93 protein-coding genes and 2 pseudogenes (2 of these 95 running past the window's edge) are annotated in these 114,603 nt (G+C 67.1%); 51 read left to right on the plus strand and 44 right to left on the minus strand.

The features are described 5' to 3' along the window. A protein-coding gene (locus LXE91_RS31245; RefSeq protein WP_039357120.1) for a CDP-alcohol phosphatidyltransferase family protein crosses the window boundary here: on the minus strand, positions 1-613 show its 5' portion. Its footprint begins 68 nt before the window's first position; the window shows 613 of its 681 coding nt (coding positions 1-613); its start codon is at positions 611-613; the stop codon falls past the left edge of the window. A 653-nt stretch (positions 614-1,266) separates the two neighbouring features. Here LXE91_RS31245 and LXE91_RS31250 point away from each other — a divergent pair. Continuing rightward, complete coding sequence (locus tag LXE91_RS31250; RefSeq protein ID WP_039357117.1) at positions 1,267-2,781, plus strand: acetyl-CoA hydrolase/transferase family protein; 1,515 nt, start codon at positions 1,267-1,269, stop codon at positions 2,779-2,781. Positions 2,782-2,818: 37 nt separating this feature from the next. Here the strand turns inward: LXE91_RS31250 and LXE91_RS31255 are convergent, their stop codons facing one another. Then, positions 2,819-4,348: a DHA2 family efflux MFS transporter permease subunit gene (locus LXE91_RS31255; protein WP_039357115.1), complete on the minus strand. Its 1,530-nt coding sequence runs from the start codon at positions 4,346-4,348 to the stop codon at positions 2,819-2,821. 121 nt (positions 4,349-4,469) lie between these two features. On the opposite strand from LXE91_RS31255, the gene LXE91_RS31260 reads away from it, so the two are divergent. Continuing rightward, positions 4,470-4,910 (plus strand): MarR family winged helix-turn-helix transcriptional regulator, encoded by a 441-nt coding sequence (locus LXE91_RS31260; RefSeq protein WP_039357112.1) that lies wholly within the window; start codon positions 4,470-4,472, stop codon positions 4,908-4,910. A 255-nt stretch (positions 4,911-5,165) separates the two neighbouring features. Here the strand turns inward: LXE91_RS31260 and LXE91_RS31265 are convergent, their stop codons facing one another. Further along, positions 5,166-5,663 (minus strand): DUF2938 domain-containing protein, encoded by a 498-nt coding sequence (locus tag LXE91_RS31265; protein ID WP_039357110.1) that lies wholly within the window; start codon positions 5,661-5,663, stop codon positions 5,166-5,168. A gap of 140 nt (positions 5,664-5,803) precedes the next feature. On the opposite strand from LXE91_RS31265, the gene LXE91_RS31270 reads away from it, so the two are divergent. After that, positions 5,804-6,229 carry a helix-turn-helix domain-containing protein gene (locus tag LXE91_RS31270; RefSeq protein WP_039357108.1) on the plus strand — a complete coding sequence of 142 codons (426 nt, stop codon included), beginning with the start codon at positions 5,804-5,806 and terminating at the stop codon, positions 6,227-6,229. A 188-nt stretch (positions 6,230-6,417) separates the two neighbouring features. Next, positions 6,418-7,113: a hypothetical protein gene (locus tag LXE91_RS31275; protein ID WP_182684400.1), complete on the plus strand. Its 696-nt coding sequence runs from the start codon at positions 6,418-6,420 to the stop codon at positions 7,111-7,113. A 1-nt stretch (position 7,114) separates the two neighbouring features. On the opposite strand, the gene LXE91_RS31280 is transcribed toward LXE91_RS31275, so the two are convergent. Then, complete coding sequence (locus LXE91_RS31280; protein ID WP_039357102.1) at positions 7,115-8,017, minus strand: helix-hairpin-helix domain-containing protein; 903 nt, start codon at positions 8,015-8,017, stop codon at positions 7,115-7,117. Positions 8,018-8,198: 181 nt separating this feature from the next. After that, complete coding sequence (locus tag LXE91_RS31285; protein ID WP_039357100.1) at positions 8,199-9,734, minus strand: sigma-70 family RNA polymerase sigma factor; 1,536 nt, start codon at positions 9,732-9,734, stop codon at positions 8,199-8,201. A 295-nt stretch (positions 9,735-10,029) separates the two neighbouring features. Here LXE91_RS31285 and LXE91_RS31290 point away from each other — a divergent pair, with 295 nt between their 5' ends. Next, a complete protein-coding gene (locus tag LXE91_RS31290; RefSeq protein ID WP_039357097.1) occupies positions 10,030-10,473 on the plus strand; it encodes a hypothetical protein in 444 nt (147 codons plus the stop codon). A gap of 39 nt (positions 10,474-10,512) precedes the next feature. Continuing rightward, positions 10,513-11,343, plus strand: a complete 831-nt coding sequence (locus tag LXE91_RS31295) for an SH3 domain-containing protein (RefSeq protein WP_278068174.1) — start codon at positions 10,513-10,515, stop codon at positions 11,341-11,343. A 137-nt stretch (positions 11,344-11,480) separates the two neighbouring features. On the opposite strand, the gene ilvD is transcribed toward LXE91_RS31295, so the two are convergent. From ilvD to LXE91_RS31325, 6 genes are all read right to left on the minus strand, one after another. Beyond that, positions 11,481-13,340 (minus strand): dihydroxy-acid dehydratase, encoded by a 1,860-nt coding sequence (gene ilvD, locus LXE91_RS31300; RefSeq protein ID WP_039357091.1) that lies wholly within the window; start codon positions 13,338-13,340, stop codon positions 11,481-11,483. Positions 13,341-13,689: 349 nt separating this feature from the next. Further along, positions 13,690-14,712: an Ldh family oxidoreductase gene (locus LXE91_RS31305; protein ID WP_039357088.1), complete on the minus strand. Its 1,023-nt coding sequence runs from the start codon at positions 14,710-14,712 to the stop codon at positions 13,690-13,692. Beyond that, complete coding sequence (locus LXE91_RS31310; protein ID WP_039357085.1) at positions 14,705-16,297, minus strand: aldehyde dehydrogenase (NADP(+)); 1,593 nt, start codon at positions 16,295-16,297, stop codon at positions 14,705-14,707. Before LXE91_RS31310 ends, LXE91_RS31305 begins: the two co-directional genes overlap by 8 nt. Before the next feature lie 75 nt (positions 16,298-16,372). Continuing rightward, entirely contained in the window at positions 16,373-17,998 is a 1,626-nt protein-coding gene (locus LXE91_RS31315) for an APC family permease (protein WP_039357078.1), read from the minus strand. A gap of 233 nt (positions 17,999-18,231) precedes the next feature. Next, positions 18,232-19,152 carry a dihydrodipicolinate synthase family protein gene (locus LXE91_RS31320; RefSeq protein WP_006484863.1) on the minus strand — a complete coding sequence of 307 codons (921 nt, stop codon included), beginning with the start codon at positions 19,150-19,152 and terminating at the stop codon, positions 18,232-18,234. Positions 19,153-19,228: 76 nt separating this feature from the next. Next, positions 19,229-19,402 carry a hypothetical protein gene (locus tag LXE91_RS31325; protein WP_157644938.1) on the minus strand — a complete coding sequence of 58 codons (174 nt, stop codon included), beginning with the start codon at positions 19,400-19,402 and terminating at the stop codon, positions 19,229-19,231. Position 19,403: 1 nt separating this feature from the next. Here LXE91_RS31325 and LXE91_RS31330 point away from each other — a divergent pair, with 1 nt between their 5' ends. From LXE91_RS31330 to LXE91_RS31345, 4 genes are all read left to right on the plus strand, one after another. Then, complete coding sequence (locus LXE91_RS31330; protein WP_039357370.1) at positions 19,404-20,336, plus strand: 4-hydroxyproline epimerase; 933 nt, start codon at positions 19,404-19,406, stop codon at positions 20,334-20,336. Beyond that, positions 20,333-21,460, plus strand: a complete 1,128-nt coding sequence (locus LXE91_RS31335; protein WP_039357072.1) for an NAD(P)/FAD-dependent oxidoreductase — start codon at positions 20,333-20,335, stop codon at positions 21,458-21,460. Before LXE91_RS31330 ends, LXE91_RS31335 begins: the two co-directional genes overlap by 4 nt. Before the next feature lie 79 nt (positions 21,461-21,539). Next, positions 21,540-21,773: a 2Fe-2S iron-sulfur cluster-binding protein gene (locus LXE91_RS31340; RefSeq protein WP_012338331.1), complete on the plus strand. Its 234-nt coding sequence runs from the start codon at positions 21,540-21,542 to the stop codon at positions 21,771-21,773. Next, positions 21,770-23,038: an NAD(P)/FAD-dependent oxidoreductase gene (locus LXE91_RS31345; RefSeq protein WP_039357064.1), complete on the plus strand. Its 1,269-nt coding sequence runs from the start codon at positions 21,770-21,772 to the stop codon at positions 23,036-23,038. Before LXE91_RS31340 ends, LXE91_RS31345 begins: the two co-directional genes overlap by 4 nt. 53 nt (positions 23,039-23,091) lie before the next feature. Here LXE91_RS31345 and LXE91_RS31350 read toward each other — a convergent pair. Next, positions 23,092-23,421 (minus strand): annotated as a pseudogene (locus tag LXE91_RS31350) (LysR family transcriptional regulator); the annotation flags it as partial. Here LXE91_RS31350 and LXE91_RS31355 point away from each other — a divergent pair. The 4 genes and pseudogenes from LXE91_RS31355 to LXE91_RS31370 all read left to right on the plus strand — a co-directional run. Then, a pseudogene (locus tag LXE91_RS31355) lies at positions 23,409-23,699 on the plus strand (aromatic acid/H+ symport family MFS transporter); the annotation flags it as partial. The pseudogenes LXE91_RS31350 and LXE91_RS31355 overlap by 13 nt on opposite strands. Positions 23,700-23,795: 96 nt before the next feature. Further along, on the plus strand, positions 23,796-24,146 hold the full coding sequence (locus LXE91_RS31360; RefSeq protein WP_039357054.1) for an ArsR/SmtB family transcription factor: 351 nt from the start codon (positions 23,796-23,798) through the stop codon (positions 24,144-24,146). Then, the gene (locus LXE91_RS31365) at positions 24,136-24,570 is read left to right on the plus strand and encodes a YeeE/YedE family protein (protein ID WP_039357051.1); all 435 of its coding nucleotides are present in this window, start codon (positions 24,136-24,138) and stop codon (positions 24,568-24,570) included. The genes LXE91_RS31360 and LXE91_RS31365 overlap by 11 nt, the downstream gene beginning before the upstream one ends. Position 24,571: 1 nt before the next feature. Beyond that, a complete protein-coding gene (locus tag LXE91_RS31370; RefSeq protein ID WP_039357048.1) occupies positions 24,572-24,994 on the plus strand; it encodes a DUF6691 family protein in 423 nt (140 codons plus the stop codon). A 153-nt stretch (positions 24,995-25,147) separates the two neighbouring features. Here the strand turns inward: LXE91_RS31370 and LXE91_RS31375 are convergent, their stop codons facing one another. Next, entirely contained in the window at positions 25,148-25,501 is a 354-nt protein-coding gene (locus LXE91_RS31375) for a hypothetical protein (RefSeq protein ID WP_039357046.1), read from the minus strand. A gap of 203 nt (positions 25,502-25,704) precedes the next feature. On the opposite strand from LXE91_RS31375, the gene LXE91_RS31380 reads away from it, so the two are divergent. After that, positions 25,705-27,189, plus strand: a complete 1,485-nt coding sequence (locus LXE91_RS31380) for an aminotransferase-like domain-containing protein (RefSeq protein WP_039357044.1) — start codon at positions 25,705-25,707, stop codon at positions 27,187-27,189. 81 nt (positions 27,190-27,270) lie between these two features. On the opposite strand, the gene LXE91_RS31385 is transcribed toward LXE91_RS31380, so the two are convergent. The 3 genes from LXE91_RS31385 to LXE91_RS31395 all read right to left on the minus strand — a co-directional run bounded on the left by LXE91_RS31385 (position 27,271) and on the right by LXE91_RS31395 (position 30,493). Then, positions 27,271-27,546, minus strand: a complete 276-nt coding sequence (locus LXE91_RS31385) for a CppA family protein (RefSeq protein WP_011355479.1) — start codon at positions 27,544-27,546, stop codon at positions 27,271-27,273. Positions 27,547-27,641: 95 nt separating this feature from the next. Beyond that, the gene (locus tag LXE91_RS31390) at positions 27,642-28,973 is read right to left on the minus strand and encodes a cytochrome-c peroxidase (RefSeq protein ID WP_223274308.1); all 1,332 of its coding nucleotides are present in this window, start codon (positions 28,971-28,973) and stop codon (positions 27,642-27,644) included. Between the two features lie 56 nt (positions 28,974-29,029). After that, positions 29,030-30,493 carry a metallophosphoesterase family protein gene (locus LXE91_RS31395; protein ID WP_039357038.1) on the minus strand — a complete coding sequence of 488 codons (1,464 nt, stop codon included), beginning with the start codon at positions 30,491-30,493 and terminating at the stop codon, positions 29,030-29,032. A 190-nt stretch (positions 30,494-30,683) separates the two neighbouring features. On the opposite strand from LXE91_RS31395, the gene LXE91_RS31400 reads away from it, so the two are divergent. Continuing rightward, a complete protein-coding gene (locus LXE91_RS31400) occupies positions 30,684-31,532 on the plus strand; it encodes a class I SAM-dependent methyltransferase (protein ID WP_039357036.1) in 849 nt (282 codons plus the stop codon). 99 nt (positions 31,533-31,631) lie between these two features. Here the strand turns inward: LXE91_RS31400 and LXE91_RS31405 are convergent, their stop codons facing one another. The 5 genes from LXE91_RS31405 to LXE91_RS31425 all read right to left on the minus strand — a co-directional run bounded on the left by LXE91_RS31405 (position 31,632) and on the right by LXE91_RS31425 (position 39,353). Then, positions 31,632-31,943: a hypothetical protein gene (locus LXE91_RS31405; protein ID WP_039357033.1), complete on the minus strand. Its 312-nt coding sequence runs from the start codon at positions 31,941-31,943 to the stop codon at positions 31,632-31,634. Between the two features lie 52 nt (positions 31,944-31,995). Next, positions 31,996-34,017 (minus strand): BCCT family transporter, encoded by a 2,022-nt coding sequence (locus tag LXE91_RS31410; protein ID WP_039357030.1) that lies wholly within the window; start codon positions 34,015-34,017, stop codon positions 31,996-31,998. Between the two features lie 317 nt (positions 34,018-34,334). After that, entirely contained in the window at positions 34,335-35,522 is a 1,188-nt protein-coding gene (locus LXE91_RS31415) for a porin (RefSeq protein ID WP_039357028.1), read from the minus strand. A 111-nt stretch (positions 35,523-35,633) separates the two neighbouring features. Beyond that, positions 35,634-38,054, minus strand: coding sequence for a glycoside hydrolase family 31 protein (locus LXE91_RS31420; RefSeq protein ID WP_039357026.1), 2,421 nt, complete (start codon positions 38,052-38,054; stop codon positions 35,634-35,636). Between the two features lie 27 nt (positions 38,055-38,081). Further along, positions 38,082-39,353 (minus strand): MFS transporter, encoded by a 1,272-nt coding sequence (locus LXE91_RS31425; protein ID WP_039357024.1) that lies wholly within the window; start codon positions 39,351-39,353, stop codon positions 38,082-38,084. 467 nt (positions 39,354-39,820) lie between these two features. On the opposite strand from LXE91_RS31425, the gene LXE91_RS31430 reads away from it, so the two are divergent. The 8 genes from LXE91_RS31430 to LXE91_RS31465 all read left to right on the plus strand — a co-directional run bounded on the left by LXE91_RS31430 (position 39,821) and on the right by LXE91_RS31465 (position 49,162). Beyond that, entirely contained in the window at positions 39,821-40,765 is a 945-nt protein-coding gene (locus LXE91_RS31430) for a MurR/RpiR family transcriptional regulator (RefSeq protein WP_039357021.1), read from the plus strand. Continuing rightward, a complete protein-coding gene (locus tag LXE91_RS31435) occupies positions 40,762-41,760 on the plus strand; it encodes an isoaspartyl peptidase/L-asparaginase family protein (protein ID WP_039357018.1) in 999 nt (332 codons plus the stop codon). Before LXE91_RS31430 ends, LXE91_RS31435 begins: the two co-directional genes overlap by 4 nt. Positions 41,761-41,789: 29 nt before the next feature. Beyond that, entirely contained in the window at positions 41,790-43,691 is a 1,902-nt protein-coding gene (locus LXE91_RS31440; RefSeq protein ID WP_039357016.1) for a dipeptide ABC transporter ATP-binding protein, read from the plus strand. Between the two features lie 95 nt (positions 43,692-43,786). Continuing rightward, positions 43,787-45,349 (plus strand): glutathione ABC transporter substrate-binding protein GsiB, encoded by a 1,563-nt coding sequence (gene gsiB / locus LXE91_RS31445; protein ID WP_039357015.1) that lies wholly within the window; start codon positions 43,787-43,789, stop codon positions 45,347-45,349. Between the two features lie 79 nt (positions 45,350-45,428). Continuing rightward, positions 45,429-46,349, plus strand: a complete 921-nt coding sequence (gene gsiC / locus LXE91_RS31450; RefSeq protein WP_039357012.1) for a glutathione ABC transporter permease GsiC — start codon at positions 45,429-45,431, stop codon at positions 46,347-46,349. A 13-nt stretch (positions 46,350-46,362) separates the two neighbouring features. After that, a complete protein-coding gene (gene gsiD / locus LXE91_RS31455) occupies positions 46,363-47,256 on the plus strand; it encodes a glutathione ABC transporter permease GsiD (RefSeq protein WP_039357010.1) in 894 nt (297 codons plus the stop codon). After that, a complete protein-coding gene (locus tag LXE91_RS31460) occupies positions 47,256-48,338 on the plus strand; it encodes a DmpA family aminopeptidase (protein ID WP_039357008.1) in 1,083 nt (360 codons plus the stop codon). Before gsiD ends, LXE91_RS31460 begins: the two co-directional genes overlap by 1 nt. Then, positions 48,335-49,162, plus strand: a complete 828-nt coding sequence (locus LXE91_RS31465) for a M55 family metallopeptidase (protein ID WP_039357005.1) — start codon at positions 48,335-48,337, stop codon at positions 49,160-49,162. Before LXE91_RS31460 ends, LXE91_RS31465 begins: the two co-directional genes overlap by 4 nt. Positions 49,163-49,200: 38 nt before the next feature. Here the strand turns inward: LXE91_RS31465 and LXE91_RS31470 are convergent, their stop codons facing one another. Next, positions 49,201-49,980, minus strand: coding sequence for an alpha/beta fold hydrolase (locus tag LXE91_RS31470; RefSeq protein ID WP_039357002.1), 780 nt, complete (start codon positions 49,978-49,980; stop codon positions 49,201-49,203). A gap of 142 nt (positions 49,981-50,122) precedes the next feature. Here LXE91_RS31470 and LXE91_RS31475 point away from each other — a divergent pair, with 142 nt between their 5' ends. Continuing rightward, the gene (locus LXE91_RS31475) at positions 50,123-50,902 is read left to right on the plus strand and encodes an AraC family transcriptional regulator (protein WP_039356999.1); all 780 of its coding nucleotides are present in this window, start codon (positions 50,123-50,125) and stop codon (positions 50,900-50,902) included. Between the two features lie 458 nt (positions 50,903-51,360). Here LXE91_RS31475 and pcaG read toward each other — a convergent pair whose 3' ends face one another. The 3 genes from pcaG to LXE91_RS31490 all read right to left on the minus strand — a co-directional run bounded on the left by pcaG (position 51,361) and on the right by LXE91_RS31490 (position 53,513). Beyond that, positions 51,361-51,954 (minus strand): protocatechuate 3,4-dioxygenase subunit alpha, encoded by a 594-nt coding sequence (gene pcaG / locus LXE91_RS31480; RefSeq protein ID WP_039356998.1) that lies wholly within the window; start codon positions 51,952-51,954, stop codon positions 51,361-51,363. A 3-nt stretch (positions 51,955-51,957) separates the two neighbouring features. Next, complete coding sequence (pcaH, locus tag LXE91_RS31485; protein WP_039356995.1) at positions 51,958-52,665, minus strand: protocatechuate 3,4-dioxygenase subunit beta; 708 nt, start codon at positions 52,663-52,665, stop codon at positions 51,958-51,960. Positions 52,666-52,937: 272 nt separating this feature from the next. After that, a complete protein-coding gene (locus tag LXE91_RS31490; RefSeq protein ID WP_039356992.1) occupies positions 52,938-53,513 on the minus strand; it encodes a YiiX/YebB-like N1pC/P60 family cysteine hydrolase in 576 nt (191 codons plus the stop codon). Positions 53,514-53,633: 120 nt separating this feature from the next. Here LXE91_RS31490 and LXE91_RS31495 point away from each other — a divergent pair, with 120 nt between their 5' ends. From LXE91_RS31495 to LXE91_RS31510, 4 genes are all read left to right on the plus strand, one after another. Continuing rightward, on the plus strand, positions 53,634-54,371 hold the full coding sequence (locus tag LXE91_RS31495; protein WP_039356989.1) for a helix-turn-helix domain-containing protein: 738 nt from the start codon (positions 53,634-53,636) through the stop codon (positions 54,369-54,371). A gap of 77 nt (positions 54,372-54,448) precedes the next feature. Continuing rightward, the gene (gene pcaQ, locus LXE91_RS31500; protein ID WP_039356986.1) at positions 54,449-55,435 is read left to right on the plus strand and encodes a pca operon transcription factor PcaQ; all 987 of its coding nucleotides are present in this window, start codon (positions 54,449-54,451) and stop codon (positions 55,433-55,435) included. A gap of 110 nt (positions 55,436-55,545) precedes the next feature. Beyond that, complete coding sequence (locus LXE91_RS31505; protein ID WP_011355455.1) at positions 55,546-55,905, plus strand: type II toxin-antitoxin system RelE/ParE family toxin; 360 nt, start codon at positions 55,546-55,548, stop codon at positions 55,903-55,905. A gap of 72 nt (positions 55,906-55,977) precedes the next feature. Further along, on the plus strand, positions 55,978-56,274 hold the full coding sequence (locus tag LXE91_RS31510; protein ID WP_039356984.1) for an XRE family transcriptional regulator: 297 nt from the start codon (positions 55,978-55,980) through the stop codon (positions 56,272-56,274). A gap of 162 nt (positions 56,275-56,436) precedes the next feature. Here LXE91_RS31510 and LXE91_RS31515 read toward each other — a convergent pair whose 3' ends face one another. The 3 genes from LXE91_RS31515 to LXE91_RS31525 all read right to left on the minus strand — a co-directional run bounded on the left by LXE91_RS31515 (position 56,437) and on the right by LXE91_RS31525 (position 63,093). Beyond that, entirely contained in the window at positions 56,437-57,711 is a 1,275-nt protein-coding gene (locus LXE91_RS31515; RefSeq protein ID WP_039356982.1) for an APC family permease, read from the minus strand. 135 nt (positions 57,712-57,846) lie between these two features. Then, complete coding sequence (locus LXE91_RS31520) at positions 57,847-62,367, minus strand: DEAD/DEAH box helicase (protein ID WP_039356979.1); 4,521 nt, start codon at positions 62,365-62,367, stop codon at positions 57,847-57,849. A gap of 201 nt (positions 62,368-62,568) precedes the next feature. After that, positions 62,569-63,093, minus strand: coding sequence for a metal-dependent hydrolase (locus LXE91_RS31525; protein ID WP_039356977.1), 525 nt, complete (start codon positions 63,091-63,093; stop codon positions 62,569-62,571). Between the two features lie 398 nt (positions 63,094-63,491). Here LXE91_RS31525 and ggt point away from each other — a divergent pair, with 398 nt between their 5' ends. Then, positions 63,492-65,213, plus strand: a complete 1,722-nt coding sequence (ggt, locus tag LXE91_RS31530) for a gamma-glutamyltransferase (RefSeq protein WP_039356974.1) — start codon at positions 63,492-63,494, stop codon at positions 65,211-65,213. An 87-nt stretch (positions 65,214-65,300) separates the two neighbouring features. Here ggt and LXE91_RS31535 read toward each other — a convergent pair whose 3' ends face one another. Beyond that, positions 65,301-66,224, minus strand: coding sequence for an alpha/beta fold hydrolase (locus LXE91_RS31535; RefSeq protein ID WP_039356971.1), 924 nt, complete (start codon positions 66,222-66,224; stop codon positions 65,301-65,303). Between the two features lie 353 nt (positions 66,225-66,577). On the opposite strand from LXE91_RS31535, the gene LXE91_RS31540 reads away from it, so the two are divergent. Beyond that, positions 66,578-67,027 (plus strand): winged helix-turn-helix transcriptional regulator, encoded by a 450-nt coding sequence (locus LXE91_RS31540; RefSeq protein WP_039356969.1) that lies wholly within the window; start codon positions 66,578-66,580, stop codon positions 67,025-67,027. A gap of 288 nt (positions 67,028-67,315) precedes the next feature. Further along, positions 67,316-68,266 (plus strand): polyphosphate kinase 2, encoded by a 951-nt coding sequence (gene ppk2, locus LXE91_RS31545; protein ID WP_039356966.1) that lies wholly within the window; start codon positions 67,316-67,318, stop codon positions 68,264-68,266. Positions 68,267-68,321: 55 nt separating this feature from the next. Here ppk2 and LXE91_RS31550 read toward each other — a convergent pair whose 3' ends face one another. The 3 genes from LXE91_RS31550 to LXE91_RS31560 all read right to left on the minus strand — a co-directional run bounded on the left by LXE91_RS31550 (position 68,322) and on the right by LXE91_RS31560 (position 70,578). Next, positions 68,322-68,612, minus strand: coding sequence for an H-NS histone family protein (locus LXE91_RS31550; protein WP_039356963.1), 291 nt, complete (start codon positions 68,610-68,612; stop codon positions 68,322-68,324). Positions 68,613-68,878: 266 nt separating this feature from the next. Next, positions 68,879-69,466: an IMPACT family protein gene (locus tag LXE91_RS31555; protein WP_039356960.1), complete on the minus strand. Its 588-nt coding sequence runs from the start codon at positions 69,464-69,466 to the stop codon at positions 68,879-68,881. Between the two features lie 254 nt (positions 69,467-69,720). After that, complete coding sequence (locus tag LXE91_RS31560) at positions 69,721-70,578, minus strand: LysR family transcriptional regulator (RefSeq protein WP_039356957.1); 858 nt, start codon at positions 70,576-70,578, stop codon at positions 69,721-69,723. Between the two features lie 127 nt (positions 70,579-70,705). Here LXE91_RS31560 and LXE91_RS31565 point away from each other — a divergent pair, with 127 nt between their 5' ends. Next, on the plus strand, positions 70,706-71,284 hold the full coding sequence (locus tag LXE91_RS31565; protein ID WP_039356955.1) for a DUF4865 family protein: 579 nt from the start codon (positions 70,706-70,708) through the stop codon (positions 71,282-71,284). Between the two features lie 246 nt (positions 71,285-71,530). On the opposite strand, the gene LXE91_RS31570 is transcribed toward LXE91_RS31565, so the two are convergent. Further along, a complete protein-coding gene (locus tag LXE91_RS31570; protein ID WP_039356951.1) occupies positions 71,531-73,732 on the minus strand; it encodes a glycoside hydrolase family 3 C-terminal domain-containing protein in 2,202 nt (733 codons plus the stop codon). 1,429 nt (positions 73,733-75,161) lie between these two features. Between LXE91_RS31570 and LXE91_RS31575 the strand changes: the two genes are divergently transcribed. From LXE91_RS31575 to LXE91_RS31585, 3 genes are all read left to right on the plus strand, one after another. Then, entirely contained in the window at positions 75,162-76,937 is a 1,776-nt protein-coding gene (locus LXE91_RS31575; protein ID WP_039356949.1) for a serine aminopeptidase domain-containing protein, read from the plus strand. Positions 76,938-77,362: 425 nt separating this feature from the next. Beyond that, positions 77,363-78,553: a glycosyltransferase family 4 protein gene (locus LXE91_RS31580; RefSeq protein WP_039356948.1), complete on the plus strand. Its 1,191-nt coding sequence runs from the start codon at positions 77,363-77,365 to the stop codon at positions 78,551-78,553. 40 nt (positions 78,554-78,593) lie between these two features. Further along, positions 78,594-79,847 (plus strand): flippase, encoded by a 1,254-nt coding sequence (locus LXE91_RS31585; protein WP_039356945.1) that lies wholly within the window; start codon positions 78,594-78,596, stop codon positions 79,845-79,847. Positions 79,848-79,977: 130 nt separating this feature from the next. Here the strand turns inward: LXE91_RS31585 and LXE91_RS31590 are convergent, their stop codons facing one another. After that, entirely contained in the window at positions 79,978-81,159 is a 1,182-nt protein-coding gene (locus LXE91_RS31590) for a polysaccharide biosynthesis/export family protein (RefSeq protein WP_046196537.1), read from the minus strand. A gap of 565 nt (positions 81,160-81,724) precedes the next feature. On the opposite strand from LXE91_RS31590, the gene LXE91_RS31595 reads away from it, so the two are divergent. The 4 genes from LXE91_RS31595 to LXE91_RS31610 all read left to right on the plus strand — a co-directional run bounded on the left by LXE91_RS31595 (position 81,725) and on the right by LXE91_RS31610 (position 88,207). After that, positions 81,725-84,040 (plus strand): GNVR domain-containing protein, encoded by a 2,316-nt coding sequence (locus LXE91_RS31595; protein ID WP_046544093.1) that lies wholly within the window; start codon positions 81,725-81,727, stop codon positions 84,038-84,040. Positions 84,041-84,258: 218 nt separating this feature from the next. Then, positions 84,259-85,683 carry a DUF6418 domain-containing protein gene (locus tag LXE91_RS31600; RefSeq protein WP_039356939.1) on the plus strand — a complete coding sequence of 475 codons (1,425 nt, stop codon included), beginning with the start codon at positions 84,259-84,261 and terminating at the stop codon, positions 85,681-85,683. 56 nt (positions 85,684-85,739) lie between these two features. Then, on the plus strand, positions 85,740-86,885 hold the full coding sequence (locus LXE91_RS31605; RefSeq protein WP_039356937.1) for an acyltransferase family protein: 1,146 nt from the start codon (positions 85,740-85,742) through the stop codon (positions 86,883-86,885). A 59-nt stretch (positions 86,886-86,944) separates the two neighbouring features. Beyond that, positions 86,945-88,207 (plus strand): right-handed parallel beta-helix repeat-containing protein, encoded by a 1,263-nt coding sequence (locus tag LXE91_RS31610; protein WP_039356934.1) that lies wholly within the window; start codon positions 86,945-86,947, stop codon positions 88,205-88,207. A gap of 36 nt (positions 88,208-88,243) precedes the next feature. Here the strand turns inward: LXE91_RS31610 and LXE91_RS31615 are convergent, their stop codons facing one another. Together LXE91_RS31615 and LXE91_RS31620 are read right to left on the minus strand one after the other, a co-directional pair. Further along, positions 88,244-89,806 (minus strand): mannose-1-phosphate guanylyltransferase/mannose-6-phosphate isomerase, encoded by a 1,563-nt coding sequence (locus LXE91_RS31615; protein WP_039356932.1) that lies wholly within the window; start codon positions 89,804-89,806, stop codon positions 88,244-88,246. Continuing rightward, complete coding sequence (locus LXE91_RS31620; protein WP_039356931.1) at positions 89,803-90,465, minus strand: GNAT family N-acetyltransferase; 663 nt, start codon at positions 90,463-90,465, stop codon at positions 89,803-89,805. The genes LXE91_RS31615 and LXE91_RS31620 overlap by 4 nt, the downstream gene beginning before the upstream one ends. A 204-nt stretch (positions 90,466-90,669) precedes the next feature. Between LXE91_RS31620 and LXE91_RS31625 the strand changes: the two genes are divergently transcribed. Next, positions 90,670-91,893 (plus strand): glycosyltransferase family 4 protein, encoded by a 1,224-nt coding sequence (locus tag LXE91_RS31625; protein WP_039357364.1) that lies wholly within the window; start codon positions 90,670-90,672, stop codon positions 91,891-91,893. Positions 91,894-92,583: 690 nt separating this feature from the next. Further along, complete coding sequence (locus tag LXE91_RS31630) at positions 92,584-93,975, plus strand: sigma-54 dependent transcriptional regulator (protein WP_039356929.1); 1,392 nt, start codon at positions 92,584-92,586, stop codon at positions 93,973-93,975. 52 nt (positions 93,976-94,027) lie between these two features. On the opposite strand, the gene LXE91_RS31635 is transcribed toward LXE91_RS31630, so the two are convergent. From LXE91_RS31635 to LXE91_RS31660, 6 genes are all read right to left on the minus strand, one after another. Then, complete coding sequence (locus LXE91_RS31635) at positions 94,028-96,511, minus strand: glycoside hydrolase family 2 protein (RefSeq protein ID WP_039357362.1); 2,484 nt, start codon at positions 96,509-96,511, stop codon at positions 94,028-94,030. Continuing rightward, a complete protein-coding gene (locus tag LXE91_RS31640; protein ID WP_039356927.1) occupies positions 96,508-97,566 on the minus strand; it encodes a DUF1839 family protein in 1,059 nt (352 codons plus the stop codon). The genes LXE91_RS31635 and LXE91_RS31640 overlap by 4 nt, the downstream gene beginning before the upstream one ends. After that, complete coding sequence (locus tag LXE91_RS31645; protein WP_039356924.1) at positions 97,563-98,537, minus strand: amino acid--[acyl-carrier-protein] ligase; 975 nt, start codon at positions 98,535-98,537, stop codon at positions 97,563-97,565. The genes LXE91_RS31640 and LXE91_RS31645 overlap by 4 nt, the downstream gene beginning before the upstream one ends. Continuing rightward, entirely contained in the window at positions 98,534-99,730 is a 1,197-nt protein-coding gene (locus LXE91_RS31650; protein ID WP_039356921.1) for an acyl-CoA dehydrogenase family protein, read from the minus strand. Before LXE91_RS31650 ends, LXE91_RS31645 begins: the two co-directional genes overlap by 4 nt. Further along, on the minus strand, positions 99,727-99,978 hold the full coding sequence (locus LXE91_RS31655; RefSeq protein WP_039356919.1) for an acyl carrier protein: 252 nt from the start codon (positions 99,976-99,978) through the stop codon (positions 99,727-99,729). The genes LXE91_RS31650 and LXE91_RS31655 overlap by 4 nt, the downstream gene beginning before the upstream one ends. Before the next feature lie 189 nt (positions 99,979-100,167). Then, on the minus strand, positions 100,168-100,950 hold the full coding sequence (locus LXE91_RS31660) for a Crp/Fnr family transcriptional regulator (protein WP_039356917.1): 783 nt from the start codon (positions 100,948-100,950) through the stop codon (positions 100,168-100,170). A 919-nt stretch (positions 100,951-101,869) separates the two neighbouring features. On the opposite strand from LXE91_RS31660, the gene LXE91_RS31665 reads away from it, so the two are divergent. From LXE91_RS31665 to polX, 5 genes are all read left to right on the plus strand, one after another. Further along, a complete protein-coding gene (locus LXE91_RS31665; protein ID WP_039356915.1) occupies positions 101,870-102,652 on the plus strand; it encodes a Crp/Fnr family transcriptional regulator in 783 nt (260 codons plus the stop codon). 2 nt (positions 102,653-102,654) lie between these two features. After that, positions 102,655-104,070 carry an undecaprenyl-phosphate glucose phosphotransferase gene (locus LXE91_RS31670; RefSeq protein WP_371295305.1) on the plus strand — a complete coding sequence of 472 codons (1,416 nt, stop codon included), beginning with the start codon at positions 102,655-102,657 and terminating at the stop codon, positions 104,068-104,070. A gap of 151 nt (positions 104,071-104,221) precedes the next feature. Then, complete coding sequence (locus tag LXE91_RS31675; protein ID WP_039357357.1) at positions 104,222-105,394, plus strand: glycosyltransferase family 4 protein; 1,173 nt, start codon at positions 104,222-104,224, stop codon at positions 105,392-105,394. Between the two features lie 312 nt (positions 105,395-105,706). Continuing rightward, positions 105,707-106,099, plus strand: coding sequence for a TraR/DksA family transcriptional regulator (locus tag LXE91_RS31680; protein ID WP_039357354.1), 393 nt, complete (start codon positions 105,707-105,709; stop codon positions 106,097-106,099). A gap of 154 nt (positions 106,100-106,253) precedes the next feature. Next, positions 106,254-108,023, plus strand: a complete 1,770-nt coding sequence (gene polX, locus LXE91_RS31685) for a DNA polymerase/3'-5' exonuclease PolX (RefSeq protein ID WP_039356913.1) — start codon at positions 106,254-106,256, stop codon at positions 108,021-108,023. Between the two features lie 54 nt (positions 108,024-108,077). On the opposite strand, the gene ald is transcribed toward polX, so the two are convergent. Continuing rightward, entirely contained in the window at positions 108,078-109,193 is a 1,116-nt protein-coding gene (gene ald / locus LXE91_RS31690; RefSeq protein WP_039356910.1) for an alanine dehydrogenase, read from the minus strand. A 339-nt stretch (positions 109,194-109,532) separates the two neighbouring features. On the opposite strand from ald, the gene LXE91_RS31695 reads away from it, so the two are divergent. After that, positions 109,533-109,949 carry a DUF3995 domain-containing protein gene (locus tag LXE91_RS31695; RefSeq protein WP_039356909.1) on the plus strand — a complete coding sequence of 139 codons (417 nt, stop codon included), beginning with the start codon at positions 109,533-109,535 and terminating at the stop codon, positions 109,947-109,949. A gap of 9 nt (positions 109,950-109,958) precedes the next feature. On the opposite strand, the gene LXE91_RS31700 is transcribed toward LXE91_RS31695, so the two are convergent. Further along, a complete protein-coding gene (locus LXE91_RS31700; protein ID WP_046196508.1) occupies positions 109,959-110,546 on the minus strand; it encodes an RNA 2'-phosphotransferase in 588 nt (195 codons plus the stop codon). A 603-nt stretch (positions 110,547-111,149) separates the two neighbouring features. Here LXE91_RS31700 and LXE91_RS31705 point away from each other — a divergent pair. The 3 genes in view from LXE91_RS31705 to LXE91_RS31715 are tightly spaced (each overlapping or abutting the next) and all read left to right on the plus strand, a layout consistent with a single transcriptional unit that may run on beyond the window. Further along, positions 111,150-111,887 carry a gluconate 2-dehydrogenase subunit 3 family protein gene (locus tag LXE91_RS31705; protein ID WP_039356908.1) on the plus strand — a complete coding sequence of 246 codons (738 nt, stop codon included), beginning with the start codon at positions 111,150-111,152 and terminating at the stop codon, positions 111,885-111,887. Then, positions 111,887-113,665, plus strand: a complete 1,779-nt coding sequence (locus tag LXE91_RS31710; protein ID WP_039356901.1) for a GMC family oxidoreductase — start codon at positions 111,887-111,889, stop codon at positions 113,663-113,665. Before LXE91_RS31705 ends, LXE91_RS31710 begins: the two co-directional genes overlap by 1 nt. Continuing rightward, positions 113,662-114,603 carry the 5' portion of a c-type cytochrome gene (locus tag LXE91_RS31715; RefSeq protein ID WP_278068146.1) on the plus strand. 471 nt of this gene lie beyond the right edge of the window, so 942 of the gene's 1,413 nt are visible here — the first part of the coding sequence; the start codon lies at positions 113,662-113,664; the stop codon falls past the right edge of the window. Before LXE91_RS31710 ends, LXE91_RS31715 begins: the two co-directional genes overlap by 4 nt.

Consider the following 114,603-nt stretch of genomic DNA (forward strand, 5'->3'; position numbering starts at 1 on the left):
CGAACACGACCCACGCGGCGAACAGCGGGGCGCCGATCGACGCCGCGAGCAGGAACGGCTCGACGCCGTCGAACAGCGTCACGAGCGGCAGCAGGTAAAGCACGTCTTCGGTCTCGAAGCCGCCGGCGAATGCCTGCTTGGTGCCGGCCTTGCCGGCGAACGATTCGATCCGCATGCGCAGGAAGAAGATCAGTGCAACGGCCGCGCCGGCCACCGCGCCGAGCAGCACCGGCGACGCAGCCATCTGGCCGCCCTGGGCGACGATGCCGACGCCCATGCTGACGAACAGCGCGACCGTGACGAGCGCGTCTGCCGCGAGGTCGTAAAAATGACCGATCTTGCTGGATTTCCCGCTGATGCGCGCGAGCTCGCCATCGGTGTGGTCGACGAAGTTCGACAGCACGATCAGGAACGCGCCTGCATTGCTCCAGCCGAAGCCGCCGTGCGCGAGGCACCAGGCGCCGGCGAGGCCGATCAGCAGGCGAACGGTAGTGAGGTGATTCGGGGTGACGGGCGTGTCGACGAGCGGTCGGACAAGCGAGCGCGCGAGCCGCGCATCCCAGGTGCGAGGCAGGGGCGGTTCGGAACGTGTGGCGGTTTTTCTTTGGTCCATCGGCGAAATATATACGGAATTGTAATTTGGTGCTTTTTATTCGAACACTGTCCTGACATGAGGGAGTGTTACCGCGTCTTGCGGCGATCGGCCGGCCAAAAAGCGCGTGCGCGAAAGGGTGGCCGAGCGGGGCCGCGGCATCCGTATTCCAGTGTGGTTCGCGTCGCGCGACTGTCAAGGGCGGACGGGCCTCACAGGCCGGTGCGGCGATGCTTTTCGCGCGTCCCGCCGCGCGTCGCGCGGCGCGTGCGAACTTGACGTGCGTCAGGTCGGAACGAGCCGCATCGGGTGACAATTGGCCGCGCCGGAAGGGCGTCGGTCATTGACGATCGGCAGGCGATAAATCCGGATGGAAATCCGTCGATTGATGCGCGCGGGTTGTCGATCGACAGCAGGTCATTCTGCCCGATGCTTTCGCGCACCTTTCGTGAGCATTCGATTTAAACGGCGCGCCTGTCACAGAACGGTCGTTCGATACCCGGCAAATCCGGCAAGGATCTTTTGCATTTGGCGGACATTTCGCAGCAATGGCCTCTGCGATACTCCGACCGTGCCTGTGGTGCCGGCCGCCCCGCGCGGCCCCAAGGGCTTCATGTCGCTCAGGAGACACCCCCCGCGACGTCAACAACAGACCCAAGCGTCAGAAACCAGCCATGTCTTCATCACGCATCCTCGCTCCCGCCCTGCGTTCGCTCGTCCGCACCGCCGACGAAGCCGCCGCGCTGATCCGTCCCGGCATGACCGTCGCCATGAGCGGCTTCACGGGCTCCGGCTATCCGAAGGCCGTGCCGGCCGCACTTGCCGCCCACATCGACGCGGCGCACACGCGCGGCGAGGACTTCCGGATCAACGTACTGACGGGCGCATCGACCGCGCCGGAACTCGACGGCGCGCTCGCCCGCACCAACGGCATCTCGATGCGCCTGCCGTACCAGTCCGACCCGACGTTGCGCGACAAGATCAACGGCGGCGAAGTCGACTACCAGGACGTCCACCTGAGCCACGTCGCGCAGTACGCATGGTTCGGGCTGTACGGCGATCTCGACGTCGCGATCGTCGAAGTCGCGGGCATCCGCGAGGACGGCCTGCTGATTCCGTCCGCGTCGATCGGCAACAACAAGACCTGGCTCGAACGCGCGAAGCACGTGATCCTCGAGGTCAACTCGCGCCAGCCGCTCGGCCTCGACGGGATGCACGACGTCTATTACGGCACCGCGCTGCCGCCGCACCGCAAGCCGATTCCGCTGACGAAGAGCGACGACCGGATCGGCGAGCCGTACCTGCGCTGCCCGGCCGACAAGATCGTCGCGATCGTCGAGACCGACGCGCCGGATCGCAGCAACGCGTTCTCCGCGCCGGACGCGACGTCGAAGCAGATCGCGCATCAACTGATCGACTTCCTGCGTCACGAAGTGAAGCGCGGCCGCCTGCCGGAAAACCTGCTGCCGCTGCAGTCGGGTGTCGGCAACATCACGAACGCGGTGCTCGCGGAGCTCAGCTCGGCCGGCTTCTCGAACCTGACCGCGTACACCGAGGTGATCCAGGACGGCATGCTCGACCTGCTGCAGGACGGCACGTTGAGCTTCGCATCGGCCACCGCGCTGTCGCTGAGCCCGGCCGCCGTGCAGCGCTTCGCCGACGAAATCGCGACGTTCCGCGAGAAGATCGTGCTGCGCCCGCAGGAGATCAGCAACCATCCGGAACTCGTGCGCCGCCTCGGCTGCATCGCGATGAACGGGATGATCGAGGCCGACATCTACGGCAACGTGAACTCGACGCACGTGATGGGCACGAAGATCCAGAACGGCATCGGCGGCTCGGGCGACTTCGCGCGCAACGGCTACCTGTCGTGTTTCATGTCGGCGAGTACCGCAAAGGGCGGCGCGATCTCGCGGATCGTGCCGATGGCGAGCCACGTCGACCACACCGAGCACGACGTCGCGGTGGTCGTCACCGAGCAGGGTCTCGCGGACTTGCGCGGCCTGTCGCCGAAGCAGCGCGCACGCAAGATCATCGCGACCTGCGCGCACCCCGATTACCGGCCGATGCTCGAGGATTACTTCGAGCGCGCGTCGCGCGAAAGCTTCGGCAAGCATACGCCGCACCTGCTCGCCGAGGCGCTGTCGTGGCATGAGCGCTACGTGCGCACCGGCACGATGAAGGCCTGACGCGGAGCGAAGCGGGCGCGCGCCGTGCGTGCGCCTGTCAATCCATCGCCGCGTGCGCGATCTCGACGCTCGCCGTTTTCCGCGGCGGGCGGATCAGCAGCAACAGCGGAATCATCAGCAGTGTCGCGACGAACATCAGCTTGAAGTCGTTCAGGTACGCGATCATCGACGCCTGCTGGTTGATCGTGCGGTCGAGCAGCGCGATGTCGAGGCGGCTGCCGGTCATCGCCTGCACCGCCGGGTTGAACGGCGTGATGTGAGTCGCGAGGTCCGCATGCGCGACCTGCGTGTTGCGCGTCATCAGCGTCTGCACGATCGAGATGCCGATACTGCTGCCGATGTTGCGCATCAGGCTGTAGGTGGCCGTGCCGTCCGCGCGCAGATCGGGCGGCAGCGTCGAGAACGACAGCGCGCTCAGCGGCACGAACACGAGCCCCAGCCCGAAGCCCTGCACCACGCCGGGCCACACGATGTCCGCTTCGGACAGCACGACCGTGTACTGCATCATCTGCCAGAGCGCGAGCGCGGAAATCGACAGCCCCGCGAGCAGCAGCATCCGCGCATCCACGTATTTCAGCAGCCTGCCGACGAACAGCATCGCGATCATCGTGCCGGCGCCGCTCGGCGCGGTGACGAGGCCCGTCGTCGCGACCGGGTAGCCCATCAGGTTCTGCAGCATCGGCGGCAGCAGCGCGCGTGTCGCGTACAGCACCGCGCCGACCACGAAGATGAACAGCGTGCCGGTGGCGAAGTTCGGGTCGCGCAGCAGTTCCGACTTGAAGAACGACGCCTTGCCGACGGTCGCCGTATGCACGAGGAAGAACGCGAAGCTGAGCGCCGCGACGATCGCCTCGATGCGGATCTCGTACGAGCCGAACCAGTCGAGCTGTTCGCCGCGGTCGAGCATGGCCTGGAACGCGCCGATCGCGAGCGCGAGCGTCGCGAAGCCGAACGCGTCGAACTTCACGAGCGGGCGCGGCGCGCGTGCGGGCAGGAAGGTCATCACGCCGGCGAGCGCGAACGCACCGATCGGCACGTTGATGAAGAACACCCAGCGCCAGTTGTAGCTGTCGGTGAGCCAGCCGCCGAGCGTCGGGCCGAGGATCGGGCCGACCATCACGCCCATCCCCCAGATCGCCATCGCCTGGCCTTGTTTCTCGCGCGGATTGATGTCGAGCAGGATCGACTGCGACAGCGGCACCAGCGCGGCGCCGAACACGCCCTGCAGCAGGCGCGCGCCGACGATCTGCACGAGCGTCTCGGACAGCCCGCATAGCGCCGACGCAACCGTGAAGCCCGCGATCGACACGATCAGCAGGCGTTTCACGCTGAGCCGGTCGGACAGCCAGCCGGTGAGCGGGGTCGCGATCGCAGCGGCGACGATATAGGAGGTCAGCACCCACGTGATCTCGTCCTGCGACGCGGACAGCGTGCCCTGCATGTGCGGCAGTGCGACGTTCGCGATCGTGCTGTCGAGGGTCTGGATCAGCGTGGCGAGCATGATCGACAAGGTCAGCATCGGCCGGTTCAGCGCGGGCGAGGCGGGGGCGTCGGCGGCGGGGTTCAAGCGGTGTCTCCGTGGGGCGGTCGCCGTGGGCGGCGATCCGGTGCGACTTGAATTATAAGCACGCTTATTATATATCCGCTTATCGCCTGGGCATGATCGGCTTGACCCCTATAATCGCCGCATGGACAAGACTTACGAGAACCGGATCGGCTATCTGATCGCCGACGTCGCCCGCCTGAACGGACGCCTGTTCGACCGGCGCGCGAAGCGCATCGGGCTGACACGGGCGCAAAGCCGCGTGCTCGCGTACCTGACGTGGAAGGGCGAGATGAATCAGGCGCGGCTCGCCGAATGGCTCGAGATCGCGCCGATCTCGCTCACGCGGTTGCTCGACCGGATGGAAAGCTACGGCTGGATCGAGCGCGTCGCGAACGACGACGATCGCCGCGCATTCGTGATCCGGCTGACCGACAAGTCGCGCGAGATCTTTCCGCAGATGCTCGAAGTGGGTGACACCGTCGCCGACGACGGGCTGCGCGGCTTCACGCCCGACGAGCGCGATACGCTGGTGCGGCTGCTAGGGCGCGTGCGCCGCAACCTGATCGACTGCGGCGGGGAATGATGCGGGCCGCCATTCGGGCGGCCCGGATGAACGACCAGAAAACACCGGGTGGCAGCGCGCGAGCACGCCGCGTTTGCCCCAGTGCCGGTGCGCGGCGTTGTCATGGCCGTTGCGCTGGTGCCGATGCCCGGCGTGGCCTTCGTCCGGCTGGCACGGGACGAGCGCACGTTGGGCTCGACAAAGCGCTTGCGTGGGTGTTGACGTCGGCTCGGTCGAGCCGACGCAAGCTGTTAGGGCCTTGGGGAGTCCATGTGCTCAACGGGCCAGCGCCGCGAGCATGTACGCCGCAAGATAGAGCCCCACTCCGTACGACAGATGCGCGATGAGGCTGCGCCGGCGCGCGACGCCCGGCTGCGGTGTGCGCGACGCCGCGATGCCGAGACCGAGCGCCGGCTGCATCACGAAGAATGGGGCGGCGACGCTCGCGAGCCCGGCGACGAGGGCCGGCAGCGGCGTCGGCGCGTCGATCCACGTCTGGCCGGCGATCAGGAGGGGCAGCGCCGCGAACGCGATGCCGATCGCGTAATGGGCGACCCAGCCGAGCGCGCGTTCGCCGGGAACGGGTGCCGAGGCGACGATCGACGCATGCCGGAACCGGCCATGCATCATGTGACCGATCCAGCGGCCGACCAGCGCATAGTCGAGCGACGGAATGCCGAAGGCACGCCGCCGGAACAGCGTCCACAGATCCATCACGAGCGTGGCGCCCGTGCCGATCAGCAGCAGGTCGAGCAGGAGGGCGGGCAGGCTCATCGCGTCCCTCCGCAGAAAAGGGAACAGGCTGCGCCGCGCAGCGGAATACAGCGTGGTTTCAACGGTTTCATGTCAGTCCGGGCTTGTCTTCATGGAGTCGAACGACTATCTTGCAACTTCAAGTTCACTTGAGGTCAAGCATGAGCCGGCTGGACATTGCAGAGGTGGCGCGACGCTCGGGATTGCCCGCGTCGACGCTGCGCTATTACGAGGAAAAAGGGCTGATCGGGCCGATCGGCCGCCACGGGCTGCGGCGGCAGTACGACGAGTCGGTGCTGGAGCGCCTGGCGCTGATCGCGCTGGGCCGCGAGGCCGGCTTTTCGCTTGACGACATCCTCGCGATGGTCGGCACGGACGGCCTGCCTGCAATCGATCGCGCGAAGCTCGACGGCAAGGCCGACGAACTCGACCGCACGATTCGCCGTCTCGGCGCCGTGCGCGATGCGTTGCGGCATGCGGCCGTGTGCCCGGCATCGAACCATCTCGAATGCCCGTCGTTCCAGAAGCTGCTGCGCATCGCCGCGCATCGCCATCCGGGCCGCCGGACGAAGACGGAAGGCGCGTAGTCGGCGAGCGGGGATTGGCGGGTTGGTGTGGCGGCTGGGTGGTGCGCCGAGCCATTCCTTAGCGGACATCCAAGACACAGACAACGGGGTTGCGTGTGTGGATTTTGCTTGTGTTTCCTGCCGCGTATGCGGCATCGAGGGTCGCGCCGCATTACGGGGTGCTTGCCGGGCTCGCAACGGTGGGCGTCGTGATGGCGACGCCGCAAGTGCTGCTGGCGTTGGGAATCGATTGGGTGACGCGGCGGCGCGGGGGTATCGAACCGCCTGTCATGACCGCTCCACCTGTACAGACCGATAGTCTGGAGGACGAACTGGCCGACGAGCCCGACGACCTGCCCGATGTGCCGCTTCGATACGGCGAGCAGGCACGATTCAAACAACTGGTGCTGATTGTCGACGCCGCGCGGTCTGAAGTGACGCGCAGTTTCTACGACAAGGCGAAGCGGACGATCGAAGCCTACGTGGGCGTCGAGACGGGGCGCGACGGTTCGGGGGCGGCGATGGTGTCGGCGGTCGAGCTGGCCAAGGAAGACGCCCCGTACGTCGTGCTGCCGGACGAAATGCTGACCGTGTTCGTGTCGAACGACGGCGTGTGGTCGGGGTTCCGCATCGGCGACGACACCTTCCGGTTTCGCCACGGCGCAATCACGAGGATGCAGCTCACGCACGTGATTCCGGTTCGCTGGAAGGGCGGCTACATGGTGAAGTTCTGGTTCGACGTACCGAAACGGAACAGTAAAGACGATTGCGGGCCGCATTCGACCCGGTTCTATCTCGCGGCAGACTATTCCGGCCGCCGATCGCGCACGCTCACCCATGCATGTCGCGAGATCGCGTCGGTGCTCGGCGTGGCGTTCGACTTCGATAAAACCGGCGACGACTGATTTATCCCGCGTAGTACACGCGGCATTCCCGCTCGCGCCCGCGCACGATGCGCTTGCCGACGAGCGAGCCGTACGTTTCGGTGAAGACGGTGCGCTGGTGTTCGCACTGCAGGGCGTCGTAGAAATAGAGCGAGACCCAGTCCGTCGGGCGGGAGGCCTCCGGCGTGCGCATCGCGGCATGCAGGCACAGCGCGGTGAAATGCCAGCCGCCCTTGGTCATGTGCATCACGGGCCGCGGCACGTAGTCGTCCGCATTCGGGCGCCGATGCGCGGTGACGCGTTGCCCGAAGCCAGGCGTCGGCAACACGCCGGCGGCGGCCTTGTTGCGGTACAGGCGGTCGATGTAGAGCAGGAGTTCGACGGGCGGCTCGGTGCCGGGGCTGGCGTCCTGCACGTGGCCCTGCCAGCGCCGGCGGCGGCTCAGCACGTCGTCGAGCGCGGTGCGGATGCCGGCCGCGCGCCGCGGGCCGACGCCCGAGATCGTTTCGAGCTGGCCGTTGCGGGCCGCGCGTTCGAGTTCCTCGAGCGTATCGATGTGCAGCAGGTCGTGAATGCGCAGCGCGAGCGCGTGGCCGATGCCCGGCACCGCTTCGAACGCGGAGGTGCGTTCGGCGTCGCCGCACAGCCGGTCGAGCTGGCGCCAGCGCCCCGTCACCAGCAGCTCGGCAATCGCCTGGGCGACGCCCGTGCCGATCTCGGGCAGCGTCCCGAGCGCGTCGACGCCACCGGATTCGAACAGGGTGCGGATGTCGAGGTCGAGCGCATCGACCGTCTCGGCAGACGCGCGGTATGCGGCGACCCGGTACGGATTCGCGCCCTGGTCAGCCAGCCGCTGCGCCGCCTCGCGCAGGCAGGCCGCGATATGCCGGTTTTCCTCATACGTTTGGCTGGCGCTCGTCTGCATGGCGAGGAACCTGGGGAAGCACAAACGGAATGGACACGGCGAACGATGCGCCGGTCGGCTGTTCATCATTGTCGCGACACGCGATGAAGAAAACTTGACGCACGTCAATGGCAAACGTAGCACAGGTTCGAAGCGCACGGTCGTGCCGGAAAGCGGCACGACCGTGCGTCGCGTGATGCGATCAAGCGTCGAGGAACGACTGCGCGTTTTCCGCCTCGGCGGCCGTTCGCAACGTGGCGAGTGCCCGTTTCTCGATCTGCCGCACGCGTTCGCGCGACATGCCCGCGTCCTGCGCGATCGCGTCGTACGTATCGGGCTCGGCGCCGCCGAGGCCGAACCGCCGGCGCAGCACGTCTGCCTCGGCCGGCGTGACCGACCGGAGCAGCGACCTCACGCACTCGCGCATCCGCGTGTCGGCCAGTTGCTCGAACGGGCTGGCCGACGCCTGGTCCTCGATCAGCTCCACGAGGCCGGTGTCCGCGTCGGGCAGCGGCGCGTCGAGCGATACCGGCTCGGCAGGCAGCGCGAGCACCGCGCGCAGCTTGTCTTCGTCGAGGCCGGTTTCGGCCGCGAGGTCGGCCGGCGTCGCCCGGCGGCCCGTGCGCTGGCGAAACCGCAGCGCATGCCGCTGCACACGCTGGTACTGGTCGCCGACGTGCACGGGCACGCGGATCGTGCGGGCGCGATCCGCGACCGCGCGCGCGATCGCCTGGCGGATCCACCAGGTCGCATAGGTCGAGAACTTGAACCCGCGCCGGTATTCGAATTTCTCGATCGCACGCATCAGGCCGAGGCTGCCGTCCTGCACGAGATCGGGCAGGTCGACGCCGCGGTTCATGTACTTGCGCGCGATCGACAGCACGAGCCGCAGGTTCGCCTCGAGCATCGCGCGCGTGGCGTCGCGCACTTTCTGCTGGCCGTCTGCAAGCGCGGCGGCGAGCGCCCGCCGCGCGACCGTGTCGAAGCAGGCGGCTTCGCCCGCCACGGCGCGATGCGGCGCGGACGCGAGCGTGCGCACGACGCCGCTCGCGTCGTCGACGGCCGGTGCGATCCACGCGATCGAGCCGAGCAGGGCGGCGACGTGGTTGCGTGCGTCACGGTATTCGTCCGAACGGTAGCCGTGTGCGTGCAACGCGCCGCGCAAGGCCGCGACGGCCGCCTGCAGCGCGTCGTAGCTGGCCGGCGCGGGCGTGTCGCCGGCGTCGTCATCGGACGACCCGGCTGCGCCGGTCGAAGCCGTTGCGCGATGACGCGCAAGCAGCGCGTCCACCGCCGCCGGATAGCCGGCGAGCGCGTGCAGGATCTGGTGGCGGCCCGTCTCGATCTCGCGCGCCAGCACGATTTCGCCTTCGCGCGTGAGCAGCGGCACCGCCTGCATGCGGCGCATGTAGAGGGCGAGCGGATCGGTCGACGCGCTCGTGCCGCGTGCGAGGTCGCCGAGCATCGCGCGGCCTTCGTCGAGCGCATCGCGATCGACGTCGACAGGCGCCGAACCGGCGAACGGCGCAGGCGCGGGCGGCTCGTCGAGCACGGCGATGCCGATGTCGGCGAGCGCGGCGCGCACGACGTCGAGCGCGTCGGGGCTGTCGCTTTCGGGCGGCAGCGCGTCGACGAGGTCGGCGTGGGTCAGATAACCCTGTTCGCCGGCGAGTGCCAGCAACTGGATGATCGGATCGAGCGGCGTGTCCGCCCGGAGAGTGGGGCGTGGCGTAGTCATGTCGATGGCGGCGTGAGCCGCGTTCCTGTCTGGGCGGGCCGAAGTCCGCTGGTTTCGGGCCGCCGGTTGCTCGCGAACCCCGTCCGCGCCGGCCAGCCTGACATCGTTCAAGTTGAGGGCATTTGTGCGAACTTCAACGCGGGCGTGGCAGACGTGCCAGCACGCGGCGTGCCCGCGCCCCTCCCGTGCAGGAAACAAAAAGTAACCGATCATACCGAGCGGAAATCTGCAGGGGACGTAAGCTAGAGTCAGGCGCGCGCCCGGCGGCGATGCGCGGATTTTGCCGGAGCAACAGATGACCCCGATTCCTGCCGCGAGGTGTGCGGTATTCGCATTGACGACGCTGACTCTAGGCGGCTGTTATTACACGAGTCCGTATGGCTATGCGCCGTACTACACGCCGGCGCCGGCCACGCTGACGCAGCGCGAGATCCCCGTCACGCCGGCCGCACCGGCCACCGCTGCGCCGGCCACCCCTTCGCCGGGCCCGGCTGCGACGGTGGTTGAACCGGCTCCGGTCTACGTCGCGCCGGCCTATCCGCCGCCGTATCCCTACCCCTATCCGTATCCGTACGACGCCCCCGCGTATTACCCGGGCTGGTACGGCTGGGGCGCGCCGGCAATCTCGGTCGGCTTCTGGGGCGGATGGGGCGGTGGCTGGCGCGGACGCGGCGGGTACTGGCATCGTCCATGGGGCGGCGGCCACTGGGGTGGCGGCTGGGGCGGGCATCGGCATTGACCGGCGCGCGGCGGCACCGTGCGGGAGAGCATCATGAGCATGAGGAATACGATCGTTCGCGGCCTGTGCGTCGCCTGGCTCGGCCTGGCGGCCGCGCCGGGCATTGCGCAGGCGCAGAGCACCGGCTACACGAACTCGCCGGCCGAGGTGTTCGCCGGGCCGGCGCCCGACTATCCGGTGGTCGCGCAGATTCCGCCGGGCACCGCGCTGGACGTGTTCGGCTGCCTGAGCGACTACACGTGGTGCGACGTCGCGCTGCCGGGCGTGCGCGGCTGGATCGACGCGCAACTGATCGACTATCCGTACCAGGGCGGTTACGCGCCGCTGATCGAATATGGCGCGATCATCGGCGTGCCGATCACGGGGTTCGCGATCGGCGCGTACTGGGATCGCTACTATCGTCACCGGCCGTGGTTCCATGACCGCGATCGGTGGGAGCACCGCGAGGAACCGCGGCTCGGCCCGGGCGGGAGGCCGCCGGGGCAGGGGCGCCCGCAACCGGGCGGGCCGCCGCAGGTCGCACCGGGCGGCCCGCCGCCCGTGCATGACGCGCGGCCGTCCGCTGCACGCGGCGGCTGGAACGGCGCAATTCGCACGCCGCCGCCGTCTGCGCCCGCGCCCGCGCCCGCGCCGATGCCGGGTGCAGCCGTCAATCCGCGTTCGGCCGCGCCGCCGCCGGCCGCCGTCATGCGTCCGTCGCCCGCACCGGGCGGCGAGGGCCGCTCGATGCCGGTACCCGTGCACCCGGGCGGTGGCGGTGGTGGTGGCGGTTACGGCGGCGCGCGACCGCAAGGCGGCGGGAACGGCGGCGGGAGCCACGGTGGCGGCGGTGGCGGAGCAGGCGGCGGTCCGGAAGAATTCCGTCACTGACGAAGCCGGCGCTTTCTACCGGCGCCGGACGAAAAAAGCCGCTCCGGAGAGCGGCTTCTCGATCGGGCGAGCGGGCGGTTGTCCTGCCCGCAGCCTGACCAGCTGCGCGTTGCCGGCAGCCGGTCGTGCTGCTTCTGTCAGTCGTCGAGCAGCGACAGGTCGCGCACGGCACCCTTGTCGGCGGACATGACCAGCTTCGCGTAGGCCTTCAGCGCAGCGGACACCTTGCGCGGACGCGGCTGCGCCGGCTTCCAGCCCTTGGCGTTCTGCTCTTCGCGGCGGCGCGCGAGTTCCTCGTCCGACACGAGCACGTCGATCGTGCGGTTCGGGATGTCGATGCGGATCTTGTCGCCGTCGCGCACGAGGCCGATCGCGCCGCCCGCTGCCGCTTCCGGCGAGCAGTGGCCGATCGACAGGCCCGACGTGCCGCCCGAGAAGCGGCCGTCCGTCAGCAGCGCGCAGGCCTTGCCGAGGCCCTTCGACTTGATGTAGCTGGTCGGGTAGAGCATTTCCTGCATGCCGGGGCCGCCTTTCGGGCCTTCGTAGCGCACGATCACCACGTCGCCGGCCTTGACCTTGTCGTTCAGGATGTTTTCGACTGCCTCGTCCTGCGATTCGGTCACGTGAGCCGTGCCTTCGAACACGAGGATGCTCTCGTCGACGCCGGCCGTCTTCACCACGCAGCCGTCGAGCGCGATGTTGCCCGTCAGCACGGCGAGGCCGCCTTCCTTCGAGAACGCATGCTCGTACGAGCGGATGCAGCCTTCGGCGCGATCGAGGTCGAGGCTCGGCCAGCGCGTGTTCTGGCTGAACGCGACCTGCGTCGGGATGCCGGCCGGGCCGGCTTGGTAGAACGTGCGGACCGCGTCGTCCTGCGTGCGGACGATGTCCCACTGGTCGAGGGCGTCCTTCAGCGTCGGCGTATGCACGGTCGGCACGTCGGTGTGCAGCTTGCCGGCGCGGTCGAGCTCGCCGAGGATCGCCATGATGCCGCCTGCGCGGTGCACGTCCTCGATGTGGTACTTGTTCGTGTTCGGCGCGACCTTGCACAGCTGCGGCACGACGCGCGACAGGCGGTCGATGTCCTTCATCGTGAAGTCGATGCCGGCTTCCTGCGCGATCGCCAGCAGGTGCAGGATCGTGTTGGTCGAGCCGCCCATCGCGATGTCGAGCGTCATTGCGTTCTCGAACGCCTTGAAGCCCACCGAGCGCGGCAGCACGCGTTCGTCGTCCTGCTCGTAGTGCTGGCGGGTGAGTTCGACGATGCGACGGCCGGCGCGCTTGAACAGTTGCTCGCGGTCGGCGTGCGTGGCCACCACCGTGCCGTTGCCGGGCAGCGACAGGCCGAGCGCTTCGGTCAGGCAGTTCATCGAGTTCGCGGTGAACATGCCCGAGCACGAACCGCAGGTCGGGCAGGCCGAGCGCTCGACTTCGGCGACTTCCGCGTCGGAATACGACGGGTCGACCGCGATCACCATTGCGTCGACGAGGTCGAGCTTCTTCACCTCGATGGCCTTGGTGACCGGGTTCGCGAGGCGCGTCTTGCCCGCTTCCATCGGGCCGCCCGACACGAAGATCACCGGGATGTTGAGGCGCATCGCGGCCATCAGCATCCCCGGCGTGATCTTGTCGCAGTTCGAGATGCACACCATCGCGTCCGCGCAGTGCGCGTTCACCATGTATTCGACCGAGTCGGCGATGATGTCGCGGCTCGGCAGCGAATACAGCATGCCGTCATGGCCCATCGCGATGCCGTCGTCGACCGCGATCGTGTTGAATTCCTTCGCGACGCCGCCGGCAGCCTCGATTTCGCGCGCGACGAGCTGGCCGAGATCCTTCAGGTGCACGTGCCCGGGTACGAACTGGGTGAACGAGTTGACGACCGCGATGATCGGCTTCGAGAAATCGTCGTCTTTCATGCCGGTGGCGCGCCAGAGCGAGCGCGCACCTGCCATGTTGCGGCCGGCGGTGGAGGTTTTGGAACGGTAAGTGGGCATGGTCGTTGCTGAAGAAATATCGCGGGAAAAGGGTGGAGGCACGGGGAATAAAGGCCTCTCTCGCGCCCGTGCGAACAACCTCTTGAGCTGCGCCCTGGGCAAACTCCGTGATTATCCCACAGCCGCCGGGCGGGCGGCGCCGGCGGGCAAGGCCGATCGGCGCGGGTGGGGCGCGGCGGGCAGCGCGTGGGCGCACAAGCCGAAAGAACCGAACAAAGCGAACAAAGCGCGGCGCGAAGACGCAATGGCGGGAACACGCGAAGCCGGAAGCCGGCCATCGCCAGCGGAGCCCGGCAGCGGCTTCATCGCCCGTCTTGCCGACGACGAAGCCGCGCCGCTCGATCGCGCGTCAATCGAGCAGCGTCAGGATCTCGTCGTACAGCGCCTCCGGGATCCGCACGCCGTTCGCGATGCTGCGCGCGCGGGCGTCGAAGCGGCGTTGCGACGGCAGCCGCGCACCCTGTGCGACGATCGATTCGAACATCCGTTCGCCGCGCGCGAGCCCTGTGTCGAGATCGTCGCCGAGGAACACCTTCGGGTCGAACGCAATCACGAGCTCGCCGTGGCACGGCGTCGCGCCGACGCCTTCGTCGAAGTCCATCGATTCCCGGCTCGTCATGTCGCCGATCAGCGCACCGCCGAGCAGTTCGACCATCGCCGCGAGCGCCGAACCCTTGTGGCCGCCGAACGTGCGCATCGCGCCCTGCAGCGCGGCTTTCGGATCGGTGGTCGGCCGGCCGTCGGCATCGATGGCCCATTCCGGCGGGATCGCCTTGCCTTGCTTCGCATGCAGCTCGATGTCGCCGCGCGCGATCGCGCTCGTCGCGAAATCGAACACGAACGGCACGCCGCCCGGGCGCGGCCACGCGAACGCGATCGGGTTCGTGCCGAACACCGGCTCGCGGCCGCCTTCCGGCGCGACCCAGCTATGGCTCGGGTTCATCGCGATGCCGACCAGCCCTTCGGCCGCGATTGCCTCGACCTCGGGCCACAGCGCGGAGAAGTGGTAGCAGTGGTTGATCGTCATCGCGGCGATGCCGTGCTGCCTGGCCATCCCGACGAGCACCGGCAGCCCCGTCTCGAAGCTCAGCAGCGAAAAGCCGCGATGTGCGTCGACCGAGACGATCGACGACGACAGCCGGCGCAGCGTCGGCACGGCTTGCGGATCGACCTTGCCCTTCTTCAGCGAACGCACGCAGACGAGCAATCGGTACACGCCATGCGAATGGCATTCGTCGCGCTGGCCCTGCGTGATCACGTTGGCGATGGCCCGTGCATGCGCGTCGGACATCCCGTTGTGCGTCAGCACGCGCAGCGCGAGCGCGTGGACTTCGTCGAGCGACAGGACGATTTCGGCGATCGGCTCAGACATGGTTCGCCTCCCGCGGCGCGGGCACGCCGTCGATACGTTGCGGCACGTTCAGCGGATTGCCGCTGCGGATCGCTTCCGGCAGCAGCGCGTCCGGCAGGTCCTGATACGACACGGGACGCAGGAAGCGCTCGATCGCGCGCGCGCCGACGGAGGTCGTGCGCGTGTCGGACGTCGCCGGAAACGGGCCGCCGTGCACCATCGCATGGCCGACCTCGACGCCCGTGCCGAAGCCGTTGACGAGAATGCGGCCGGCCTTGCGCTCGAGCAGCGGGCGCAGCGCGGCGAACAGCGGCGCGTCGCCGTCGGCGAGGTGCGCGGCGATCGTCAGCTGGCCCTCGAGCGACTTCAGCACGCGATGCAGCGTGTCGGCGTCCGGGCAGCGCACGATCAGCGAAGCGGGGCCGAACACTTCGTCGCGCAATTCGGGGTGCGTGATGAACGCCTCGGCCGAGGTCGCCAGCAGTGCCGCGCGGGCCTGCAGGCGATTGCCCTCGGCGCCTTGCGCGAGCAGCTCGACGGCAGCGTGATCGCGAAGCGCCGCGACGCCCTGTTCGTAGCTGGCATGGATGTGCGGCGTCAGCATCGTTTGCGCGGGCGCGGCACGCACCGCGGCGGCGGCCGCTTCCTCGAATGCGCGCAGCGCCGGCCCGTCGACGGCGAGCACGAGGCCAGGATTCGTGCAGAACTGCCCGGCGCCGAGCGTGAGCGACGCGACGAACTGCGGCGCGATCGCATCGTGGCGCGCGTCGAGCGCGGCGGGCAACAGCAGCACGGGATTGATCGAGCTCATTTCCGCATAGACTGGAATCGGCTCGGGGCGGGCGGCTGCGATGTGCATCAGCGCGACGCCGCCGCGGCGCGAGCCGGTGAAGCCGACCGCCTTGATGCGCGGATCGGCGACCAGCGCCTGGCCGATCTCGCGCGACGCGTCGAACAGCAGCGAGAACACGCCGGCCGGCATCCCGCATTCCCGCGCGGCCTGCTGGATCGCGCGGCCGACGAGTGCCGACGTGCCCGGGTGCGCCGAATGCGCCTTGACGATCACCGGGCAGCCGGCCGCGAGCGCCGATGCCGTATCGCCGCCGGCGACCGAGAACGCGAGCGGGAAGTTCGACGCACCGAACACGGCCACGGGCCCGACCGCGATGTTGCGCAGGCGCAGGTCGACGCGCGGCAGCGGCTTGCGCTCGGGGCGCGCCGGATCGATCCGCGCGTCGAGAAAACCGCCGTCGCGCACGAGCGACGCGAACAGCGCGAGCTGGCCGACCGTGCGGCCGCGCTCGCCTTCGATGCGCGCGCGCGGGAGGCCCGTTTCGATGACGCAGCGCTCGATCAGTTCGTCGCCGAGCGCCATGATGTGGCGGCCGATGGCGTCGAGAAACGCGGCGCGGGCTTCGAGCGACGTGTCGCGATACGTGTCGAAGGCGTCGTCGGCGAGCGCGCAGGCCGTGTCCAGGTCGTGCAGGCTCGCGCCGCCGAAAGCGGGGTCGAGCGGTTCGCCGGTGGCGGCGGCGATCGCGTGGAGGGTGCCGTTCTGTCCGGCGATGGCGGACTGGCCGATCAGGAGATGACCTGTAAGTTGCATGGTTTTCCTCGGAAAAAACAGGGGCCGGGCGTGGGGCGCCCGGCCGAAGGGATCATGGGAAAGGGCGCGGACGTGTCAGTCCTCGTCGTCGTCGAGTTGCAGCTTGTCGGCGCGCACGCCGGTGTTCGCCCCCCAGTAGTAGATGACGAGCGCGACGGCCGCGACGACGACCGTGTCGTACGGATGCGCGAGCCGGCCCGTGCCGCCGAAGCCGCCGAGGTACGACAGCACGATCATCGCGGCATAGAACGCGATCAGCCACGCGGACGAGCGCACCTGCTCGGCGAGGCTCAGATGCGCGGTCGGCACCCAGCGGCGGCACGCGAGATAGATCACGAACATCACGATCTGCAGGCCGAGCAGCCAGGACACCGTGCTCCAGCCCGACCAGTAGACGATCAGCGCGGCGATCACGAACGACGCGGGGCCGGTGATGCCGAACGCGCTCGCGCGGAACGGCCGGGGCAGGTCGGGTGCGGTGCGGCGCAGCGCGGCGACCGATACGGGCGCGACCGCATAGCTCAGCACCAGCGCGGCCGACACGATGTTGATCAGCGCTTCCCACGACGGGAACGGCAGCGTCCAGAAGATCGCGAGCCCGAACGTGAGCCATAGGCCCGCGCGCGGAATGCCCGATGCTTCGTCGACGCGCGTGAATACCTTGAAGAACGTGCCCGTCTTCGCCCAGCCGTAGACGACACGCGGCGTCGCGTTCATGTAGATGTTGCCGCAGCCGCTCGGCGAGATCATCGCGTCGGCGACGACCATCACCGCGAGCCAGCCGACACCGAGCGCCAGCGCGATGTCGCGGTACGGCAGAGAGAACGCCTTGCTCACATCGTGCCAGCCGGCGGCGAGCATCTGCGTAGGGATGCTGCCGATGAACGCGAGCTGCAGCAGCACGTAGATCAGCGTGGACAGCAGGATCGACAGGATCAGCGCGATCGGGATCGTGCGCTGCGGATTGCGCACTTCGCTCGCGACCGACACGATCGGCGTGAGCCCGAGGTACGCGAAGATGATGCCGCCCGCGGACACGGCCATCTCGATGCCCGGCATGCCGAACGGCGCGAAGCCCTGGATCGTCAGGTTCGCGGGCTTGAAGAACGTGAACAGCACCGCGATCACCGCCAGCGGCACGATGAACTTGAAGATGCTGATGATGTTGTTCGCCTTCGCGAACGTCTTCACGCTCGAATAGTTCAGGTAAAAGAAGAAGCACAGCAGCGCGGCCTGCACGAGCCAGCCGAGCGTGGTCGGGTCGCTCGATCCTGCGACGGTGAGGCCCGGAAACCATGCGGCCGCATACTGGCGCGCGGCGACGACTTCGATCGCGATCAGGCTCGAAAAGGCGATCAGCGTGATGAAGCCCATCAGGTAGCCGAGCAGCGGGCCGTGCGAGAACACCGGGTAGCGCACCACGCCGCCCGCGCGCGGCAGCGCGGCGCCGAGTTCGCAGTAGACGATGCCGAGCAGCAGCACCGCGAAGCCGCCGAGCAGCCACGAGAAGATGCCGGCCGGGCCCGCGATCGTCGACACGTGACTCGCGGCGAACAGCCACCCCGAACCGAAAATGGCGCCGAGACCGATGAACGTGAGATCGGTCAGCGACAGCTGTTTCTTGAACTTGCCGTGACCCGCGTCGGGGTGCGCGGAACGGGAAAGCGGGACAGACGGGTGAGCGTTGCCTTGGCCTGGCATGGGCGTGTCTCCTGGAGGAATATCGGCACAGGCTCGAGGTGCGCCGCGCTCCGACGGAGCAGCGGCGCTAGCCTGTCGGCCGGCGTCGCCCGGTTCGAACGACCGGGGCGGGCTGCGGGGCATTCACGCGCGGCGCGGGCGGGCGCCGGTATGAACGGGGCCCGCAGGCCATGCCGGACCGGAGACGGCGGCGCGTGAGGGGAAAGCCCGCGCGCCGCCGCAGGGGGAGTCGATCAGAGACCGACGTCGGGCAGCGCCGGGCGCGTTTCGAGCGCCTTCGCGACGATGGCCTTCACTTCCGCGAGCGTGTCGCCCTGCAGCGCGAGGCGCGGCGGACGCGTGATCGCGCTGCCGCGGCCGACCAGCTCTTCGCACAGCTTGATGCACTGCACGAGGTCGGGGCGTGCGTCGAGGTGCAGCAGCGGCATGAACCAGCGATACAGCGCGAGCGCTTCGTCGAAACGCTTCTGCTTCGCGAGGCGGAACAGCGTCTCGCCTTCCTTCGGGAACGCGTTCGACATGCCCGACACCCAGCCTTCGGCGCCGACGGCAATGCTTTCGACCACGACGTCGTCGAGGCCCGCGAACAGCACGAAGCGATCGCCGACGGCGTTACGCAGGTCGATGAAGCGGCGCGTATCGCCCGACGAATCCTTGAAGCAGACGATGTTCTCGCAATCCTGCAGCGCGATCAGCACGTCGGGCGTCACGTCGTTCTTGTAGATCGGCGGGTTGTTGTAGACCATCACCGGCAGGTCGGTGCTGGTTGCGACCGCGCGGAAGTGCGCGGCGGTTTCGTGCGGCTTCGCCGAGTAGACGAGCGCGGGCATCACCATCACGCCGTCGACACCGACACGCTGTGCTTCACGCACCGTGTTGCGCGCGAATTCGGTCGTGAATTCGGCGATGCCGGCGATCACCGGAATCTTGCCGCCGGCCGCGTCGCGTGCGGCTTCGATCACCTGGAGCTTCTCGCTCGTCGACAGCGACGTGTTCTCGCCGACCGTGCCGCAGACCACGAGGCCCGATACGCCGTCGTTCACCAGGTTCTTCACCACGCGGTGCGTGGCGTCGATGTCGAGGGAAAAGTCCGGCTTGAACTGGGTGCTGACGGCCGGGAAAACCCCGGTCCACTGAATGGCGTTTCGGCTCACTTCAATCTCCTACGTGTTTGTATCGGTCGGCCGACAGGTGTCGGTGTGGCAACCAGTATCGCCGCGCAAACGCCCATCACGCTTGAGTCGTATCGCGGAGCAAAATGACGAAATCGGCACAGCGGCCGGACGGCGCGGGAAGGGCGCCGCGCACTATGCCGATTTCGTCGTCGTCCTCATCGAAAAGCCACAAGCGGGCGGACGCGCGACGGAGGAAGCTGTGCTCCTTTCCCCACTTCGGACGGCTCATGATGAAGCGCATCCAGATCATCGATTCGCATACGGGCGGCGAACCCACTCGGCTCGTCGTGTCCGGTTTCCCCGCGCTCGGCAGCGGCACGATGGCCGAGCGCCGCGACGTGCTCGCGCGCGAGCACGACCGCTACCGCACCGCCTGCATTCTCGAACCGCGCGGCAGCGACGTGCTGGTCGGCGCGCTGCTGTGCGAACCCGTGTCGCTCGAGGCGGCGGCCGGCGTGATCTTCTTCAACAATAGCGGCTATCTCGGGATGTGCGGGCACGGCACGATCGGCGTCGTGCGCACGCTGCACCATATGGGGCGCATCGCGCCCGGCGTGCACCGGATCGAAACACCCGTCGGCACCGTCGAGGCGACGCTGCACGACGACCTGTCGGTCAGCGTGCGCAACGTGCCCGCGTATCGCCATGCGAAGGGCGTCGCGCTCGACGTGCCGGGTTACGGCCCCGTGAAGGGCGACATCGCGTGGGGCGGCAACTGGTTCTTCCTGATCAGCGACCACGGGCAGCACGTTGCCGGCGACAACGTTGCGGCACTCACCGCGTATGCGTCGGCCGTGCGCGAAGGACTCGAACGCGCGGGCATCACCGGCGCGAACGGCGGCGAGATCGATCATATCGAGCTGTTCGCCGACGATCCCGAACACGACAGCCGCAGCTTCGTGCTGTGCCCGGGCCTCGCGTACGACCGTTCGCCGTGCGGCACCGGCACGAGCGCGAAGCTCGCGTGCCTCGCGGCCGACGGCAAGCTCGCGCCGGGCGCCGTATGGCGGCAGGCGAGCGTGATCGGCAGCGTGTTCCAGGCGAGCTACGAGCAGGCCGACGTCGGCATCGTGCCGACGATCCGCGGCAGCGCGCACCTGAGCGCGGAAGCGACGCTGCTGATCGAGGAAGACGATCCATTCGGCTGGGGTATTGCGCCGTGAGCGACACGAAGACGGATGTCGTCGTGATCGGCGCCGGCATCGTCGGCGCGGCGTGCGCGCACGAACTCGCGCAGCGCGGGCTGCGCGTGCTCGTCGTCGACGACGCGAGCGGCGGGGCAACCGGCGCGGGCATGGGGCACCTCGTCGCGATGGACGACAACGCGGCCGAACTCGCGCTCAGCCATTACTCGATCGAACTGTGGCGCGCGCTGAGCGGCGAGATGCCCGAAGGGTGCGCGTACCGCAACTGCGGCACGCTATGGCTCGCCGCCGATGCGCACGAAATGGATCTGGCGCGCGCGAAGCAGGCGGCGCTGGCCGCGCATGGCGTGGCCGGCGAACTGATCGACGCGGCGACGCTCGCTCGACTGGAGCCGATGCTGCGCACGGGCCTGGGCGGTGCACTGAAGATTCCCGGCGACGCGATCCTCTATGCACCCGTCACCGCGAACTGGCTGCTGCAGCGCGCGCCGCGCATCACGTTGCGGCGCGACCGGGCCGTCGCGGTCGACGGCCCGAGCGTGACGCTCGCGAGCGGCGACACGCTGCGCGCGGAGCGGGTGGTGGTCGCGAACGGCGTTGCCGCGCGCGCGCTGCTGCCCGAGCTGCCGCTGCGCCCGAAAAAGGGCCATCTGCTGATTACCGACCGCTATCCGGGCCAGGTGTCGCACCAGCTCGTCGAGCTGGGTTACGCCGCGAGCGCGCATGCGAGCGACGGCACGTCGGTCGCGTTCAACGTGCAGCCGCGGCCGACCGGCCAGTTGCTGATCGGTTCGTCGCGCCAGTTCGACACCGAGGATGCACAGGTCGAACCGCCCGTGCTCGCGCGCATGCTGCGCCGCGCGGTGGGTTATCTGCCGGGCCTGGCCGACCTGAACGGCATCCGCGCATGGACGGGGTTCCGTTCCGCGAGCCCCGACGGGCTGCCGCTGCTCGGCGAGCATCCGGCGCGGCCGGGCGTGTGGCTCGCAGTCGGGCACGAAGGGCTCGGCGTGACGACCGCGCCGGGCAGCGCGCGGCTCGTCGCTGCGCTGATGGCCGGCGAACGGCCGCCCATCGATATCAAACCTTATTTGCCGGGACGCTTCCTGAGCGCGTCCCTCGTAGCCGGAGCGCTGACATGAAACGACCCCCACGCTCACTTCGCTCGCTGCCCCCCGCGGGGGTGGTCAGCCTCCTTGGGGCGGCCCGGCGGAGGCTGACATGATCATTCATCTGGACGGCCGCGCGCTGACGGTGGCCGACGGCGCGACCGTCGCGGCCGCGGTCGCGGCGAGCGGCGACGACACGACGCGCGTGTCGTGCACGGGTGCGGCGCGTGCGCCGTTTTGCGGGATGGGCATCTGCCAGGAGTGCAGGATGACGATCGACGGTCGCCGCCGGCTGGCCTGCCAGACGCTGTGCCGCGACGGGATGCAGGTGGAGCGCACGCGATGAAACAGGAACGACTGAGCGTCGACGTCGCGATCGTCGGCGCGGGGCCGGCCGGGCTGTCGGCCGCACGGGCCGCCGCGCGCGGCGGTGCGACGGTTGCGATCGTCGACGACAACCCGCGCGCTGGCGGGCAGATCTGGCGGCAACGCGCAGCGGCTGCGCCGCCGCCGGCCGCCGCCGAGCGGCTCGCGGTGTTGCGGCAGCCGAACGTCACGCATCTCGCGGCGACGCGCATCGTCGCCGAAACGCAGCCGGGCACGCTGCTGCTCGAGGACGACGAACGCGGGCTGCTGCTCGACTTCCGCACGCTGATTCTCTGCTGCGGCGCGCGCGAGCTGCTGCTGCCGTTTCCAGGCTGGACGCTGCCGGGTGTCACCGGTGCGGGCGGCTTGCAGGCGTTGATCAAGTACGGCCTCGACGTGCGCGGGCAGCGCACGGTGATCGCGGGCAGCGGGCCGCTGCTGCTGGCGAGCGCGGCGACGGCCCGTCAGGCCGGCGCACGCGTGTCGCACGTGCTCGAACAGGCCGCATGGTGCGACGTGGCCGGTTTCGGGGCGGGGCTGTGGCGCTGGCCGTCGAAGCTCGCGCAGGCCGCGAAGCTCGTCACCGCCGCCTATCGGCCCGATGCGCATGTCGTCGAAGCGTTCGGCGACACGCGGCTCGAACGCGTGCGGATTCGTCAGGGCGATCGCGAGTTCGACGTCGATTGCGACCGGCTCGCGTGCGGCTTCGGCCTCGTGCCGAACACCGTGTTGCCGAGCCATCTCGGCTGCCGGATCGACAACGGCGCGGTGGCGGTCGATGTGCACCAGCGGACGAGCCGTGACGGGGTTTTCGCGGCGGGCGAGTGTACGGGCGTCGGCGGCAGCGAACTGGCGATGGTCGAAGGCGAAATCGCCGGTTTGGCGGCGACAGGGCAGACGGCGCCGCTGGCTGCGCTCGTCGCGCAGCGGGCGCACTGGCAGGCGTTTGCCGATGCCGTACGCGCGCGCTTTGCGATCCGCGAGCCGATCCGCCGGCTCGCGCGGGCCGACACGTTGCTGTGCCGTTGCGAGGACGTGCGTTTCGATGCCGTCGCGCAAGCGCCGGGCTGGACGGCCGCGAAACTGCAGTCACGCTGCGGGATGGGCGCGTGCCAGGGCCGCGTGTGCGGCGCAGCCGCGCAGGCGCTGTTCGGCTGGACCCCGCCGGTGCCGCGCACGCCGCTCGTGCCCGCACGGGTCGGCACGCTGATGCTGGACGGCACCGCATCCTGCGACGGCGCGTGATGCTTCGCGTCGTCACGGCAACGCGGCCCGGTTGACGCCGGGCCGCGTCACTTTCAGTCCGCCTCTACTTTTTCCCATCCGCCGACCTGCGGCGCCGCACAGGCGCGCAGGCACTCGATCGTCGCGGCCACGGCCGCGCGGTTCGCACTGTCGGGGTGCCAGTACATCGACACCGCGCCCTGGCCTTCGAGCCGCATCGGCAGGATCCGGATCGCGTTCAATTGCTCGAAGCGTTGCGCAGCGCGGTGCGACGCCACGCCGAGCAGATCGGTGTTGTTCAGCAGCGTGAGGTTGAGGATCGACGAATTCGATTCGACGCAGTGCGGCGGCCGCACGCGGCCGGCGGCCGACAGCGCGACCTCCAGCGCATTGTGCACGGGTGTCTCAGGTTGGCGCGAACGCACTGTCGGCCGCGTTCTATCCGACCGAGTGCCGCACCACCGGCGTGAGCTGGGCGAACGGGATCGGCCGTGGCGGCTCGGTCGTCGGATCGATGGCGGGCGGCGCGATGCTGGCGATGGGCGTGCCGTTGTCGACTGCGTTTGCCGTCGTCGCGGCGCCGTGCGTGATCGCGGGGATGGCGGTGCTGGCGCTCGGCGTGGTCCGTGCCGAGTCGACGCGCGTGACTGCCGCGAAGGCGATGGCGCGCGAGCAGGCCTGAGCGAAGGAGGGGGCAAAGCCGCCTGTCGGCAAGCGTCAGGGACCGCCATTATATGAATTGATATAATATTAGTTCTTTAATTGTCCTCCCACGCCGATGAACGACGATATATCCACCGGGTTGCCGGAACCCGACCAGATGCGCGCGGCCGCCGAATCGGCCTGCGCGCTGCTCAAGGTGCTGTCGAATCCCGACCGGCTGCTGCTGCTTTGCGAACTGTCTCAGGGCGAGCGGTGCGTCAGCGATCTCGAGACAGCGCTGGATATCCGCCAGCCGACCCTGTCGCAGCAGCTCGGCGTGTTGCGGGACAATGCGCTCGTTCGCACCCGCCGCGACGGCAAGAACATCCACTATTCGCTCGACAGCCCGGCCGCGATCGCGGTGATGGGCGTGCTGTACGAACAGTTCTGCGGCCCGGCCGCGAAGGGGCGGCGCGATGCAGCTTGATGCGCTTCATTTCACGCCGTGGCTGTCGCTGGCCGGCGGCGTGCTGATCGGGCTCGCGGCCGCGTGGCTCGTCGCATTCAACGGCCGGATTGCCGGCATCAGCGGCATCGTCGGCGGTCTGCTCACGGCACGCGCGGGCGAGCGCAACTGGCGGGCCGCATTCGTCGCCGGGCTGATCGCCGCGCCGCTCGTGATGCAGGTCGCCGGGAGCCGCCTGACGCCGCAGGTCGACGCAGGGTGGGTCGAATTGGTGGCGGCCGGGCTGCTGGTCGGCGTCGGCACGCGCTATGCGGGCGGCTGCACGAGCGGCCACGGCGTGTGCGGGATGTCGCGCGGTGCGCTTCGCTCGGTGGTCGCGACGGGGGTCTTCATGGTCGCAGGCTTCGTAACCGTCTTCGTGCGACGGCACGTGCTGGGAGGCTGACATGCAGGCAGGATTCGTGTTTCTGGCCGGACTGCTGTTCGGTATCGGCCTCATCGTGTCGGGCATGGCCAATCCGCAGAAGGTGCTCGGCTTTCTCGACCTGGCGGGCCGCTGGGATCCGTCGCTCGCGTTCGTGATGGCCGGCGCGATCGGCGTGGCCGTGTTCGCGTTCGCATGGGCGAAGCGCCGGACGCGGACATGGCTCGGCTTGCCGATGCAGTTGCCGGCCGCGCGGGCGATCACGGTGCGCCTGGTTGCCGGCAGTGCCGTGTTCGGCATCGGCTGGGGGATCGCCGGGTTCTGCCCGGGGCCTGCGATCGTGTCGATCGGTTTCGGATCGGCGAAGGGGATCGTGTTCGTCGTCGCGATGCTGGCAGGGATGGCGGTGTTCGAGTGGCTCGAGCGTCGCCGGAGCGGGCGGTGATGTCGTGATCGTTGCGTGGCAGGGGGGCGAGACGGTTGAACCGCTCAACGTCGGTTGAATCGTATGAGCGCGGTCGAACCGGATCGCGCCAGATCCCTGCCGAAGGATGCGGTGGCAGCCTGGCGCCCCTCGGTGACGTGACATATCGCCGTTTCAGGAATGCTCGCGTACTTGGTGGCCGCCGCGTATCCGTCCGGACAACCGGTGCAGGATCGCGCGCCACCATGCCGCGAGCACGCCGGGCTGTTCGTCTGGTTCCACGACCGCCGTACTGACCGCGCCCGTGCCGCCGGCCGACAGCGCCACGTAACCGGCTGTCTCGAGCGTCAGGCATTCGCCTTCGTCGAGCAGGCGGCGAATGTGCTGCGGCGCGTCGGGCAGCCAGTCGAGCCCGCCGTGGCGCACCGTGACCGCCAGCGCGCCGTCCAGCACGATGACCTGGCTGCCCTTGTCGAACCACGCAAAGTGGCTTTGCCCGGCGTCGAGGCGGATGTGATGCGTCTGCATGGCGATTCCCTTTCCCGGTTGCGCGGCCTCGCGATGGCGAGGCGACTGCGTGCAATCAGGTTAGGGAAACGGGCCGTGGCACGACAGATTCAGGGGCCGGGAATCTGTTGCGGTGCAGGCGACGATTTTGTGTCGCTGTATCGGTGGGTTTCCCCGGAATCTGTATCTGGCGTGCGATTGGCCGCGCGGGCACGATCACCTGCATGACGCCTTTCGCCGATTCATCCCGCCTGCCTTTGCCCATGGACGGCGAGCCGCTTTACGAACGGCTCGCCGAGCATTACCGCCGCATCATCGCGGCCGGCACGCTGTCTCCCGGCGACCGGATGCCGTCGGTGCGTGCGTTCATGGCACAGCACGGCGTGAGCCTGTCGACCGCGATCCAGGCGTTCCGGCGGCTCGAGGATACCGGCTGGTGCGAAGCGAAGCCGCGCTCCGGGTACTTCGTGCGGCGCCGCGCGTCGTCCGCGCTCGAAACACTGCCGGAAAGCGACGGGCCGCCGCTGAGCGTCGAGCCGCCGTTCGCGGGCCTGCACGAGCGCGTGTCGCGCGTGATCGACCGCGCGAACGCGGTACCCGATGCGCTGAACCTCGGCGGCGCGTCCGCGCTGGCCACGCTGTATCCGGCCGAGCGCCTGCAGGCGCTCGCCATCCGGTTGTTGCGGCGCAAGCCCACGTTGCTGACCGATGCCGGGCCCGTCGGCGGTTCGCCCGAATTCCGGCAGACGATGGCCAAGCGCGCGCTGTCGTACGGCGTGACGGTGACGCCGGACGACGTGATGTCGACGAGCGGCGGCGTCGATGCCATGAATCTTGCGTTGCGCGCGGTGGCGCGCCCCGGCGACACGATCGCGATCGAATCGCCGGCCTTCTTCGGCTTGATCCAGTTGCTCGAAAGCCTCGGCCTGCGTGCGCTCGAAATCCCGGCCAGCCCGACAGCCGGCCTGTCGATCGAGGCGCTCGAAGTGGCGCTGACCGCGTACCCGGACATCCGGGCGGTGGTCGTCGTGCCGAACCTGCAGAACCCGCTCGGCTGCGTGATGCCCGACGAGCGCAAGGCCGCGCTCGTCTCGCTCTGTTCACGCCATGGCGTGGCCGTGATCGAGGACGAGCCTTATCGCGAGCTCGTCGAGGCGCCGCAGCCGGTCAAGCCGGTGAAGGCATGGGACCGCGACGGCACGGTGATCTACTGCCCGTCGTTCAACAAGGTGCTGGCCCCGGGGATGCGGCTGGGCTGGATAAGTGCGGGGCGCTGGCACGCGCGCGTGAAGATGCTGAAGTTCGCGCACAGCCGGCACAACGCCGCGTTGCTGCAGGCCGTTGCCGCCGAATTGGTGGGCTCGGGCGCGTTCGATCGCCATCTGCACCGGTTCCGGGAACAGTTGCGCGTGCAGCGCGACATGACGATCGATGCGATTGCGCGGCATTTCCCGGCCGGAACCCGGATGAACCAGCCGCCTGGCGGGATGCTGCTGTGGATCGCGCTGCCGGACGGCGTGCGCTCCGAGGCGCTATTCGACGCCGCGCTGGCGCATGGAGTCAGGATCGCGCCCGGTTCGATCTTCTCGAATTCCGACCGCTTCGACGGCTATATCCGGCTCGCTTGCACGCGCGTGTTCGATGCGGCGCACGAAGCGGCATTCCAAACGCTCGGGCGCCTCGTACGGGAAGCCACCGCGGCCACGTAAGCGCGGTGGCGGCCGGCCGGGCCGGCGAATTCGCGAGCCCCGCAGCTTTCCGGGCCATCGACACGGCAAGCCGCCGCCATTTCATCGGCTGGCCGAGTGCGTAGCGAGGTGCTGGCGGATCAGCGACAGGTAACGATCACCGACCGAGAAATCGCGTGCGGCGCGCGGCCGTTCGGCCTGGCGCAGCGTGGCCGGTGCGCTCATGCCCAGATACCGGCATACGGCGGACGGGAAGGGCTTGCGCGTATGCCCGAGCTGGCGAGCCGCGCGCTCGACGCGGGCATCACCGACCTGAGCGCGGAGCCACGCCAGCACTTGGCGATCGGCTTCGTTGACGATACGAACCAGATGTTCCATCGCGCACCTCACTGTTCATAAATACAGTACTGTAAATATAACCAGTGTTTGCGGTGACCGCAAGCGGGTCCGTCCAGGCTGGCCGTTCGGCCAGCTCAGCGAGCCGGCACGGCGGTTCGCGTGATCCGGCCGGCAGCGGTCGCCACCGGGGCAGCCACCTTCATATAGCGCGCGTCGGTCAGCGTGCCGAGGAACGCGACGATGTCGTCGATTTCCGCGTCGCTCAGCGCGGGCGGCGTGCCGGGCCGGCGGTTCATCGGCGTCGAATTGACGTTGATGTTGCCGCGATAGGCGGCCGGCACGTCGTCGAACGTTCTGGCCCCGTGATACCAGAAGCCCGGGTCGGTCGAGCGCGTGTTGTAGAACGCGACCGCGTCGCGCAGCGTCGTGAACACGCCGTTGTGCATGAAGGTCTGCTTGACCGCGACGTTGCGCAGCCCCGGTGTGCGCAGGTAGCCGCACCACTGCGTCGGCTCGGGCCAGCGCAGCCGCCGCGCGGTGTCGCACAGCCCGTTGTCGAAATGGCGCGGATCGCGGTTCGCCGGCAGCGCGCGGTTGCGCGGCACCGCGATCGCGTCGTAGCCGAAATCGGTGAAGAGCGAACGCTCCGGGCGGCTCGATGTTTCCGACAGCGTATGGCAGCTCATGCAGTTGCCCTTGTCGGGATTCCGGAACAGCGCGAGGCCGCGCATCTCGGCCGGCGCCAGCGGCTTGCGCGTACGCAGGAATACATCGAAACGCGACGTGAACGGCGCCATCTCGTCGCTTTGCAGATAGGCTTCGACGGCCACGCCCATCGCGCGCACCAGCTGCTCGGGATCGCGCCGCACCGGCGCGCCGAAGCGCGCGGCGAGATCGGGCGCGAGTTCGGTCGCATCGACCTTGCGCAGCAGCGCGGCCGGCGACCGGTTGTTCATCTCGTTCGGATCGAACAGCGGCCCGCGGATCTGCTCGGCGAGCGTATCCGCGCGGCCGTCGCTGAACAGGCCGCCGAACGGCGACGGCGCGGGTGCGTCGTCATCCTGGTAGAAGTGCCGGCGCGGCACGTAGCGCACATAAAGCAGCGACGGTGCGTTGCGCTGGCTGAAGCGCCCGGGCCGGCTGCCTTCCGGCACGCCGGGCCCTGCAAGCGAGGCGGCCGACAGCGTCGGCGCGAACGCGCGGCCCGGATCGTGGCAGCCTGCGCACGACATGCCGCGCGGCTCGGACAGCCGCGGATCGAAGAAGATTCGGCGGCCGAGCGCGACGAGCGTCGGGTCGGGCGCGAAGCGCGCGGTCGCCGCATCGATCTTGCCGGTCACCTGCGGCGTGCCGTTGCCGATCGTGTCGACGACGCGCGAAGGCGGCGCACCGGGAAGCAGGACCGTTTCGGCCGGCGCGGCGTGAGCGGCGAGCGCCAGGCCGGCAAGCACGGCCGCCGTGGCCAGCGCGCGCGGCGTTTGCAGGCCGCCTGCAGCGCGGCCGTCACATCGAACGCCTTCACTCACGGCGCAATGAATCCCGTCTTGTCGCAGGCGAGCGTCGTGCCCGACTGGTTGCACGACGCGAGCAGCTTGCCGGCCGCCGAATATGCGTGGAACACCCAGCCGGTCGCCGGGGCGGCGCGGCGTTCCATGATCAGGAAACCGAAGCTGTTGTTGTGCGACAGCCGCTCGATCACGGCGCCCGGTGCAGGCGTCAGGCCGGCCGGGAACGGGTCGGGCAGCGCGACGTCGAGATTGTCGCCGCCGTTGCCGGACACGATCGTCGCCGGATGCCCGGACGAGAAGTTGATCGCCTGGAAGTCGTGCACGTGCCCGTGCAGCGCGACGTGCACGCCGGGCGGGTAGTACGCCTGCGCGTTGAGGCTCGACATCACCGACTGCAGCGCGAGGTTGCCCGGCGCGGGTGTGCTGCCGGCGATCGGCGCGAACGCGAGGATCGGATGGTGGTTCGTGAAGATCGTCGTCGTCATGCCGGCCTTCGACGCGAGCGCGGCGACCGTCTGGAACTGCTTCTGGTAGATGCCGAATTGCGCGTCGGTCGTCTTGAGCGGCGTGCGGCCGACCTTCGCGGTGTCGAACACGATCACCTGCGAGCCGCCGCCGAGCGACACCGCATAAGGTTCCGAATAGTTCGCGTTGTTGTCGTTGGCCGGATCGTCGCACGAGCGGGCGGCCGAATACGGGCGCGGATCGAGGAAGCGGAACCAGCCCTGGCCTGCACGCGCGCATTCTTCGTGGTTGCCGCGCACGACGACCCACGGCGCCTTCGCGAGCAGCGGGGCCGCCGGACGGAACAGGTCGGCCTGCCACGTATCCCAGCCGTAGCCCCACGGGCTGTCCTTGCAGCCGGCGATGTCCGGCGGGCACGCGTTCTCGCGATAGTGGTAGTCGCCGATGTGCATCACGAGGTCGGGCGACAGCTTCGCGACGCTGGCCGCGATCGTGTCGAACGGCCAGACCGATGCATCGTTGCACGCCTGCCACGCGTTGTCGGCTTTCTTCATGCGGCAGCCGGTGTCGGCGATGATCGCGATGCGTTGCGACTGCGCCTTCGGCAGCGGCAGCGTGCGGCCGGCGACGCTCGCCGCCTGCGCGCCGGCCGGCAGCGTCGTCTCGCAGACGGACACCGGGAAGCTCGACGGCTTCGAATCGGACGGATCGCTGGCGGTGGGCCGCTGGGCGAGGGTCGCGGCGCCGGCGCGCAGGGACATGCGCGACAGCTTGCCGTCGACGGTCAGTTGCGGGCACAGCGGATCGCCGGCCGACGCGGGCGCGTAGTTCGTGATGACGCGCGCGATCGCCTGGTTCGCATCGCCGATCTCGACCCATGCGGCCTGGACGTTGACCGACGCACTCGCCGGATCGGCCGGCGAATCGATGTGGTTCGAGCACGCGAACAGCGCGGCGAGCGCAACAAGAGGGGCGCAGCGCACGAGCAGCGCGCGCGTGAGGAATCGTCGCATGGGAGGCACCGTAGGAAAGTCGTCAACGATACGCAGCGCGAATGTAAGAAATGTGAAAAGCAGGACCGCGGGTCCCGCACGGGCCGGGCGCCGCATGGCGGCGGCAGGTCGCGGCCGGGGGCTTGACCTCAAGCCGGCTTGAAGCAGCAGAGTGCGAGGCACGATCAACGAACCAGAAGGGGAATCGACGATGGAAACCAGCCGGCCCAATGATGAACAATCCGCGCTATGGAACGGCCCGTCGGGGCGCGCCTGGGTCGACACGCAGGCGCCGATCGACCGGATGTTCGAACCGCTGGAGAAGCTGCTTGCGGATGCGGTGGCCAAGTCATCCGCGCGCAGCGTGCTCGACGTCGGCTGCGGCACGGGCGCGGTCACGCTCGCGATCGCGCGGCGTCTCGGGGCAGACGCGCAATGCACGGGCATCGATATCTCGGCCCGAATGATCGACGCCGCACGGGCGCGCGCCGAACGCAGCGGCGTTCAGGCCCGCTTCGTGTGCGCCGATGTGCAGACCCACGCGTTCGAGCCCGCGAGCGTCGACCTGATCGTGTCGCGCCTCGGCGTGATGTTCTTCGACGATCCGGTGCGTGCTTTTGCGAATCTGCGGCATGCGGCCCGGCCGAATGCGCAGATGCGCTTCATCGCATGGCGCAGCGCGGCCGACAATCCATTCATGACGATCGCCGAGCAGGCCGCCGCGCCGTTGCTGCCGAACCTGCCCGCCCGGCGGCCCGGCGCGCCGGGGCAATTCGCGTTCGGCGAACGGCAGCGGATCGCGTCGGTACTGTCGGACAGTGGCTGGGCGGACATCGTGATCGAGCCGGTCGATCTGGCGTGCGTGCTGCCCGAGCCCGCGCTGGACGACTACATCTCGCGGCTAGGCCCGGTCGGGCTGGCGTTGCTGGAGGTGGACGAGGCGACCCGGCGGCGCGTGGTCGGCACGATGCGTGCGGCGTTCTCGCCTTACGTGGATGGCGCCGATGTGCGCTTCGACGCGGCGTGCTGGCTCGTGACGGCGCGCGCACCGTCCGCGTAACGCGTTGCGGTCAAGAGGTCGGTCAAGGAAGGGCCGGCCGGTTCGCCTCGCGCGTGGCCGTTCGCGCGGGACGAAGCCGGGCCGCGTGACAGTCGCGCGTCAGCGTCGCGGCGCGCGCAGCATCAACCACGCGCAACCGCCGGCGACCAGGGCGAGACCGAGCAGGACCGCTTCGACGCCGAGTGCAAACCCGGGCGGCATCTCCCCGGTGTCGGGCATCGGCGACAGGTTGATGCCCATCGCGATGGCGCCGCCGGCGAGCAGCGCCGCGCAGACGATCCAATAGATCTTGCCCCGCGGCGCCGCGGCCCGGATTCGCCACAGCGCGATGCCTGCTCCGCCGAGGTAGAGCACGGCGAGCGTGCCGAGCGCGATGACGTCGGAGGCGCGGCTTTGCAGGAGTCCGGTCATCGTGCCGCTCCATCGTGGGCGGCGGACGGCCACGGCACGGCAAGGGCGGAGTTCATTCGGCCTCCGTCGCATGTCCCGGCGCGCGGCTCAGCAGATGCGTGCGCTTGTCGGCCGCGAGCGACACGTAGCGTTCGTACTGGCGCAACACGTCGGCAATCACTTCGTCGCCGCGCAGGTATTCGACGTCGTAGCCGAGCCGCCCGTCCTCGAAGAACGTGACGATCCCGTACACGTGCGCCCGTTCCGCTTCCGGCTCGGCCGCCTCGCGCACCAGGAACGCGGCCGCGGATTTCACCGTCACGCGCACGCCGTACACGAAATCGCGGTGGTCGGCGGTCGGCACGGTGAGCCGCACGGCATCGTCGCTGTCGCGCTGCACGTTCGCGTCGACGCCGCTCGCGCGCAGCTCGTCGGCGACTTTGCGCAACGCGGGCTCGACCGTCTCGGCGACGAACTGGCGCGCTTCGGCTTCGGTCGTCTGCCGCAGGATGTGGGTCAGGCGGTGGCGCCAGTGCTGGCCGGTCCAGAAACTCGTCGCGGGTGCGATGTCCTGCGAATAGTGCACGCGGTCGGCCGCGAGCCCGCGCCACAGCCCGTAGCAGAGCGCGATCATGATGATCGCGACCGGCAGCGCGGCGATCAGCGTCATCGCCTGCAATGCGCCGAGCCCGCCTGCGACGAGCAGTACCGCGGCCGTCACGCCAAGCAGCGCGGCCCAGAACAGCCGTTGCCACACCGGTGAGTGCGCGTTGCCGCGCGTGGCGATCTGGTCGATCACGAACGCGCCCGAATCGGCCGAGGTGATGAAGAACACCGCGATCAGCACGATCGCGGCGATCGACAGCAGTTGCGGCATCGGCAGGAAATCGAAGAAGCGGAACAGCAGCGCGTCGACGTTGGTTGCAGTTTGCGCGAGCGCGCCGGCCGCGCCGTGCGTATCGAGCCAGATCGCGCTGTTGCCGAACACCGTCATCCATACGAGGTTGAACGCGGTCGGCACGAGCAGCACGCCGATCACGAACTGGCGGATCGTGCGGCCGCGCGAGATGCGCGCGATGAACATGCCGACGAACGGCGACCACGACACCCACCATGCCCAGTAGAGGATCGTCCAGCCGCCGAACCAGCCTTCCTCGCGCGGCGGCGCGTACGCATAGGTGCGGAACGACAGGTCGACGAGGCTCGACAGGTACTGGCCGATGTTGTCGCCGAGCGCGCGCAGCAGGAATGCGGTCGGGCCCGCGACGACCACGAACGCGAGCAGCAGGAACGCAAGCAGCAGGTTCAGCTCCGACAGTCGCCGCACGCCCTTGTCGAGGCCGGTCGCGGCCGATACGCCCGCGAGGATCACGACCACCGCAACGAGCCCGATGCGAAACACGTTGCTGCCGGTATCCCAGCCGGCGACGGTATGCAGGCCCGCGCTCAACTGCATCACGCCGTAGCCGAGCGTCGTCGCGATGCCGGCGACCGTGCCGACCAGCGCGAATGCGTCGACCGTGTGGCCGATCCAGCCGTTGATGCGCTCGCGCAGCACCGGATACAGCCCCGAGCGCAACGTCAGCGGCAGGTTGTAGCGGAAGCCGAAGTACGCGAGCACGAGCCCCATCAGCCCATAGATCGCCCACGCATGGAAGCCCCAATGGAAGAAGGTCATCAGCATCGCCTCGCGCGCGGCGGCGGGCGTGCCGGGGTCGACGGTCGGCGGCTTCAGGAAGTGCTGCATCGGTTCGCCGACGCCGAAGTACATCAGGCCGATGCCCATGCCGGCCGCGAACAGCATCGCCGTCCATGACACGAAGCTGAATTCGGGTTCGGCATCGTCGGGGCCGAGCCGGATGTTGCCGAAGTCGCTGGCTGCGATCAGCACGAGAAACACGAGGAAGCCGGTGACGGCGAGCACGTAGAACCAGTCGAAGCGCGCGACGACCCATTGCTGGCCGGCGGAGAACAGCGCGCCGGCTTCGCTCGGGCGCAGTGCGCACACGACGAGCAGCGCGCCGATGACCGCGAGCGCGGGCAGGACGACCTGGGGCTTGAATGTCGTGCGGGGCGAGGGACGGGAATCTGGCATGGCTGGCATCCAGTTGTGGGCGCAACGAAGCGCGACGCCGCCCGGCGCGTACGTCACGCGTCGGACCCTGATACGGCGTGCGCCGAGTGTACCGCGGTGTCAGGACTGCAAGAAGGGGGCATGCAGAAGGGAAAACCTGACGAATTGTAAGGTATTGGGGGGATCGAGAAAACCCGCGCGGTTCGCGCGGCGGGCGGACGGCCCGTCGAAAACGCCGCGGCGGCCGTGTAGCGGGCGCCCGGGCAGCACGCGTGGAATCTGGGAAATGCGTGTCGCCCGGGGCAGCGGCAGCGCGCCGAAGGCGCTGCCGCGAGGGTTCAGAACGTGACGGCGATCCCGGCCATGCCGACGAACTGGCCGTGCGTCGTCGATGGCGTGAGCTGCTGCGAATCGCCGACGATCGGCGCCGCATCGATCACGTGGCCGGCGCCTTGCGCACCGAGCGTCTGCCCGCTCGAATGGGTGTACGCCTGCAGCGCATAGAGCGTCGTGCGCTTCGACAGGCTGTACGACTCCTTCAGCGAATACTGCTGGTAGCGGGCCGCACTGTTGACGCCGTTTGCCTTCGACGCAAGGGTGTAAGCGAATGCGCCGGCCACCGAGAATGTCGGCGTGAAGCGGTACGCGGCGAGCGCGCCGTAGGTGTTGAACACGGCCGTGTCCGTGAACGCGGAGCCGTTGCCGGGCAGGTACTTCACGTTCGAGTAGTTGAGACCCATCGTCAGGTCGCCGAGCGTGTAGTTGCCGGCTGCCGCGACCTGCTCGACGGCCTTCGCGGTCAGGTAGCCCTGGTTCAGCACGGACACCGCGAAGCTGCCCGACGCGGCGGTCGCCGGATTCAGGAAACCGGCCGACGAGCCCGAGCTGTTGATGCGCAGGTAGCCGGCCGCGACGCCGATTGGCCCGTTCGCATAACGCAGCGCGGCGCTGAACGTGTTGCCCTTGCCGGTCGCGCCGGCAACGCCGCCGAATGCATACATCGCGCTCGCGGTCAGCCCGGCGAAGGTCGGCGACGTATAGGTGACCGAGTTGTTCACGCGGATCGTCGTGTCGAGGCCGTCGATGTCGCCCGGATGCGCGCCCGTCGCGCCGGTCAGCCAGCTGCTCGACGCGTACGGGCCGACGAACAGGAAGTACGGGGTGTACTGGCGGCCGGCCGTCATCGTGCCGTAGTGATCGTTGCGCAGGCCGACGAACGCCTGGCGATTGAAGATCAGGCCGGCGGCGGATTGCGCGCCGTTGTTCAGGTTGAAGCCGGACTGCAGGTCGAAGATCGCATGCGTGCCGCCGCCGAGATCCTCGTCGCCGCGCAGCCCGAACTTCGACGCATACAGGTTGCCGTCGCGCATGTAGACGTTCGAATGGCCCTGCTGGTTGTTCACGTACGCGAGCGAATCGTCGACGACACCGTACAGCGTCACGCTGCTCTGTGCGTGGGCGGCGGTCGTGCCGAGCGATGCGGCCGATAAAATCAGGATTGCATAGCGGTTGACGGGTGCTTTCATTGACGATCTCCAGGTCTCTTCATCTTTTCAAGGTGAACGGGAGGCTCGGTCGCCTCCTCTGTGGCGGGCGGCGGGCCGCGTGAACGGCCCGTCTTGCGTCGGTGACGCGGTTCAGTTGTCGAATGCGACGACGAGACGGCGCCATGCGCCGTCCTGCGCATCCTGCTCGACGCGCGCGCCGCGCGCGGCGAGCGGGCCTTGCAGCGAGGCGGGCAGCAGGATCTCGACGCGGTCGGCCGGGCGGGCCGGGCGGCCGTCCCAGCGTACGGATATGCCGAGCGCGCCCGACGCTTCGCGGCCGGTCTCGATGCGCCACAGCCCGTATTCGCCGTCGCGCCACGCTTCCGTCTCGCCGTCGTCCTCGACGCATTCGCCGTAGGCGATGCCGTCCTCGATGCGCGGCGCGACGAGGAAGCCGCGCGTGTCGGCACGCGCGCCGAAATGCTGTTCCGCCACGTTCAGCGGCAGCACGCGGCCCTCGCGCAGCAGCATCACCGGCGTGTCGAGCGGCGCGGGCAGCGTCACGCTCGCGCCGCCGTCGAATGCCTGCGCGCTCGCGCAGCACATCCAGCGCGCGCCCGCCGGCAGGTACACGGTGCGCGCCGTCAGGCCGGGATCGACGACCGGCGCGACGAGCAGCGCGTCGCCGAGCATCATGTCGTCACATTCGTCGTAGCAGCGCGCATCGCCGGGGAAATCGGCGAAGGTCGGCCGCAGCACGGGCTCGTAGCGCGTCGTCGACAGCCACAGCAGGTGATAGAGGTAGGGCAGCAGCCGGTAACGCTGCTTGATCAGCGACGCAATCCGCGCGGTGATCTCCGGGTACATCCACGGTTCGTTGACGGTGCCGTCGTCGTTCCACGAATGGATGCTGAAGCGCGGCATGAAGATGCCGAACTGCACCCAGCGCAGCAGCAGTTCGGGCGACGGCGCGGGCCCGGAGAAGCCGCCAATGTCGTGACCGATGTTCGACACGCCCGACAGCGCGAGCCCGAGGCCCATCTTCAGGTTGTAGCGCAGGGTTTCCCACGACGTGTAGTTGTCGCCCGACCACGTCTGCACGTAGCGCTGCATGCCGGCGCCGCCTGAGCGCGACACGAGGAACGGCCGCTGCGCCGGCGCATGCGCGCGCTGCGCTTCGCGCGACGCGCGCATCATCAGCATCGTCTGCAGCACCTTCGCTTCGCGCGCCGGGAACGGCTGGCCGAAGCCGTGCGCGATCGCATCGGGCGACCAGATCTCGTACTCGTTGTTGTCGTTCCAGGTCGACTCGATCCCGTATTCGAGCAGCGCCGACGTGACCTGCTCGCGCCACCAGCGATACGCGTCAGGCTGCGTGAAGTCGAGATACGCGCCGACCTCGTCCCAGAACTGCACCCATGCGGGCTCGCCGGATGCCGAGCGGATCAGCAGCCCGCGCCTGGCCGCGTCTTCGAATGCCGGATGGTCGCGCAGCAGGCACGGCTTGATGTTCGCGCACAGGCGGACGCCGTGGTCGCGGTAATGCTTCACGAAGCCCTTCGCGTCGGGAAACTTGTCGCGGTTCCAGTTGAACACGTAGCGCTTCGCGCCGATCGACGTATAGCCCGACGACAGGTGGAACGAATCGCACAGGATGTCGTGCGTGCCGCACTGTTCGACGAACTGGTTCATCTGTTGCTGCGCGTCCGGCGCGTCGGTGTAGCTCATCGTCGAGCCCGAATAGCCGAGTCCCCATTTGGGCGTGCGCGCGGGGCGCCCGGTGAGCCACGTGAAGCGCCGCGCGGCCGCGAGCGGCGTGCCGGGCGAGGCGATGAAGTAGTAGTCGAGATCGCCATGCTCGGCGACGAAATAGCGGTACGGGCCGTGATAGTTGTCGAGTTCGCGGCCCATGTCGAACGCGCAGTCCGACAGCGTGTCGTAGAACAGCCCGAACCCCTGGCAGGCAGCGGGCGACCACGTGATGTAGAACGGGATGTGCTTGTACAGCGGGTCGGTATGCTTCGCGCTGTAGCCCATCGCGTCGATGTTGCGCATCTCGAAGCGCGCGCCGGTGCGGTCGAGGTCGCCCGCGCGTTCGCCGAGGCCGAACACCTTGTCGCCGCGCTCGCGGGCGACGTAGTGATACGCGCGATCGTCCCACCAGCCGAAGTTGTACGCCTGCGTCGCACGGTCGGCGAGTGCGACGCGCCACGTGCCGTCCGCGCCGCGTATCGACCACGTGCAATGGCCGCCTTGCCGGCGCACCGCGACGCGGATCTGCGCGGTCTCGATGCACACGGCATCGTCGTCTTCGACGAGCGTGTAGGCGGGCAGCGTGAAGCCGTCGAGATCGAGGCGGTCGCGCCCGTCGAGCGGCACGTCGTCAAGGCCCGGCGCGATCGACCACGTGCGCGGGTTGCGGGCCGTCGCGTCGGGCAGCACGCGCACCCGCACGATGTCGTCCTCGAGCACGAAGATCTCGACGGTCGCGCCCACCTCGGACGCGAGCAGCACACGGTTCGCGTGCTGGCCGGCGACGCGGAACACGGGCGGATGAAGGAGCGAAGTCATGAATGCGATTCCTGGTGAGAGCGAAGGTCAGGCGTGCCGGGCGAGCAGGCGTTCCTGCTTCGACTGCCCGCGGATCAGCATCGCGAGCAGCGTGACGCCGATGATGTCGAACAGGCCGAGGCACGCGAACAGCGGCGCATAGCCGATCTTGTCGGCGAGCGCGCCGACCAGCAACGAGAAACCGAGCCCGCCGATCCACGCGGCCATCCCGGCGAAGCCGCTCGCGGTGCCGACTTCCTCGGGATCGAATACGTCGGCCGACAGTGTGTTGACGAGTGCGGAGATCATCTGGTGCGCGAAGCCGCCGACGCAGAACAGCGCGATGGCCGTGTACGGCGACGCGACCAGCCCGATCATCGCGGGCCCGAGCATCAGCACCGCGCCGAGCGCGACGCCGGCCACGCGCGACCACACGAGCGGCAGCTTGAACCGCTTCATGAGGTACGGCGACAGGTAGCCGCCCGCGATACCGCCGAGGTCGGCCGCGAGAAACGGCATCCACGCGAAGATCGCGATCTGCTTGAGCTCCATGTGGCGCTCGGTCGCGAGATACAGCGGAATCCAGAAGCTGAAGGTCTGCCACGCGGGCTCGGCGAAGAAGCGCGGCAGCGCGATGGCCCAGAAGCGCCGCGCGGTGACGACGTCGCGAATGCGGCGCTTCGACACGGGCGGCATCGTCGCCTGGCCGTCGCGGATCAGCGCGCGTTCCTGCGGCGTGATGCGCGGATGGTCCGCGGGCGACCGGTACTGCGCGTACCAGAGCGCGGCCCACACGAAGCCGAGCGCGCCGGTGGCCATGAACGCGGCCTGCCAGCCGAACTGCATCGACAGGAACACGACGAGCGGCGGCGCGATCGCGGCGCCGAGCGACGTCCCCGCGTTGAAATAGCCGACCGCGACCGACTTCTCGCGATCGGGGAACCATTCGGCGACCGCCTTCATCCCGGACGGAATCGCGGCGGCCTCGAACAGCCCGAGAAAGCCGCGCAGGATGCCGAGCGACAGCCAGCCCGACGCGAAGCCGTGCGCGACGCCGACCACCGACCACAGCATCGCGAACAGCGCGAACCCGAGGCGCAGCCCGATCAGGTCGACGATGAAGCCGCACACGGGCTGCATGATCGTGTAGCCGATCTGGAACGCGCCGACGATGTACGAGTACTGCTGCGTCGAGATCGAAAAGACCTGCTTCAGCTCGGGGGCGAGCACCGCGAGGGAGTTCCGTGCGAGGTAGTTGAGGATCGTGCCGAGACATACGAGCACGATGATCCACCAGCGCAACGCCTTGACTGTTTTCACTGCTGTCTCCTGTCAGAGGGGCGGGCGCACGGCGCCCGCCGATCCGTAAGGGCCATCCGCGCGGGATGGCTTGTTCGTTTTATTCGTACGATGTCCGATCTTGATGGGCGCGGGTCACACCGGCTTATATCGAAAATACGGTATTCGAACGAACATTTTGTCGTCATCGAGCTGCGATGTTATCTGACGACTGATCATTTTCGAGCATCCTATGTTCGAATTCGAATCCGGTCAACGTGAAAATGCATTCGAACGAACTTGCTCGGGGTTTTCCCGATGAGCGTGGCAACGCGGCGTGTGTTGCCACGCACGGCGATCACGCGCCAAGGGCCGTGCGGCGGGGCTGTGCGAGCGTCGAATGAGCGAAAGGCGCGCGACGGGGCGTGACAACCGTGATGAAAATTTATTTCTTTTCGAGATTGGAGTTGTGTAAATTCATTTTCATCATCCTTGCAACAACCCTTCGCATGACGCCTCTCGTTCCGCCCGACGCCAGTCACGACGAACCCGCAATCGCCGAGCGGATCGCGTCGGCGATGCCGTTGATGACGCCGATCCACCGCCGCATGGGCGAGTTCGTGCTCGCGAATCCGTTTCGCGCGGCGACGATGCGCATCGACGAACTTGCGCAGGCCGTGAATGCGTCGATCGCGACCGCGAACCGCTTCGCGAAGGCGCTCGGCTTCGACGGCTATCCGGCGATGCGCGCGGCGCTCGTGCGCGGCTTCGAGGCGACGCTCGGGCCGGTCGAGCGGCTGCGTTCCGCGCAGGAGCAGGAGCCCGGCGTACGCGGGGCTGCGTGGATCGACGCGGTATTCGATCAGGCCGTCGCGAACATCGAGAACACGCGTGCGCAACTGGACGCAGCCGATGTCGAAGCCGCGGTCGAGGCGATCGTCGGCGCGCGGCGCGTGCTGATCCTCGGCGCGGGGTCGAGCGCGTTTCTCACCGGGCTGATGGAGCACGGGCTGTCCGTCTGCCATGACAACGTGCAGTCGCTCGCGTTGCTCGGCGGCCCGTCGCACGCGGCGCGGCGGCTGTATACGGCCGACTCGCGCGATCTCGTGATCGCGCTCGCGTTTCCGCGCTACGTGAAGGACACCATCGAGCTGGCGCGTCGCGCGGCGGCGCGCGGGGCGCGCGTGCTGGGCATCTCCGACGGCCCGCAATCGCCGCTCGCACCGATCGCGTCGCTGAACCTGTACGTCAGGGCCGAGCGGCGCTTCGCGGCGACGTCGGAAGCGGCCGTGCTCGCGATGATCGAGGCACTGATCGACGCGGTCGCACTGCGCACGCACCGGTCCGCGAAATCCGCGGCCGAGATGACCGAATTCCTGCTGCCGTGGCTCGTCCAGCCGCAAGCGACGCTGCCGGCCGCCAACCCTTCCACTCACCGTCCGAAAAAAACATGACTTCACCCGCGATCGTTGCGATTCACGGCGGCGCAGGCACGATCCTGCGCGAGGCGATGGATTCCGACACCGAACGTCAGTACCGTGCCGAACTGACCGCCATCCTGACGGCCGCGCAGCAGGTGCTGGCCGATGGCGGCAGCGCGCTCGACGCCGTCACCGTCGCGGTGCGGATGCTCGAGGATTGTCCGCTGTTCAACGCCGGACGCGGCGCCGTCTATACGGCCGAGGGCAAGCACGAACTCGACGCGGCGGTGATGGATGGCGCGACGCTCGGCGCCGGCGCGATCTGCTGCGCGACGCGCGTGCGCAATCCGGTATTGGCCGCGCGGCGCGTGATGGAAGCCAGCGAGCACGTGCTGTTCGCCGGTGAGGGCGCCGATGCGTTCGCAGCCGCGCAGGGGCTCGAACTCGCGGAACCGGGCTACTTCGACACCGAGGCGCGTCACGCGCAGTGGGTCAAGGCGCGCGCAGCGGCCGGTGTGATGCTCGACCACGACGCGGCGACGTTCTCGTTCGGCAAATCGCAGCAGCAGCAACCGGCCGAACCGCTCGATCCGGACCGCAAGCACGGCACGGTCGGCGCGGTCGCGTGCGACCAGCACGGTCACATCGCGGCGGCGACGTCGACGGGCGGCATCACGAACAAGCAGCCGGGGCGTGTCGGCGATTCGCCGATCGTCGGCGCGGGCTGCTATGCGGACGACGCAACCTGCGCGGTATCCGCGACGGGCACCGGCGAGATGTTCATCCGGCTCGCGACCGCCCATGACGTGGCTGCGCAGATCGCGTATCGCGGCGCGTCGCTCGCCGATGCCGCGCACGACGTCGTGATGAACAAGCTGCCGCGCCTCGCGGGCCGCGGCGGGATCATCGCGGTCGACGCGCAGGGCAACGTCGCGATGCCGTTCAACACCGAAGGGATGTACCGCGGTTATGCGCGCGTCGGTGAAGCGCCGGTGGTCGGCATCTATCGCGACGACGACACGGCCTGAAACCGCACCGCACGAGGAGGAGATCCACGATGACTTCGAGCCGTAACCCGTCCGGCCTGGTGCTGCCCGAGCAGCGCGTGGTGGCCGTCGACGACCTGTCGGTCACGTTCCGCCGCGAAGGCGCGACGTTCGACGCGGTGCGCAACGTGTCGTTTCACGTCGACCGCGGCGAGACGCTCGCGATCGTCGGCGAATCGGGCTCGGGCAAGTCGGTCACGTCGCTCGCACTGATGCGGCTCGTCGAGCACGGCGGCGGCGCGATCACGAGCGGCCGGATCGCGTTCCGCCGGCGCGGCGGTGCGATTGTCGATCTCGCGCAGGCCAGCGGCGCGACGATGCGCGGCATTCGCGGCGCGGATATCGCGATGATCTTCCAGGAGCCGATGACGTCGCTGAACCCGGTGTTCACGGTCGGCGACCAGATCAGCGAGGCGATCGCGCTGCATCAGTCGAAAAGCCCGTCGGAAGCGCGCGCGGAAACGCTGCGGCTGCTCGAACTCGTGCGCATTCCGGAAGCGCGCCGCGTGTTCGCGCGCTATCCGCACCAGCTGTCGGGCGGGATGCGGCAGCGCGTGATGATCGCGATGGCGCTGTCGTGCCGGCCGTCGCTGCTGATCGCCGACGAGCCGACCACCGCGCTCGACGTGACGATCCAGGCGCAGATCCTGCAACTGGTGCGCGGGCTGCAGGACGAAATGAACATGGGCGTGATCTTCATCACGCACGATATGGGCGTGGTGGCGGAAGTGGCCGACCGCGTGCTCGTGATGTATCGCGGCGAGAAGGTCGAGGAGGGCGAATCGGATCGCATCTTCGCGGCGCCCGAGCATCGCTACACGCGCGCGCTGCTCGCGGCCGTGCCGAAACTCGGCTCGATGCAGGGCACCGATGCGCCCGAGAAATTCCCGCTGCTGAAGGTGGAGGGCACGAGCTCAGCAGCACAGGCGCCCGCCCGCGCCGCGAACGACGATGCGCAGCCGTCCGTCGATCACGCCGCGTCGCCGATCCTGCGCGTGCGCGATCTCGTGACGCGCTTCCCGGTGAAGAGCGGCGTGTTCGGCCGCGTGTCGCAATACGTGCATGCGGTCGAGCGCGTGAGCTTCGAGCTGCGCGCGGGCGAGACGCTCGCGCTGGTCGGCGAATCGGGCTGCGGCAAGTCGACCACCGGCCGCTCGCTGTTGCGCCTCGTCGAATCGCAGAGCGGCTCGATCGAATTCGACGGCCGCGACATCAGCGCGATGAAGGGCCATGACCTGCAGGCGCTGCGTCGCAACATCCAGTTCATCTTCCAGGATCCATTCGCGTCGCTGAACCCGCGCCTGACCGTCGGCTTCTCGATCATGGAGCCGCTGCTCGTGCACGGCGTCGCGAGCGGTGCCGAGGCGCAGGCGCGCGTCGACTGGCTGCTCGACAAGGTCGGCCTGCCGCCCGAGGCCGCACGCCGCTATCCGCACGAATTCTCTGGCGGCCAGCGCCAGCGGATCGCGATCGCGCGCGCGCTCGCGCTGAACCCGAAGGTCGTGATCGCGGACGAATCGGTGTCGGCGCTCGACGTGTCGGTGCAGGCGCAGATCGTCAACCTGATGCTCGACCTGCAGCGCGAGCTCGGCGTCGCGTACCTGTTCATCTCGCACGACATGGCGGTGGTCGAGCGCATCAGCCATCGCGTCGCGGTGATGTATCTCGGCCAGATCGTCGAGATCGGTCCGCGCCGCGCGGTGTTCGAGGCGCCGCAGCATCCGTACACGAAGAAGCTGATGAGCGCGGTGCCGGTGGCCGATCCGGCACGCCGGCATGCGCCGCGCCAGCTGGCGGCGGACGAGATTCCGAGCCCGATCCGCGCGGTCGGCGACGAGCCCGCCGTCGCGCCGCTCGTGGCGGTCGGCCCCGATCATTACGTCGCGACGCATCGCGTCGGCGGCGCGTATTGAAGAAATGCATCGCCACGGCGATGCGCGAGCGTGCAGGAAGTCGAAACCGAAACGCCCGTGAGGCGTCACCGATTCACCGAAAGGAGCCCAGCAAAATGACCAAGCAGCATCCGTTCCCGATGTTTCGTCCGCGCGCGTGTTTCATCGCGCTTGCCGGCGCGTTCGCGCTGTCGGCCGCGGTGCCCGCGTTCGCGCAGCAGACCGCGGTGATGGCGGTGGATTCGACGTTCACGACGATGGACCCGTACGACGCGAACGACACGGTGTCGCAGGCCGTCGTCAAGTCGTTCTACCAGGGGCTGTTCGGCTTCGACAAGGACATGAAGCTCGTCAACGTGCTGGCGACCAGCTACGAAGCGAGCCCTGATGCGAAGACGTACACGATCAAGCTGCGCCAGGGCGTGAAGTTCCACGACGGTACCGATTTCAACGCGGCGGCCGTGAAGGCGAACTTCGACCGCGTGACCGATCCCGCGAACCACCTGAAGCGCTACAACATGTTCCGCGTGATCGAGAAGACCGAAGCGGTCGATCCGTACACGGTGAAGATCACGCTGCGCGAGCCGTTCTCGGCGCTGATCAACACGCTCGCGCACCCGTCGGCCGTGATGATTTCGCCGGCCGCGCTGAAGAAGTGGGGGCGCGACATCGCGCTGCATCCGGTCGGCACGGGCCCGTTCGAGTTCGTCGAATGGAAGCAGACCGACGACCTGAAGGTGAAGAAGTTCGCCGGCTACTGGAAGAAGGGCTATCCGAAGATCGACGCGATCGACTGGAAGCCGGTGGTCGACAACAACACGCGTGCGGCGCTGATCAAGACCGGTGAGGCCGATTTCGCGTTCCGCATCCCGTTCGAGCAGGCGACCGACCTGAAGGGCAACCCGAAGGTCGACATCGTGGAGCGGCCGTCGATCGTGCAGCGCTACGTGTCGCTGAACATGCTGCAGAAGCCGTTCGACAACCCGAAGGTGCGCCAGGCGCTGAACTACGCGGTGAACAAGGAAGCGCTCGCGAAGGTCGCGTTCTCCGGCTTCGCGACGCCGTCCACCGGCGTGGTGCCGCAGGGTGTCGACTACGCGACGAAGCTGGGCCCGTGGCCGTACGACCCGGCGAAGGCGCGCGCGCTGCTGAAGGAAGCCGGCTATCCGAACGGCTTCGAGACGACGTTGTGGTCCGCGTATAACAACTCGACGTCGCAGAAGGCGATCCAGTTCGTGCAGCAGCAGCTCGCGCAGGTCGGCGTGAAGGTGCAGGTGCAGGCGCTGGAAGCCGGCGAGCGCGTCGCGAAGGTCGAGAGCGCGCCGGATCCGGCGAAGGCGCCGGTGCGGATGTACTACATTGGCTGGTCGTCGTCGACGGGTGAAGCGAACTGGGCGATCACGCCGCTGCTCGCCGGCGCGTCGGCGCCGCCGAAGCTCGTCAACACCGCGTACTACAAGAACGACACGGTCGACGGCGACCTGACGAAGGCGCTCGAGACGGTCGATCGCGCGAAGAAGGCCGACCTCTACGCCGATGCGCAGAAGCAGATCTGGACCGATGCCCCGTGGATCTTCCTCGTGCAGGAGAAGATCGTGTATGCGCGCAGCAAGCGGTTGCAGGGTGCGTACGTGATGCCGGACGGCTCGTTCAACTTCGACGAAATCTCGCTGAAATGACAGTGGTGATGACGGCGGCTCGCCCGCCACGCGGTGCCGGCGGCGCAAGCCGCCGGTACGCTGATTCGATCGGTGCCCCATGCTGAATTTTCTCGTCAAACGCCTGTTCGGCCTGCTGCCCACGCTCGCGATCGTCGCGGTGCTGGTGTTCCTGTTCGTGCACCTGCTGCCCGGCGACCCGGCGCGGCTCGCGGCCGGCCCCGAAGCCGACGATGCGACGGTCGCGCTCGTGCGTGCCGATCTCGGGCTCGACAAGCCGATGCCCACCCAGTTCGCGAACTTCTTCGTGAAGATCGCGCACGGCGATTTCGGCGTATCGACGCGCAGCAAGCGGCCGGTGTCGACCGAGATCGGCGAGCGCTTCATGCCGACGCTGCTGCTGACGCTCGTCAGCATGGTGTGGGCGACGGCGTTCGGGATGGCGATCGGGATCGCGTCGGCCGTATGGCGTAATCGCTGGCCCGACCGACTCGGAATGACGCTCGCGGTGTCGGGCATCTCGTTTCCCGCGTTCGCGCTCGGCATGCTGCTGATGGAAGTCTTCTCGGTGAAGCTCGGCTGGCTGCCGGTCGTGCCGGACGGTTCGTGGAAGAGCTACGTGCTGCCGTCGCTGACGCTCGGCGCCGCGGTCGCGGCCGTGATGGCGCGCTTCACGCGCGCGTCGTTCGTCGAGGTGCTGAACGAGGATTTCGTGCGCACCGCGCGCGCGAAGGGCGTGCACGAGCCGATGGTCGTGCTCAAGCACTGCCTGCGCAACGCGATGATCCCGGTGGTCACGATGATGGGGCTGCAGTTCGGCTTCCTGCTCGGCGGCTCGATCGTCGTCGAGGTCGTGTTCAACTGGCCGGGACTCGGGCGCCTGCTCGTCGATGCGGTGACGATGCGCGACTACCCCGTGATCCAGGCGATCGTGCTGCTGTTTTCGCTCGAGTTCATCCTGATCAACCTGACCGTCGACGTGCTGTACGCGGTCATCAACCCGACCATCCGGTTCAAGTGAGAGTGAGGCCTGCATGAACGCGACTGTCCAGCCCGCGGCGCCGGCCGCATCGAGCGCGATCCGCACGCCATGGCGCGAATTCTGGCGCAAGTTCCGCAAGCAGACCGTCGCGCTCGTCGCGGGCGGCTTCGCGCTGGCGCTCGTCGTGCTGGCGTTCGTCGGCCCGCACATCGTGCCGTTCGATCCCGAGAACTATTTCGACTACGACGCGTTGAACGCGGGGCCGTCGGTCGTGCACTGGTTCGGCGTCGATTCGCTCGGCCGCGACATCTTCAGCCGGATCATCGCGGGCACGCGCATCTCGCTCGCGGCCGGCTTCTTCTCGGTCGCGCTCGGCGCGGTGATCGGCACGTTCTTCGGGCTGCTCGCCGGCTACTACGAAGGCTGGTGGGACCGCATCACGATGCGCGTGGCCGACGTGCTGTTCGCGTTCCCGGGCATCCTGCTCGCGATCGGCGTGGTCGCGATCCTCGGCAACGGGATGGTCAACGTGATCTGCGCGGTCGCGATCTTCAGCATCCCGGCCTTTGCGCGGCTCGTGCGCGGCAATACGCTGATGCTCAAGCACATGACCTACGTCGAGGCTGCGCGCAGCATCGGCGCGTCCGACTGGACGATCATCATGCGGCACATCCTGCCGGGCACCGTGTCGTCGGTCGTCGTCTACTTCACGATGCGGATCGGCACGTCGATCATCACGGCCGCGAGCCTGTCGTTCCTCGGGCTCGGTGCGCAGCCGCCCACGCCGGAGTGGGGCGCGATGCTCAACGAGGCGCGCGCGGATATGGTGACGGCGCCGCACATCGCGATCTTCCCGAGCCTGGCGATCTTCCTGACCGTGCTCGCGCTCAACCTGCTCGGCGACGGGCTGCGCGACGCGCTCGATCCGAAGCTGGAGCGCCGCTGATGCGCCATGCACCGATGTGGGCGGCGACGCTGCCGGCCGGGCCGCGCGGCACGATCGCCGACGTGCCGGGCGTGACGGTCGGCCATTGCACGCTCGATGCCGGCAACGTGCAGACGGGGGTGACCGTCGTGAAGCCGCATCCGGGCGACGTGTACCGCAGCAAGGTGCCGGCGGGGGCTGCGGTGATCAACGGGTTCGGCAAGAGTGTCGGGCTCGTGCAGGTCGACGAGCTCGGCACGCTCGAGACGCCGATCGCGCTCACCAATACGTTTGGCGTCGGTGCGGTCGCGCAGGCGCAGATCCGCGCGGCGATCGCGGCGAATCCGCGGATCGGCCGCGACTGGTCGACCGTCAACCCGCTCGTGTTCGAGTGCAACGACGGCTATCTGAACGATATCCAGGCGTTCGCGGTTACGGCCGCGCATTACGACGACGCGTGCCGCGCGGCGTCGCGCGACGTCGCACGCGGCGCGGTGGGCGCCGGGCGCGGGATGTCGAGCTTCGACCTGAAGGGCGGGATCGGTTCGGCGTCGCGCGTTGCCGTCGCGGCGGGGCGGCCCTATACGGTCGGCGCGCTCGTGCTCGCGAATTTCGGCCGGCTGCCGATGCTGACGCTCGGCGGCGTGCCGGTCGGGCGCATCGTCGCGCAACGGCGTGCGGCCGAGGCCGCGCATGTGGCGCCGCCGGAGCAAGGATCGATCATCCTGCTGCTGGCTACCGACGCGCCGCTCGACGCGCGGCAATTGTCGCGGCTCGCGCGCCGCGCAGGTGCGGGGCTGGCTCGCACGGGCTCGGTCTACGGGCACGGCAGCGGCGACATCGCGCTCGCATTTTCCACTGCATATACGATCGCGCACGACGCATCGACCATCGCGCTGCCGGCCCTCGTCGCCGACGCGGCGCTCGATCCGCTGTTCATGGCCGCGGCCGAAAGCGTCGAGCATGCGATCGCCGACGCGCTGCTGCAGGCCGTGACGGTGGCCGGGCGCGACGGCCACGTGCGGCAATCGCTGCGCGATGCGGTGCCCGACCTCGATCGCCTGTTCAACGAAGGCCACGAAGGACGTCTTATCCAGTCATGAAGATCCTGATTTCAACCGACATCGAAGGCGTTGCCGGCGTATTCGCCACCGAGCAGACGCGCGCCGGCAATCCGGAATACGAGCGCGCGCGCCGCTGGATGACCGCCGAGGCGAACGCAGCGATCGAAGGCGCGTTCATGGGCGGCGCGCAGGCGGTGTGGGTCAACGATTCGCACGGCGGCTTTCGCAACCTGCTGCCCGACGGGCTCGATGCGCGTGCGCGTGTCGTGCTCGGCAAGCCGCGCACGCTCGGGATGATGGCGGGCCTCGAGCAGCAGCCCGACCTCGTGTTCATGATCGGCTATCACGCGAAATCGCAGACGCGCGGCGTGCTCGCGCACACGATCAACGGTTTTGCGTTCACGCAGGTATGGCTGAACGGCGTCGAACTCGGCGAAGCCGGGCTGTACGGTGCGCTGGCGCGGGAATACGGCGCGCACGTCGCGCTGGCCACGGGCGACGACGTGTTCGCGGCGGAAACGCAGCCGTTGTTTCCGGATGCGCATTTCGAGACGGTCAAGACGGCCGGCGGTGCATCGAGCGGCGATACGCTCACGCCCGCCGCGTCGTGTGCGCGGATCGCAACGGCTGCGCGCGAAGCGGTCGCGCACGCACTGTCGGCAGGCGTGCGCGCCGGCGCTCATCGGCCCGCGCCGGCCGCGTGCACGCTGCGCGTGCAGACGGCGGCGCTGGCCGACCTGTTCTGCGTGCTGCCGCAGCTGGAGCGTGTCGATGCGGTGACGCTGCGCTTCGACGGGCCTTCGGTCGAGCATGTGGTGCGCACGCTGAACAGCTTGTCGGCGATGTCGTTCATGCTGCGGTGATGCGCATGACCGCCGTGCTGCTTGCGCGCCGCGCGTCGTCAGGCGCTGCCGCCGGGGTTCGCCGTCACGGCGAGCAGGAACGCTTCCATCGCCGCGACCAGCGCGAGCGGCGTCTCGTTCATCGGGTAGTGGCCCGCATTGCGCAGCACGTCGACGGTGGCGAGCGGGTAACGCCGCAGGTAGGTGCGGGCCATCAGTGCCGCGTCGAACGCCGGATCGTGCTCGCCGATCAGCACTTTTACCGGATGGATGCCGGCGATCTCGTCGCCGAAATCCGTATCGGCCCACGCGCGGAAGTACGCGCCGAACGCCCGCGACGAAGAACGGGCTGCCGAATACGCGGCTTTCCACTCGATCCAGGCGGCGGGCAGCCGGCCGCCGGTGCTGCGATCGATGATGGACCGGCGATCGGCGACGTGGTCGGCGGCACGTTCGAATAGCGCACGTTTTTCCGCGTCGAACGGCAGGCCGCCGCACGGCACGGGCGTGATCGGCACCAGCGCGCGCACGCGCTCGGGCGCGATGACGGCGACTCGCTCGGCCGCCATCGCACCCATCGAATGGCCGACGATGCTGAAGGTCGCGAAATTGAGCGTGTCGGCCAGCGCGAGCGCGTCGGCGGCGATCTCGTCGATCGTGAAGTGGCCCGCCGCGTCGCGCATGCGGCCGTAACCGCGGTAGTCCATGAACACGTAGCTGAAGTGCTCGCGCGACAGCCACGCTTCGACGGGTTCGAACGCGTGGGCGTCGCCGAACCAGCCGGGCAGTACAAGAACAGGGTGGGGGCCGTCCCCCACGCGATGAAACGTATTCGGCATGTCCGCTCCGATGCAGTGGTAATCCGGCCGATCAGGCCGACGGGTCTTGCGGCCGTCAGGTCGCGCAAGCGTGGAGCGGATCGTAGATCGCGCGAAGGAGACCCGCCTTCGATATCGGGTCATTGATGATGGAATTCGGGCCGTGAGAAATACGCTGCTAGATCCCTACGAAAACATTCCGCGAAGCGTGGTCGTGACTGCAAACGACTATGCGGCGGGCACGACGTTTCCGGAACACGCGCATGGGCGCGGGCAATTCGCGTTCGCGTCGCGCGGCACGATCAGCGTGTCGACGCCGCACGGCCGCTGGCTGGTGCCGCCGCAGCGCGCGTGCTGGGTGCCGGCCGGCGTGCGGCACGAAATGACGATGACCGGGCCGGTCACGATGCTCAACACGTTCGTGTCCGGCGACGCCGCGCAGGAGGCGGGCCTGCCCGAGCAGTGCGGCGTGTATGGCGTATCGGCGCTGCTGCGGCAACTGATCGACGATGCGATCGACCTGCCGGCCCTGTACGACGTCGACGGGCGCGCGGGCAAGCTGATGGCGCTGCTGGTTGCGGAAATCGCGACGATGCCGCGCCTGTCGCTGCATGCGCCGCTGCCAGCCGACGCACGGCTGGCGAAGGTGTGCCGGCACCTGCTCGCGTCGCCGTCGATCGCGGCCGATCTCGACCAGGTGGCCGCGGACGCGGGCTTGAGCCGCCGCACGTTCACGCGGCAGTTCCGCGCGCAGACGGGCGTGAGTTTTGCCGTATGGCGCCAGCAGGTGTGCATGCTCGCGGCAATCGCGTGCCTGAGCGACGGGCAGCCGGTGACGCGGGTCGCCCTCGATCTCGGCTATGCGAGCGCCAGCGCGTTCACGTCGGCCTTTCGCCGCATTCTGGGCGATACGCCGAGCCGCTATCTGGAGATTCGGCGCTAACCGGAAGGAAGCGGCGCACGGCACGCCGGTGTGCCGGTTGCCGCCAAAAAATACGCGCCTGCCAACTTCGGTCAGACGCGCTTAAAGGCACTCGGTCAGAAAAAATGCGCGACCAGCCTGCCGGACGGTGTCGCGCATGACGTGCGTGATTGTTTCCTGTTTCGATTCAATCTCATTGAAGCGTTGCGGATAGTGAAGAATACGCCGCGTAACGCGCAAACGATATCGTGTCGGACGAACGACTTGTGTGCTGTCGCAGCATGCGTTTCAATCGCGCGCCCGATGCGGGCGCGGAAGTCCCGTGGCAAGGCCGTCGGCACCCGCGACGCGGCTGGATGCACTGCAGCATCGAATGATGACGGCGGACCATGAAAAACGCCGCGTGGCGCGATGCCTGTCGGTATCGCGCCACGCGGCGGTGCGGTAGCGGGCGAAGCCGGCGTGCGCCGGCACGCGCGTCACACGTCGAAGAACACGGTTTCGTCCGGCCCCTGCATGCGGATGTCGAAGCGGTAGACCACCGGGCGGCCCGGCTGCGCGTCGCGTTTCGCGACGAGCGTCGCGCGGCGCTCGGCCGGCACGGCATTCAGCACGGGGTCGGCTGCGTTCGCGGCGGCTTCGTCGTCGAAGTACACGCGCGTGAACGCGTGGGTGAGGATCCCGCGCATCATCACGGTTACGTTGATGTGAGGCGCTTCGCCGGTGGCGATGCGGCCCGGCTTCACCGTCTCGACGACGAAGCGCTGCTGCGCATCGGTGCCGGTGCCGACCCGCGCGAAGCCCGTGAAGCCGGATTTCGCGATGTCGTCGCGCGACGCGGGGTAGCGGCCCGCGCCGTCCACCTGCGTGAATTCGAGCACCGCGTCGCCGACGACGTTGCCGTCACCGTCGAACACCTGGCCGACCAGCAGCACGTGCTCGCCTTCGGCGTGTGCTGCGGCGATCGTCGGCGTGAACAGGCTCTTCAGGTCGTAGTCGTATTGCTGCGGGCACAGGCCGTACGCGAAATACGGCCCGACCGTCTGCGAAGGGGTTTGCTTCAGCGTCGTCATGGTTCAGCGCTCCATCGGGGTAGCGTCGCGGCCGCGCAGCACGATGTCGAATTCGTAGCCGAGCGCATAGCCTTCTTCGGTGATGTCCATCGAGAAGCGCGAGATCAGGCGATCGCGCGCGGCCTCGGGCGTGCCCTGGAAGATCGGGTCGTACGCGAGCAGCGGGTCGCCGGGGAAGTACATCTGCGTGACGAGACGCGAGCCGAAGTAATCGCCGAACAGCGAGAAGTGGATGTGATTCGGGCGCCACGCATTCGGATGGTTGCCCCACGGGTATGCGCCGGGCTTGATCGTCAGGAAGCGGTAGCGGCCTTCGTCGTCGGTCAGGCAACGACCGGCGCCGAGGAAGTTGGGGTCGAGCGGTGCGTCGTGCTGGTCGACCTTGTGCACGTAACGGCCGGCTGCGTTCGCCTGCCACACTTCGACGAGCGTGTTGCGCACGGGCTTGCCGCCTTCGTCGAGCACGCGGCCCGTGACGACCATGCGTTCGCCGAGCGGCTCGCCGTTCTTCACGGCGTTCTTCGTCAGGTCGTGGTCGAGTGCGCCGAGATCTTCGGCGCCGTAGACGGGCGCGTACTGGTCGCGGAGCTTCTCCTTCAGCGGGATCAGCGGGCGCGTCGGGCCGCGCTTCACGGACGAACGGTACTCGGGATGGACATAGGCCGGATGCGACGGCCAGTCGCGCGGCGTGAGGATCGCGGGGGAATCCATCGGGCGTCTCCTGTCAGGTATTTCGCGAAGTGGATGGCACGACTTTAGCCAATCCGGAAAGTTATGCAAAATGACCTTTTTTCGCGAATCGCATAACCGTTCGTTATGTTCGACGCACCAATGAAAATTCCGCCGGACAGGATGCCTGTCCGGCGGAAAAAGCGATCGGGCTTCGCGTCGTCGGTGACGACCCCGTGCACGGCCCTCCAGCCAGCCCGTCGCTGCTTTTTGTGTTGTCGTTCTTGTTGTTATCCGGTCTCCCTGAGCGCCTGTTATGACTGGCGGCCGGGATCGAACACGATCCCGTCGAATTCGAGTGACAGCGTGCCGCTGCGCAGCAGTGCGGCCGGCGTCGCATCCCGGTCGGCCCCGAGCACGTCGCTCACGTAGCGCGCGCAGAACCCGCGCCGCGTCCGCAGGTTGAAACGGTTGCCGAGCAGCGCGTCGATCCGTTGCTCGGCGGTTGCGTGCACCTGGCGCTGCGCATCGGCGGTCGGCGCCGCGACGCGACGGGCCAGCGCGATGCGTCCGCCGTCGGTCCTGGCGACGAAGCGCGATAGCGGCGTGAGCTTCGTCCACGCAAACGCCGATTCGGCGATCACGGGCTCGTCGCCCGACGTGTCGACGACGATGCCGAAGCGATTGGCCCACGCGCCCGTCGAGCCCGTCGCACCTGACGCGTCGCGCGGCGCATTCGCCGGCACGCGGATGAACACGAGATCCCCCACGTGCGCGCTGGCGGCCAGCGTGCGGACCGTGGCGAGCGGCATCGTGCGATCCGTGTCGCGGGCCTCGCGCGGGGCGGTGTGATGCGATTCGTAGGCAGCGGTTTCGGTTCGGGTGGTCATGTCGGCTCCGTCGTTCAGTGACAGTACGGAGCGGATTATGCAGACAAGTATCCGAAAGTGTTCCTCTGCGTGTGTGGGTAGCCTAATATCTGACCGTGAGCATCATTTTTCGATACCAGAATGACCGAAACCGCCCAACTCATCGACATGCTGAAGCGCCAGTTGAAGGCGCAGGGCATGACCTACCGCGACGTCGCGCGTGCGCTCGACGTTTCCGAGACCAGCGTGAAGCGGCTGTTCGCCAGCGGCCGTTTCACGCTGGAGCGCGTCGTGGAGATCTCTCAGCTGCTCGGCTACACGCTGGCCGAACTCGTGCAGGAGGCGTCCGCGTCGGCGCCGAGGCTGCGCGTGCTGACCGAGCAGCAGGAGGCGCTGCTCGTGTCCGACGACAAGTTGCTGCTCGTCGCCGTCTGCGCGATCAACTACTGGACCGTGGAGGACATCGTGTCGGCCTATCAGGTGACGAAGGCCGAGTGCGTGAAATACCTGCTGATGCTGGACCGGATGAACGTCGTCGCGCTGTTGCCGGGCGACCGGATTCGCGTGCGGGTCGCGCGCGATTTCGACTGGCTGCCGGGCGGGCCGATCCGCCGTTACTTCCATGCGCACGCGCTCGGCGATTTCCTCGACAGCCGCTTCGACGGGGAAGGCGAGACGATGACGTTCTCGCAAGGGATGCTCACGGAGGCTGCCTCCGCGGAGCTCGAACTGGAGTTGCGGCGGCTGCGCAGCAAGGCGGCCGCGCTGCATGCGGAATCGTCGTCCGCGCCACTCGCGCAGAAGCGCGGCACCAGCTTGCTGATCGCGAAGCGGATGTGGGAGCCGGCCGGTTTCCAGGCACTGCGGCGCAACGCGTGAGGCATCGTCGAGTGCTTGGGGCTATCCGGAAAGTTATGCAAAATGGCATTTCATCGTCAATCGCATAACCACCCGTTATGAATAACCGTATCGCCGACGGCCGCGTCAAGTTCCGGCACCTGCAGTGCTTTCTCGCGGTCGCCCAACTGGGCGGCGTGCAGAAGGCAGCCGAAAGCCTGTCGATCACGCAGCCAGCCGTGTCGAAAACGATCGCCGAACTGGAGGCGATCCTCGGCGTGAAGCTGTTCGAGCGCGGCCGGCAGGGCGCGCAGCCGACCCGCGAGGCGCAACTGTTCATGCCGCACGCGAACGCGTGCGTGCTGGCGTTGCGGCAAGGTGTCGGGCTGCTTGCACGCGAGGGCGGCGCCGCCGCGGCGACGCTGGAAATCGGCATGCTGCCGACCGTCGCGGCATCGCTCGCGCCCGCGTTGATGAAGGCGCTTGCCGAGCGCTGGCCGCGCGTCGTCGTGCGGATCGCGACGGCCGCGAACGCCGATCTGCTCGAGCGCCTGAAGTCCGGCGCGATCGAGTGCGCGATCGGGCGGCTGTCGGAGCCGGAGCGGATGATCGGGCTCGCGTTCGAGCAGTTGTACAACGAGCCGCTCGTTGCCGTCGTGCGCGCCGGGCACCCGTTGCTCTCGAATGCGGCGCCGGCGGCCGAGCTTGCGCGCTATCCGGTCGTGTTGCCGCCGTTCGGCACGCTGATCCGCCAGTCGGCCGAGCAGTTGCTCGGCGCTTGCGGCGTGCCGCCGCTGGATTCGTTCATCGAGGTGTTGTCGATATCGGTCGCGCGTGCGCTGGCGCTCGAAAACGACGCGGTCTGGTTCGTGCCGCTCTATGCGGCCGAATATGACCTGTCGGCCGGGGTGCTGGCACGCCTGCCGCTGCCGTCGGCAGGCACCGACGAGCCGGTCGGGCTGGTGCTGCGCACCGATGCGCAGCCGTCGCCGGTCGCGCGGACGCTGATCGATGCCGTGCGCGACATCGCGCGGTCGCGGTTCGGCGAGACGGGTGAGCACGGGACGCCACGCGCGGCGCGCAAGCCGGCTCGTCGCGACGATTGAGCCGGCGGACCGCCCCCCGTTCCCGGCTGCCCGATTGGCCATCCGGTCAGTAGCGCGCCGCGGGGTGCTTGGCATATCGTACCTATTTTGGTACGATTGGTGTCAAGACGATGACGAGACAGCAGATCCAGGTCACGCTCGGCGTGCGGTTCTTCCAGACGGCTCGTGGCAACGAGCCGGTGCGCGAATGGCTGAAGGCGCTTGGGCAAGCGGAGCGAAGGGCGATCGGCGAAGAGATCAAGACCGTTCAACTCGGCTGGCCGCTCGGCATGCCGCTGGTCCGGAAGATGGCGCAGGATCTGTGGGAGATCCGCGTGATGCTGCCGGGGCGGAGCGCCCGCGTGCTGTTTACGGTCGTCGGCGACACGATGGTCCTGCTGCACGGCTTCTTCAAGCAGTCGCGGGCCACGCCGTCGGACGATCTCGATGTCACCGTCGCGCGCCTGAAAGCGCTGATGCGCGCCATCTGAATTCCCCGGTTGCGCCGGAGCGCACCGTCTTCGACGGTCAGGCCACCGGCAACGCCATGCACTGGAGTACCCATGACGACCTCGAACAATCCGCATATCGGCAGCGATTTCGATACCTTCCTCGAGGAGGACGGCAATCTCGAAGCGGCCACCGCCACCGCGATCAAGCGCGTGATCGCCTGGCAGATCGGGCAGGAAATGAAGGCGCAGCACATCACGAAAACCGCGATGGCCGCGCGGATGAAAACCAGCCGCGCCGCGCTCAACCGCCTGCTCGACGAAACCGACACGAGCCTCACGCTGGCGACGCTCGCGAGCGCGGCCGCCGCGCTCGGCAAACGGCTCAGCTTCGAGCTGCTACCCGCCTGACGGCCGCGAAGAATCGGCACATGACCGCGGCTGCGCCCCAACGGGTGATCGGCACGGCGGAGTGGCTGGCGGAGTGGCCGGCAATCCGGCCAGCGATTCGGTGATGATCAGCCCGCGCGTCGCCGCAAGCAGGCGAGTGCCGGCCGGCGCGCAGTTGCCGGGTCACTGGCGCGGGCCGGCCGCCTGCAGATAGAGCAGCGCACCGCCCGCGAGCATCAGCGGGCACAGGATGTACCAGCCGGTCGTCAGGAACAGCCCGGCCACCGCGACCAGCGAAATCCATGCACAACGGTGTGCGATGCCGCCGCGCGGCAGCAGTTTCAGCGCGGCGGCCGCGCCGAGTCCGTACACCATCACGAAGCACCCGGACGTGACGAGTACGAGCGGCTTCGGCCCGACGTCCGACAGCGTCGTCGCAGCCAGTGCGACTACTGCGAGCAGGGCGATCACGCCAAGGCTGCGGCGCGGCACGCCGCCGACCTGGCTGCCTTGCGCGAGCCACGCGGGCAATGCGCCGTCGCGCCCGAGCGCTGCGCCGAGTTTGGCCGCACCCGCGAAATACGCATTCATCGTGCCGAGCGTGAGCAGCAGCGCGGCCGCGGCGGCCAGCACCTGCGCATGGCCGCCGATGCCGCCCGCGATCAGTTCGGCGAGCGGCGCACCCGATCCGCCCGCGGACGGCCCGAGCACCGTCACGCTCGCGGCAGCAACCGACAGATACAGAAACCCGACCACCACGACCGCGATTCCGGCCGAGCGCGGCATGTCGTGCGCGGGCCGACGGAATTCAGCCGCGAGGTGCGTGATCGCTTCCCAGCCGGCGAAACTCCACACGAGCAGCGCGGCAGCCTGGCCGACCGCGAGCCAGCCATGCGGTGCGAACGGATGCAGGTTCGCGGTGCGCGCGTGCGGCGCGGAGGCGAGCACCGCGGCGAGCAGCAGCGTGACGAGGAGTGCCGACAGCACGAGCTGCATGCGGCCCGAAACGGTGACGCCGAATGCATTCGCGGCCGACACCGTTGCGATCAGTGCGGCAGCGGTGACGACGACGGTCGTGTGCCCGCCGCCCGTGACGGCCGCGACGTATGCGCCGCCGAACATGGCGGCAGCCGGTGCGCCGGCCGGTACCGCGAAGTAGAAACACCATCCGACGATCGCCGCAGCTTTCGGCCCGAATGCGCGCCGCGCGTAGGTCGATACGCCGCCTGCATCGGGATAGCGCGCCCCGAGTGCGGCGAAGGTGGCCGCGAGCGGTCCGGACAGCACGACCAGCGCGGCCCATGCGAGCAGCGAGGCCGGGCCCGCGACCTCGGCGGCCAGTGCGGGCAGCGCAATCACGCCGGTGCCGAGCACGGCGCCGATATAGAGCGCGGCGCCCTGGAAAATGGTCAGCGAGCCCGCGTGATGAGCGGCGGGTGATTCGACATGCGAGGGCATGGACAGCAGTCTCCGGAAGGCTTGTTGTGTTCGAGCGCGGGCGCCCGCGTGGAAAATCGTTCGATGCTACCCGAACGACGGCGGCCGCGCGGCCCGGCGATCAGTAGTCCGTGCGGTGTCGCGTGTCAGCCGATGTCAGCAGTGGCGTGCGAGCCGCAGGCGGGCGTCCTCGCGCGCGGTGGGCGACAGCTCGGGTGCGTAGTGGAACGTTCCCGAAACCAGCGAGGCGACGGGCACGCCGTCGCGGAACAGCACGCGATTGCCGGCCAGCGCCGGCACCTTGTCGCCGGGCAGCAGCGTGCCGGCAAGATTCAGCGGATCGGCGCCCGTCACGCACACGTACTGTCCGTCGCCCGGTTGCCGCCGCATTTCGCGCAGGATCGGAATCGCTTCGGGCAGCGCGAACTGTTCGCCCGCGAGCCCGGCGACGAAGCGTCCGCCGCGAATCTCGCCGCGCGCTTCGAGGCGCTGCAGGACCCGCACGAGTTCGCGCCAGCTCGGCAGCCAGTCGGCTTCGCGTTCGAGCAGCCGCCAGAACACGACACCGTAGCGGCGCAGCAGCGTCCACGCGATGTGCTCGAGCGCGTCGGGGTCGGTCGCGGCCTGGCTGCGTTTCGGCGCGGGCGCATCGTCCGATGGCGCGTGACGTTGCACGAGTGCCCAGCGGCCCGCGTCGTCCATCCCGCCGATCAGCGCGCCGCCGCGCCGGGTGCGTGGCGCATAGGTCGCGCTGCGCTTGACGGCGGGCTTCAACAGCGCACGCAGGCCCGCGTAGCTGTCCGCATTCACGAGGCCGGCCGACACGAGTTCGCCGAGCGCCTGTTCGAGTTCGACGGGCAGCATGTGCAGATCGTCGAGCAGCGCATCGAAGAACATCGCGCCATGGGCGGCGAGCGCGTCGCGTACCTGCGTGGCCCGCGCGGACAGCGCCGGTTGCGCATCGGGATCGCGCAGCGCCTGCCATGCGGACAGGTGGCGGCGCGGCAGCAACACGATCGGCGTCGTCTTCACGGGTGTGCCGGCCGCGCGCGCCGGTGCGCCGATGCGTGTCCACACGAGCTTGCCCGAGCGGCACAGCTCGTCGAGCCCGCCTGCCATGTAGTCGGTGAGGCGCGCGGGCAGCAGCGCGTCTTCCCATGCGCTCGAGGCGGCCTCGTAGCCTTCGAGCTGTTCGACCACGGCCGCGAGTGCATCGCGGCCCGTGCCGCGCGTGTCCGGCGTCAGGTGTTGCCAGTGGAACAGGAAGCGCATGAAATCGGCGCGCTCGACCGGTTCGATCTCGCGGCGCAGGCGCTTCACCGTATAGCGATGAATGCGCGCAAGCAGATGGCGTTCGCACCATTCGTCCACCGTCGTGCCCGGTGTGAACCGGCCGCGCATCACATAGCCTTCGCGCTCCAGCGCCGCGAGTGCCGTCGCGATCGACGCAGGCGGCAGCCCGAGCGGTGTCGCGATCGCGTCGAGCGCAAGCGGCCCGAAGCCGGTGAGCCGCGCGCGGATCACGTCGACGAGTGCGGCATCGGCTTCCCACGGCTGCGCGCAGGCGGCGGGCACCTTGAGCGCCGGTGCGATGCGCGCATCGGGGTGCAGTGCACGCACGCACACGAGCCGTTCGACCGGCACCCACAGCGCGGCGTCGCCGGGTGTCACGAGTTTCGTCGCACGGCGGCGTTCGGCGAGTTCCGCGAGCCGGTCGAGCCAGCCTTCGCGTTCGCGTGCTTCGCGATCGGAGATGCACGCGAGCGTGAGCAGCGCGTCGTGCATTTCGTCGGCGTCGCGCACGAGTGGCCACGCTTCGTCGCGCACCGCATCGATCGCGTCGGCGTCGAGTGCGCCGAGATCGTCGGCCGATTCGGGATCGCTCCAGCGGCGCGACTGCACGGCCTGCGTGCGGCGTTCCTCGAGCGGTGCATCGTCGAGGAACGCGTAGGGCTTCGCGTTCAGGATCTCGGCCGCGAGCGGCGACGGCGCGGGCAGGTCGCGCGCGACGAGTTCGATCGCGCCGCTCTCGATCCGGCGCAGCAGCGCGAGCCAGCCGTCGGTATCCATCGCGTCGTGCAGGCAGTCGTCGAGCGTCTGGTCGACGAGCGGATGATGCGGAATCTCGCGCTCGCCGACGATGTTCTCGAGGCACGCGACCTGATCGGGGAACACGGTCGCGAGCAGATCGTCGCTCTTCATCCGCTGCAGTTGCGGCGCGGTGCGCTTGCCGCCGGTGAAGCGCGGCAATGCAAGCGCGGTCGTCGCGTTCCAGCGCCAGCGCACGCCGAACATCGGCGCGTCGAGCAGGGCCTGGACCAGCACGTGCTCGGCGCTCGTCGAACGCAGGTAGCGCCACACCTCGTCGAGCGCGAAGCTGTGCGCGAGCGACAGCGACAGGATGATCGCGTCGTCGGTCGCGGCCGCCTGCAGCTCGAAGTTGAAACTGCGGCAGAAGCGTTTGCGCAGCGCGAGCCCCCAGGCGCGGTTGATGCGGCTGCCGAATGGCGAATGGATCACGAGCTGCGTGCCGCCCGATTCGTCGAAGAATCGCTCCATCACGAGCGTGTCCTGCGTCGGCAGCGCGCCGAGCGCGGCGCGCGTGCGCGCGAGATAGTCGGCAATCTGGTGCGCGGCGTCGGGCGACAGGTGCAGATCGTCGACGAGCCAGCGCAACGCCGGCGCGAGGCGGCTTTCAGCGGTGCCGGGGGCAACGGTGTCGTGCGGCAGGTCGAGCGAGGCATCGGCCTGGATCCCGGCCTTTGACTTCGCATTTGCGCCGGCTTTGGCGTCGGTTCGAGGTGTGGACCTCCCGCCGGTTCCGTCACCGGTGCCTTCGCGGCGCTTGCCATGTGCCGCCAGCCGGTCGCCGTCGGCGAACAGTCCGTCGAGCCGCGCACGCAACCGGCCGACCGCCGCCGACAGCTCGTCGCTGCGCCCCGGCGCCTCGCCGAGCCAGAACGGAATGCTCGGCGACTGGCCTTGCGCGTCCTCGACACGCACGCGGCCCGTTTCCACGCGAATGATCCGGTACGACTGGTTGCCCAGCTGGAACACGTCGCCGGCCAGGCTCTCGATCGCGAAATCCTCGTTGACCGTGCCGACCTGGATGCCCTGCGGTTCGAGGAGCACCGCGTAGTCGGCCATGTCGGGGATCGTGCCGCCCGACGTAGTGGCGGTCATCATCGCGTTGCGGCGCCCGCGCACGGTGCCGCCGACCACGTCGCGATGCAGGTAGGCGCCGCGCACGCCGCGCCGGCTCGTGAAGCCTTCGGCGAGCATCTTCATCACTTCGTCGAAGCGCTCGCGCGTCAGCCGCGCGTACGGCGCTGCGCGCGTGAAACTCGCGTACAGCGCATCTTCCTGCCATTCAGCGCACGCCACTTCGGCGACGATCTGTTGTGCGAGCACGTCGAGCGGCGCTTCGGGAATGCGCAGCGCGTCAAGTTCACCGCGCTGCACGCAATCGAGCAGCGCGGCGCACTCGACAAGTTCGTCGCGCGACAGCGGGAACAGCCGGCCTTTCGGTACGCCGCCGACATGGTGCCCCGAACGGCCGACGCGCTGCAGGAACGGTGCGATCCCGCGCGGCGAACCGACCTGGCAGACGAGATCGACGTCGCCGATGTCGATGCCGAGTTCAAGCGATGCGGTGGCGACGAGCAGTTTCAATTCGCCGCGCTTCAGGCGCTGCTCGGCGTCGAAGCGGTGCTCCTTCGCGAGACTGCCGTGATGCGCGGCGATCGCTTCCTTGCCGAGCCGGTCGGCGAGATGGCGCGCCATGCGCTCGGCGGTGCGCCGCGTGTTGACGAACACCAGCGTCGTGCGATGCGCGGCCGCGAGGCCGGCGATGCGGTCGTACACTTGTTCCCACACGTCGGTTGCCATCACGGGCTCGAGCGGCACGTTCGGCAATTCGAGCGCGAGGTCGCGCTCGCGCGTGTGGCCCGTGTCGACGATCGTGCAGTCGCGAGGCGCGTCAGCCGGGCCGCCGACCAGGAAGCGCGCGACCGCGTCGATCGGCTTTTGCGTGGCCGACAGACCGATACGCGGCAGCGCATGGCCGGCCAGCGCGTCGAGACGTTCGAGCGACAGCGCAAGGTGGCTGCCGCGCTTCGATGACGCGAGCGCATGGATTTCGTCGACGATGACCGAGCGCACGTTCGACAGCATCTGTCGCCCCGACGTGGACGACAACAGCACGTACAACGACTCGGGCGTCGTGACGAGGATGTGCGGCGCGCGCTTGCGCAGCGCCGCACGCTCGGCCTGCGTCGTGTCGCCGGTGCGCACGGCGGTGCGGATCGCCGGCACCGGCAGGCCGAGTTGCGCGAGCGATTCGGCGATGCCGGCAAGCGGCGCATCGAGGTTCACGTGGATGTCGTTCGACAGCGCTTTCAGCGGCGATACGTACACGACGAGCGTCGCGTCGGGCAGCGTGCCGTCGTGCGCCAGCGCATCGCGCACCAGATCGTCGAGCGCGCACAGGAAGGCGGTGAGCGTCTTGCCGGAGCCGGTCGGTGCCGCAACGAGCGTCGATCGGCCGGCCTTGATGTGCGGCCAAGCGAGCGCCTGCGCGCCGGTGGGCGCGGCGAACGTGCGCCGGAACCACGCGGCGACAGCCGGGTGGAACACGTCGAGCGCACGGGCGGCAGGGCGGGTAGCTGTGACGTCCATCGGAGCGTTGAAATGGGGTGCAAGCGCGCGGAGGGCGCGCTTGCGAATCGAATCGTCAGTGTGCCAGACGTCGCGCGTGCGTGCCGGGCAGGTGTGTCGGCGATCCAGATTCAGATGGGGGCGTGCATCGCACTTTCAACGAACGAAAAGTTGCATGCGCGTCGGCATGCCGATCGCGCCTCGAATGGTGACGAATTGCAACTAGACGCGGTGCAGCCAGCCGAGCCACTGTTCGAGCAGCGGCGCCCGCGACCACAACGACTGCGCGAGCCACAGCGTGCCGCCCCATGCGGCGGCCACGACGATCAGGTCGCAATGCCCGCTGTTCCACAGGTTCAGTGAGTGACGCCGCCAGATCCACGGTACGCCGAGCGGATTCGGCCAGTCGGCGAGCAGATGCATGATGCCGCCGCATGCGAAGCCGAACAGCGGCGCGGCCCACAGCGGGTGCGGATGATGGATGAGCCCGTGCCATCCAAGCGCCAGCAGCGCGATCCAGCCGATGCCCCAGTGCGTGACGGTGCGATGCGTGATCCACAAACGGCGCTTGCGGCTCCACCATGCGACTTCGAGCCAGTCGGGCGCGGTGCCGCCCGCGACGCCCGCCGCGAATGCGGCGAACAGACCCGAATGCCACGGGCCGGTTGCGCCGGTTTGCGCGACGAGGACAGCGGCGGCGACACCGGCGGCGAAGCCGGAGGCATGATGCGCATTGTGTGATGCCATAGGAAGCGAGACGAAGAAACGTGAAGCGGTGCGTGCACGAAAAAAATGATGCAACGCGAAAGCGGGGCGCTATCTTCGCAGATCGGTCCGCGCAGCGGGAGGGACGTTCGCAGATTTTTTTGCACGTAACACGTGGTCTTCCACGCAGTTCGCAACTTTCGGTTTTTGTGCGTTGCGTGAGGACGTGTGCCGCGTGTCATTTCGACCGATCCGCGTACCTGTTCGGAAGCCTTTGCATGACCTTGCGCCCATGACGAATACGCTTTCAATGCAAGCCCGTGTTCGACCCTTTTTGTCCCCCTATACTACGAAACCGGATATGACCATCGGCGCGCCGGCGGCCATGAGCGGAACAGGTGCTTTTCCTGGCTGAAGGAGATCCACATGGGGGACATGCAATGACTACGCTGAATCGCTTCAAATCATCCGCTGTCGCGCTCGCGACGGTGGCCGGCATCGGTTTCCTGCCGAACGCGCCCGTCTATGCGAAGGGGCCACAGCCCGCCGTCCTGACGAGCTCGGCGGTCGCGGTGGCCGACAAGTACAGCGCGGATGCCGCGGAGCGAATCTTCAAGGAAGGCGGCAACGCGATCGACGCGGCCGTCGCGATTGCGTTCACGCTGGCCGTCACGTATCCGGAAGCCGGCAACATCGGCGGCGGCGGCTTCATGACGATCTACAAGGACGGCAAGCCGTACTTCATCGACTATCGCGAGCGCGCGCCGCTCGCCGCGACGAAGGACATGTACCTCGACAAGGACGGCAACGTCGTCAAGGACATGAGCCTGTACGGCCCGCGCGCGGCCGGCGTGCCGGGCACGGTCGCGGGCATGTGGGAAGCGCAGAAGCGCTTCGGCAAGCTGAAGTGGAAGCAGGTGCTCGCGCCGGCGATCCACTATGCGCGCGACGGCTTCGTCGTCGACGAACAGCTCGCGCAACGCGGCGTCGATGCATCGAAGGAGTTCGGCGGCAAGACCAACTTCGACAAGTATTTCTCCGGGCTGAAGGCCGGCGTGAACTTCAAGCAGCCGGACCTTGCCGACGTGCTCACGCGCATCGCGAACGACGGCGCGGAAGGTTTCTACAAGGGCAAGACGGCGGAGCTGATCGCCGCGTCGATGAAGACCGGCGACGGCAACGGGCTGATCACCACGGAGGATCTTGCGCAGTACCGTGCGGTATGGCGCCAGCCGGTGCAGGCAAAGTGGAACGGCTATGACGTGATTACCGCACCGCCTCCGAGCTCGGGCGGCATCGGCCTCGTGCAGCTGCTGAAGATGAAGGCCGACCTCAAGCAGGACTTCGAGGGCGTGAAGCTCAACTCGCCGCAGTACATCCACCTCGTCGCGGAAATCGAGAAGCGCGTGTTCGCCGATCGTGCGCAGTATCTCGGCGATCCGGATTTCTACAAGGTGCCGATCGCGCAGTTGACTGACGACGCGTACATCGCGAAGCGGGCCGGCGAAGTCAACCCGAAGGAGCCGTCGGATACGAAGAGCGTGCAGCCGGGCCTCGGCACGACGATGCCGGAGAAGGCTGAAACGACGCACTTCTCGGTGGTCGACAAGTGGGGCAACGCGGTGTCGAACACATACACGATCAACGGCTATTTCGGCTCGGGCGTGATCGCCGACGGCACCGGCATCGTGCTGAACGACGAGATGGACGACTTCTCCGCGAAGCCGGGCGTCGCGAACATGTTCGGCGTGGTCGGCAGCGACGCGAACGCGATCGAACCGAAGAAGCGCCCGCTGTCGTCGATGTCGCCGACGATCATGACGAAGGACGGCAAGGTATCGCTCGTGATCGGCACGCCGGGCGGCTCGCGCATCTTCACGTCGATCTTCCAGGTGATCAACAACATCTACGACTTCAAGATGCCGTTGAAGGAGGCCGTCGGTGCGATGCGCTTCCATCACCAGCTGCTGCCGCCGAACACGATCTTCTGGGAGCCGTACCACCCGATCGAAGGCGAACTCGCGAAGCAGATCGAGGCGCGCGGCTATACGCTGAAGGGGCAGGATTTCAGCGGCGACATCCAGGTGATCAAGATCGACGGCAAGACGCCGGAGGCGATGGCCGACCCGCGCGGGCGTGGCGTGACGCGGATCATTCACTGACGTGAAGTGGCGCGTGCGCGGTGGCGAAGGCGGCCGCGCACGCCGTATTCCACAGCCGGGCGCCGTGCCATCGGCTGCGGAACGCGCTCAACCGGTGGCCCGGATGAATTCGGCGATGCGTGACGCGATGGCGTCGGGCGCATCCTCGAAACAGTAGTGCCCGACGCCCGCCAGCCGCTCGACGGGCGCGGACGGAAACAGTGCCGTGAAGAGCGGCAGGAAGTGTTCGGCGCCGAGCGTTCGGTCGGCGTCTCCCCAGATCGCGAGCGCGGGCTTGTCGCGTATCGCGCGCAGCGCTGCCGCATCGGGCGCTTCGAACCGATGCGCGCCGGCGGCAAACCCGCGGGCCCATCCGATCGCGCCGACGCAGTCCTCCGGCTGCGCGAACGGCGCACCGTAAGCGGCGATCCATGTGTCGCTGATAACCGCGTGATTTTCGAACCCGTTCAGCTTCAGCGTGCTCAGGATATTGAAGCCGAGCTGACCGAGCACCGTCTCCAGCGTGTCGTCCGCCGCCGCGCGCACGATCCACTGGAACCACGGCGCATCGCGACCGTTTGCGTTCAGTCGTTCGACAAGGTCGGGCTGGCCGAACGGCGTCGGCCCGTTCGCGGACACGATCCGCCGGATGCGATCCGGATGCCGCGCGGCCAGCCCCATCCCTACGGGGCCGCCGAAGTCGTGCATCACGAGCGTGATGCGATCGAGGTCGCGCGCGAGCACGAAGCGCTCAAGGTTGTCGATATGGTCCTGCAGCCAGTAGCTGCGATCGTGCGGCGTCGCGCTTTTGCCGAAGCCCATGTGATCGGGCACGACGACGCGGTGCGTCGGGCTCAGCGCGGCAATCAGATGGCGGAACAGATAGCCCCACGTGGGTTCGCCATGCAGGCACAGAAGGGTTTCGCCGTCGTGCGGACCTTCGTCCACGTAGTGCATCCGGAAGCCGGATGCGTCGTCGAAATGCGGGGCGAAGGGAAAGGTGCCATCGAACGTGGCATCGGGCCGGATCATCGAACGCTCCTTCGGATAGTCGGATAGTTTGGTTTCAAGTTGAAACCGAATCGAAGCGTAGGATATTCGGTTTCAAGTTGCAACCAAAAAATGCGTGGACAAATCACCGGAATGACTGGCTGATGGTGCGTGATTTCGTGCCGGGAAAGGGCGTTGCGGGAATTAGTTGGCGAGACGCATGAGTTGAAAAGCCAATCGGGCCCGAATCGGCTGCTCCATTCGTCGATCGCGAACAGTCGGGCGTCGTGCGATTGATCTTTCGCTCGACGAGTTTTATATTGCAACCATTTATTTCACCGGAAACGACCGCCGCTCCGCCCGCATTCCGGGCGCGGCATCGCCCCCATGCATCGATGAACAGACGAACCACGCACGAGGATTCCCTTTGCGGTGTTGCCCGCCCGCTGGACGCGATTGGCGACTGGTGGTCGCTGCTGATCGTCCGCGATGCGTTCGACGGGTTGCGCCGCTTCGGCGAATTCCAGAAGAATCTCGGGCTGGCCAAGAACATCCTGGCCGCGCGCCTGCGCAACCTGGTCGCGCACGGGATCATGGACATCGTGCCGGCCGCGGACGGCGGCGCGCATCACGAGTACGTGCTGACCGAGAAAGGGCGCGGCCTGTTTCCACTGCTCGTCGCGCTGCGGCAGTGGGGCGAGGATTTCTTCTTCGAACCGGACGAGGCACACGTGCTGCTCGTCGACCGGAAGAGCGGGTTGCCGGTCAGGAAGCTCGAACTGCGTTCGCAGGACGGGCGCGTGCTCGGGCCGGAGGATACGGTCGTACTGCCGCCGCCGGACTGACAAGCGGCGACCGGGCTCGTGCCGCGTTCGACTCCGGGCGCTCGCCGCGTGGCTTTCGAGGAAGCTGGTGACCTATATTCCGTTACTTATGAAGATTACGCTGGACATCGACCAGCCGAACCGGCAGTTCGCGTCGAACACGCTCGATATTTCCGCGAACCCCGTACTGGCCAGCGTGCTGCTCGCATTCCGCTCCTGACCGGTGCGCCGGCCCTTTTTTCATGAATTTGACGCGCGACACTGGGATAATGGAGGAGTTTGGCTGCGTCAATGATGGAAGGAGGCCCCATGGGCGACAACGATACCCGCACCGAGACCGACGACCGCACCGATATGGAATCGATGGAAGCGCGCCAGCGCCGCTTCGAGGAAGATCTGGTCGACGCCTACGACGAAGAGCTCGAGATGGAGCTCGACGATCGCCGCTTCGACGACAGCGACGACCTGCTGTTTTCGCAGGAGCGCCGCGAGGCGCGCAAGCAATATTTCCGCGAACTGTTCCGCCTGCAGGGCGAACTCGTGAAGCTGCAGGACTGGGTCGTCAGCACGGGGCACCGGCTCGTCGTCATTTTCGAGGGGCGCGACGCGGCCGGCAAGGGCGGGGCGATCAAGCGCATCACGCAGCGGCTGAACCCGCGCGTCTGCCGCGTGGCGGCGCTGCCGGCACCGAACAACCGCGAACGCACGCAATGGTATTTCCAGCGCTATGTCGCGCATCTGCCGGCCGGCGGCGAGATCGTGCTGTTCGACCGCAGCTGGTACAACCGCGCGGGCGTCGAGCGCGTGATGAACTTCTGTACCGACGAGGAATACGAGGAGTTTTTCCGTTCGGTTCCCGAGTTCGAGAAGATGCTCGTGCGCAGCGGGATCCAGATCGTCAAGTACTGGTTTTCGATCACCGATCACGAGCAGGAAGTGCGTTTCCAGAGCCGGATCGAGGATCCGCTCAAGCAGTGGAAGCTGAGCCCGATGGATCTCGAGAGCCGCCGCCGCTGGGAAGCCTATACGGCCGCGAAGGAAGAGATGCTGCTGCGTACGCACATTCCGGAAGCACCGTGGTGGGTCGTGCAGGCCGTCGACAAGAAGCGCGCACGGCTGAACTGCATTCACCACCTGCTGCAGCAGGTGCCGTATCACGAGGTGCCGCACGCACCGATCGACCTGCCGCCGCGCGAGCATCACGAGGATTACATCCGTCGGCCGACGCCGGACAACATGATCGTGCCGGATATTTACTGAGCGGTCGTGGCGGGTTCGATGCGATGAAGGGGCGCGCCGCGCAACACGGCGCGCGTTACTCCCGGATCAGGAACGCGGTGCGGTCGCGCCCGACGATCCATGCGGGTGCACGGCCGCGGCCGCTCCAGGTCGCGCCGGTTGCCGGGTCGCGATACTTCGCACCGACCGTAAACAGCTTCGCGCGATCGCTGTAACCCTGCCCGAAGATTTCCCGCGCGGTCAGCGCGTAGCCGGTGACGAGCTCGCGTACCTGCGCCAGCACCGCGCGGCGTTCGCGGCTGCGTGCCGCCTTGATGCGCCGATCGAGTTCCGCAAGCTGGGCTTGCAGTGTCTGCAGTTGATGCATGCGTCCGTTATCCCGTAGTCGAGTTTTGATTATTGGCGACGCGTGACGAACCGCACGTCGGCACGCCCGGCCCAGGCGTGCCGCCTCGGCCGGTGGCGGTTGCGTGTTGCCTGCGCCGGCCTGCGGATAGAACGTACACGGCACGAATCGCCGGGAACTCGGTGAGATTAAGTGGCGGCGGGCGGTTTTTCTATCGGACGTATCTGAATTTTCGGCGGAATTTTCAGGCAGCGGGGTGGCGCGGCGGGGACGATAGCGGCCGCTCGTTACAGATCGGGAAAGCCCGATCGCCCTTGCGTCAGGTCGAACAACTCGGTTCGCGCATGCGCGTCTGCTGTCTCGGGCAGCTTGATCACGAGCTTGACCGTCATCCCGTACGCGCTGTCCACCAGTTCGTAGCCCGCCTGTTCGATCCAGCGGCGCACGCGCGCTTCCTCGGGATAGCCGATCTCGATCGCGAGCCGCGTGTAGCGGATGCGCTCGACGCGCTCGGCATCGAGCAGCGCCGACGCGATTGCATCGGTGTATGCGCGCACCAGCCCGCCCGCGCCGAGCTTCACGCCGCCGTAGTAACGCACGACCGCGCCGAGCACGCCGTCGAGATCGTGATGGCGCAGCACTTCCAGGATCGGGCGGCCTGCGGTGCCCGACGGCTCGCCGTCGTCCGACATCCCCGATTGACCGCCCGCCAGCAAGGCCCAGCACACGTGCGTGGCCGCTGGATGTTCGTCGCGCAGGCGTTGCAGGGCCTGCATTGCGGCGTCGCGGTCGTCGACGGGAATCGCGTACGCGATGAAGCGGCTCTTGCGGATCTCGAGTTCGCGGGTGTAGGTGGTGGCGAGCGAGTACATCATGCGTCGCGAGGGGGAAACAGTAAGGAAATCAAGGTGATGATGGCGTGTCGGTTCTTTGGGTGCCGGCCCGGGCGGGCAGCGGCCGGCCGCATGGCCGGGATGAAGACTGAATTTTACCGTGGCGCGCATCGTTGCCTTTCGATGCCGTCAGCGCCCGGCCGGGGTGCGGTGCTGGATACGGAATGGCGAAGCGCCACTGTGAAGGGTGCGGCAGCGGCCGTTCCGATTTTTTCTACGACGATTCGCGCGCGACATCACCGCACGCCGACCGACGACCGCAGCGCCGCGCCCAGCGTGCGCAGCGCTTGCCGGGCCCGCGCATCGGTCAGGTTCGAGTAGAGCACCACGTCGCGCGTCGGCAAGGGCGGCAGCCCGTATCGCATGCCCACGTCGACGGTCCCGACGGGCGCCACGCGATGCCCGAGCGCGGCGACGGCCAGCCCGGCGGACACTGCCGCGCCGATCGTCGCCACGCCGCCGCCGACGAATACTTCCGTCCATGCGACGCCGGCTTCGTCCAGCGCGCTGACGGCCATGCGGCGCACGCTGCACGGCTCGGCCTGCGTCGCGAGCCGCAGCGGTTGCGGCGGATGGTACTCGAAATCGGTCGCAGCCATCCAGCCGAACGACTCCGACAGGAGGGTTTCGCCGTCGAGCCGCCGGCTGTCGTGCTGCAGCGCGACGGCGGCGTCGAGCTGGCCGCGGTCGAACGCATCGAGCACATCGCGCGAGGCGGCCACCCGGATCTCCAGCACGAGCCCCGGTTCCGCTTCGCTCATGCGCCGAAGCAGCATCGGAAGATCGGCGCCGACGACATGATGGCTCACGCCGATCACCAGCCGCCGCTGGCCGACGCCGAATGCACCGACCGCGCCCTGGTGAGCGGCCACGAGCTCACGCGCGGGTTCGAGGAACGCGGTGCCGTCGGCTGACAAGCGAACCTGCCGCGGCGTGCGTTCCAGCAGGCGTCGTCCGAGGCTGTCCTCCAGCTTTTTGATCTTCAGGCTCACCGCGGACTGCGTGGTGTCCATCGCCTCGGCGGCCCGTGTGAAGCTCTTGAGGTCGGCAGTCAGTACGAACGCCTGCACGGCTTCGATGTCGAGCGTTTTCATCGCGCAATCATCCATTTATAAATCGAATCATTGAAATATTCTGCCATCGACTTTTCAAATGATTCAAGGTCTTCTACGCTGTTCTCGAGCCGCTCGGAATCTCCCTTTCCGTTTCCAGGAGTCGATCATGCTGACCGCGTACTACGCGCACCGCCTGCCGGCGGACTACGACCTCGACATCATCCGCAATCGCGTGCGCGAGCGCGGCAGGCTCTGGGACGACACGCCGGATCTCGTGTTCAAGGGGTTCCTGCTGCGCGAGGCGGGCCGCTACGGTGCGACGGAAAACGGCTATGCATCGCTTTATCTGTGGCGCAATGAGCAGGCGTTCGCCCGGTTCGTCACGGACGGCCGCTTCCGGGTCGTGACGGACAGCTTCGGGCGTGCGCCGATCGACGTGCAGGTCGCGCTGGATGCGCGCAAGGGCAGCGCATCGGCGGGGCGCTTCGTGCGGCTGGAAGCCGTGGATATTCCGGCGGATGCCGACCTCGATGCGACGCTGGCGCGGGAGGTCGAGCGCAATCGCGACGTGGCGGCGAGGCAGGGTACGGTCGCGGCCGCCGTCAGCCTTGATCCGCTGCGCTGGCGGCTGACGCGCTCGCTCGTATCGGAACACGAGCTGGACGACGGCGGCGCGGGTACGGTGTATCAGGTGCTGCATCTGGCCCGGCCGTTGCTCGATACGCTTGAAGGGGGTGGGGAGTGATGGCCGGCGGGGCGGTCCGATCGCGGGCCGGGCCGGCCGGTGGGGCCTGCGGCCCGGCATCCGCGCGATTGCCGGCTGGCCTGGTGGTCGCCGCGCATCTGGCCGGGATGGCGGCGGGGATCGCCGCGATTGCCGCGTTCGCGACGTTGCTGGCGTTGTTGTTCCGGTAAGGGGCGCGTTTGCGGATGAGTGAATACGGAAGCGCCGGGCACGATGTGCGCGGCGCTTCCGTTCCTTCACTACCGCTCAGTTCCCCTGCAACCGGATATCCCGCGACGATGCGCCGACGTACACCGTTCCGCCCGGCACCACGCGCCAGCCGTTACGCGACGTATCCCACACGCTCTGCATCCGCGGCGATACGGTCACGCGCACCCGCCGCGTCTCGCCCGGATTCAGCCGGATCTTCTCCCAGCCGACCAGGCGCTTCGGCGGTTCGTCCTTGTACGGCACGCCCAGATAGACCTGCGGCGTTTCCGCGCCGGCGACGCGCCCGTCGTTACGCACCGTGAATGCGACGCTCAGCGCACCGTCCCATTGCTTCGACACCGACAGCCCCGAATACGCGAAGTGCGTGTACGACAGCCCATAGCCGAACTCGAACATCGGCTTGATGTTGTGCGCGTCATACCAGCGATAGCCCATGTTCAGCTTTTCCGCATAGACGGGATCGTTGTCGAACGCACCGTTTTGCCCCCAGGTCGGCGAATCCTGGTCGCGTGCGGGGAACGTGACAGGCAGCTTGCCGGACGGATTGACCGCACCGAACAGCACGTTCGCGATCGCCTTGCCGCCGGCTTCGCCCGGATACCACGCCTCGACGATCGCGGAGACCTGGTCCTTCCACGGCATCAGCACCGGGTTGCCGCTCTGGACCACGACGATCGTGTGCGGATTCGCGCGGGCGACGGCTTCGACGAGCGCATCCTGGTTCGACGGGTTTGCGAGGCTCAGGCTCTGGAGATCACCGAAATCCTCGCCGGCCGGCTGCGTGACCACGACGATCGCGACGTCCGAGCGGCCCGCGAGCGCGGCGGCCTGGTCGATCTCCTGCTGCGTGTACGCGCGGAACGGCGACTGCTGGTCGGTGTTGCCCGCGAACGTGACCTGAGCGGCCGGCGCGAGCGCGCGGATCGCCGCGACGATCGGCACGTCGACCTTCAGCCACGGATTGCGCCACCAGCTGCATCCTGTCGATGACCCGAACGTCAGGCCACCGCAGCCCGCGAACGATCCCGATACGGGGTCGCGCGTGTTGCCCGAGCCGCCGCCGGACAGCACGGCCGTATCGGCATGGCCGCCGATCACCGCGATGCGCGACAGCGCCGACGCGGCGAGCGGCAACTGGTTGCCGTCGTTCTTCAGCAGCACGATCGACTGCTCGGAAGCGGCCTGCGCGAACCGGTTCGCGGCCGCGAAATCGATCGTGCCGCCGCCCCTGGCCGGATCGTCCATCACGCCGACGCGGATCATCACCGCGAGCTTGCGTCGCACCATGTCGTCGAGGCGCGCGGTCGACACCGAGCCGTTCGCGATGGCCTGCTTGACGGCCGCCGGTGTGAGGTACACGGTCGACCCGACGTCTTCTTCCTCGTCGAGCCCGGCATTGATCGCGGCAGCGGTGCTGTGCGTCGCGCCCCAGTCGGACTGCACCTGGCCCTGGAAGCCCCATTCGTTCTTCAGCACGTCGTTCAGCAGGTGAGGGTTCTCGCAGGCATACGCACCGTTCAGGCGGTTGTAGCTGCACATCACGCTGCCGGGCCGCCCGCGCTTCGCGGCGATCTCGAACGGCAGCAGGTAGAGCTCGCGCAGCGTGCGCTCGTCGATCTGCGTGTTGCCGCCCATCCGGCCGTGCTCCTGTTCGTTGCCGGCGTAGTGCTTGATGGTCGCGATGACTTTCTGCCGCTGCGTGGCGAGCGTGCGTTCGGCGAGCAGGTCGCCGGCCAGCAGCGGATCCTCGCCGAGATACTCGAACAGGCGGCCGCCGCGCGGCTCGCGCGCGAGGTTGGTGCCGCCACCGAGACCCATGCCGAAGCCTTGCGCGCGCAACTGGATCGCGACCTGCTTGCCGTAGTCGTACGACAGGCGGCGATCCCAGCTCGCAGCGACGGCGATCGTCGCAGGGAACGTCGTGCTGGCCTGCGACGTGCTGCCGGAACCCGTCGCTGAATCGACCATGTTCAGGTCGGGAATGCCGAGCCGCGGCACGCCCTGGATGTAGCCGGCGCCACCGCCCGGCACTTTCGACATTTCGTATTGCGAATGAATGAATTGAAGTTTTTCGTCGAGCGTCATCTTGCGCACGAGCGAGTCAGCGCGCCGGACCGCCGCGGCGGACGCGAACGCATCGGTGGCGTCGCCTTGCGCGTTGAAATCGGTGTCGCCCGCGTAGGCGCTGGTGCAGAGGGTCGCTGCCAGCACGACGGCCGGCCAGAGTGTGTCCCGCATGTTGCTCTCCATGATCGTATTGCCGGTTGTTCGAATGATGTCTGGAGCTGCGCACGTCCGATGGATTCGCACCGGACGCAATTGGCTGGCGATGCTGGGTGGTTGCGCGTCGGCATGCCAAGCCAGGCGGGGAATCGTTACGGCCGGTTGGGCCCGATCGAACATCGAGGACGGCGACGCGGACCGCCCGGCGCTGCCGAATCGGATGTAGCGATTCTCTGCAGCGACTAATGGTATGAATGTAGTTTGACTACAGCATCGGTGTTTCTACCGATATGTCCGATCTTTCTTCGGCACGGGTGCGCTACGAGGTGGAAAGGCGGTCATCGTTCCCGATGGCCGGGGTGTGGTCGGGTAAGAAGTACCTGGCGGAAAGCGTTTTTGTACGGCAGTCATGTGGTGATGCGTGCGTCCCGTTTCGTTGCGTGCGCATCCAATCGTGCTTCGGTCATTGCGCCCACTGTTCGTCGTGAATGCAGCTTTGATTCCGGGGCTGGGGAAATGGCGGTTGCGCCGAGTCAAGCAACGCGGGCCCACTTTCATGTGATGTGTTGAGTAAGGTTGCTCACATATCTGCAGTGCCGGACGGTGTTCAATCGAGTATTGCCGTGCGCGTTGTCTGACCAGGGCGCCGGTGCGCGGACATGCAGCAAGCGACGCGAAGGTGTTCGTGCCGGGCGAAGTGCCCCGTCCGGCAACGCTTGCCTTGACCGACGGACGAAGAATCCAGATGACGCGCTTGGTCACATGGGCGGCGTTGGGTGCGCGGCGAATCCGTGCGAGGCGCCGCGGGCCCGGCAGTCGAGTGCAGGTCTACACGTCGGCGGGGTACGTCGGCATGGTTCACCCGTGCGGAGCGGTCGGTAGGGGCGTCCGTGCGCGATCGGCGGCGAGCCTTGCGTGGCCGTGGCGTCGCAAGTCCGGAAGGCGCGTTGTGAAAATGTAATGTGACGTACGAAATCTGTCGGGATTGAGTGGCCTAATCGTCGATATTCGAACGGGCACGCCATATCCGGTGTGCCGAGTTGATTCGGGGGTAGGGAACGGAAATGTAACGTCATCCGACCAAAAAATTACCAAGACCAATTTCAACCCAGAGGCGCTTGCCGGTCAGGCGATCCTCGACAGGCACTCGCCGGCCCCGGTCGGGCATGCGGGTGTTTTCACATACAGGCGTTTTCGTGGGAACCCAAATCGATACGCAAGGACGGGGCCGGTTACGGGGAATCGGCTCGCATCGTCGCAACGTCAGTCGTTCCCGATTTGCTTTATGCGGCCGAGCGTACAGGCACCCTCGTTTCGGCCGCAAGTTGAAGTTCGCACGCACGCACGCGCAGGCGTTTCCGGTATCTGGATGCCTGCTTCGCGGCATGCGTCAGGTATTCGGCAGCGCATCGGGCCATCAGGCGCACAGCGCAAGGACCGGATCATGACGCCCATTCAGTTCAACGGATGCGTCGGCTGGTTTCACCCAGGGAGTCGCCCGCATGGCATCGTGATTTGCGAGCCGCTCGGTCACGAGGCGCTCTGGCTTCACAAACTCGTGCGCGCGCTCGCCGAGCATCTCGCCGATCGCGGCTTTCCGGTGCTGCGATTCCACTATCCGGCGAGCGGCGACTCGCTGGGCGACGAACACGACGCAGACCGTTTCGAACACATGCTCGCGAGCGTTCGGCATGCCGTCGATGCATTGCGCGAGCGTGTCGTGTCGGACACGCTGACGCTCGTCGGCGTGCGCGCCGGTGCCGCCTTGGCGCTTCTCGCCGCGGACGGCATCCCCGGGTTCACGCGCTTCGTCGCGCTGGCGCCAGTAGTGCGTGGCCGCGGCTACCTGCGCGAGCTTTCTCTCGTCGCGCAACGCTGGCTCGAGAACGTGCCGCCGGCCGTGCGGGATGCGGTTCGAGAGGAACAGCCTCTCCATGTACTGGGGCATGCGTATCCCGATGATCTCGTCGCGTCGCTCCGAGGCATCAACCTGTGCGAATCCGCGGGACGATTTCAGACATTGCCGGCGCACGCGTTGCTCGTCGATACGCCGTACGGCGACGCTTCCGCCCTGTCGGACGCGCTGCAGGCACGCAGTGTTTCGGTCGATGTCCGGACCTGCCCCGATTGGGGCGGCCTCATGAGGGAGCCGGTGTGGTCGCGGCTACCCGACGGATTGCTCGACACTGTTGCGAACTGGATCGACGACGGTTCCGATACGGCTGGTCGCGTTTCCGTGCGGGATGCCGGGTCGGCCGTGACGCTGACCGGGGAGGGCAGTATCGAACGGATGATCTCCGTGGGGCCAGGGCGCTTGGTCGGCGTGCTGTGCGAACCGGCCGGCAGCATCCGACGCGCTGCCGCGCCGACCCTGTTGATTACCAATACGGCGGCCAATCCGCATGTCGCCGACGGTCGGTTTGCGGTGCGGCTTGCGCGGTCGCTCGCGGCATCGGGTATCAGCAGCCTGCGTATCGATTCGAGCGGCATCGGCGACAGCGGCCCGCGTGCGAGAGACGATCAGTCGGACATCCCGTATTCGGATCAGGTGATCGTCGATATCGCATCCGCAGCGGACTGGCTGAAGGCGCAGGGGCATCGCGAGATCGTTGCGTTCGGGATTTGCTCTGGCGCGTACGCGTCGCTTCATGCCGCCGCGCGCGAGCACTTCGCCGGCGTGATTGCGGTCAATCTGCCGGTTTTCATCTGGCCACGCGGAGAAACGCTCGCGAATGCCGTCAATAACCAGACAAACTCGATGCGCGGCTATTGGGCATCGCTGCGCAGCCGCCACAAGCTGCGTCGGCTGCTGCTCGAAGGGCGCGACCCGCGGCCGGTACTGCGTGCCGCGTTTCGTCTGGCCACGGGCGCCATGACCGTGCCCGTCAAGCGTGTCGGCGAGCATTTCGGCTGGCGGCCGGGTCACGAGACGCCTCGGGGATTGCTGCATCACATGTCGGCCGGCGGCATCCGTACCCATCTCATCTACGGCACATTCGATACGGGCGTCGACGCGCTCGTCCGGCATTTCGGCCCCGCATCCCGCGCGTTCGCGCATTGGCCGAACGTATCCGTCGACATGCGGGACGGGCTCGACCATTCGTTGCACGGCAACGCCGCGGCGCAGTACGTCGTCACCCGTTGCGCCGAGCTGCTTGCCGGCTGGTACGCGCCGGCCGAATTCGCGGTACCCGCGCAACCGGAGCACGCGCCTTCATGACGTTCGCACAGACGTCGCACGCCGGCCCGGCCGGGCGGCGATCGCGGCGTCCCTCCCGTGCAGGTGTCGCGGGAGCGCGGCACCGGCGAGTCGGCCGGTGGCGGTTTTTGCCAAAGTCTCCCGCTAACGTAACCGGACGTACAGATCCGCCGCTTCGGTCACCTTATTCTGACGCTGTCGAATTTTCATGGGCTTGCCTGTTGGCAAGCGCCATCGCGGCTCCGTCCAGGAATGACAATGAAGCGAGCGTGTCGGGTACATCGAAAGTGGGATAGGCGTCACCGCCAGCGGGTGACGCTCGATCTTGCGCATGCGACACGGGATGACGCCGGTTCGCGAAACGAGCGCGCGACAATCTGGCCCGGTCATGCAGGCGATGACGTGGCATCGTCCGCGCGACAACGCGACCGCCGGGGTCGATCGTGATGCGCGTGCTGGTGATCAACGATTTCGTTCGCAAGGGGGGCGCCGAGGAAGTGTATCGAGTGTCCGTCGACGTGCTTCGTGCCTGCCAAGGCGTGGTGGTCGAAACCTTCGACGAGCGTGCATTGCCCGATGTCGAGAACAGCGGGCGCGCGCGTGCATGGTCGCGTTCCACCGCGCGTGCGCTCCTCACGCTGCTCGAGCGATTTCGCCCGCAGCGAATCCTCATGCACAACTACCACAACCTGCTGTCGAGCGCGATTCTGCCCGTGCTCGCGCGCTACAAGCGGCGCTCGCGATGCGGACTGTTCATGACCGCGCACGATTACCATTTGTTGTTCTACAACCCGAGCCTGCTTGTCTATCCGCGCGGACGCGCCCAACCGTTGTCGATCGACCAGCTGCATCGCATCCGGCGCGTCGTTCTTACGGCGAGCCCGCGCGGCTTCCTTCACGATGTCGCGAAGAAGGTGCATTGGCATGCGGTCAACGCGCTTTTCGATCCGCTTGGCCTGTTTGACGAGATCCTCTGTCCGAGTCCGTTCATGCGCGACCTCATTGCGCAGTGTGGCCGAACACGCGCCACCCTGGTACCGAACCCGATCGACTCGACGCTGGTTCCCCATCCGCCGAAACCCGCCCGGGGCGATCGCCTCGATCTGGCGTTCGTCGGTCGTGTGGACGCGGACAAGGGCCTCGGTCGGTTTCTCGCGCTCATGAGCGAATCGGCCGGCGATGCGATTGCGTCGCTGACGGTCTATGGCGATGGAGCGGAGCGGGCCGACCTGGAGAAACGTTACGCGGCGCTCGTCGAGTCGGGACGGTTGCGTTTCGCTGGGCGCGTGGATCATGCAGCGTTGTTTGCCGCGCTACCCGGGCACGATGCCCTCGTGTTGCCGTCGATCTGGGTGGAAAATGCCCCGCTCGTGATCGTCGAGGCGGCGATGCTCGGGCTGCCGGCGCTCGTGCATGACATCGGGAGCCTGTCGACCTTCGGTGACGAGATCGGCAACAAGATTCTCTATCGGCACACGTCCGAAGGCTTCGCACACGCGCTCGCCGAACTGCGCGCGCACCTCGATAGCGAAAATCGTCACTACGACTGGTCGCGCTACTCGGTCGAATGCTACGCGTCGTCGCTGTGTGCCGTACTCGGCATCGGTAGGGATGTACCGCGAACGTGGACACATTGACAGTCGCGGCACACCGTTTACTCCCAGCCCAGAAAGTACGATGACCGCTGTCCGAAAAAATTTTGCGTTGTTGTTCGCGCTGCAAATCTCGACGTACGTCGTGCCGCTCGTCACGTTGCCCCTGCTGACGCGCGTGCTCGGCCCCCTGCAATACGGACGGTTGTCGTTCGTGCTGGCGGTGACGACGTATTTCATCAATCTTGCCAACTACAGCTTCGACCTGACAGCGACGCCGCGTGTCGCACTGGCGGACGGCAGGATGGAGCGGTCCCGAATTTTCTGGGCAACGGTGTGCGCTCAATGGTCGATCACGGTCGTCGGTTTCGCCGTACTCGTCATCCTGACCCTGGTCATCCCGCATTTCGCGGCAGAGCGCACGGCCCTGCTGATCGGGTTCGGGATGGCGGTGGGGGCCGCGCTTACACCAGGCTGGTACTTTCAGGGCATCCAGAAGTTGAGCGTCTACAGTGCCACGGTGGTCGTTTACCGTGCATTCAGTGTCATTGCCTTTTTCATGTGGGTGCGCACGCCGGACGATCTCCTGCACGCGGTTGCCATCAATACCGCGGTGCCGTTGCTTTGCGGGGTGACGTTGCTTGCGTACCTCTTCGTCCGTCACGAGATCGAACGCGTCCGCGTGCGGTTCGCCGACATCGCAGCCGCGCTGAAAGGCGGCTCGCAGGTATTTCTGGCGTCGACGTCGATCTCGTTCTACGCCTCGACCAATACCGTTCTGCTGAGCATCGTCTCGGGAAGTGTCGCCGCCGGTTATTTTGCCGCGGGTGACAAGCTGATTCGGGCCGCAGTCGGTCTGCTTCAACCGCTGAGGGCGGCAACCTATCCGCACATTACGTACCTGATGCATCACGCGCGGGACGACGCGTTTGCGTTCTTGCGAAAGCTGATCGTGCTGCAGGGCGCGCTGGTGCTGGCCATGTCGGCAACGATCTACGCCTGTGCGCCGTTCGTCGTTCGAATCTTGTACGGCAGCTCGTTTGCGCCGACGGTCGGCGTACTGCGTTGCCTGGCGCTGGTGCCGTTCATGGCATGCATGACGGATCTGTTCGGTGTTCAAACCATGTTGCCGATGGGCATGAAGCGCGCGTTCAGCATCATCCTGATCTCGTCCGGGGTGTTGAACGTGACGCTGCTGCCGCCGCTTGCGATGCTGTTCGCCGAGCGCGGGGCGGCTATCGCGGTGTTGATCGCCGAAACGGCCGTCGCTGTCGCGCTCGCGTATGTCCTCTGTCGCGATCGGGTCGGCCTGCTCAATCTGTCGGCGCGTTCGGGCTGATGTGATTTTCGCGCTGCCGGGTCGGCGGCGATGGCAGCGGGATGCGTCGGATCGGTCATCCTTCCACGCTGCTGCCGTGGTGCGATGCGAGTCGACAGGCGTCGCCGTTGCCGTCCTGCCGATATTCCGATTACTTGGTGACAAGCGCCCCGGTCAACCCCGCGCTGATCGCCGGCAGCAGCAGGTTCAGCACGCGGCTTGCGCGAACCAGGCCGGTGTTGTCGACGTACACGATATCCTTCGACGCGAGCGGAAACTGATTCGCGAGCAGCATCGAGACGGGCGACTTCAGGTCGAGGTGAAAGATGACCGGCTCGCTGTCGGCGGCCTTGCGCAGCACGAAAACCTGCTGGGCGTTCGACGTCTGCTGGTTGAGTTGCCCGGCCTCCGAAAGCGCCGCACTCAAGGTGAGCGAGCCATCGCGCAGGGGCGGCACGGCCAGCGGTTTGTTCACTTCACCCATGACATAGACGGGATTGTCGTCGCGCGCACCCACATGCAACAGGTCGCCTGGCTGCAGCATGATGGCGGCGGGACTTTTGCCGGTCTTCATCATCTGTGCGACATTCACCGGATAGATCTCGCCGTTGCGCGTGACGGTCACGCGGCTCTGATCCGCGGTCGGCGCAAAGCCGCCCGCACGATTGACCGCTTCGACCAGCGTCATTGGAATGTCGTTGATCGTCTGCGAGCCGGGGGCGCGTACTTCGCCGTCCACATACACTTGCTCGGCACGGAACGATGCCACTCGAACGGTCACTTGCGGTTTGACAAATACCTTCCGGAGTTCGGCATCGAGTTCCCGCTGGATCTGCGCCGCGGTCTTTCCGGCCGCGTGGATCGGTCGCGTCACGTAGGGAAACTGCACGTTGCCGTCGCTGTCGACGACGAAACCAGGCGCTGCGTCGGAGGGCTTCGTGTTCTGCGTCGGCTGGCCGACAGCGGCGGCGAATTCGGGATGATCCCAAACCGTGATTTGCAACACGTCGCCCGGGCCAAGCTTGTAGGCACTCGGCCTGCCGAGCAGGTTGCTCGGGATCGACGATGCGGGAAGGTGCTTCTGTTCCGTGTGAATCTGGTTGATCAGCGTCAGATCGATCTGCTTGACCGCGACCTTCATGTCGCTGGTTACATCGCCATTGTCGGCGGTCGTGACCGGCAATGCGGCCGGCTCCGCCATGTGCTGGCCGGGCGCGAACGCACACGCCGAAAGCAGGGTGGACATCGCCAGTGAGAACGCAGCGCGCATCCGACGTACCGCATGGTCGTTCTTTTTCAGCGCGCGCGTAGCGAATAGCTGGTGGTTGTTCATATCGTCATTCAGCATGGTAAACCGGCCGATTTGCTGGCCGGACAGGCCTATATTCAGAAGAAATTTAAATGAATTTAAAACTCGCCGTTCCTTCTACGCTAGAAGATTTTTCATCTCGACACCCCGATGTCAATGTTCTGTATCACCGTGTTTGATAAGAATCGTCAAAACGAGGTGAGGCGATGAATGATATGAAAGGACGTATTCACGTCATATGTCTGAGTGCGCCATCGAGCCACCGTATTGTCATGCGTTCCCCGAAAGGGAAGCAATGCGCACTTAACATAGCACGAGACAGGTTGGCAACCCAGTGATTCGCATCGCCAGTGCTTATTAATGTAAGCCATCGCACTTAGCGCGCCGGGCATTTATCGCATAGTGGTCGGGACAAACAGAATCATCGATGCCCTTGGCGCAGCGGTTCAGTGACGTAATTTTTGCCGACCTGCGGTCGGATGCAGGGCGCCCGGGGTGGCGCGACCTGGTACGCGTCGCGCGGCACGCTCGCCCGAGAGCACGTGCCGCCACGTGAAGCCTGGCAAGGCGGCAATTTGGGAGTTTATGCATGGCACTGGATCGACCTTCGCCTGATGGGTACCGGGACGGAGCGGGAAATATTTCCCGCGACGCGTCCCGCTTTACACTGACCGAATTACTCGAGAATGTATTTTATTATCGAGGGGCATTTATTTCGGTTTTTCTTGCGTGTCTGTTGTTGGCATTTGTATATGCCATTTCAGCGACGCCGATTTATTCGGTTGATACGCTGATACAGGTCCAGGAAAACAAGCATAGCGCGCTGGGTTCGCTCTCCGAGATTTCGAATGCCCTGGATATTCAGAATTCTGCCGTGGTCGGCGAAATCGATATCGCTCGCTCGCGCACGGTCGTCACCCAGGCGATCGAGGCAACCGCCGCGCAGGCGGAAGTTTCAGTCAGTAACCGGATTCCGCTTGCGGCGGGTTTTCTGGGTTCGGTCCTGTCGAAAGACGCGAATGGTCTCGTCATTCCGCTGTTCAACACCCCGTTCTGGGCGTGGGGCGGTGAACGAGTCGAATTCAGCAAATTCGACGTCCCGGATGCGCAACTCGGCAAGAAGCTGGAGTTCGATTATCTCGAAGGCGACCGGTTCCTGTTGAAGGACAGCGATGGTCAAGAGGTGTTGACGGGGGTAATCGGCAAGCTCAGCGAAGGTAACGGCTATCGCGTGGATGTGTCGCGAATCGTGGCGCGCCCCGGTACGGAGTTCCGGGTACGGCGGGTTGCCACGCCCGTGCGACTCGATGCCATCCTGACCAAGTTGACCGGGGCGGAAACGAAACGCCAGTCGGGCATCATGCAGCTCAATCTCGAGGATCCCGATCCCGTGTTTGCTGCACGACTGCTCAACGCCATTGCCGCGGCTTATCTGGATGTCAACGCGAAACGGCGTTCAGAGGATGCCGAGCGCAGCCAGGCATTCCTCGATGCGCAACTGCCGGCCGTGAAGGCGCGGCTGGAGCAGGCAGAGCAGGCGCTGAACACGTTCCGCAACGCGCAAGGGTCGATCGATTCGCAAGGCGATGTCAGGCTGCTCATTGACCAGTTGGCGCTGGTCGACAAGGCGCGGCTCGACGCCAAGCTCGAGTACCAGGACCTGTCATCCAAGTATGTTGCCGGACAGCCCCAGATCGCGGCCGTCGTCAACAAGCTGAAGACGCTCGATCAGCAGTCGGCCGAATTGAAAAGCAAGGTGGCGCACTTGCCGTCGCAGCAGCAGACCTATTTGCGTTTGGCGCGTGACGTCGAAGTCAATAACCAGCTGTATGTCGGCTTGCTGAACAACACGCAGCAGTTGCAGATTGCGAAGGCAGGCACGGTCGGCAATGCGTCGATCATCGACAAGGCCGATGTGAGCGACAAGCCGATTCGGCCGAATCGAATGCTCGTGATCGTATTGGGCGCAGTGGTCGGGCTGATACTGGGCATTGCCGTGGCACAAGGCCTTGCGTTGCTTTTCAGGCGTGTTCGTGATCCGAAGCATCTGGAATCGATGGTCGGGGTTCCGCTGCTGGGTGTACTCCCGTCATCGCCGCAACAGATCGAGGCCGACTCGAACGGCAGGCCGGTTTTCATGGCCGTGAGGGAGCACCCTGATACGCCATTCGCCGAAGCGATCGCAGATCTGGCCTTGCTGTTGCACTGCAAGATGATCCCTGGGGGCGGCGGCGCGAAGACCGTTCTGATTACGTCTCCCGAGGCGGGGCAGGGCAAGTCGACGATCTCCGCCAATCTTGCCTGCGTGCTGGCGGACAGCGGCTTCAAGACCTTGCTCGTGCGTGCCAATGCAGGCCCGGCAAGCATCGAGCGATGCTTGCCGGTGCAATACGAGCAGTCTTTGGCGGAAGTACTGCACGGCTCGATCGATCTCGATAAGGCGATCTCTCGCGTTCATGACAATCTCGACGTGCTGCCTGCCGGAAAAGGGGGCAAGCCGTCGCGGAACCTGTACGGCACCGAGAAGCTGGAGGTGCTGTTCGCTTCGCTGAGAGGCGCATACGACGTGATCATCATGGATGCGCCGTTGGCCCATCCGGCTGCAAACGTCGCCATGTTGTCGAGGTTCGCCGACATCACGTTGATGGTCGTGCGGCAAGGTTCGGTCGGTTACGCCGGCGTGGCGGAGGCGATCGAGAACCTGAACAAGTTCGGCGCGGATGTGGATGGCCTGGTGTTCAATGGCTTCGAGCCTTCACCGTTTCGCTACGGCCATTACGCGAACGTTTCCCGGCAGGCAAGGGAAACCCGGGCGCAGGCCAATCCTCGCCATGTCCAGTCCGATACGTTCTTGTTCAGGGCATGGGAGCGAGTCAGAAAGGAACTGCTCAGAAACGCCGCGTGATGTCGATCGGCGCGGAGCGTGGCAGATGAGTAATCGGGCTGTGGCGGGAAGAAAACGTCAGGTCGATACGGATACGGCGCGAGCAATATCGTTCGTCGCGCCCGGGGCGACCATGCGTTCCCGGACGCGGTTCGCCCTTTCCCGGACCTTCTGTTATCGGCTCGCAACTGCATGGTGCAGGTGCGTGAAGGAAGGATCGAATATCGGGTTGCGGCACGATGGCTAAGACGACGGGAACATTGGGAGGCAACGGAGGCTTCGTCTCCGCAACCGGCGTGATCGTATTGACGCTATTCACGCTTGCATTGCTGTTCAACGCGGTGATGCCGGCGCTCGGCATGGCGAAATCGAGCGCCTTGTGCACATTTCTGCTGGCAACAGTGGGGCTCGTCGGCCTGGTGAGATCACGCCCGGTGTTTGCCGTGTCGATGCTGTACGTGCTGGCGATCGGAATGACCGCATTCCTCGCGGGTGTGGGACTGGAGGACGGCGGCTACCTGACGGAAACCGATGTCGTCGGTGATGCGACCGGGGCGTTCAGCCGGCTCCTGACGTTCTACGTGATTTTTCTGGTCTGTGCGCTCGTCGCCTTTGGTCGATTTCTGGACGAACGCCCGGTGCGTGAGCCGATCAGGGCGCGGATTACGTCTCAACCGATCAGCATCATGGTGGGGTTCGGCCTCGCGGCCACGATTATCGCGATCGGCGTGATTGCCGGCCTGACGTCAGGGTTCTCGTTGTTTTCCGGCATCAATCGATATGCGCTGCGAAATGATTCCTCGAACGGGACGATGTTCAACCTGTTCCTGAACAATCAGTCCTTCATGGGTTTCCTGATGGGCACGATCGCCACCAGCTCCGACAAGCGCATCCGGGTGGCGGCGATCCTGACGATGGCTGTCGACCTGGCGCTCAATGTGATGCATGGCGAGCAGTTCATGGCGGTGCTGCACATCGGGCTGTGCTCGCTTGCCCCGTTCATTTCGATTCATGCGATGAACGGCAAGCCGGTCGTTCGTTATCTGGGTATCGGTGCCGGGCTGGCGCTGTTGCTCGGTGCCGCTTCCATTTTCTACTCCTACAGGGGGCAGGGGCTCGAAGTAGCCGACATGCTCTCGTCGCGCTTCCTGCTGCAGGGCCAGCCGTGGTATGTGGTCGACAACGATGCGCAGATGTTCACGGCGCCGAGGCTCGGTGGTACGGACGCATTCTGGCGTTTCGTGAACTCGCTCGGTTCCTTCACCATGCCGACCTTTTTCGACGGTTCCGAACCGAGCGGCTTGCGCGACTTGATGAAGTCGTACACCGAACCGAGCATTCTCAGGGCCTACATGTTCGACGACGTCACGTTCACGATGGGGAACATGGCCGTGCCCGTGTACTGGTTCGGCTATGCCGGCGGAGCGCTCTTTGTCGCGATGACCGGCCTGGTGTACGGCGCGCTCGGTGCGCTGCAGATTCTGGTGGCGATACGCGGCCGGGTCGTGATGCTGTGGCTGATGGCGAAGGTCTTTTCCTATGCGACCTTCGCCGTTCAGCAAGGTGAATACTGGATGATGTTCGGCTCGCGCACGGTTTTCTATGCGCTTCTCGCACTCGTCTGGTGGTATTGCGTCGATGCGAAGCATTCAAACCTCAAATAAACCAGACCAGGCAGTTCCGGGGCTTTCGTCACGCTTATGTCTTCATCATTCCAGTCATGTCAAAAGCGCAGCATTCGGAGCGGCTCGACCATATCGACGCAATGCGTGCCATTGCGGTGATACTCGTCATCTGGACACACTATGCCGAACGGTTCGTCGCCCTTGCCGGCTCGCAGCGTGTGCTCGACACCCTGCAACGTTCCCTGAACTTCGGACGAATCGGCGTCGTCCTTTTTTTTGCGATCAGCGGCATGCTGATTCCAACCAGCCTGCATGGCGAAGTCGGCGTGGGCACGAAGCGGTTCCTCGTTCGACGATTCCTTCGGCTGTATCCGGCCTACTGGCTGGCGCTTCCTGCCGGATATTTTGTTCACTGGTATCTGTTCGATAAAAGAATGGACATCCATGGCTTTCTGGCAAACGTGACGATGATTCCGGTTGCGTTTGGGGAAAGCCTGATCCTGCCTCATGGCTGGACGCTGGAAACGGAGCTGTATTTTTACGGGGTGTGCCTGATTCTGTTCTGGTGCGGGGCGCTTCACCGGATGCTCCATTTGTGTCTTGTCACGGTCGGGTTATGCGGACTGTTCGTGTTGCCCCTCGAATTTCGGCTCTTCCCGGCTCATCTTCTCAGTCAGTACAAGACCTTGCCGTATCACCTCGGCATCATGTTCTGGGGCGCCTGCTTTCGCATGGCGTACGACAATCCTTCGAAACCGCTGCGTATCAGGCCGGCCGGAAGCGGTGTGCTGTCCCGACTATCCCTGACTTACCGATCGGCGGTTGCCTATGTGACGATACCGGTCGTCGGCATTGCGCTGGCGGGGGCCATCACGGACTGGCGAAACCACAACACGTTCCATCTGCCGATTTCGCTCGCATACATGATCGGCATCGCGACATTCGCGATGCTGGCAACCTTGCTGAAACTTCGTATCCGTCTGCTTTCATGGATCGGCAAGATCAGTTATTCGATCTACCTGCTGCACAGTCTTCCGCTTTTCCTGGCGTTCTGGCTGTGTCAGCGTTTCCACATCGTCGGATGGCCGCTCGGTCTTTACATGATCGTACCGTTGGTGCCGTTGATTCCATTGTCGTGGGTCGGCTACCGGCTGTGTGAAGCACCGTTCGTGAAGTTGGCGCATACGCTCACGTCGCGTCGGGGAAGTCGTGTGTTCGCGTCGGGTGACGCGACCAGCTGATTCGTTTGCCAGGCGGATTCCCCGATGTGTGTCTGCTTGTTCCATGGAAAAGATTCGATATGAGCGGATCGCAATACCTGTCTCGTGCATGCGCGGGTGCAGCCTGCATGATGGTGGCTGGCGGGCTCGTGTGGCCGGGGTTCACCGAGGCCGTATCCGGCGTACCCACGCCGGGTGCGATTCATGCGGACATGCCGGATGCGTACATTCATCCCGCCCCGGGCTCAGCCGATCAGGCCGATGCGGTGCAACGCGCGCTGGACGGGCTGCAGCCGGGCCAGCGATTGGTGTTCACGCCCGGACGGTACGTTGTCGGCCGTTCGTTGGTCGTACGGCAGCGGCATGTCGTACTGTCGGGTTTCGGCGCAACGCTGGTTGCGACCGATCCCGGCAATCAGACGATCGAGATGCGGGGCGACGGTACGACGCTCGTCGGGTTTCATCTCAGGGGAACAGGCGCGACGCGTCTCGACACGCCCGAGTCGACCAAGGTCGAGGTGACGGGGCACGACGTGCAGGTGCTCGACAACGTCATCGACGGCGGTGCCAGCGCCGGCATATTCGTGTATGGCGGATCCGACGTCGCGATCGTCGGCAACCAGGTGCGCTCGACACTCGCCGACGGCATCCACATGACGCACGGCACGCGCAATGTGCTGGTCCAGGGCAATGTCGTGCGTGGTACCGGCGACGACATGATCGCCGTGGTGAGCTACCAGGCCGACGGGGCGCTGAGCGGCAACGTGCTGGTTACCGGCAACTCCCTCGAAGGCAACACGTGGGGGCGCGGGATCACGGTGGTCGGCGGCACGGAGGTGACGATCTCGAACAACATCGTGCATGACGTGCAGGTCAGTGCGGGGATCCTCGTTGCGCAGGAAGACAGTTACAGAACCTACGGCGCGTCCGACGTTCGGGTCGAGAACAACGTGATTTCGTCCATTCAGACCGCGGTCGGCCGGACCGATCCGCGCCCGCTGACACAGCAGGCCGCGATCGACGTCAGTACGTGGTCGGGCTCGGTGACGCGCGTGGTCGTAATCGGCAACCGCGTGTCGCACGCGCGGTTTGCCGGCATTCGCGTATGGGGAAACGTGTCGCAGTACCGGATCGCGGATAACCGGTTGTCCGCGATCGGCGGGGAGGCGGTGCAGGTGGGTGGGGGCGGAGGCTGTACCTCGGGCGGCACGAGTGCCGAGCAGTGCAGGGTGGCGGTCATGCAGCCGGCGTCGATCGACGTGGTCGGGGCCGATACGTCGGCGTTGCCGCATGTGCGCGAAGCGCTCAGGCAGGCGCGTCCGCCGCGGCGCGGCATCGATTGACGTATCGATGCACGCGCCGGCGTGCGCAGCACGCAACTATCGCACGACGTCTCCCTCTGCCACTTGCACGTGCGGCGCCGCGTGCGTTTCCGGCAGCGCGTCGACGACCGGGCGCCCGTACTGGTCGTCGAAGCGCACGATATCGTCTTCGCCGAGATAGTTGCCCGATTGCACTTCGATGATTTCGAGCGGAATGCGGCCGGGATTCTCGAGGCGATGGACTTCACCGACGGCGATATACGTCGACTCGTTCTCGCTGAGCAGAAAGGTCTCGTTGCCGCGCGTCACCTTCGCGGTGCCGTGCACGACGATCCAGTGCTCGGCGCGGTGATAGTGCATCTGCAGCGACAGCCGCTTGCCCGGTTCGACGACGATCCGCTTCACCTGGAACCGCTCGCCGAGATCGATCGAATCGTAGTGCCCCCACGGACGCTGCACCTTGCGGTGTTCGCTCGCCTGCGGGCGCCGGTCGCTCTTCAGGCGCGCGACGATGTTCTTCACGCGCTGCACGTCGTGCCTGTTCGCGACGAGCACCGCGTCGGGCGTTTCGATCACGACGACATCCTTCATGCCGACGCACGCGACGAGACGCCCTTCCGAACGCACGAGGCTGTCCTGCGTGTCCTCGAACACGGTCGGGCCGCGGGCGACGTTGCCCTGGTCGTCCTTCGGCATGATTTCCCAGATCGCATCCCACGTGCCGACGTCCGACCAGCCGGCCGAAAGCGGCACCACGATGCCTTCGATGCCGAGTTCGCTGCTGTCGGCCAGGCGCTCCATGACCGCATAGTCGATCGAGTCGGACGGGCAGGCGTCGAACGCCGCGGCGTCGATCCGGAAGAACGGATCGTCGGCGACGCCCGCGCGCCACGCCGACTCGCAGGCCGCATGGATTTCGGGCGCCAGCGCGTGAATCGCCTTGAGCCAGACCGATGCGCGTGTGACGAAAATGCCGCTGTTCCACCAGTAGTCGCCCGACTGCAGGTAGCGCTCGGCGAGCGCCGCGTCGGGTTTCTCGACGAAGCGTCCGATCGAATAACCGCCTTGTCCGCCGTGGCGGCTCGTCCGCGGCTCGCCGACCCGGATATAGCCGTAGCCCGTTTCCGCGCGGCGCGGCAGCACACCGAGCGTCACGATCGCGCCTTCTTGCGCATAACGTGCCGCGCGCGCGATCGCATCCTGGAACGCGCCGACATCGGCGATCACGTGATCGGCCGGCATCACCGCGAGCACGGGGTCGTCCTCGAATACGCTGGCGTCGAGCGCGGCAAGCGTGAGCGCCGGTGCCGTGTTGCGCGCAGCGGGTTCGAGCAGGATACGAGCGGGCGCCGCACGGTCGACCACTTGCGCGGCGCTCATGATGCGATGCTGTTCGCCGCACACCAGCAACAGCTTGTCGCCCAGCACCGCGTTCGCGATGCCGTTCAGGCGGCGCGCCGTCGCGGACAACGGCGATTCGTTCGAGGTCAGCTCGATCAACTGCTTCGGAAACTGTTCGCGCGACAGCGGCCAGAGGCGCGTGCCGGAGCCGCCGGCGAGGATGACCGGCAGGATGCGTGGAAGGTCGGGGGCGGGAACCGGGTGCAGGGTGCGTGTCATCGATTGGCTCCGGTATCGGCGGGCAGCCGGTTGAGCACGCGTGCGTCGGTGCGCGCGTCTTCGTTCCTGGGCCGGGCCGACGAAACGGTCCGGGACAGCAGTTGGCGCAGCGCGCCGGCGGCGCGGTCGGCCGGCCGGATCATGCCGACGAACGGTGCACCCTGCTCGAGATACGGTCCGTACGCCTTGCGGAATCCGAAACGTTTGTAGAACGCCTGGCGCGGCGCAGGGACGTGCATGCGCAGCGCGGCGTCCGGCCATGCGGCCAGTGCGGCGGTCAGTGCACGCTCGAGCAGGTGCTCGAGCGTTTCGCCGTCGCGGCACGCTTCGCTCGTCAATACCTTGTCGATCACGACGTCCGGATCGATGTCGTCGCCGGGCAGGAGCCGTGCGTAGGCCGCGACTTCCACCGCGTCGCCGTTGCGCACGGTTGCATAGACGTGCAATGCGCCCGCGTCCTTGCCGTCGATGTCGAGATGGGTATGCGCATCCTCGACGACCAGCACGGTGTTGCGTGCGCGCAGGATTGCATAGAGATCGACGGCGCTCAGATGTTCGAATTCACAACAATGCCATTCCATGATGCGGTCCTCGTGTGAAACCTTCAGCACGCCATGTCGCACGGATACGTTCGTCCGATGCGAAGCGGCAATGATCATGATGCGGATGCGGCGCGCGCCGGTCTGTTCGAAAGCTTACCCATGCTCGGGGTTCGCCCGGGCGAGGCGTCATCTGCCGACAGCGCCGTAATGTCCGCCAGCACACATCGGCGGTGCCGGTGTTTTCCGATAATTGCCATGGCGAGGTGGCCGCGTTGCGCGGCCCATCCCTGTCGAACGTCAATGGAGAATCGGGAGCGGTACTTGAAGATTGCGATCGTTCACGACTGGCTGGTCGTGCCTGGCGGCGCCGAACGCGTGCTGGCGCACATGATCGACTGCTTTCCGCAGGCCGATGTCTACAGCCTCGTCGATTTCCTCGAGGATCGGGACTGCCTGCGCGGCCGCGCGGTGCGCACGTCCTTCATCCAGAAGCTGCCGTTCGCGCGCACGCGCTACCGCAGCTACCTGCCGTTGTTTCCGCTGGCCATCGAACAGTTCGACCTGTCGGCGTACGATGTCGTGCTGTCGAGCTCGTATGCGGTTGCGAAGGGCGTGCTCAGCGGCCCGGACCAGTTCCACGCCAGCTACGTGCATTCGCCGGTGCGCTATGCGTGGGACCTGCAACACCAGTACCTGAACGAGGCCGGCCTCGCACGCGGGCCAAAATCGGTCATCGCGCGTGCGCTCCTGCATTACATCCGCAACTGGGATGCGCGTTCGGCGAACGGCGTCGATCGCGTGGCCGCCAATTCGCACTTCATCGCGCGCCGCATCCGCAAGACTTACCGGCGCGATGCGACCGTGATCTATCCGCCGGTCGACGTCGACCACCTGTCGCCGCGCGCGGACAAGGAGGCGTTCTACCTGACCGCGTCGCGGCTCGTGCCGTACAAGCGGATCGACCTGATCGTCGACGCGTTCTCGCGTACGCCGGAACGCCGCCTCGTCGTGATCGGCGACGGGCCGGAGATGGAGAAGATCCGCGCGCTGGCCGGGCCCAACGTCACGCTGCTCGGTTACCAGCCGTTCGACGTGCTGCACGACCACCTGCAGCGTGCGCGCGCATTCGTGTTCGCCGCGGAAGAGGATTTCGGCATTTCGCCGGTCGAGGCGCAGGCATGCGGCACGCCCGTGATCGCGTACGGGAAGGGCGGCGTGCGCGAGTCGGTGCGGGCGTGGCCCGGCACCGGCGCAACGGGCCTGTTCTACCGCGCGCAGACGGTCGATGCACTGGTCGATGCGCTTGCCCGATTCGAAGCGCTGCCGCGCGGGGCGATCGATCCGCACGCGTGTCGCGCGAATGCCGAGCGCTTCAGCTCGGCGCGCTTTCGGGACGCGTTCACGCGCTTCGTGATGGATGGCTATGCCGCGTTGCAGGAGGAGATGGCCGGTCCCGCCGGTTTCGCGCCGCACGGCGATGCGTCGATCGAGGACGGCATGGGCGATCTGCGGGATCGGGAGGGCGAGACGGCGCTGCGAACCTGAGCGGCGATCGCGCGGGATGATTACGGAGTGTAACCGCCGGGCGGCCCGCGCGCCGTGCCGGGACGGCGCCGCCGGCCGGCAGCGCGCGCGATTATGTGGCGTGCGGCGTGTGGTGCCGGTCTTTTTAAAGGATTCCGGTGAAAATCACGCGCAATCGAGGGGGCCGATCTGGCGGAAATGTAGTATTTGGCACTGATTGACGCGATTGTTGAGAGAGAATCAAATCTTGGTAGCCAAAGGTGTATCGCGCGGGGCGACCGGCTGCGTAACCGGCTGATTCAGGATTATCTTTTGGTAACAAGACCATCTCGAAACGAGGTGTAAATTCACGAACGGATGAAGTGCGGCGGTCATTCCGCTTGTGGGTTGGCCGCCATCCGGTTCAGTATCGGGCGCGATCGTCGTGTACGACGCGACGCACGCTCGGACGGATGCTCCGTTTGTCGACGTGCCCCGCCTGCCGGCGGGTCGCGTCAAAGCGGGAATGTCGCGGCTCGCGCAGCCGCGCGTTCCCTTTGAGTTCGATGACAACGAGGCCGGATGACATCCGGCTCGACCTCCGGGGGTTCTCGCCGTGTGCAGTTTCGATATTCGCCAAGGCTGCGGAAACGCAGCGCGGAAAGGTGGCCATGCGCCGCCGGCCGCAGCGCACGCGAACGGTTCGCGGAGTGGAGAAAGTGATGGTTCGTTATGAATATGCCAATAACGCGCGATAAGAGCGCCGACGCGGGGAGTGGTAACGGGCAGCGTCCGCTGATTTACTGGACGCAGTCGCCGTCCGTCATGCTCCGGAAGGAACTGGCGCGACGCGACTGGAAAGTGTCGATCGTCGCGCAGGCGAGCGAGTTGCGCGACACGTCCGGCGAAATCACCTGCGGCATCCTCGACCTGAGCGGCGGCCATGCCGACGCGATCGGCAGCATCGCGTCGACCTGCGCGTCGATGCGCGACGTCGTCTGGGTCGCACTCATCGATGTCGGCCAGACCGCTTCTCCGAACGTTCGCGCGCTGTTGCGCGACTATTGCTTCGACTACGTCACGTTGCCCGCCTCGCACCAGCGCATCGCCGATACGGTCGGCCACGCGTACGGCATGGAGTGCCTGTTCGCGCGCGACCGCGAACGGCTCGAATCGGAGGAAAAAGGCATCGTCGGCACCTGCAGCGCGATGCTGCGGCTGTTCGATACGGTGCGGCGCTTCGCGCGCACCGACGCACCGGTGTTCGTGTTCGGCGAAACAGGGACGGGCAAGGAGTTGACTGCCGTCGCGATCCATCGCCATTCTGAGCGCCGCAACGGCCCGTTCGTCGCGGTCAACTGCGGCGCCATTCCGCCGCATCTGCTGCAATCCGAACTGTTCGGCTATGAGCGCGGCGCATTTACCGGCGCGAACGCGCGCAAGATCGGCTATGTCGAAGCGGCGAACGGCGGCACGCTGCTGCTCGACGAGATCGGCGACCTGCCGCACGAGAGCCAGGCGAGCCTGCTCCGCTTTCTGCAGGAGCGTTCAATTCATCGCCTGGGCGGCAGCGATCCGGTGCCGGTCGATGTCCGGATCGTGTCGGCGACGCACGTCGACTTGCGCGAAGCGATGGAGGAAGGGCGTTTTCGGCCGGACCTGTTCCACCGTCTGTGCGTGATGCGCATCGACCAGCCGCCGCTGCGCGCGCGCGGCAAGGACATCGAGCTGCTCGCGCATCACATGCTCGAACGCTTCCGCGGCGACGCGCGCCATCGCGTGCGCGGCTTCTCGACGGATGCGATCACGGCACTCTACAAGCACGACTGGCCCGGCAACGTCCGCGAGCTGATCAACCGCGTGCGCCGCGCGGTCGTGATGACGGAAGGGCGCCTGATTACCGCGCAGGATCTCGAACTCGAATACTGTCTCGATGCCGCGTCACCGTCGGTGGCCGACATCCGCAAGTCGATCGAACGCGAGGCGATCGAAACCGCCCTGTTGCGCACGCGCGGGCGCGTCGCCGCGTCGGCCCGCGAGCTCGGCGTGTCGCGCGCGACGTTGTATCGCTGGATGGAGGCATACGGGATCGAGCGGCCGCGCGGCACGGGCTCGTCCGACTGAGATTCATTCGACAAGGCGACACTCGCGGCTGCCGAAAGCCGCGAGCGTTGCGTCAACCGGCCTGCGTGGCGCGCACCGTGCGCGCGGCGTTCACGGCCCGAATTTCCACGGTCGGCGGCCCATCGGTCGCGGCCGCATGCTTCCCGATCATTTCAAGCGGAACGAGCGCGACGCGCGCCGGCGTGCCGGGCGCGAGATGGAACCAGTCGTCGCGGGGCACGTAGCCCGGTGCATCGATCTGCACATGACGCGCGACGTGCCGTGTATCGATGTCGACGTGCCACGTGTCACCGGTGCGCGACACGCACGCTTCCAGCCCGAGTTCACGGCGCGCCAGCACGGCCGGATGCGTGCGGGACGGGAAATGGAACGCCTGCGACAGCAGCGTGCCGTCGTCGGCACGCAGCGTCGCGAAGACGGTGTCGTGTTCGCAAGTCCCGAAGCGGTACGCGTAGGTCCAGTCGAAGAACCGGCCGAGCAGCTCGGCCGAGCCGATCCGCACCGTGTCGTGCGCGGCGATCCGCACCGGGCAACCGGCACGCGCGACCGGCGTGCGGCCGTCGCGCAGCGCGACCAGCTCGAGTGCGGCCGACAACGGCGCGGGGCGCTCGTTGACGACATGCACGTCGAGCCCGTTCAAGCCTTCGTCGACCAGCAGCACCTGCACGGGCTGCAGGACCTGGCGCAACGCATGCCACGCCGATTTCGGCCGGTGCGCGGCGTCGATCAGCCCCCAGCCGGCGCCCGGCATCACGTCCTGGAACTGCCAGACGAGCGCGCCGGCGCAGCGCGAGCCGGTGCGCCGCCATTCGGAAAACGTTTCGCGCATCAGGTCCGCGATCACCGCGCGCGACAGCTCGAAGTAGCGCGCCGGATCCTCGCGCCGCAGCCGGTCGGGCACGACGTCGTAGAGCGTCTGCAGATAGTGGTCGCGAACGTCCTCGAAATCCCACGACGTGCCGGGGTCGCGCGGCACGGCTGCCTTCCAGCGCGGCTCGTGCACGCCGGGCCAGCCGAGCTCGGCGAGCGTCGCGTCGCACGGCACGTTCGAGAATGCGAGGCATTCGCTCGCGAAGCGCACGTCCGCGCGGCGCGCGTCGTCGAGCGGGCGCAGGTACGCACCGACGCCGTAGTAGTGCGACACGCGTTCGCGCGGGGCGAACGGCAGCACGCCGCCGTCGGGCGAATCGGGCACGTACGGGACGTCGGGCCGGCATGCGGCCGCGTGGCCGGCCAGCCGGTCGGCGGTCAGCTCGAGGAAGCGCTGCTTCGGCCCGAGCCCGGACATCGCGGCCTGTTGTGCGATCTCGCTGCCGCCGCACAGTACGGCAAGCGACGGCGACGCGCTGTGCCGCGACAGGAACTGACGGACTTCGCGATCGACGTTGTCCGCGAATGCGGGATCGTCGAGCGCATAGTCGAAGTTCGCGAACATGAAATCCTGCCAGACCAGCAGCCCGAGCCGGTCGCACCACGCGTGAAAGGCATCGGCCTCGTAGGTCATCGTGCCGCCGACGCGGATCATGTTGAAGCCGGCGTCGCGCGCGAGCCCGAGCAGGTGGGCGTAGGTGGCGTCGTCCGCGTGCAGCGTGCGCGGCGCGGCGCTGCTCCAGCATGCGCCGCGCGCGAACACGGGCACGCCGTTGATGCGCAGCCCGAAGCCCTTGCCGTCGGCGCCGGCGTCGACTTCGATCGTGCGGAAACCGGTTGCGCCGAGCGGTCGCAACGCGTCGCCGAGATGCAGTGCGACGTCGTACAGCACCGGCTCGCCGTGCGTATGCGGCCACCAGCGGCACACGTTGGGCACCGCGACGCTCGCGCGCAGACGGTCGGGGCCGGCGCGTTCGAGCGTGGCGTGGTGCTTGCCGCACGACAGCCGTGCGGCGAGCGCGTCGGGCAGCGGCGCTGCGAACGTCAGTTCCGCGTCGAGCCAGCCCGTCTCGCCTTCGATGCGCGCGTGCAGGTCGCAATCGACGAGCACGGGCCCGTCAGCGGGATCGAGCACGTCCACGGGCCGCCACGGGCCGGTCGGCACATGCGGCGGAAACCAGCCCGGCATGTGTCCGAACAGCGACGTGCGGACCGTGCGTAGCGCCGCCGGCTCCGCGAGCCGCGTCCGCCAGCGTGCGCGGCGCGGCGCGCGCGTGTCGCGCAGGTGCGCGGCGAGCGCCCGGAAGCAGACGGTCAGCCGGTGCGTACCGTCGAGCGACACGGAAACGTCGTGTGCGACGAACATGCTGTCGGAGCGGAGAATCGGCGTGTCGTCGAGCCACGCTTGCGCGAGCGTCGCGAGGCCGTGAAAACGCAGCACGCGCGGCCCGTGTCCGCGCAGTTCGATCCGGTACCAGTGGTCGCGCTCGTCGAGCGATGCGGCTTCGTCGAGCCGGCCCGCGAGCGCGAGCGACTGCGCGACCGTGCCGGGCACGGTCGCCGGAATCCAGCCGTCGCCGGCGGCCGGGAGGTCGCGCGGTTCCCGCGCAGCGCCCGCGGCCGTCGGCAGCATCGACCACGCGGGCAGGGCACGCGTGCGCGTCACCGCATGGCCGGCACGGGTGCCGCCGTGTCGCTGCGCACGGGCTTCATGTGCCGCAGCGGCAACGCGATCTGCCGCGCGCACGCTACCACATCCGTATAGGCGGCCTCGATCGCTTCGAGCGTCGAGTCGCCGCGCTCCTCCTTGCCGCGCGCGCACGCGCGTGCGAGCCGGAATTCGAGCACCATCGCTTCGGACGCGATGCGGTCGCATGCGGCACGGATCTCGGCGAACGGCCCGACGCAGCCGCTGGCCTGCAGCCAGCGCGCGTAATGGCCGAACAGCTCGAAATTCGCGCCGAGCTGCCGCACCGAGTTGAACGAGTACGCATGGAAATGCTCGAGCGGCGAATCGGCGAGCGTCCGCGCATCGGTCTGCAACTGCCGCCGGAACGCGGCGATCGGGTTGACGACCGGCAGGCGCCGCAGGTGGCGCTGCAGCGCGGCGAGCGACGTTTCGCACAGCTCGCGCTCGTCGAGCGGCGCAAACCGCCGCTTCGCGCATTCCACGTAAGGCGGCAGCGTCATCGGCGAGTTGCCGCCGACGAGCCCGTTGTAGTCGAAATCCTCGGCCACGTAATACCCGCTGTTGTGGAAGTAGCCGATCTGGCGTTTCGCGCGGTCGATCGCATCGATGCCGATCGTCGTCTTCGTGTGCTGCGTGCGGTAGCTGCTGCCGCGCGTATCGGGCAGGAACCACGCGTCGACCTCGACGATCATCAGGTGGCCGCGCGCAACCTGCGTCTCGATGTGCTGGTCGAGCGGTTCGTAGATCGAGTGTTCCTGCACGACGATGCCGTACAGCCGCTCGAGTTCGTCGTGCGGAAACTTGAAGAACGTGAACTGGTCGCCCTCGAAATCGAGCGCAATCGTAAACGGCAGCGCCGCGTACGGATTGAAGCCCCACCACCGGAGCACCTCGAGCCACATGTCGACGTAGCAGTTGGTCTGTTTCCAGACCATCTCCTGGCTATGCAGCGGATGCGGGCGGTAGTGGCGCGCGCGGTGGCGCACATCCTCGAACGACGCGTCTTCGCCGTCGCGGGACACGAATCTCATGGCGTGCCCCACAGCACGTCGCGGACTTCGCGCGGCCATGCGTCGATGTCGAAGCCGTGATGGCGGAACAGTGCGAGCGTGAGCCGTTCGAGGCCGAAGCCGACGCAGCCCGTGTGCGCGACGTCGCCCGTCGCGGTGCGGATGTCCCACAGCAGCCCGAAATGGTCCATGTGGTAGTTGAAGCTCAAGCAAGCGGTCTGGCGATCGTCGTGCTCGATCGGGATCAGCAGCTCGAACTTCAGGTTCTGCTCGCGCTGGCTGTTCGCGACGATCTTGCCGCCGCGCCCGAAGAACGGGTCGTTCGCGAGGTCGATCGCGTTGGGCAGGCGCAGCGCCTCGATCATCCGCGTGCCGCGTTCGATCCAGGTCTCGCGGAACGACACGATCTGCTCGGGCGTGCCGATCCGCACGTACTCGCGCATCCGGAACAGCTGCATGCGGGTCGGGTCGAGCGACGGCTCGTGGCGGAAGCAGTACGAGAAGACGTCGACGATCCGGCCGTCGGCCGGCAGCGCACCCGCGCGTGCGACGACCGGGTAGACCGGGTAGCACGCGGCGGGCGTCATCACGACGTAGGTCGGCTTCTGGCTTTCCGTCCAGTCGTCGCCGCGATCGAGGCACTGCAGTACGCGCTGGTGCTGGTGTTCGTCGCCGCAGAACGCATGCACGCTGCCCGCGAGCTGCGGGAAGCTCTTCATGTATTCGCTGCGCTCGAACTCGGTGCGGCTCATCGCCGGCGGGAAGCGCAGCACTTCGGCCTGCTGGTCGGCGCCGATGCGCGTGACGAACGCGTCGAGCGCCTCCACGACGCGCTCGAACCGTTCGCTGCGGCCGAACAGGCCCTGGATGCCGGTCGAGACCAGCAGGCCCGCGTCGATCAGTTCGTCGCGCAGCGGGTTGACGCCCGCGCGGTCGATCGGTGCATCGGCGGGAGCGGAGGCGGCGGAGGGCACGGCAAGGCGATCGTTCACGTATGTTTCTCCAGCGTCGCAGGACGCAGCGCGAGCAGCAGGTTCGAGGTGTTGACGGCAATGCGGTCGTTGCTGATCATCAGCGGCGCCGCATGCAGGTCGCGAATGTGGCGGCCGATGCTGAACGGCGTGCCTTGCTTGTAGCCGGCCATCCCGCAGATCATCATGGCCTGGTGCGCGACTTCCAGCGCGGTCGTCGACACGTAGGTCTTCAGCGTGTTGATCTCGGCGGCCCGGGCCATGCCGGCCGACCACGAGCGGGACGCCGGGTTCGCGTGAAGGCGCAACACGTTGTCGACGCGGGCCTGCATCGCCTGCATCAGCGCGAGCGATTCGGCGATGCGCCGCGACGCGGGCGACGGTGCGCCGTCGGTCTGGCGGGCCTGGGCGCGGAAGAACTGGTGCGCGCGGTGGAACGCGTCGCCGGCCACACCGATCCATACCGCAGCCCACAGGATGTGCGACACCGGCACCATCGTTTCCTCCGCGATCTTCGCGAACGGTACCGGCAGGCACTGGACGGCGGCGCCATGCGCATCGAGCTCGAAGCCGTTGCTGCAGGTGCCGCGCATCCCGAGCGTGTCCCATTCGCCGCGGCGCGTGAGCGTGTAGCCGTCGCGCAGCAGCGTGACGAGCACCTGCTCGGAAGCCGGCGCGTCCGCATCGCGTCGTGCGGTCGCGAGAATGCCGTCTGCATAGTCGCCATACGAGATCGTCGGCGCAGATTTGCGCAGCCGGAATTCGCCGCCGCTGGTTTCGAGCGCGCACTGGCTCGCGCGCAGGTTGCCGCCGACGCCGTCTTCCGACGTGGCCGATGCGAGCAGCCACTGGTGGCGCACGAGCTGTTGCAGGAACAGCTTGTGCCAGCCCTGGTCGGCGGCGTGATCGACGATGCAGGCGACCTGGATCTGATGCATCGCGAACACCATCGCCGACGATGCGCAGGCCTGGCCGAGAATCGAGCAGGCCGACGCGATGTCTTCCAGCGACGCCCCCACACCGCCGAGATGGGTCGGCACCATCGCGCCGAGCAGGCGGCGCGCGCGCATCGCCTCGATCGCCTCGACGGGGCAGCGCGCGTCGCGATCGACCGCGTCCGCGTGCTGCGCGGCGATCTGCGCGACGGCATGCGCGGCCTCGTCGAGCCGACGCGCATCGCTGTCGGCCGCGAGTTCGGGAAGCAGCGCGCTCATGCCGAATGCTCGGTGCGTTGCAGCGTGGTGATCGTGTCCGCGAGCGCGTCGATGCTGCGGAACAGGTTGCGGTTCAGCATCTCGTCGGGAATCTCGATGTTGAATTGCTTCTCGATCGCGAGCATCAGCTGGATCGTGTCGAGTGACGAAAGGCCGGCTTCGTAGAGGTCGTCCCCGTCGCCGATCGAATCGATCGCGGCTTCGAGATGGGCGACGTGCTTCAGGATGGTTTTGATTTCGTTTTTCACGTGCTGCTCCGGCGTGCGTGGTGTCGTCCGCTCGGGCAGACGCGCGACACGCGCTGACGTCCCCCCGGCAGTCCGGCATCAGTAGACCATTGGCAGACGCGGCGTTCTGTTCGCCACCCTACAAACAACTGACCCGGCAGGCAGCGGACGGCACGCGCGGCGGCGCCCCGTCCCGATGCGGCACGCCGATCAGGCCCGCGACGCGGCCGGCACACCCGAATCGGCCGACAGGATGCGCTTCATCTCGTCGCGCACGATCGCGCGGCAGCCGCACGACATTTTCTCGAGGCCGTCGAGGTCGGCGAGCTCGATCGAACTCCGGTACTGCCGGATCAGGCCCAGCTTCTGGATTTCGCCGGCGGCGTCGGTAACCGTTTCGCGCCGCACGCCGAGCATCTGCGCCAGCATGCTGTGCGTCACCTGGATCTCGATGCTGCGGGTCCGGTCGTACGCGAGCAGGAACCATCTGCATAACTGATGTTTGAGCACGTGATGACGGCTGCAGAACGTGATCTGCGAGACCTGCGCCATCAGCAGCCGCACGCAGACGAACACGAGATGGCGGATCACCGGCGATGCATCGAACGCGGCGGCAAACACGCGCCGGTCGAGCCGGTAGACGAAACCGTCGCGGCAGGCCACGGCACGGCAGGGCATCCGGCCGCTGCCGCCGATCACGTCGTCGCACACCACGCTCTCGCTGCCGATCTCGGCGACTTCCAGCGTCATGCCGCCGGACGACACGTACTGCAGCGAAATCGCGGTCGTGACGGGCAGGTAGACGGCGGTGAGCATTTCGCCGGGCTCGCAGAGCACTTGCCCGGATTTCAGGTGGACGAGTTGAAGATGGGGAACCAGCGTCGCGAGCTCGTCGCGGTCGATGGCCGCGAGAAAGCGGTTTGCATCGAAGCTGTGGGAAAGCTCGATCATGCCGTTCGCGTACGCGACGGCGTCAGGGGCCTGGTGAGTCACGGCGCATCCTCGTAGGTGGCGGTCACGCGTCGTCTCGGCGATATCCCGGGAATGGGAAATTCGCACGATCGTGCGGACTTGTGTTCGTCAAAAATGGAGTGACGATACTGGCGAAAAGGCTAGCACGCCATTGAAATCGTTCAATTGCACATTGCGTCATTTCACAAAGTTTGACGATTTTGGCGGGTGCAAACGTCATCCGGATTTAATGATTCATTTTCGTGAAATTAATCATCCGGAAGTTGAATGCAACTTCGGGCATTCATTCCATGTCGGCCGCGAATCAATCGGGTGGCAGCGCGCATCGCACGGGGAAAGTGCTCGGTGGGTATTGAACATTGTTTGACAAATAAATGGTGCTCGCAAGAATGTCTCAAATAATCAATGGTTTGCATGGGAATTGTGCGGTGGATGACAGAGGCGGAAATTAGTGCGTCGATTCAGATTTGAGACAGTTTCAAACAACCGTGTGAGGCGTGCAGCCGTCACGGAATGTTATCCGGCACATCATGGAAACAATTGAAAATCGACTGTAAGTATATGAGCGACAAGCCGTGCAGCACCGGTGCGGCTGCCTCGGTGCGACGCAGGTGAATTGATCAGTCAAATCGCATGCAGTGTCCGCCACCGGGAAGAGTGTCCGAAAATGAGACGCTTTTTTTGTTTTTGGGCCGGTTATTCGGTCGATCTAAATCAGGCGTGATTCATATATTAAGGATGGGCATGTATTGGCACGTAAATCGCTTATTCGGGCTGGCGTGTTGAAACGGAACAGTCGACTCGATCCGGCGGCGATAAGCCGACGGTCGGTCGGAATCAGGGTTGTGGGCCGCAACCACGATCAGTCCGGGCGCGCATCGCGATAACGAGTTTCGTGCACGCGGCTGCAGGCGGCGCGGACAATAAAAGGGATACAGACATGCTTCATCTTCACTCGAGCTATTCGGCGAACGCCATCCTCGATGCCCTCCCCGAGGACAGCATCCGCACCATCGCACCGCATCTCGAACTGGTCAGGATCAAGGCCGGGATGCTCGACCGGGTCGGCGAGCCGATGCGCCACGTGCATTTCCCGACGACGTCGATGATGTCGGTGCAGCACCTGATGGAGGACGGTGCGATGGTCGAGGTGGCGCAGGTCGGCCGCGAGGGCGTGGTCGGGCTCGCGACGCTGGTCGGTGGCGCCGCGGCGTCGCACCGGGTCGAGGTCCGTATCGGCGGGATGGCCTATCGCGTGCCGAGCTGCGTGATGCGCGCCGAATTCGAGCGCTCGCCGGCAACCTACCGGCTGCTGCTCAACTACTGCCAGGCGGCGATGGCGCAGATCTCGCGCAGCGCGCTGTGCAACCGTCATCACTCGGTCAGCGAGCAGCTCAGCCGCTGGCTGCTGCTTGCGCATGACCGCATCGACGGCGACGAACTGGCCGTCACGCAGCAGACGATCGCGAACATGCTCGGCGTGCGGCGCGAAGGCGTGACGGAAGCGGCGGGCAACCTGCAGGAAGCCGGGCTGATCCGGCAGCGTCGCGGCCGCATCACGGTGCTCGACCGCGACGGCCTCGAACATCACGCGTGTGAATGCTACAACCTGATTCGCGCGGACTATCGCAGGCTGCTCGGCACGCGCGGGACGGCGAGGCCGACACCGGGTCGGCCCCGCATGCCGGACGCGCATCGCGGGTTCCCGGCACATGGTGCGTGACGATGCAATCGAAGTCCGGCGGGACGAATTCGATGCGGCATTCTGTGATCGCAGTTACCGACACCGTGCTCGTGCTGGCAGGCGCGCTTGCCGCGCAGGCGGCATCGGGCCTCGCGTGGCGCGAGTTGTCCGACGCGCAGCGCGGCGCGATCGCGCTGCTGTGCGTGCTGACCGTGGCCTTGCTGCCGCGCTACCTGCGCACCGTGCGTGGCAGCGTGGCGCCGCAAGGCGGCACGCATGCGCTGACGCAGACGATGGTGGCGCTCGTCTGCGCGAGCGTGCTGACGGTAGTCGCCGCGATGTGGATCATGAACCGCGGCGGCACGATCACGACACACTGGATCGTGCGCACGGTGCTGGCCGGCGACGCCGCATTGCTGCTCGGCCGTGCCGCGCTGCTGGCGCTCGCGCTGACGCGTGACGACCCGCGCGCGCGGCAGCGCCGCGTCGCGGTGGTCGGCGCAACGGCGTACGGGCGTGTCGCGGTCGAGCGGATGCAACTGGCGCCGCACGGGCTTTTCGTGGCGGCGTGCGTATTCGACGACGACGCACAGGCTGCCTCCGGCGGCATCGGCGGCGTGCCGGTGATCGACGACTGGAACGTGCTGCGCGACCTGATTCGCGGCGGCGAGATCGACGAGGTCTGGCTCACGCTGCCGATGTCGCACGAGTGGCGGATCCAGCGCATCGTGCGCGAGTTGCGCGACGAGTTCGTGGAACTGCGTTTGTTGCCCGACGTGCGGCAGATGGCGGTGGTCGATCGCTCGGCGACCGACGTGCTCGGCATGCCGGCCATCAACCTCGCGACCACGCCGCGCTCGGCGCCGGAGCTGTGGGCGAAGTTCGCGTTCGACCGGCTGTTCGCATTCGGCGTGCTGATTCCGTTGCTGCCGCTGCTGTCGATGCTGGCGATCGCGGTCAAGCTGTCGTCGCCGGGGCCCGTGCTGTTCAGGCAGCGCCGCAAGGGCGTCGACGGCCGGGAGTTCGACATTCTGAAGTTCCGGACGATGCGCGTGCATCGTGTGCAACCGGGCGTCTTGCGACAGGCGTCGCGGAACGATTCGCGGATCACGCGCGTCGGTGCGTTCCTGCGGCGTACGTCGCTCGACGAGCTGCCGCAGTTCTTCAACGTGCTGTTCGGGCAGATGTCGGTCGTCGGCCCACGCCCCCATGCGATCGAACACGACGACTTGTACCGGCAATTGATCGATTGCTACATGTACCGCTACCGCGTACGGCCGGGCATCACCGGGTGGGCGCAGGTAAACGGCTATCGCGGCGAGACGCGCAAGGTCGAGGCGATGGAAGCGCGCGTGAAGTTCGATCTGTTCTACATGCAGAACTGGAGCTTCTGGTTCGACATGAAGATCATCCTGTTGACGGTCGTGCGGGGTTTCATCGGTCGCAATGCTTTCTGAGGATGACGAATCATCCTGGAAGCGGTGCGTTGTGCGATCGAACGTACTGACCGGAGCGCAGGTGGCGAACACACTGACGGCACAGCAGCATCCCGCGTAACGGGATGTCCGGCGGCGCGAAGGCGCCGCAGCCATCGGAATGGTCACGATCATGTCAACGTCGATTCGAGAGCGAAGCGCACCGGTACTGCAGGAAGCGCGCGCGGAGCGGGGCGCCGGCACGGCCGCGTATACCGCGCGGCCGTGCCGGCTCGCGATCAACGGGAAATTCACCGCGCAGCGCATGACGGGCGTTCAGCGCGTGGCATACGAACTGACGGCCGAACTCGCGCGCATCGCGAGCGCCGACGAGGCGCCGTCGCTCGTCGTGCCGTCCGATCACGATCCGGCGGCCATGCCGGCCGGCGCGCGATCACTGACGTCCGGGCGCCGGCACGGCGCGCTGTGGGAGCAATGGACGCTGCCGCGCATGACGCGTGGCCGGACCTTGCTGAGCCTATGCAACATTGGCCCGCTGGTGAAGCACGATCAACTGCTGGTGATTTATGACGCGGCGATTTTCGACCTGCCGGCCGGCTATTCGATGGCGTTCCGACTCTGGTACCGCTTCGCGTTCTCGATCATGAAGCGGCGCGCGCGCCATATCGTGACGATCTCGCATTTTTCGCGGACGCGGCTGGCCGCGCGGCTTGGCGTGCCGCCCGCGCGCCTGTCGGTCGTGCCGGGGGCGGTCGATCATATCGACCGCATCGATGCCGATCCTGGCGTGCTGTCGCGCCTGAATCTCGAGACGGACCGCTACGTATTGTTCGTCGGGTCCCTCGCACCCGGCAAGAATCTCGTGCGCGCACTGGCCGCGGTGGCGCTGATGCGCGAGTCGCACCCGACGTTGCGTTTCGTGATCGCGGGGGGCGCCAATGCGAAGATCTTCGGTGCACGGGCGGCCGGCCTGCGCGAAGACGATCCGTACGTCACATGGGCCGGTTACGTGACCGACGGCGAGCTGAAAGCGTTGTACGAGCATGCGGGCTGCTTCGTGTTTCCGTCGCTGTACGAAGGATTCGGGCTGCCGCCGCTCGAGGCGATGCGGTGTGGCTGCCCGGTCGTCGTGTCGCACGAAGGGGCGCTTCCGGAAGTCTGCGGCGGTGCAGCGCTGTTCTGCGATGCGTATTCACCGCCGGATATCGCCGCGGCGATCGCCCGCGTGATGGACGATCCCGAACTGCGGGCACGGTTGCGCACGCTGGGCCGCGAGCACGCGCAGCGATACAGCTGGCAGCGCTCGGCGCGCATGTTGCTCGACATCGTCCGTGCCGATGCTTGACGCGTGATGAGGCAATGGTGCTCGCGGGGCGAGCGATCCCGGCGGCGCCTGCGATAACCGCATTCGACGACGTCGCGATTTCGCGTCCGTCCCCAGTTCCGGCGCGCGTAGGCCGAGCGCTGCAGTGCACGCTGATTCCGGTCAACACACGCACGTTCAATGGGTTTATCCTGCGTCGAATGCATCCGGCACTTCGTGCTGCCGGGCGCACATCCGGACACGGTGGCAGGCGGTGACGCCGGCCCGCCGCGCACCGTCGCGACACTGCGCGCCGCAATGCTCCGCGCGCAACCCGGAACAGGAGAGACGGCCATGGCGCTCGACCCACAACAACGGCAGACGCTGAAACAGCGGCTGAACGAGAGCGAGCAGACGTTGCGTGCGGAGATCCGCACCAGCGAAGACCAGCGCGCGTCGGAGTCCTATGCAGACCTCGCCGGCGCGGCGCCGGACGAGGGTGACGAGGCCAATGCGGATCTGTTCGTCGACGTCGATCATGCGTTGATCGGCATGAAACTGACCGAGCTGCGCGCGATCGGCCGCGCCCAGCAGCGGATGCGCGACGGCAGCTACGGCGAGTGCATCGACTGCGACGGCTCGGTCGGCTACGAGCGCCTGCTGGCGCGCCCGGCCGCCGAACGCTGCACGCATTGCCAGTCGATCTACGAGCGGCAATACGCCACGACGCCGCGCGCCTCCCTCTGACGCCGACACCGTCTCCATCACGACGCTGCACACGCGGCGCGGCCGGCGTACGATATGAACGGGCGTCCGGCGGCGTCACCATGCGGCGCCGGGCGGGCAGACGCCGTCGCGCACGCGCGCGGCGCCATCCACGTGGAAGGGAGCCACGCCGATCATGCCGATCCACAACGCCGAGTGTGCGGCCGTGTTCACCGAGATTGCCGACATGCTCGAGATCCAGGGCGCCAATCCGTTCCGGGTGCGTGCCTATCGCAACGCAGCACGGACGATTGGCGACTACGGGCGCGATATCCCGAAGATGATCGCGAACGGCGACGATCTCGGGAAGATTCCGTCGATCGGGCCCGATCTCGCGTCGAAGCTGCGCGAGATCGCGGCGACCGGCACCTGCGAACTGCAGCAAACGCTGCGTCACGCGCTGCCTGGCGCGATCGTCGAGCTGCTCGACGTGCCGGGGCTCGGCGCGAAGCGTGTGAAGGCGCTCCATGACGCGCTGCACGTCGATTCGCTCGAGCAGCTTCGCGCGGCCGCGAAGAGCGGGCACGTGCGCGAGTTGCCGGGCTTCGGCGCGAAAACCGAAGCGCATCTGCTCGAAGCGATCGACGACCGGCTGAAGCGCGAACCTCAACGCTTCCTGCTGCCGGATGCGGCGCACTCGCTGCTGCCGCTGCTCGAACGCCTGCGTGCGATTGCGGGCGTCGGCAAGGCCGTGCCGGCCGGCAGTTTCCGCCGCCGCCGCGAGACGGTCGGCGATCTCGACATCCTCGTCACCGCACGTGATCCAGGCGCCGTCGCCGAAGCGTTCGTCGGTTATGGCGAGGTGGCGCGCGTGCTTGCGCACGGCAGGACGAAGTCGAGCGTCGTGCTCGCCAGCGGATTGCAGGTCGATCTGCGCGTGGTCGATGCCGATGCGTTCGGCGCGGCGCTCGTCTACTTCACCGGATCGAAGGCGCACAACATCGCGTTGCGCAGGATCGCGCAGGCCGGCGGGCTGAAGATCAACGAGTACGGCGTGTTTCGCGGCGACGAACGGATTGCCGGCGCGACCGAGACATCGGTCTATGCGGCGATCGGGTTGCACGACGTGCCGCCCGAGTTGCGCGAGGATCGCGGCGAGATCGACGCCGCGCGCGCGGGCACGCTGCCGGCGCTGGTCGAGCGCAAGCACGTGCACGGCGATCTGCATGCGCATACCGACGCGTCGGCCGGCCGCGACAGCCTGCGTGCGATGGCCGATGCGGCACGAGCACGCGGGTTCGCGTACCTGGCCATCACCGACCGGGCGCCGCATGCCGGCGGTGGCCGCGGCGGCTTCGACTGGCTTTCCCGGCAGCTCGACGAGATCGATCGCCTCAACGCGTCATTCGACGGGTTCGTGCTGCTCAAGGGCGTGGAGGCGGGCATTCGCGAGGACGGCAGCCTCGATGTGCCCGACGCGATGCTCGGCCGGCTCGACCTCGTGGTCGGTGCGGTACGCGACGGCTTCGACCTGTCGCGCGACGCACAGACCGCGCGCATGCTGCGCGCGATGGACCATCCGCATTTCACGATTCTCGCGCACCCGACGGGCCGCGTGCTCGGCGAGCGCGATGCCTGCGAACTCGACGTGCCGCGCGTGATCGCGCATGCCGCGGCGCGCGGTTGCTTCGTCGAACTCGATGCGCAGCCGCGGCGGCTCGACCTGCCGGACGTCTGGTGCCGCGAAGCCGCGAAGGCCGGCGTGCCGGTGGCGATCGGCTCCGATGCGCGCAGCGCGGACGAACTCGACAATCTTGCGTACGGCGTCGATCAGGCGCGCCGCGGCTGGCTCACGCGGCCCGACGTGCTGAACACGCGCACGCTCGCGCAATTGAGGCCGCTGCTTGCACGCACGATGGGAGCGGGCGGCTCGTCAAAGCGTAGCGGCGGCGCGAAGGGCGCGTGAACGCAGCCGGCGGCGCGTGCCGTCAGTTGCTGGCAGGTCATGAATGCGGTCACGTCATGCCAGTACACCGGCCGCCGGCACATAGGGCAGGCCAAGCGCCAGCGCGACGGCTTCGTACGTGATGTGTCCGTCGCACACGTTCAGGCCCGCGCGCAGATGCGGATCGTCGGTCATTGCCTGCTTCCAGCCCTTGTCGGCGAGCGCGAGCGCATGGGTGAGCGTCGCGTTGTTCAGCGCGAAGGTCGACGTGCGCGCGACGGCGCCGGGCATGTTCGCGACGCAATAGTGCACGACGCCGTCCACGACGAAGGTGGGGGCCGCGTGCGTCGTGGCGTGCGACGTCTCGAAGCATCCGCCCTGGTCGATCGCGACGTCGACGACGACCGCTCCCGTGCGCATCGTCGCGATCATGTCGCGCGTGACGAGCCGCGGCGCCGATGCGCCCGGCACGAGCACGGCGCCGATCACGACGTCGGCGTCGCGCACGGCTTCGTCGATCGTGTGTGCATTCGAGCAGACGGTCGTGATCCGGTTGGCGAAGACGAGGTCGAGCTGGCGCAGCCGGTTCACGTTGGTATCGAGCACGGTGACGCGCGCGCCGAGGCCGACTGCCATCTGCAGCGCGCCGGTGCCCACCACGCCCGCGCCGAGCACGACGACATGCGCGGCCGGTACGCCGGGCACCCCGGCCATCAGCAGGCCACGCCCGCCGCGCGGGCTTTCGAGGTGGGTCGCCGCGACCTGGATCGACATGCGCCCGGCCACCTCGCTCATCGGCGCGAGCAGCGGCAGGCCGCCGCCCGGGCCCGTCACGGTTTCGTACGCGATGCAGACGGCGCCGGACTTCACGAGTGCGGCCGCCTGGTCGGGATCGGGCGCGAGATGCAGGTACGTGTAGAGAATCTGGCCGCGTCGCAGCATCGCGCATTCCGCCGGCTGCGGCTCCTTGACCTTGACGATCATGTCGGCGCGCGCGAAGACTTCGTCGGCGCCGTCGCAGAGCGATGCACCCGCGGCCGTGTAGTCGTTGTCGAGCAGGCCGATCGCCGTGCCCGCGCCGCGCTGCACCAGTACGCGATGGCCGTGCCGTGTCAGCTCGCGCGCGCCGGCCGGCGTGAGGCCTACGCGATATTCGTGGTTCTTGATCTCTTTCGGCACACCGATCAGCATGAGTCGCCTCCATGGCCTTCGTTATCGTTGTCGTGCAGGTGCGCATGCGGCGACCGATTGCACGTGCGGCCGATCGCGCAGGGGGCGTATCGACGGCAGTACTGGAGTAACAGCGTAGTAGCGCGCGGAGGGAAGTCAAGCGGCCGGACCGCGTGCACTGGCGCGCGCACTGCATCGCAACATGCGCCGTCGCGGGTGGCGGATTGCGACCGGAGGTCGCAATGCACGTGGTGCCGGGTTTCGGTATCGTCACGTGTGGCGCGGATAGGGGCCGCGCGCCGGCACTCTGCCGCCAACACATCGAGACGACGAGACAAAGACACGAGGGCATTGACCGACATGACCGGAGCGTATTTCAGCGTGCCGACGCTTTGCGCAATCGCGCTCGTTCACGTCTACTGGGCGTTGGGCGGGCGGCGCGGCAAGGGGGCCGCCATTCCGGAGCAGGACGGCGAGCCGCTATTGCGGCCGACCGCCGTCGGCACGCTCGCGATCGCGGTGGCGTTGCTGGGCGGCGCGTGCGTGGTTGCCGCGCGTGCCGGCTGGCTGGGGCCGAACACGTATCCCGGTACGATCTCGTTCGCGGTCGTTGCGTTCGCACTGATCTTCGCGGTGCGTGCCGTCGGCGATTTCCGATACGTCGGCTTCTTCAAGCGGATTCGCGGGTCGCGTTTCGCGCGCATGGACACGCTGTGTTACTCGCCGCTCTGCGCGGCGCTGGCGCTGTCCATCGCGTCGATGTTCTGGCCGTGGTGAGCGCGCGTCTCAGCGCGCGGGGCCGTCCATCTCTACGAGGAATTCCGCCGGCACGGTGTCGGTCAGCCATACGCCGTTTTCCGCGACGAAGAACGTGTGGCCTTGCCGATGCATGCGCCGCGCATCGACCTCGAGTATCACGGGCACGCCGTAGCGCGTGCCGACAGCCAGCGCCGTGCGGATGTCCGGCGACAGATGCACGTGATGACGGGCACCAGGTTTCAGCCCTTGCGCTCGAATCGAATCCAGGAAGCGTGTCGCAGTGCCGTGATAGAGGCGCTCGGGCGGCTGCGCGACCGGATAGCGGCGCTGCACGACCGGTGTCGAATGGCCTTGTACCGCACGGATGCGACGGCCGTCGTCGGAGAGGGCGAAGCGCTGCTTGTCGTTGGTTGCGCAGACGGTTTCGAGCGTCGCACGATCGAGGTGGTGCCCCTGGCGAGCGGCACCGGCGATCAGTTCGTCGACGTGAGCCCAGCCTTCCGGGTCGAGTTGCAGCCCGATCGACTGCGGCGCGTGGCGCAGCACGTAGCTGAGATATCGGCTGATGCCGGTCGCGTCGGTCGCCGGCAGTTCATTTTTCTTGTGTGGTTTCATGAGAGGCGGAGGCTACCAGAGCGCCATGCAAACAGGCGCTCCCGGGTACCCCGTGTAGCTGGAAAGAGACATCCGTCGGCGCGACTTGCCACACCGCAATCGTCTACCTGACGCCCGCATCAGTCGGTCATCACGCGATCCTTGTCGATTCCGACTCCCGGATTTTTCAATTGTTGCGATTTTCGAGGCATTGAATTGCATTGATGCGACACTTAATGGAACCGGTTCCATATATAATTCGCGGCACTTTGTCGCCGGACCCGAAAGAGGGTCGTGCACGTCGCGCTTGCTGTCGGCAAACGCGGCGTCTAAGTTGAATGAGGGTCATGAGCGATGAAGGGCAGATGCCGGCAGATGCTGGCATTTGTCAGACGATAAGGCTCGCAAAGAAGCCGATCCGTGCAGCGCAACCCGAATTGGCGCGATGCGCGGCTGCATGAAGCGCGCTGCCGTGCATGGCACGGGCGGCGCCTGCAGCGAGGTTGTTCGCAACAGACGAAAGAACAGGACGGCCAGCCGCATGCGGCATGGCTGCCATGCCGGGCATGCCGCATGCGGAGTGCGCGCGTCCGGGCCCCGATCCCCAACGATCAACATCCGACCATGTCCACGCCACCTGACAAACCCAACTCGCGCCGCCGTTTCCTGCGCACGTCGGTCGCGCTCGTGCCGATCGCGTCGGTCGCCGGCTGCGACCTGCGTTCGTCGTCGCCTTCCGCGACGACCGGCAACGCGCCCGGCGCATCGGCCAACGCCGAACGCGCTCCGTACAAGCCGACCTTTTTCGATGCGAAGGAGTGGGCGTTCGTCCAGGCGGCCGTCGACCGGCTGATTCCGGCCGACGCCGAAGGTCCCGGCGCGCTCGAATCGGGCGTGCCCGAATTCATCGACCGCCAGATGGAGACGCCGTATGCGCACGGCGCCACCTGGTACATGCAGGGGCCATTCCAGCAAGGCGTGCCCGAGCTCGGCTACCAGCTGAAGCTGGTGCCGCGCGACATCTACCGGCTCGGCATCGCGGCGGTCAACCGTTATTGCGAGAAGACCCACGGCAAGGCGTTCGCGGATCTCGACGCACCGACGCGCGACACCGTGCTCGGCGCGCTGGAAAAGGGCGGCGCACAGATCGACGACGTGCCGCCCGGCGTGTTCTTCGGTCAGTTGCTGCAGAACACGCGCGAAGGCTACTTCTGCGACCCGGTGCATGGCGGCAATCACGACATGGCCGCGTGGAAGATGATCGGCTTTCCGGGCGCGCGCGCGGACTTCATGGATTTCGTCAACCAGAACGGCAAGTCGTATCCGTACGGCCCCGTCTCGATCAACGGGGAGCGCAGCTGATGGCCGCAGAGAAAAAGCCGCATGTCGATGCGGTGATCGTCGGCTTCGGCTGGACCGGCGCGATTCTCGCGAAGGAACTGACCGAAGCGGGCCTGAACGTCGTTGCGCTCGAGCGCGGCGAGTATCGCGACACCTATCCGGACGGCGCGTATCCGAACACGATCGACGAGCTGACCTACAACATCCGCAAGAAGCTGTTCCTCGACCTGTCGAAGACGACCGTGTCGATCCGCCACGGCCTGCAGGACACCGCGCTGCCGTACCGGCAGCTCGCCGCGTTCCTGCCGGGCGAAGGCGTCGGCGGCGCGGGGCTGCACTGGTCGGGCGTGCATTTCCGGATCACGCCGGAAGAGCTGCGCCTGCGCAGCCACTATGAAGAGCGCTACGGCAGGAAGTTCATCCCCGAAGGGATGACGATCCAGGACACCGGCGTGACCTACGAGGAGCTCGAGCCGCATTTCGACTTCGCCGAAAAGGTGTTCGGCACGTCGGGGCAGGCGTACAAGGTCGGCGGCAAGGTGGTCGGCGACGGCAACGTGTTCGAAGCGAACCGCAGCGACAACTTCCCGCTGCCCGCGCAGCTCAACACCTATTCGGCGCAGCGCTTCTCCGACGCCGCCAAGTCGCTCGGCCTGCATCCGTACCGGCTGCCGTCGGCGAACACGTCGGGCCCGTACACGAACCCGTACGGCGTGCAGATGGGCCCGTGCAACTTCTGCGGCTACTGCAGCGGCTACGCGTGCTACATGTACTCGAAGGCGTCGCCGAACCTGAACATCCTGCCCGCGCTGAAGCAGGCGCCGAACTTCGAGCTGCGCTCGAAGTGCCACGTGCTGCGGGTCGACCTCGACGATACGAAGAAGCGCGCGACGGGCGTGACCTACGTCGACCCGGCAGGGCGTGAAGTGCACCAGCCGGCCGATCTCGTGATCGTGGCCGCGTTCCAGTACCACAACGTGCACCTGCTGCTGCTGTCGGGCATCGGCAAACCGTACGACCCGATCTCCGGCGAAGGCGTCGTGGGCCGCAATTTCGCGTACCAGAACCTGTCGACGATCAAGGCGTTCTTCGACAAGGACACCTACACGAATCCGTTCATCGGGGCGGGCGGCAACGGCGTCGCGGTGGACGATTTCAACGCGGACAACTTCGACCACGGCCCGCTCGGCTTCGTCGGCGGCTCGCCGCTGTGGGTGAACCAGGCCGGCGTGAAGCCGATCAGCGGCATCGCGACGCCGCCCGGTACGCCGCAGTGGGGCTCGGCGTGGAAGAAGGCCGTCAAGGACAACTACGCGCACACGATCTCGATGGACGCGCACGGCACCAACATGTCGTACCGCGACGTGTATCTCGACCTCGATCCGACCTATCGCGATTCGTACGGCCAGCCGCTGTTGCGGATGACCTTCGACTGGAAGGACAACGACATCAAGATGGCGCAGTACGTGACCGGGCAGATGAAGAAGATCGCGGAGGCGATGGGGCCGAAGGCGATCAGCGTATCGACGCGCGAATTCGGCAAGCACTTCGATTCGCGCGCGTACCAGACGACTCACCTCGTCGGCGGCGCGATCATGGGCACCGACCCGAAGACGAGCGTGCTGAACCGCTACCTGCAGTGCTGGGACGTGCACAACGTGTTCGTGATGGGCGCATCGGCGCTGCCGCAGGGCATCGGCTACAACCCGACCGGGATCATCGCGGCGCTGGCCTACTGGTCGGCACGTGCGATCCGCGAGCAATACCTGAAAAATCCCGCCCCGCTGGTGACAGTATGAAGAGGACGATGAACCACAACGTCGCGCGCCGGATGTCGCGCGCGCTGGCGGCCGGTGCGGCCCGGGCCGCGCTCGGCTTCGCGGGCTCGGCGGCGTTCGCACAGCCGGCAGCACCCGCGGCGGCTTCCGGCCCGGCGGCGGCACCCGCGGCCCAATCCGCCGACGCGGCCCTGATCAAGCGCGGCGAGTACCTCGCGCGGGCGGGCGACTGCATCGCGTGCCACACCGCGAGCGGCGGCAAGCCGTTCGCCGGCGGCCTGAAATTCGACACGCCGATCGGCGGGATCTACTCGACGAACATCACGCCGGATCCGAAGACGGGCCTGGGCGGCTGGACGGTCGAGGACTTCACGCGCGCGGTGCGCGAAGGCGTGCGCAAGAACGGCGACACGATGTATCCGGCCATGCCGTTTCCGTCCTACGCGCGCCTGACCGACGACGACATGAAGGCGCTGTACGCATACTTCATGCACGGCGTCGCGCCCGTCGAGCACGAGAACCGCGCGGTCGACATCGTGTGGCCGCTGTCGATGCGCTGGCCGCTCGGGATCTGGCGCAAGATGTTCGCGCCGACACCGAAGCCGTTCGATGCTGCGCCGTACACCGATCCGGTGGTCGCGCGCGGTGCGTATCTCGTGCAGGGGCTCGGCCACTGCGGCGCGTGCCATACGCCGCGGGCGCCGACGATGCAGGAGCGTGGGCTGACCGACGCGGACGGCCCGGACTTCCTGGCCGGCGGCGCGGCGATCGACGGCTGGGTGCCGACGAGCCTGCGCGGCGAGCCGCGCACGGGCCTCGGCACGTGGACGGAAACCGAGATCGTGCAGTTCCTGAAGACGGGCCGCACGCTGCGCACGGCCGCGTTCGGCGGGATGACGGACGTGGTCGGCCACAGCATGCAGCACATGACCGACGACGACCTGAATGCGATCGCGCGC

Source organism: Burkholderia contaminans (assembly GCF_029633825.1).
GTDB classification, from domain to species: domain Bacteria; phylum Pseudomonadota; class Gammaproteobacteria; order Burkholderiales; family Burkholderiaceae; genus Burkholderia; species Burkholderia contaminans.

What these genes read in the sequence shown, in the direction of transcription:
- LXE91_RS31510 (WP_039356984.1), top strand. Translation starts at nt 55,978, where the DNA reads ATGACGACCTCGAACAATCCGCATATCGGCAGCGATTTCGATACCTTC.
- LXE91_RS31650 (WP_039356921.1), bottom strand. Translation starts at nt 99,730, where the DNA reads ATGAGCGCGCTGCTTCCCGAACTCGCGGCCGACAGCGATGCGCGTCGG.
- ilvD (WP_039357091.1), bottom strand. Translation starts at nt 13,340, where the DNA reads ATGCCCACTTACCGTTCCAAAACCTCCACCGCCGGCCGCAACATGGCA.
- LXE91_RS31315 (WP_039357078.1), bottom strand. Translation starts at nt 17,998, where the DNA reads ATGCCAGGCCAAGGCAACGCTCACCCGTCTGTCCCGCTTTCCCGTTCC.
- LXE91_RS31575 (WP_039356949.1), top strand. Translation starts at nt 75,162, where the DNA reads ATGACGCCCATTCAGTTCAACGGATGCGTCGGCTGGTTTCACCCAGGG.
- LXE91_RS31285 (WP_039357100.1), bottom strand. Translation starts at nt 9,734, where the DNA reads ATGACTACGCCACGCCCCACTCTCCGGGCGGACACGCCGCTCGATCCG.
- LXE91_RS31305 (WP_039357088.1), bottom strand. Translation starts at nt 14,712, where the DNA reads ATGTCTGAGCCGATCGCCGAAATCGTCCTGTCGCTCGACGAAGTCCAC.
- gsiC (WP_039357012.1), top strand. Translation starts at nt 45,429, where the DNA reads ATGCTGAATTTTCTCGTCAAACGCCTGTTCGGCCTGCTGCCCACGCTC.
- LXE91_RS31670 (WP_371295305.1), top strand. Translation starts at nt 102,655, where the DNA reads ATGCAATCGAAGTCCGGCGGGACGAATTCGATGCGGCATTCTGTGATC.
- LXE91_RS31595 (WP_046544093.1), top strand. Translation starts at nt 81,725, where the DNA reads ATGGCACTGGATCGACCTTCGCCTGATGGGTACCGGGACGGAGCGGGA.
- LXE91_RS31460 (WP_039357008.1), top strand. Translation starts at nt 47,256, where the DNA reads ATGCGCCATGCACCGATGTGGGCGGCGACGCTGCCGGCCGGGCCGCGC.
- LXE91_RS31380 (WP_039357044.1), top strand. Translation starts at nt 25,705, where the DNA reads ATGACGCCTTTCGCCGATTCATCCCGCCTGCCTTTGCCCATGGACGGC.
- LXE91_RS31325 (WP_157644938.1), bottom strand. Translation starts at nt 19,402, where the DNA reads ATGAGCCGTCCGAAGTGGGGAAAGGAGCACAGCTTCCTCCGTCGCGCG.
- pcaH (WP_039356995.1), bottom strand. Translation starts at nt 52,665, where the DNA reads ATGGATTCCCCCGCGATCCTCACGCCGCGCGACTGGCCGTCGCATCCG.
- LXE91_RS31620 (WP_039356931.1), bottom strand. Translation starts at nt 90,465, where the DNA reads ATGATCATTGCCGCTTCGCATCGGACGAACGTATCCGTGCGACATGGC.
- LXE91_RS31680 (WP_039357354.1), top strand. Translation starts at nt 105,707, where the DNA reads ATGGCGCTCGACCCACAACAACGGCAGACGCTGAAACAGCGGCTGAAC.
- LXE91_RS31310 (WP_039357085.1), bottom strand. Translation starts at nt 16,297, where the DNA reads ATGCAACTTACAGGTCATCTCCTGATCGGCCAGTCCGCCATCGCCGGA.
- LXE91_RS31260 (WP_039357112.1), top strand. Translation starts at nt 4,470, where the DNA reads ATGGACAAGACTTACGAGAACCGGATCGGCTATCTGATCGCCGACGTC.
- LXE91_RS31700 (WP_046196508.1), bottom strand. Translation starts at nt 110,546, where the DNA reads ATGAAACCACACAAGAAAAATGAACTGCCGGCGACCGACGCGACCGGC.
- LXE91_RS31280 (WP_039357102.1), bottom strand. Translation starts at nt 8,017, where the DNA reads ATGCAGACGAGCGCCAGCCAAACGTATGAGGAAAACCGGCATATCGCG.
- LXE91_RS31540 (WP_039356969.1), top strand. Translation starts at nt 66,578, where the DNA reads ATGAACAGACGAACCACGCACGAGGATTCCCTTTGCGGTGTTGCCCGC.
- pcaQ (WP_039356986.1), top strand. Translation starts at nt 54,449, where the DNA reads ATGAATAACCGTATCGCCGACGGCCGCGTCAAGTTCCGGCACCTGCAG.
- LXE91_RS31330 (WP_039357370.1), top strand. Translation starts at nt 19,404, where the DNA reads ATGAAGCGCATCCAGATCATCGATTCGCATACGGGCGGCGAACCCACT.
- LXE91_RS31640 (WP_039356927.1), bottom strand. Translation starts at nt 97,566, where the DNA reads ATGAGATTCGTGTCCCGCGACGGCGAAGACGCGTCGTTCGAGGATGTG.
- LXE91_RS31385 (WP_011355479.1), bottom strand. Translation starts at nt 27,546, where the DNA reads ATGGAACATCTGGTTCGTATCGTCAACGAAGCCGATCGCCAAGTGCTG.
- LXE91_RS31405 (WP_039357033.1), bottom strand. Translation starts at nt 31,943, where the DNA reads ATGACCGGACTCCTGCAAAGCCGCGCCTCCGACGTCATCGCGCTCGGC.
- LXE91_RS31555 (WP_039356960.1), bottom strand. Translation starts at nt 69,466, where the DNA reads ATGATGTACTCGCTCGCCACCACCTACACCCGCGAACTCGAGATCCGC.
- LXE91_RS31505 (WP_011355455.1), top strand. Translation starts at nt 55,546, where the DNA reads ATGACGAGACAGCAGATCCAGGTCACGCTCGGCGTGCGGTTCTTCCAG.
- LXE91_RS31520 (WP_039356979.1), bottom strand. Translation starts at nt 62,367, where the DNA reads ATGGACGTCACAGCTACCCGCCCTGCCGCCCGTGCGCTCGACGTGTTC.
- LXE91_RS31695 (WP_039356909.1), top strand. Translation starts at nt 109,533, where the DNA reads ATGACCGGAGCGTATTTCAGCGTGCCGACGCTTTGCGCAATCGCGCTC.
- LXE91_RS31470 (WP_039357002.1), bottom strand. Translation starts at nt 49,980, where the DNA reads ATGCCGAATACGTTTCATCGCGTGGGGGACGGCCCCCACCCTGTTCTT.
- LXE91_RS31295 (WP_278068174.1), top strand. Translation starts at nt 10,513, where the DNA reads ATGAGGAATACGATCGTTCGCGGCCTGTGCGTCGCCTGGCTCGGCCTG.
- LXE91_RS31570 (WP_039356951.1), bottom strand. Translation starts at nt 73,732, where the DNA reads ATGCGGGACACACTCTGGCCGGCCGTCGTGCTGGCAGCGACCCTCTGC.
- LXE91_RS31270 (WP_039357108.1), top strand. Translation starts at nt 5,804, where the DNA reads ATGAGCCGGCTGGACATTGCAGAGGTGGCGCGACGCTCGGGATTGCCC.
- LXE91_RS31630 (WP_039356929.1), top strand. Translation starts at nt 92,584, where the DNA reads ATGAATATGCCAATAACGCGCGATAAGAGCGCCGACGCGGGGAGTGGT.
- polX (WP_039356913.1), top strand. Translation starts at nt 106,254, where the DNA reads ATGCCGATCCACAACGCCGAGTGTGCGGCCGTGTTCACCGAGATTGCC.
- LXE91_RS31605 (WP_039356937.1), top strand. Translation starts at nt 85,740, where the DNA reads ATGTCAAAAGCGCAGCATTCGGAGCGGCTCGACCATATCGACGCAATG.
- LXE91_RS31370 (WP_039357048.1), top strand. Translation starts at nt 24,572, where the DNA reads ATGCAGGCAGGATTCGTGTTTCTGGCCGGACTGCTGTTCGGTATCGGC.
- LXE91_RS31675 (WP_039357357.1), top strand. Translation starts at nt 104,222, where the DNA reads ATGTCAACGTCGATTCGAGAGCGAAGCGCACCGGTACTGCAGGAAGCG.
- LXE91_RS31600 (WP_039356939.1), top strand. Translation starts at nt 84,259, where the DNA reads ATGGCTAAGACGACGGGAACATTGGGAGGCAACGGAGGCTTCGTCTCC.
- LXE91_RS31465 (WP_039357005.1), top strand. Translation starts at nt 48,335, where the DNA reads ATGAAGATCCTGATTTCAACCGACATCGAAGGCGTTGCCGGCGTATTC.
- LXE91_RS31705 (WP_039356908.1), top strand. Translation starts at nt 111,150, where the DNA reads ATGTCCACGCCACCTGACAAACCCAACTCGCGCCGCCGTTTCCTGCGC.
- LXE91_RS31490 (WP_039356992.1), bottom strand. Translation starts at nt 53,513, where the DNA reads ATGACCACCCGAACCGAAACCGCTGCCTACGAATCGCATCACACCGCC.
- LXE91_RS31345 (WP_039357064.1), top strand. Translation starts at nt 21,770, where the DNA reads ATGAAACAGGAACGACTGAGCGTCGACGTCGCGATCGTCGGCGCGGGG.
- LXE91_RS31525 (WP_039356977.1), bottom strand. Translation starts at nt 63,093, where the DNA reads ATGGCATCACACAATGCGCATCATGCCTCCGGCTTCGCCGCCGGTGTC.
- LXE91_RS31495 (WP_039356989.1), top strand. Translation starts at nt 53,634, where the DNA reads ATGACCGAAACCGCCCAACTCATCGACATGCTGAAGCGCCAGTTGAAG.
- LXE91_RS31250 (WP_039357117.1), top strand. Translation starts at nt 1,267, where the DNA reads ATGTCTTCATCACGCATCCTCGCTCCCGCCCTGCGTTCGCTCGTCCGC.
- LXE91_RS31560 (WP_039356957.1), bottom strand. Translation starts at nt 70,578, where the DNA reads ATGAAAACGCTCGACATCGAAGCCGTGCAGGCGTTCGTACTGACTGCC.
- LXE91_RS31290 (WP_039357097.1), top strand. Translation starts at nt 10,030, where the DNA reads ATGACCCCGATTCCTGCCGCGAGGTGTGCGGTATTCGCATTGACGACG.
- LXE91_RS31265 (WP_039357110.1), bottom strand. Translation starts at nt 5,663, where the DNA reads ATGAGCCTGCCCGCCCTCCTGCTCGACCTGCTGCTGATCGGCACGGGC.
- LXE91_RS31610 (WP_039356934.1), top strand. Translation starts at nt 86,945, where the DNA reads ATGAGCGGATCGCAATACCTGTCTCGTGCATGCGCGGGTGCAGCCTGC.
- LXE91_RS31590 (WP_046196537.1), bottom strand. Translation starts at nt 81,159, where the DNA reads ATGAACAACCACCAGCTATTCGCTACGCGCGCGCTGAAAAAGAACGAC.
- LXE91_RS31535 (WP_039356971.1), bottom strand. Translation starts at nt 66,224, where the DNA reads ATGATCCGGCCCGATGCCACGTTCGATGGCACCTTTCCCTTCGCCCCG.
- LXE91_RS31365 (WP_039357051.1), top strand. Translation starts at nt 24,136, where the DNA reads ATGCAGCTTGATGCGCTTCATTTCACGCCGTGGCTGTCGCTGGCCGGC.
- pcaG (WP_039356998.1), bottom strand. Translation starts at nt 51,954, where the DNA reads ATGACGACGCTGAAGCAAACCCCTTCGCAGACGGTCGGGCCGTATTTC.
- LXE91_RS31410 (WP_039357030.1), bottom strand. Translation starts at nt 34,017, where the DNA reads ATGCCAGATTCCCGTCCCTCGCCCCGCACGACATTCAAGCCCCAGGTC.
- LXE91_RS31565 (WP_039356955.1), top strand. Translation starts at nt 70,706, where the DNA reads ATGCTGACCGCGTACTACGCGCACCGCCTGCCGGCGGACTACGACCTC.
- LXE91_RS31440 (WP_039357016.1), top strand. Translation starts at nt 41,790, where the DNA reads ATGACTTCGAGCCGTAACCCGTCCGGCCTGGTGCTGCCCGAGCAGCGC.
- LXE91_RS31710 (WP_039356901.1), top strand. Translation starts at nt 111,887, where the DNA reads ATGGCCGCAGAGAAAAAGCCGCATGTCGATGCGGTGATCGTCGGCTTC.
- LXE91_RS31395 (WP_039357038.1), bottom strand. Translation starts at nt 30,493, where the DNA reads ATGCGACGATTCCTCACGCGCGCGCTGCTCGTGCGCTGCGCCCCTCTT.
- ppk2 (WP_039356966.1), top strand. Translation starts at nt 67,316, where the DNA reads ATGGGCGACAACGATACCCGCACCGAGACCGACGACCGCACCGATATG.
- LXE91_RS31400 (WP_039357036.1), top strand. Translation starts at nt 30,684, where the DNA reads ATGGAAACCAGCCGGCCCAATGATGAACAATCCGCGCTATGGAACGGC.
- ald (WP_039356910.1), bottom strand. Translation starts at nt 109,193, where the DNA reads ATGCTGATCGGTGTGCCGAAAGAGATCAAGAACCACGAATATCGCGTA.
- LXE91_RS31515 (WP_039356982.1), bottom strand. Translation starts at nt 57,711, where the DNA reads ATGCCCTCGCATGTCGAATCACCCGCCGCTCATCACGCGGGCTCGCTG.
- LXE91_RS31615 (WP_039356932.1), bottom strand. Translation starts at nt 89,806, where the DNA reads ATGACACGCACCCTGCACCCGGTTCCCGCCCCCGACCTTCCACGCATC.
- LXE91_RS31375 (WP_039357046.1), bottom strand. Translation starts at nt 25,501, where the DNA reads ATGCAGACGCATCACATCCGCCTCGACGCCGGGCAAAGCCACTTTGCG.
- LXE91_RS31340 (WP_012338331.1), top strand. Translation starts at nt 21,540, where the DNA reads ATGATCATTCATCTGGACGGCCGCGCGCTGACGGTGGCCGACGGCGCG.
- LXE91_RS31360 (WP_039357054.1), top strand. Translation starts at nt 23,796, where the DNA reads ATGAACGACGATATATCCACCGGGTTGCCGGAACCCGACCAGATGCGC.
- LXE91_RS31435 (WP_039357018.1), top strand. Translation starts at nt 40,762, where the DNA reads ATGACTTCACCCGCGATCGTTGCGATTCACGGCGGCGCAGGCACGATC.
- LXE91_RS31585 (WP_039356945.1), top strand. Translation starts at nt 78,594, where the DNA reads ATGACCGCTGTCCGAAAAAATTTTGCGTTGTTGTTCGCGCTGCAAATC.
- LXE91_RS31415 (WP_039357028.1), bottom strand. Translation starts at nt 35,522, where the DNA reads ATGAAAGCACCCGTCAACCGCTATGCAATCCTGATTTTATCGGCCGCA.
- LXE91_RS31665 (WP_039356915.1), top strand. Translation starts at nt 101,870, where the DNA reads ATGCTTCATCTTCACTCGAGCTATTCGGCGAACGCCATCCTCGATGCC.
- LXE91_RS31580 (WP_039356948.1), top strand. Translation starts at nt 77,363, where the DNA reads ATGCGCGTGCTGGTGATCAACGATTTCGTTCGCAAGGGGGGCGCCGAG.
- gsiB (WP_039357015.1), top strand. Translation starts at nt 43,787, where the DNA reads ATGACCAAGCAGCATCCGTTCCCGATGTTTCGTCCGCGCGCGTGTTTC.
- LXE91_RS31430 (WP_039357021.1), top strand. Translation starts at nt 39,821, where the DNA reads ATGACGCCTCTCGTTCCGCCCGACGCCAGTCACGACGAACCCGCAATC.
- LXE91_RS31420 (WP_039357026.1), bottom strand. Translation starts at nt 38,054, where the DNA reads ATGACTTCGCTCCTTCATCCGCCCGTGTTCCGCGTCGCCGGCCAGCAC.
- ggt (WP_039356974.1), top strand. Translation starts at nt 63,492, where the DNA reads ATGACTACGCTGAATCGCTTCAAATCATCCGCTGTCGCGCTCGCGACG.
- gsiD (WP_039357010.1), top strand. Translation starts at nt 46,363, where the DNA reads ATGAACGCGACTGTCCAGCCCGCGGCGCCGGCCGCATCGAGCGCGATC.
- LXE91_RS31550 (WP_039356963.1), bottom strand. Translation starts at nt 68,612, where the DNA reads ATGCATCAACTGCAGACACTGCAAGCCCAGCTTGCGGAACTCGATCGG.